The sequence below is a fragment of the Aliivibrio sp. 1S175 genome, assembly GCF_001690985.1.
Lineage (GTDB): Bacteria > Pseudomonadota > Gammaproteobacteria > Enterobacterales > Vibrionaceae > Aliivibrio.
In genome coordinates this window covers 57,672-173,014 of record NZ_MAJS01000011.1, presented here as the reverse complement: position 1 = coordinate 173,014, position 115,343 = coordinate 57,672, and the positions used below count along the sequence as shown (strand labels likewise).

Below are 115,343 nucleotides of genomic sequence, written 5' to 3'. Positions count from 1 at the left end.
TTATGCTCATATATCCAGGCATCCATCAACATATTACCAGGGCCAGTATCATAACCAATGACTGGCGAATTTTTTTGAAGAATCGAGATGTTAGAAATACCGCCAATGTTTAGCACAATAAGTGTACTTTCTGGCTTGCCAAATAAAGTGTGATGAAATGCAGGAACCAATGGTGCGCCCTGACCACCAAGCGCCATGTCTTTGCGACGAAAATCGGCAATCGTATTAATTCCCGTTTTCGCCGCGATAATATTGGCATCTCCTAATTGAGTCGTAAATGGGTATTGAGTATCAGGGGAGTGAAAGAGCGTTTGTCCATGGCTACCAATCGCAGTAATACTGGCAGGATCAACAGAGAGAGTGTTGAGTAAATGTAAGGTCGCATCTGCAAATAAATGCCCTAAGCGATGATCTATTTCCCCAATCATTTTTAAATTGGTGGCTTGCCCAGTACAAACAGACAATACATCGGATTTTAATTGAGCATCCATTGGGTAATCTGCGTGACCGAGAAGTGTAATTTCTGTACCGTTGGTTTCAACTAATACGGCATCTACACCGTCTAAACTCGTGCCTGACATTAAGCCTACGTATTTTTCCATCTTAATCTCTCCATATTTAATGTCGCTATCTGCATTTTATCATGGTCAATAAAACTGAAACTCATTGTGCCATAGAATAAGTGAAATATACCTAGGGTTTGTTTGAGATTTCGAACCTAAGTTCAAGATATAAGATTTTAAAACGACAAAGAGCGTGATACTTTAAGCCTATAAAAATTAAGATGATTTGGAGAATGTAATGGGTCCGTTATGGCTAGATGTTGAAGGGTATGAAATTGATGCAGAAGAGCGTGAGCTACTTCAGCATCCTACTGTGGGAGGTTTAATCCTTTTTGCTCGTAATTATCATGACTCAAAGCAATTAGCAGCATTAACCGCTTCTATTCGTAAAGCGGCAGGGCGTCCAATCCTTATTGGAGTGGATCAAGAAGGCGGTCGAGTTCAGCGTTTTAGAGATGAATTTACGCTTATTCCACCAGCGCAAGCGTATGCTGAAATGGATAATGGTCTTGAGTTAGCGAAAACGGCAGGCTGGTTATTGTGTTCAGAGCTCGTTGCTCATGACATCGATCTTACGTTTGCACCAGTGCTTGATAATGGTTTTGATTGTAAAGCCATTGGCAACCGTGCATTTGGTGACGATATTAATACCATCGTTAAATACAGCACGGCCTTTATGAAAGGCATGAAATCAGCAGGAACATCGACAACAGGGAAACATTTCCCTGGGCATGGTGGTGTGATAGCTGATTCTCATTTAGAAACCCCTTATGATCACCGTGATAATATTTTTGAACTCGATATGGCGATTTTTAAAGCACAAATCGACGCGGGTATTTTGGATGCGATGATGCCAGCTCATGTTATCTACCCTGAGTATGATGCATCACCTGCGAGTGGATCTTCATATTGGTTGAAAGACGTACTGCGTAAACAGCTTAACTTTAACGGCTTGGTGTTCTCTGATGACTTGAGCATGGAAGGTGCCACGATCATGGGTGGGCCAGCAGAGCGATCTCAGCAAGCATTAGATGCAGGTTGTGACATGGTATTGATGTGCAATAATCGAAAATCAGCCGTAGAAGTATTAGATAACCTAGCTATTCAAACGGTAGAAAAAGCTAATTTATTATTGAAAACACAACATTTCGATAGAAAAACGTTATTAAGTAGTAAGGAATGGAAAAGTGCGAATGAGATCGTTACCCGCGCTTATGATCGCTGGAAAAAGTGATCACTTGAGTAATGAGTAGCTTTTAGAGATAAATAAAAACGCACAAGATTTATACTTGTGCGTTTATTTTATTTATTGAAGTCTAAGCAGCGATGTTCTCTTTATATCGCTTCCGTCATAAGCATTTTGTAATGTAAAAATATGACGATTATTGGATTCAAAAACAAAAAATGGCCACTCTGTGTAATTTCTCCCATCTATCATAGAGGTTGTTTCTTCATAGCGCGTGATTTCTGCATTATTTGATTTTTGTAGTTGTCTGATCATGTTAAATGGGTATTCTTCAATAATCCATAGATAAGCGCCTGTATCAAAAAGATGTTTTAATTTAGCCGTTTCATTTAACTCTACATCACTCACATAATTTTGTAATGGAAGTTGTCCTACGTGAGTCATATCCATAAATTCAAAGTCAGAGATGAAAAAATAATCTCCTGTTTGTGAATAATAATAATTTCCAGTCCGGTCAAACCAAAAATCATCACCATGATCATAAGTACCATGATAAACATCCGATTTTGGTTGCTCATCCCAACGTTCTGAATCTAATATAACTTTTGAGAATGAGCGAGGGCTTGAGTTTATATCTTGTGTATACAAAGCTTCACCATTTGGCGTCACTTTTAATATTGGTCCGCCATAAAACTCGCTTGAATTACTGGTTTCAATATCACCAGTATTAATGTTTATTCGCTCTAAAGCCTGCCAATTATACCCAGTACTTATCGTATAAACGTGATCTCCTTTTACTGCAATATTTGATTGGCTGGAATTTGAGTTTAAAAGTTTTTGGAAAGAGGTTGATGGACTTGCTTTATTATAATCTATAACAAAAACACCATAATATTGACTAACTGCAATTCGGCCTTGTTTTTCACTATGATCAACGGATAGATTTTTAGGATAGCTTGTAAGTGCAAATTTTTCTGTTGTATTACTGCTTATGTCATAAACGTAGATAGCATTTTCAGGGGATTCTGATGTCATAACTAAAACATCTAACCCTTGTATATATTCAGCTTCATTAACTATGAAATCAAATGCTAGAGGGGCATTTATGGCAATTGATTCGTCACCACTAGCAAGAGGAGAGTTAACTTTATAGGTCATAGGAATACTCAGTGGGCTTCCTTTGACTGGGTAGAGACATTCGGCATCATAACAAGCATTGAGCTTAAATTCTTTACTATGCGTATCAATTAATAGGTTACCGGGTAACTTTAAGCCTAGGTCAAGGTCAAATAAATACCCCGTTCGTTGTGTGACATTAAATTTATTAATTAATTCGCTATCGTTTCCCCGATTAAAGATAATTGAATTGCTATTACTGCCAGTAACTGAAATTTCTTTTGAGGTGAAGTTATCGGTAATATTAGCATCATCATAATTGTATTCTCGATTTATTGTAGACTCTGCACTTACCATCCTAATTTCATCGTCTAAGCTTACGTTATAATTGATGGAGGCATTAATTGGAGAGCCAGACACTTGTTCATTACAATATTCATCATAGCAAAAATTGATAGAGATATTGTGTGTTGATTGGCCATCACCAACAGCGTAACCAGGAATAAAATCAACCTCAAGATTACCAGTGCTGTCTGAGGTGATATTCATATAGGTTGATTTGATAGCGATGCTGTCATAAAACGCACCAAAATAGAGGTTTTTTGAGGTCGTTCCTCTTGAATTTACAGGTATAATGACTCGTGTTGATTCTGTCGCATTACCCTGTACGCTAACATGTGGTGAAGAGCTGAATACGTGTAAACTTCCGCCATTACTTCCACCGCCACTATCGCTATCTCCACCGCAACCAGCAAGAAGGGCTACAATAGAAAGAGTTAAAATTTTATACATATATATTCCTCTATTTTGGTTAGTATTTTGAAGTAATATCACATTATTTAATGATTTCAATATGAGATTATTAAACTCGCGGTGAAGTTAGATATTGAAATAAATAACCTTCGATTGGCTTCAAACTTAATATCAATAGGAATGTAATATTACAAATATCAATTAAGCCCCTCCGTTGTATATGACATGAAAATTAGAGATTTTTAGGTAAGTATTTTCTTTTCAGTTCAGAATTTTCATAGATAAGCTATAATCGATCTTTGAATTTTACTTATTGGATACTGAACAGATGACGAAAAAATTGACGATTCTTGATATAGCTAAAATGGCTGGTGTTGGAAAATCGACGGTTTCTCGTGTTTTAACCAATGATCCAAAAGTGAAGCCAGAAACCCGCCTCAAAGTAGAACAGATAATCAAAGAGTCTGGTTTTACTCCCTCTAAGTCGGCTCAAAGCATGCGTGGTGGCAGTCAAAAAGTAATAGGGATCATCACATCTCGCCTTGATTCACCTTCAGAAAATAAAGCCATTAGCGGCATTTTAGAGATTATTTATCAGCAAGGTTATGATGCCGTGATCATGGAGAGCCAGTTTGATACTCAAAAAACCAACGAGCACTTAGAGGTCTTAAGAAAACGGAGTGTAGATGGCGTCATTCTATTTGGTTTTACAGACTGTGATATGGCTGAAATTGAGCGTTGGAATGAGCGCATTATTGTGATCGCAATGGACACGGATAAGGTGAGCTCAATTAATTACGACAATCATGGCGTTATCAGACAAGCGTTACATTACCTTTCTGAACTACACTTAACGAATATCGCGTATGTCGGTGTTGATCCTAGCGATAAAACAACGGGTAAATTACGTTTGGATGCTTACCTTGAATGGTGCCAAGAGCATGATATTTTACCAAAATTTGCCACAGGTCAGTTAGATCACAAAAGTGCTTATGCGTTAGTTGATTCGGTTCTTGATGATGAAATTCAAGCCATTGTTTGTGCTAGTGATACGTTAGCCTTAGGGGTTGCCAAACGTCTTCAAGAGTTGCAACGCAATGATATTCAGATCACTGGTGTCGGTGGTAATGAGCTGCTTTCATTTCTCTTCCCCAACATTATTAGTATTAACCCAGGCTATCAATATGCAGGGGAGAGTGCCGCCAAGCAGCTTTTACAGCAATTAGAATCGAGCGCAAGTATCGCACACTTAACCCAGCCTTTATCTCTTTAATATTGTCTAAAAAACCCGCTTTATTGTGATCTGATTCACCTTGTGGGATTGTTCCCATTTATTTTTTGTTTCATCTTTGTAATTATACTTAAAACGAGAATGGGAACATTCCCATAAATATAAAATAACAATCAACGTGGACAAAGGTATGAGTAAAATAGAGAGAAAGGACGTACAACGTTTGATCGAACTGATCGGGGGATCAGAAAATATTGCTAGCGTAAGTCATTGTTTGACTCGCTTACGTTTTGTATTAAATAACACCAAAGGTGCTGATGTAAAAGCGATTGAAAAAATCCCAATGGTAAAAGGGTGTTTTACCAACGCAGGGCAGTTTCAAGTTGTTATTGGCACTGAAGTGGATGAAGTCTTTAAGATATTGAATGAACTTTCGGGCGATAAAGGTGAGTCAAAAGAGGATGCAAAACTCGCAGCTCGCCAAAATATGAATATATTAGAGCGTGGTATTTCGCATCTTGCTGAAATATTTGTTCCATTACTGCCTGCTATTATCACTGGTGGTTTGATTCTAGGTTTTAGAAATGTCATTGGCGATCTAAAAATGTTTGATGGCCAAACCTTGGTTGAAATCAGCCAGTTTTGGGCAACCGTTCATTCATTCTTATGGTTGATTGGTGAAGCGATATTCTTCTTCTTACCTGTTGGCGTGTGTTGGTCAACGGTGAAAAAGTTAGGTGGTACGCCAATTTTAGGTATTACATTAGGGGTGACGTTAGTATCACCACAATTGATGAATGCTTATCTTATAGGTAAACAAGTTCCCGAGGTATGGGATTTTGGCTTGTTTGTTATCGAGAAAGTCGGTTATCAAGCACAAGTTATTCCTGCAATGCTAGCAGGGGTTGCACTGGCTTTTATTGAAACCAACTTAAAGCGCATCGTTCCTTCTTATCTATACCTTGTAGTTGTGCCATTTGTTTCTATTTTGTTGTCTGTCGTATTAGCTCACGCATTCATCGGTCCATTTGGTCGAGTGCTTGGTGACGGTGTTGCGATGGCTGCTAAAGCGGCTATGACTGGAGATTTTGCGATTGTTGGGTCTGTGATCTTTGGTTTCTTCTATGCGCCATTGGTTATTACGGGTATTCACCACACAACCAATGCGGTTGATTTACAGTTAATGCAAGAGTTAGGTGGTACACCTATTTGGCCATTAATTGCATTATCAAACATTGCTCAGGCGTCTGCTGTTGTTGGGATTATCATTATCAGTAAGAAAAGTGGCGAGCGAGACATTTCAGTGCCTGCCGCGATTTCAGCTTATCTTGGTGTGACTGAGCCTGCGATGTACGGGATTAACTTAAAATATAAATTTCCAATGTTAAGCGCAATGATTGGTTCTGCTATGGCTGCGGCTATTTGTGGTGGGGCCGGTGTGATGGCAAATGGTATTGGTGTTGGTGGTTTACCCGGTATTCTTTCTATCCAGCCACAATATTGGGGGATCTATAGTATTGCCATGCTAGTCGCTATTTTTGTTCCAGCGATTTTAACATTAGCGATGTATAAACGCGCACAGGCAAAAGATCAGCTAGATGTATCAGCGGCATAAGCCGTAATAAACAAATATAAAATAACACCTCTGCATGATATGAATAAATACAGGGGTGTTCTCTTTTTCAGTGGTTGAGAGAATAAACATGACAAATTCAGAATGGTGGCGTACAGCGACTATCTATCAAATTTACCCAAAAAGTTTTTGTGACAGTAGCGATAAAGGGACTGGTGATATTCAAGGTGTTATTTCTAAATTAGATTACCTTCAAAAACTGGGTGTCGATGCAATATGGCTAACACCCGTTTATCAATCTCCGATGATCGATAATGGGTATGACATCGCTGATTATTACTCAATTAATCCAGATTTTGGCACCATGGCTGACTTTGATAATCTACTTGAACAAGCAAAGTCTCGTGGTATACGCATTATTATGGATATTGTGGTTAACCATACCTCGACAGAGCATCATTGGTTTCAATCTGCTTTGGGAAATAAAGAGAGTGAATTCCGTGATTACTACATTTGGAAAGATCCAATCGATGGAAAAGCCCCAACTAATTGGCAATCCAAATTTGGTGGCAATGCATGGGCGCTAGATGAAGCGACAAATCAATACTATTTACATCTGTTTGCTAAAGAGCAAGCGGATTTAAACTGGGAAAATCCAAAGGTTCGCCAAGAAGTAAAAGAAATCATTAGTTTTTGGGCAGAGAAAGGGGTTGATGGTTTTCGTTTAGATGTTATTAACCTTATTTCAAAACCGAATGAATTTATTAACGATGAAAGTGGCGATGGACGTCGTTTTTATACCGATGGTCCTAAAGTTCATCAATATCTACAAGAGATCAGCGACGCCGTTTTTCAAAAGTACGGCTCTGTTACTGTAGGTGAAATGTCATCAACCACGTTAGAACATTGTCAGCAATACTCTGCTCAAGATGGTAAAGAATTATCGATGGTATTTAATTTCCATCATCTTAAAGCTGATTACAAAAATGGAGAAAAGTGGACCAAAGCTCCGTTTGATTTTTTATCGTTAAAGTCGATCTTCAATCATTGGCAAACTGGCTTAAATGGCAAAGGTTGGGGCGCTCTTTTTTGGTGCAACCATGATCAACCAAGAGTGGTGAGTCGCTTAGGTAATGATAAAGAGTACCGTGAATTATCAGCCAAGATGCTTGCTTCCTCAATACACATGATGCAAGGAACACCGTATATATATCAAGGTGAAGAGATTGGGATGACCAACCCACATTATACGTCTATTGAACAATATCGTGATCTTGAAAGTACCAATATGTACAACATCATGGTGAACCAAGATAAGTCAGTTTCAAACGATGAGATGCTTGAGATTTTAGACCAGAAATCTCGAGATAATTCACGTACCCCAATGCAATGGAATGATTCGGACAATGCTGGGTTTACTCAAGGAAAACCATGGTTGTCGATTGCGACTAACTATAAGAGTATAAATGCAGAAAAAGCAGTCAGTGATTCAAGTTCCGTGTTTTACTTTTATCAGAAATTGATTCAGTTGCGTAAGCGTCTTGATGTCATTACTACTGGGGATTATCGCGATCTAATGCCTGACCATAAATCTCTATTTTGTTACCAGCGTGAAAATACGACGCATCGTTTGATTGCGGTACATAATTTTTACGGTAATGACGTTCCTGTTACTTTAGATTTAACAGGGAAGCAATCGGAGTACATTTTAGCTAACTACGATGATGTCGGATCTACACCGCCGCAAGAGAATGGGATGCTGCGTCCGTATGAATGCCGCGTTGTATTAATCCAAAAGTAATGTAAATGATAAGCTACAAGCACTGAATTGACGTAAAAAAAGCCCTGAAAATCATTACGACTCTCAGGGCTTTTTAATACTTTAATTTAGCGAGTTTTATTACTCAACAGTAATGATACGCATGCAGTTAGTTGAGCCTACAATGTCCATTACATCACCTTGAGTGATAATAACTTGGTCGCCTTTTACTAATAGACCTTTGTCTTTTAGTGCATTGATAGCGGCGTGCGTTGATGGAAGACCAGAACCTGCATCCTCATCAAAGAATACAGGCGTTACTCCACGGTAAAGAGCAGCACGGTTCAGTGTGCTTTCGTTACGTGATAAAGCGAAGATTGGTAGACCTGAGCTTAGACGAGACATCATTAATGGTGTACGACCAGATTCAGTTAACGTGATCATCGCTGTGATGCCTTCCATGTGGTTTGCTGCGTACATGGTAGACATTGCAATGGTTTCTTCTGGTGTAGTAAAACGACGGTCTAAACGGTGGTTAGATACGTTTACTGTTGGCACTTTTTCAGCACCAATACAAACACTTGCCATTGAAGTTACGGTTTCAACAGGGAAATCACCTGCTGCTGTTTCTGCAGAAAGCATTACCGCATCTGAACCATCAAGTACGGCGTTAGCAACGTCCATCACTTCAGCACGAGTTGGCATTGGGCTAGTGATCATTGATTCCATCATTTGTGTAGCGGTAATAACCGTACGGTTAAGGCTACGAGCACGACGGATCAGTTGTTTTTGAACACCAACTAGCTCAGGGTCGCCAATTTCAACACCTAAGTCGCCACGAGCAACCATTACTACGTCAGACGCCATGATGATGTCATCCATTGCTTCTTCTGTTGCTACTGTTTCAGCGCGTTCTACTTTTGCTACTAATTTAGCATCAAGACCAGCTTCACGAGCTAGACGACGAGCGTAGTTCATGTCTTCGCCGTTACGTGGGAAAGAAACGGCTAGGTAATCTACTTTCATCGCAGCAGCAGTGATGATGTCCGCTTTGTCTTTTTCAGTCAATGCATCAGCAGAAAGACCGCCGCCTTGTTTATTGATGCCTTTATTATTTGATAAAGGACCAGCAACTGTTACTTCAGTATGAACCTTGTTACCTTCAACTGACGTTACTTTAAGTTGTACACGACCATCATCAAGAAGCAGCACATCGCCAGTAACAACGTCTTGTGGAAGTTCTTTATAATCTAGACCTACAGAGTCTTGGTTACCTTCACCTTTTGGTAAATCGCTATCTAGTGTGAATTTATCACCAATAGCTAATTGGATTTTACCGTCTTTGAAAGTAGAAACGCGAATTTTTGGACCTTGAAGGTCACCAAGAATAGCAACGTGAGTTCCTAGCTTAGCCGCGATTTCACGTACTTTTTTAGTACGCATAATGTGGTCTTCTGGGCTACCGTGTGAAAAGTTCATACGAACAACGTTTGCACCAGCGATAATGATTTTTTCAAGATTATTATCACGATCAGTTGCAGGGCCAAGAGTACAAACGATTTTTGTTCTACGTAGTCTGTTAGACATATTATCTCCAAGAGGATGTTATTGTATTTGTTTCATTATCAGATAAACATATATCGAGAATGATTACATTTCCATGATTCAAACAAGTAAATTGTAAAAATTTATCACGCAATTGCTAAATACTTATGTGTTTGTATAGAAAGTCGCCAGTTTTTCTTAATGCAAGTTTCAATACACAGTTCAGTAGCGCGTGGCTTCTGGCTAATAGGTTGCAATGCAATCGTTACATCGGATAGTAGATTAACGCCATCCAGTAGCGCTTCTAGTTGTTCAATGTCTTTATTTGTACCAACAGGATGTTTAATTTCATTAGCGCGCATTAACGCTTGTTCTAATACAGGCAATTTACCTTTCATGTTTATTTTAGGTGACACTGTCACCCAAGTGTCATTAGACGTTAAAACAGGGTAGGTTCCACTGGTCTCAATTTGACAGCGATAACCATGTTGCTCTAACTCTACTGTTAGGGGGGTTAAATCATACATACATGGTTCACCACCAGTGATAACCACGTGTTTAGCTGTATATCCTTGCTGTTCTAACATATTTATAATTTGAGCACTTGTTAACTCTGTCCAACTTGGCGTATCTTCTGTTTTAGCCAGAATCGTTGCTAAATCAGTTTTATCACTTAATTCAACGTCCCATGTTTGCTTGGTATCACACCAAGAACACCCCACAGGACAACCTTGTAAACGTAAAAAAATAGAAGGGACTCCAGTAAATGTCCCTTCACCTTGGATAGTTTCAAATAACTCATTAATTTTAAATGATGGCGCTGACATAATTATTTTACTCAAATAAAAAACTATAAATTTTGGTGGATGAAATACGGCTTAAAGTCGCATTTTCAGTAAATATTTCATAAACTTCGTGATTAGGGTCACGTAGGCTAACTCTTAAGCTTCACAATTACTTCGCAAAGTAAAAAAATGATTTATTGTTACATTTTCTCATTGGAGACACCCATGTACGTGGCCCAACCCGGACAGATTGATCACTTAAAACAAGTAAATGCAGGACGGGTTTATAAACTAATTGACCAACGTGGCCCTATCTCTCGCATTGATCTTTCAAAAGAGAGCAATTTAGCTCCTGCAAGTATAACTAAAATTACACGTGAATTGCTTGATGCACACCTTATCAAAGAAACGGAGGTACAAGAAGGAAATAGTAGAGGGCGCCCTGCAATTGGATTAAAAGTAGATAATGATGGGTGGCAATTTCTTTCACTTCGTTTAGGTAGAGGTTACTTAACCATTGCTTTGCACAGCTTAAGCGGTCAGCAAATCATTGAAGAAAAGCAGAACATCAAAGAAAGAGAGCAAGATGAGCTATTAGCCAAGCTATTGACTGAAATTGAATGTTTTTTCCAAAAGCACGCTCGAATTCTAGGAAGAATTACCAGCATTGCGATTTCTTTACCTGGGTTAGTTGTGTCATCTCAAGGGTTAGTGATTCAGATGCCACATTATAATGTGAATAACCTTCCTCTTGGTCCTAAAATTTACGAAGCGACAGGCTTACCTGTTTTTGTTGGTAATGACACAAGAAGTTGGGCTTTAGCTGAAAAGCTCTTTGGTAATTCACAAGAGTTTGATAATTCAATTCTTGTATCCATTCATCACGGTGTTGGTGCCGGTATTATAATGAATGGAGAAGTGCTGCAAGGTCGAACTGGTAATATCGGTGAAATGGGGCACATTCAAATTAACAAACTTGGGTTACGTTGTCACTGTGGTAACTCAGGGTGTTTAGAAACCATTGCCAGCGCAAAAGCCTTACGGGATCAAGTTGAAAATTTAATCAACAGCGGTCACCAGACCTCGCTAAAAAACAAAGTAATCACAATTGAGAATATTTGCTTAGCTGCAAACGCAGGCGATATTTTAGCCAAGCAAGTCATCACAGAGCTTGGACACAGTTTAGGTGAAGCAGTCGCAATTATGGTTAATTTGTTTAATCCTGAAATAGTATTGATTGGAGGCGAAATAAACCTTTCTAAGCACATTTTATATCCAGCGATAATGGATTGTATTCAGAACCAAGTTCTTCCTTTATATGCCAAAGATACGAGATTAGAAGAAAGTCGATTTTACACTCAAGCAACGATGCCCGGAGCTGCACTAGTGAAACAAGCAATGTTTGATGGTTCATTATTAATGAAAGTGATTGAAGGGTAATTTAACACATTATTTATTTTAGATAATACGATAAAAAGCATACAAAAAAGAGCATCCTTAACATGCTCTTTTTCTGTATCAATACTGGCTATAATCGAACAGTTATACCTTTAAAAAAGCAATAAACGTATCAATATCATCTTTTGAAATGTCTTTATGAGTCACAAAACGGATAGGGTTACCCGCAGAGATTAAGATATCTTGTTGTTGAGCTTTTTGTTCAATGTGGTGGATATCAACATTCATGTCTAATTTTGCAAAAACGATATTTGTTTGAATATGTTCAACATTGACAGAAAAACCATCCACTGTATTCAATTGTTCAGCAAGGTATTTTGCATTGCTGTGGTCTATAGCTAACTGAGGAACTTGCTCAGTTAATGCCAATTTACCCGCGGCAGCAAGGATACCCGCTTGGCGCATGCCACCACCTAACATTTTTCTAATGCGGCGTGCTTTCTGGATATACTCTTTAGGGCCTAACAATAAAGAACCAATGGGAGCGGATAGGCCTTTTGATAAACAGATTGTCATGCTATCAAAATGTTGTGCGATCTCTTTAATATCAACATTAAGTGCTGTTGCTGCGTTATAAACACGAGCACCGTCTAAGTGAAGCGCCAAATTATGCTTATTAACAAACTCACGAGCTTGAGCGAGATACGCCAATGGCAACACTTTTCCATTAATTGTATTTTCAAGACTTAACAATTTTGTACGAGCAAAATGAAAATCATCCGCTTTAATAGCGGCCGCTAGTTTCGTAAAACACAACGAACCGTCGGGATTATTCTCAATCGGTTGAGGTTGAATTGAACCCAAAACCGCCGCTCCGCCAGCTTCGTATTTATAGTTATGCGCTTGTTGCCCACATAAATACTCATCACCACGTTCACAATGCGCCATTAGACCGAGTAAATTAGCTTGAGTACCTGAAGAGGTAAACAATGCTGCTTCAAATCCATGACGTTCAGCTGTCCATTGTTCTAATTCATTTACAGTTGGGTCATCACCATAAACATCATCACCAACAAGGGCATTAGCCATAGCATCACGCATAGCTTGAGTTGGGCGAGTTACGGTGTCAGAGCGAAAATCAATCATGCTTCTTCCTTGATTACCATTTATTACTAGAGAGGATTTCTTGCCATTATTCTATATTTCAACAACGCTATAATAGTGTTTATAAATGTAACAATCCATCACTAAAAACACATGTATTTGAATTTAATGTCATAGTCGTTAATTCAATTCAACGGAAATCAACCTCATTTTTACATCCTTACCATGATCAAATAACAACGCTTAAGCATTATTATTAACGAATAAAAAGGTCATAAATTGGGAAATACGACTAATTAGGTAGTTAAAATGATTGTTTATCAAACAATTATGTAAATATGTAACTATAATGACTATTGAAATTACATTATACTCAATATCATATGACATCAGAATTGTAAGGGAATGTAATGCAATGTAACTCAATTAGAACTAGTGCTGAACGTGCATTGTTATCAGAGCGCATCCAAAAATTGACAACAGCCTTGTCTGATGGTGTATATGAAAGAGAAGACACAATGAGGTTATGTCTGCTTGCTGCGCTTTCTGGAGAGAGTGTTTTTTTACTTGGGCCTCCAGGTATCGCAAAAAGCTTAATTGCAAAGCGTCTGATTAAAGCTTTTGATAACAGCAGCTATTTTGAATATTTAATGACACGATTTTCTACCCCAGAAGAAGTCTTCGGACCATTATCGATTCAGGAATTAAAAGACAACGGGAAATACGTGCGTTTGACGGAAGGTTATCTACCTAATGCTCAAGTTGTCTTCTTAGATGAAATTTGGAAAGCTGGGCCTGCGATCTTAAATACCTTATTAACCGTTGTTAATGAAAAAACATTTAAAAATGGCAGTGAAATCCTCCCTGTTCCTATGCGACTACTTATCTCTGCGTCTAATGAACTCCCTGATGAAGACAGTGGATTAGATGCACTATATGATCGAATGTTAGTGCGTGTGTTTGTAAATCGTATTCAAAATAAAAATAATTTTAAGTCCATGTTAATGACAGGGACAATACAAGAAACAGACATTGATCCCTCTTTAGTTGTTACAGATGCTGAATATCATCAATGGCAAAAAGAATTTGATGGATTAACGTTATCTGAAGACGTATTTGAAAAGCTTTTTGAGCTTAAATCAATGCTAGAGAAACATAGCTCCGCTTATGATGATGACCTTTATGTATCTGACCGTCGCTGGAAAAAATCAGTAAAACTCCTTAAAGCATCCGCATTTTTTAGTGGTCGTGATGAAATTAATCCAATGGATCTTTTATTACTACAAGATTGTTTATGGACTACACCTGAAAACCGTGAACAAGTAAGAGACAATATTCGAACATTTGCATCAGAAAAAGCCTTTGATCAAAAAAACGTTTCGTTGAACATTGACATGATCCAAACAGATATAATTGAAATGGAATCGTCAGTATTGGTTGAACAAAGTATTAATTTTCATATCGAAGCCAGCGGTAATCGACTAATGAAAAAAGAAAGCTATGAGTTCGATTTTAATAAAGGCAAAAGATACAGTGTTGGCTCTGCACATCAATTGATTAAACTAGTCATGCTTCAATCAAACATGTCGGTTTCAGAAAGTGAGAAGGGTGATAGTCGTTGGGTGTTTGTAAATCCTGATGATATTGCAAAGCAGATGAAAGAAGGTAAAGCGACGGTTTACGGTTATGTAAATCAAAACCCTAACCTATGCGTTTTAAATTTTGAATTAGATGCTGATTCTAGATTAGTAATCAAAGATATCGCAAATCGATCTGTTCTTGTTGGTATGGTCGGTCATAATAACCCAGAGCAAAACCAATTTGAACAATGGGAAAAAAGCATTGCGCTGAATAACGCAAAGCTAACAGAAGCAGAACATCAATTAAGAAAAAGTCGAACTCAGTTTCATGCTGCACTTCCACATAACTTTATTGAAGAGAATTTACCTTCTGTCATTGAAAGCAGTTTACAATTATTGGCTCAACGTATTGAAGATTGTAAAACTCAATTTGAGAGCACAAGTCGTAGAGTGTTGAATTTTAGAGAATATTACTCTTAATATAATATGTATTATTACTCACAAGGAAATGTATGTTAGGTGCTGACGCGTTAAATTTAGTTATGATGGTTGCCGAGTCAGGGATGATTGACTCCTCAATTGCAGAGGTCTTGTCTCGGCCTCAATTTTTAACGGCTGCTAAGTCAAATCCTAACATTAAACCAACCATTAAAAATCATATTTTGAAATGGCGTGGCAAAGTAAAACACAAAATGACTAAAGTGTGTGAAACGGAACGGATCCAAGAAGAATTAGCTTTATATCAAGAAGTTATTCACTGGAGCGAAAATGAGTTTTACGAGCAGATTGATAGCATCATCATCAAACTAGAATGGCATTCATCATTCTATATTGAAGCCAGTAAATTAGTAAAAAATAACAAAGGCTTGTTTAATCCAATGTTCCCACGTTTTTTTTGTGAGCGTTGGTATGAAAGTCTTTCTGATGCGATAAAAAAAGCACAATTAACCGAATTAAAAGAAGATAAAGAAAAGCTACTTGCCGATTTGTACCAACGTATTGAAACCTTAAAAACAATGGAATCTGTCACGGTAGAAGGCGACGAGGCTCAAATAGGCAAGTTGTGGGATATGGCCTCTGCAAAGTTGACTAAATCTAATGTCGATATTATGAAACTTCACGCTCGTTTTTTAAATAAAAATAAAGGCCTTCAAGACATTGCGTCTAAACTTGGTCGCATGGCAAATGAAGCCCCAGATAATGACCGTTCCCAAGCCATAGCTGAAGAAGTTAAAGTGGTGGAAGAAAAGAGCGATTTTGTTACTGACGATATCGTAGGTATACAAGAAGGGGACGATCTTAGCCGCTTATTACCTAACGAAACCTTATTTTTATCTCATCCCGAACTTGAAGTTATTTTTTATCAGCATCTTGTTGATAAGCGTTTAATGAATTATCGAATGGAAGGGGCAGATAGAAAGCTACGTAAAGTGACAGCACACTCAAGAGCATCTAGCGATACCTTAATCGAAAAGGGGCCATTTGTCGTCTGTGTGGATGCATCCGGCTCTATGAGTGGTTTCCCTGAGCAATGCGCTAAGGCATTAGCTTATGGTTTGATGCAAATAGCATTGGCAGAAGGGCGAGATTGTTATGTTATTCTCTTTTCAACACAACAAATTACTTATGAACTAACAAAGCAAGATGGCCTAAAAGAAGTGGCGGATTTTTTATCGTATACATTTCATGGAGGAACAGATTTAGAGCCTGTACTTGAGCAGTCAATTCAACTAATGCATGGCGATAAATATAAAAATGCAGATTTAGTTGTGTTATCTGATTTTATTGCACCAACACAATCAGAGCACATTGATACGATGGTTCAAGAAGTAAAACAGCATAAGAATCGTTTTCATGCAGTTTGTTTATCTAAATATGGAAATCCAGCATTAATGGCGATGTTTGATCATACATGGTCTTATCATCCATCAATGCTAGGTAGATTAACGCAAATCAGATAGAGCGTTATTCTTCATCTTTCACAAAACGTACTTTACTAAAACCTAATTTAGAGAAGTAGCTGTGACGAAAATCTTTAACAGCACCAGGGTTGTTTGATGCCATTTCTACTTGTTTTAGCATGGTATCAAATTTAGAGATATCAATGCCTTCTGCCGCTGCTGCAGCTTCAAATGGACCGTGAAATTCACGGAACGAAAAAGCAATCTCTTTCGTTTCTGATTTATAAGTATAACGAACAGTACGAGCCATTATTATTCCTCGAAAAAGGATGGTCGAAACCATCCTTATCTTAATTACTTCTTGAAGATTTCAGCCAGTTCACGTCTCATGATTGGATCACGACGCGACTTTTTAATTTGCTTAACAAGATCTTTAACACAATTGTGAAGAACTTGGTCAAGCAGCTGAGAACGGTATTCCGCTTGTGCATCTTCGTCCATATTTTCAGGAAGATCGATAGTTGCGAATTCCGCCATAAAATCATAGCCAGCGTAACTTTGGCTTAAAGAAACTAGTGCATGGAATTGCTCAAAGTTATCTAATACTTGTTGAGCACTCGCTGGCATTTCATCCCAAGATTCACGAACTGCAATCTCAGCTACTTCATGAACAGAAACAAGCATGTGCCACATTTCTTCAGGAACGCTTTCAAACTCAATTACTTTTTTAAGTTCTGGAGAGATAGTTGCTAAATCAATAGCTTCTTTTTGTGTGTTTTCAACTTCAGACATGGGCATTTCTCGTCATATAAAAAATAAATGGTAACCAGACCACAAAAAATGTCAATTCTATTCATAACAGGATAGGAAAATAGCATCCTAATTGTTCTATTTAGAAGCAAAAAGACAAGATAAGACTCACATAAACACGTTTTTAAGTAAAGATATAACCACTAATGTCGATAAAAGAGATAGGAATATTATTACTCGGATTAATCATGTTTAAAGTTTTATCATTATGTACTTCATTAATACTAGTCGGTTGTGCACCAATGGGGAATAATTTATTAGATACTGCACCGAAAACTAAAAATGACACTCCATATCCAACATTTGAAGATCCTATAGATAAGTTATCAGAAAAAAGTGGATTAATTAATGATACCGCGATTAGTCCATTAACTGGACCCAATGGCGAATTGAAAGATGACGTCATGAGAAAAGTGGCTATGCAATTTTCAGAACTGGGTATTAATTATCATGAAATGAATGGGGATCAGCTTGTTATTACAATCCAAGAAAAAGTACATTTCTCAAGTGCCAAAGCTGAATTAACGCCATTAGCTAGAAACCTTCTAAATAAGCTGATCTCAGTAATGGCGACAAAACCTGAATTAGCGTTAGTGCTGGATGGTCATGCTGATGCTTCAGGAAATTCAATAAATAATCAAAATTTATCGGAAATGCGCTCGAGTGAAGTTCGCCGCTATTTATTGGATAATGAGTTAAGTAGAAGCCAGTTGTATTCGCGTGGATTTGGGGAATACCTTCCTTTGTGTGATAACGAAACGATTCTTGGTCGTAAATGCAATCGCCGTGTTGAAATTACGGTATTAAAGATTCATTGGTAACCGACGCAAAGAATTAGAAAAGGGATTGAACGTAATTCTATCCCTTTTCCTATTATTTTATTGAACTGAAACCGGTTGTTCTTGGTACGCTTTAGTTCCCCACAATGGCACTGTAGAAAGACTGTGCTTGAAACTACCCTCTGTCTCTTTTGTCGTGTAAGACAAGTAGAGTAGGGTTTGATTCTCTGCATCATAGATACGCCTAACCTTCATCGACTTGAAGAAGATACTTTTCGACTGCTTAAATACCACTTCACCCGATTTGCTTCTATCGATTTGAGCTATCATATCAGGCGTAATCTCGCCCGTTTGACGGCATGAGATTGAAGAGTCGCTTGGGTCAGAAAAGCTCAAGTTTGCTTCAATTGAAGCGATATGACAGGTGACCCCTGGAATTTTTTCATCATCCAAGTTTGATACTTTTATGTCTTTCATGGTGAACATGCCAAGTGATACGTCACCAACTTCATTATCTGAACAGGCCGCCAGCATTGTCGTGAGACTTAGTGCAAAAATGATTCTTTTCATTAAAGGTTCTCTTATTTTGTACGATATATAAAGAGTGTAGCATAAGCGTTAGTCGATTTGAGCATGGACTTTATGCTAAAAATATAAATGATGTCATTACTTTAGCATAAATCATATAAGGCGATCATCGCGATTAAATCGCAAATTGGTTTCTGAATTAGTTAAAAATGTATTAATATCTATTCTATCAATGCAAGTGTGGAGATATACCTTGAAAAAACAAATGATTACTGTAGCTCTTATGGCTCTTTTATTAAGTGCTTGTAGCTCTCCATCACAGCAAAGAATGTGTGTTCCAGATTTTTGTAATATCTGGGGTCAATGATTTTTAATGCTTGATTTTTATTGTTAGATTCAACGTATCTATTTAATTAAATTAGGCTATAATCAACCAGTTCAAGACATTGTTAGGATTTTAAAATGAAAGTATGTGGCGTAGAGCTTAAAGGTAATGAAGCAATCATCTGTTTAATTAACAAATCAGATGGCATGATTGACCTACCAGATTGTCGTGTTGCTAAATTTGATATTACTGAGCCATCTAAAACGGAATCTATCCGTGATTTTCAGTTTAAATTTAAAAAATTAATGGAAGACTACCAAGTAGATGCCGTTGTTATTAAAGAACGCGTAATGAAAGGTAAATTTGCCGGTGGTGCTGTTGGTTTTAAACTAGAAGCAGCTATTCAGTTGATTGAAACTGTTGAAGTTGAAGTATTACCAGCAATGGATCAAAAAGCGAGCCTTAAGCGCGCACCTGAAATGCTTCGAGTAAAAGAAATTGGCCTTAAAGGTTTTCAGCAAGAAGCGTATGAAACGGGTTTTGCTTTCTTAAACTTATAATTTTCGATTATTTAAGGATGGGCTAACCATCCTTTTTTGTAGGTACTTATGTCTATAGATTTGAACACATTCAACCAAAAAAAATCAGCTTGGTTATCAAGTCAGGTTAATGTCGACTTTCCAACACCGGAAAGCGTAAAAGGCCGAGATATCTACCTAAATCAAGAAGTTAGAGTTCCTGAAGAATACAACTATGTTTCTTCTACGCTAGCCGATAATGTATCAATCTTACAGGTTACAGAACATCGATTAACCATTCGATGGGCAATGACCGTCGCAAAACAGTGGAATGCCGAGTACGATCATGTCCTTGAATTTCTAACTCAGATTGACTTGTGTGATGATTATCAATTATTCATTGCTCTTGATGGTATGCAACCGATTGGTGCTTGTTTAACTCAAATATCAGAAAACGTAATGTTTGTTTCTGACGTTTCCATAACAAGTCATGCGTTAGATATTAATGAATTTTTAAGTGTAGTGATGGAACAACAGACGGCCTTAACGGGGGAAACTTTTATCTCCTGTACCCGAACGTAAGCTTATTTTTATTTGAACGAGCTAAGTTTATGCGCCATTTTCTCTTATTATTCGGGGTTTCTCTTTCTTTAATCTCACAAGTCGTTTTTGCACAACTTATTGAGACAGAGAAACCTATTAATATTCTTGTATTACACTCCTATAGCCCTTCCTATGAATGGACGATGAACATAGAGCAAGGGATTAAAAATACAATAAAAAAATCAGATAAAAGCATTCGCCTATCTATTGAATATATGGATTCAAAACGAGTTAATGGAAGTGAGTACCACGAAAAGCTCCAAACCTACCTACAATATAAATACGCAGACAAATACTTTGATGCCATCATTGCCTCTGATGACAATGCGATTAACTTTTTAATTCAAAATGCAGACCATTTATATCCAGATATTCCAATCGTTGCTATCGGTATTAATAATCATTTTATTGATTTAGGTACTTTAAAAAAACGAACGACCATCTATTATGAATATGACCATATAACTAAAAATTTAGAACTGGCTCAATCATTATTCCCTAACACTAAAACGATTTATTTATTGAGTGACAATAGCTTAACCTCTCAATTAATCAGACACCATTTCTTAGCTAAAGCAAAACAGTATCCAAATTTAACGACTCAAATCATTAATAATGAATCACTTGTTGAGGCTGCTGACTTTCTTTCCAAAGCCCCAAAAGACTCGGTAGCATTTCTAACGCACTATAATACCGAGTTAAATAAAAACAAATACTATGACTACGAAGTTGTTGCTTCAGTCTTATCAAAGAATAGTTCGATCCCTATTTTTGTATTTTGGGAGCATTACATTGGACACGGGATCTTAGGTGGGTATGTCAATCGCTCGTATTCATTAGGCGTTCAATCCATTATTTCTCTCAGTAATGAATTGAAATTTACCATAACAGAAAATAAATCGGACATAGCATCTGCTTGGGAAGGCTATTTATTTGACGCGAGTATGATAGACAGATTTAACTTAAAAAAGAAAAACCTTCCTTATGCCTCTAGTATTGTTAATGAGCCTTCTTCTTATCTATATAAGAATAGAAATATAATTACGGTTATTACTTTGTTAGTAACCATGATGCTTGGGATCATTATTACTCAATATGTAGCTATATTACGTAAGAAGGAATTAAATGAAAACAAATCTCACATATTAGCATTACAAAATAAAACGCTAACCGTTCAAAAAGAAATGATTGAAGTTCTTGGAGAAGCGATTGAAACCCGTTCAGGTGAAACAGGGAATCATGTTCGCCGAGTAGCTAAAATGTCAAAATTACTAGGTCGTATTTATGGATTACCTAAATTAGATTACGAGCTATTAGAAGTGATTAGTCCAATGCATGATGTAGGTAAGATTGGCATTCCAGAAGCAATATTAGACAAACCAGATCAATTAACTCAAGAAGAAAGAACCATTATTGAAACTCATACCATACTGGGTTATAAATTATTAACCTCTGGCGATGGTGAGATTATGCAATCTGCTGCGAGAATTGCACTAGAGCACCATGAGCGATGGGATGGAAAAGGGTACCCAAATAAACTAACAGCAGAGGAAATTCATATTTTTGCTCGCATAACAGCGATTACTGATGTCTTCGATGCGTTAATGAGTAAACGTTGCTATAAAGAAGCTTGGTCTTTGGATGAGGTAATAATGCTTTTTGAAAAAGAATGTGGCAAACAATTTGACCCTAACTTATGCAAATTATTTTTACATAACATACCAAGATTTGTTGCTATCAGAACTGAGTATCCTGATTGACATCGTTGAAAAGCAGCTATTTTTTCATAAAAACATGATATTTATTTAGTATTCATATTGGTAATAAATTCAATAAAAATTCATTTTGTTAGAAAATCCTCGGGGGTAATACAAATGAATTTGACTATATATGCATATTTTTAAATAGAACACGTAGTAGCTTTTATTATATTACCGTTCTATATGGGATCTAACCAAAGGACACTACCATGTTTAAATCGATTCTTTCCATTACCATTGTAAGTGCACTTTTAATACTAGGACTGTTGTGGCAACACTCATCATCGCAGCTTAATTATTTAAAGCGCGATATGGTATGGAGCTGGTCTTGGGCATACTATGAACCGTTTTCTAACGGCATTCAGACATCAAGAACTAACGACACAAAACAACTCATCTTCAGGCGTGTTGATACGATAAATAAGATATCTACTTATGTTGATGTTACCTACACAAACACATTTGAAATTATTGTCATCCATGAACAATATTGCCAACCAAAAGCCATCATTCCAACCACAGTCCAATTAAATGATTTACCCGAACAAAGTGCTAATTTTGTGTGTGAAGATAATGGAAAATCTTACCTGTTAAGAGAAGTAGTAAAACACCTCTCAACATTTAAACTACAGACATTAGATTTTAATCTATCAGAAGATTTCTCTAATTGGCCAATTGAAGAATTAAAAAAAGATCAATTCATTCAGAAGCACTCAAACTTCTTTAAGGATAAAGGGGACGATACTGTATATGAATGGAGCAGGGACTGAGATAGTCATTTAGATATTAGGTATAAAAAAAGACGCATATTAGCGTCTTTTTGTTTATCTAGTTACTAAGTAACGAATTACTTTTTACGACAGAATTCAGCGATTACATACATAGATTGACCGCCGTTCGCTTTACCTGAAACTAGGCGAGGGTCGTCGCCAAGGTTAATGCCACGGATAACAGTACCTTGTTTGATAACTTGGTTAGTACCTTTAACTGGAAGGTCTTTAGTAACCGTTACGTCGTCACCTTTTTTAAGTTCAACGCCATTGATGTCACGTGGTTTTTCACCATCAGAAAGAAGTGCTTTTTCAGCCCATTCTTTAACATCTTCTTCAACATACATCATGTCTAGAGCATCTTGAGCCCATGATTCTGTTAGTTTACTTAAAAGAACATAAGACATAACTTGAACAGTAGGAACTTGGCTCCACATACTGTCGTTTAGACAACGCCAGTGATTTACATCCATAGTTGCTGGATCTTCAATTTGTGAAGTACAAGTATCACAAATCATTACACAGTTATCTACATTGATATCTGTCATTGGCGGCACAGCAAATGGTGCAAGTGAAGAAGTTGAACCACATAGTTCACATTTAGAATCGCAACGAGTTAATAGCGTTTTTGCAGTGCTCATAATAATGCCTGTTTATTTAATTGTGTTTATATTATGCCAAGTTTATACCATAAGAAGAAGGAATGCGGTGAGAATACTGTAATTTTTCTTCTTAATCGGGGGTTTGGTATCACAAGCGTAAACATAGGTTTTCAAAGAGGTAAAACATAATCGTAAATGGCGTTAAAATTATCGGCTATTCACAAATAATCTAACGCAGAGTAAATCTAATAAATTCAGTTTTTTAAAGAAAATTTGTCTAAATTCGCGCATACAACCTAAAATTAAAGCGGATCTAGCGTTCTATTTTAGCCTTTTTATCTGATTAAACTTGAATGACTTCAATTAACCAGTACTATGCAGCAGCCAAGAATGATGACTGACATCATTAATGACAGTTTCGTTCCCATTATCCAATAGAGGTCATCGTCGTTAAATGGTAAGACATCAACATCAGTTGCAAAGTAGCTATGAGGAACAAGGGTATTTTGTTATTAGAAATTATTTTACGGCATCTGAAATTTCATCTCTTAGAGAAATAATATTAAAGTTTCATGAGCTATGGAAAAAAGACAACGCAGAATTTTATCAAGAAGAAGCATTTAACTCGTCTTTAATTACTGGCAGCCAATACTTAGGCTTCAACGATAGAGTGACACTGTTTAACTTCATTAGCTCAAAGAAAATAATGAATGCTGTAGAGCTAGTTATTCCTACGAATCCTGTTTTCATGAATACTCAATTATTCTTTAATCCAGTAAAGCCTCAACAAAGAGATTTCTGGCACCGAGATTGTCAGTACGATCATGACGTTGAAATACAAAAAAAAGTAATCCACGATACGCAAGTCGTGCATCTTCGAGTTCCTTTATTTGATGAACTCGGCATGGAGTTAATCCCTGGGACACATAAGCGTTGGGACACTGCAGAAGAATTTGATATTAGACAAGAAGAGAATGGACATGAAAGCCATGAAGACATATCAGGCGGAAAAAAGATCCCACTTGCTGCTGGTGATTTATTGGTTTTCTCAGCGGATATGATACATCGTGGTTTGTATGGATTAGACCGATTAGCATTAGATATTTTAACCTTTGATTCAGCCGCAGATTTTGTTGACTACATAGATGACGATTGTTTACCAGAGCCATTAATACTAAACAATATAGATGACCCTAGATTATTTATAAATGCCATAGAATTAAAATCAAAATACGCTTTGTATGAAAGCGATTGCGGATCAGAAAAAATAAACGAGTATGTTTATGATAATACTGCGATTGAAGCTGTAACTCTGTAATATGAAATCAACAATAAAGATTGAGCCTGCTTAAATGTGGGCTTTTTTATACCAGAAGTCCCCCTTGAGTTAACTAATCTTGTAGTGCGCATTATATATCTTATGTTAAATATGGTTCAGTAGAACTATAATCTATATCTAAACCTACACCCTATCTATTTATGCAGTTAACCTGCTCTCATTTAACCATAATCCTATTTACCATAAAATAGCTAATAATCATTCAATAATACTTCGTATTCATCGTTTGATTATTAGCGTTCATTTTAACGCTTTAAGATTAACCGCCAGCAAGTTTAACGGTATGACCTTGCTTAGTTAAAAAGTCTTTAATTTTTTCGCGGTTATCGCCTTGGATCTCAATATCGCCATCCTTTACAGCGCCGCCACAACCACACACTTTTTTAAGTTGTGCTGCCAGTAATTTAAGTTGTGTATCTTCCATATCAAGGCCAGTGATGATACAAACACCTTTACCTTTACGACCTTTGGTTTCTCGTTGGATGCGAACAATACCGTCACCTTTAGGACGTTCTTGTTTTACTTCTTCTTGTTTAATACGGCCGACATCCGTTGAATATACTAAAGACATAATTAATCTCGTTTTTTAATGATATGTGATTGTAAATTATTTTTCGTTTTTATCCAAAAACCTTTTTATTGCAGGTAATGAACCTTTTGCTAACTTACCGTGATATAAACAATACCAACTCTTAGCTTCACCAGTGTCATTTTTAATAGCAAAGCCTTTATAACCTTCAGATTGGCTTTTACTTTTTTGATCATTAACGGCTGTTTCGCCCATATCACCAAATTCTTTGGGCTGAATAATAGAGCCGGTGTCGCTCCACCAATCTATGCTTTTCTTTACTGCACTTAAATGTCCATGTAACACTTTGTTTTTTATTAATACTTTCCAATCATCAGGAATATCTGTTTTATTTTCAATAAAGAATCCTCTGTATAATGATTTCTTCATACTAATTACTCTTTTAATGTCCTGATTGATAATCACTAGGTTCAATTATTTCATTCTTTTATACTAGATAAAAACTTAGATTTCGTGATCTTATGTCAATTTTAATAGTATGGTATAGTCAACACAGTATAATTAAAGGTTATGGTGCATCAGGATGGATAAAAAAAGATTCCTTTCAACGGAACTTGATATTGCGACATTAAACACTCATTTAAAAAAGGACTATTCCAATAATAGTCTACTTTCATTTAAGAATGACTGGAATAATTTTGTTTTATTTTGTCAGTTTCATCATGTTGTTGCTCTTCCTGCCTCAACGACGGCTATTCGTATTTTTATAGAGAAGCAAGCTAAAGAAAAAAAACTGTCTTCTATTAAGCGTTCACTTATATCCATATCTCATATACATGCTGCATTTGATTTGAAGGACCCAACTAAAACAGCTCAGGTAAAAGTCGCTTTGGGTAAAATCCGTTTAGATAAAAAAGATGACAATAAACAGACTGAAGGTATTACGGCGATGATGCTTGATAAGTTAGAAACTTTGTTTTCTCACTCGGTTGAATTGAAGGATATTCGTGATTTATGTATTTGGCATTTAATGTTTGAGTTACTTCTAAAACGTGGAGAACTCCGAGATTTACAATTGGATGATGTATGTTTCGATGAATCTAACCATGGGATGGTAAAATTGCAACAATGCTATTACCCACTCTCAGATGGTACAAACCACCTTCTGACGAATTGGATCAACGCATCGAAAATAACAGATGGGTATTTATTTAGAGCGATTGATCGCCACCAGAATGTATCAAATAAGCATTTGAACGATTCATCCATCTATCGTGTTTTCCGCCGTGCGAATGAATTGTTGGATCTAGATATTCAATTTTCAGGATTATCAGCCCGTGTAGGAGCGACGAAAGAACTCGCAAAAAGTGGTTATTCTATCCATGAAATCCAAGAAATGGGCCGTTGGGTAAGTCCAGCGATGCCTAACCAATACATAGGTAATATCGAACGTTCTGAGCGACAAAAATCTCGATTTAAAACAAATAAGCCTGATTAATATCAGGCTTATTTATCATTTAACACTCACATTGTTCTTATTTTATCGCGTTTAATATCGCTTTTTGTAAGAACATTTTGAAGTCACCACCATTATGTTCTAATAATTTAGGGAACATAGAAATTGGGGTCATTCCTGGGAATGTATTCACTTCATTTAAATATATCTCGTTGTCTTCTGTTAAGAAGAAATCAATACGAGATAAATCTTTCAGCTTCATTTGAGTAAATACTCTTTGGCTGTATGTATTGATCAGCATTAACTGCTCATCTGATAAATTAGTCGCCGTTAAACTTGTTGTTGAATGGCTACCACTGCCATATTTTTCATCATAAGAATAAAAGGCACCATCTGGGGCGGTTACTTCACCCGGAGGCGTTGTAAACAATTGCCCATCAATCTCATAAGCAGCAACTTCTAACTCTCTTGGTTTTACTGCTTTTTCAACAAGAACCTGAGCTGAATATCCAAAAGCATCATTAATTGCTTGTGATAACTCATCTTCCAACGTTACCTTGTAACAACCAACAGACGAACCTTGGCAAGCGGCTTTAACAAATAACCCACCCCATTTCTTAAATGCAGCTAATGCAGAGGTATGAGTCTCTTCATTATTTTCAGTTAAGAATAAATAAGGAGTATTTGGTATACCAATTGCGTCATACCAAAGCTTTGATGTGATTTTGTTAAAACTATTTGTGCTTGATTCAGCGTCACAACCTAGATACGGAATACCAAACATATCAAGCATTGATTGAATGTCACCCGTTTCTCCTGGATACCCATGAATACAAGGGATAACATAATCTACAAGCCCTAAATTATCTTCACCACAAAGTAATGATTTATCAGAGCGTAGTTCATATTTCAGACCTGATTCAATATGAAACCAAGCACCTTCTTTTATCTCAAGATGTGTGATTTGGAAGTCATTTAATTCAGAAAGCTGTTGAGAAATGTATTTTGAAGAAACCAAAGAAACTTCATGTTCAGTACCGCTACCGCCACAAAGTAAAAGGATATGAGTCATAATATTCACTATAAAAAACAATCGGTGAGCTTAGAAGCGCACCGATTAAATATTAATTTAATTTATGTAATTCAGGATTATCTGAATTTTTAATACTATTGATACTACGAACAAACGGCTTATACGCTTGAATGTCTGCTGGTAGTTGCTTAACGGCTTCTCGAGCCTCTGCAGGTGTTGCAAAATCGCCGTATAATATAGTATACCAAGGCATATTATTTACTGTTTTACGGTTCAACCAAACTGGTTGTTCGCCAGTAAGTTTTTCTGCATATTTTGTAAGATCCGTTTTTCGGCTCAATGCTAAAATCTGCAATGTGTACCCATAACGATTATGCATCTCTTTTTGTTGTTGAGTTGGTGGTAATATTTTGATTGCAGCATCAGATTCAGCAACAGCGGCTGTATCTTCTGGAGTGAGTTTAACAACTGGCTTTTCAGCGTCAGCTTGCTCTACTGCAGCAACCTCAGTTTCTTCAAAAGTAACCTCTTCTTGCTCAATAGGTTGAGATACTTGATAAACTTCTTCTGAAGATTCTGTTGTGATATTTGTGGTATACGAACTACTTGTACACCCTGCTAGTAGCATGGTTAACGTAATAGGAATGATTCTTTTCATTTTAATTCACAGTTTATAATTGATGCTGATTTCCTAATTCTGCACCTGATATTCCTTACAATCAAGTCTTTAGCCTTGTAACTGTTCAATTACTCCAGAATTTATATGTAAATAGCAATAAATTAGGTGTTTCTGTGCGCTGTGTTTTGTTTATATTACTCTATGACACTAAATTATTTAATCTCAGCTATCTTATTCTTATATAAGGATTAAGGGAGTGTGTAATGTCTGATTTAAAAACACTGTTACGGCCCCGCTCAATTGCGGTAATTGGCGCGTCAATTCATTCTGATCGAGCTGGTCATATTGTCATGCGAAATCTTCTTGATGGTGAGTTTGATGGACCTATTATGCCGGTACATCCGCATTATCATTCGGTTTGCGGGATCTTAGCTTATAATGATATTAAATCGCTGCCTATTACGCCTGATTTTGCGATCTTATGCACCCCAGCTAAAGAGAATATAAAGATACTAGAGCAATTGGGTGAAAAAGGAGTCAAACTTGTTATTATCCTATCATCTGATATGAATCTGCATTGTAATGGCATTGGCGAACCTTTACCTTATGAAGCTGCACGAATCGCAACTCAATATAATATGCGTATTCTTGGCCCTAACAGTCTTGGGATTATTTTGCCTTGGGTCAATCTTAACGCTTCTTTTTCTCCTATTAACGCAAATAAAGGAAATATTGCTTTTATTTCTCAGTCTGCTGCAGTTTGTACCACTATTCTCGATTGGGCTAAAGAGAAAGAGATTGGATTTTCTGCGTTCGTGTCTCTAGGTGATGGCATTGATATTGATTTTAGTGAACTGCTTGATATCTTATGCTCCGATTCTAAAACAGACGCCATTTTACTTTATATTGATTCAATAAAGGATGCCCGACGCTTTATGTCTGCGGCACGAGCAGCGGCACGAAATCGACGTATTCTTGTCGTAAAAAGTGGTCGTTCTATAGCAGGAAGTAAAGCTGCACAACTGCATACCAATGGTGAAATTAGTCTAGATGCTGTTTATGATTCAGCCATCAGACGTGCTGGTATGTTAAGAGTATCTAATACTCATGAATTATTTGCCGCAGTAGAAACCCTTGCGCACCCTATTCCTTTTCGTGGACATCGTTTAGCCATCATAACAAATGGTGGCGGACCTGCTATTATGGCCGTTGATAGCTTAATGCAACAAGGTGGGAAATTAGCGCAATTAACAGAGCCACTAGTTGAAACACTTAATCAAAAATTACCACTAAATTGGTCACATTCTAATCCTATTGATATTGGGGGCGACGCTAATGAAGAAAGGTACTGTGAATCTGTTAATGCTCTTTTAAATAGTGATGATTGCGATGCTATTTTAATCATGCACAGTCCGTCTGCTATTTCTAATGCGACGAATACGGCTGTAAAACTTATTGAGTTAATTAAAAGCCACAAACGAAAATCAAAATTCACAATCTTAACTAATTGGTCTGGTGAAACATCATCTAAAGAAGCAAGATTACGCTTTACTCAAGCGGGAATTCCCACGTATCGAACGCCTGAAAGCTCGGTTTCGGCTTTTCTTCACTTGGTTGAATATCACCGTAACCAAAAATTATTAATTGAAACTCCAGTATCCTCTGGCCATATAAATAAACATGATGCTCAAATGGCCCGGAAATGGTTAGATGATTGTGTATCACATGATCTCGTCGAATTAGATACCCATGAAACACAAGCCCTTTATTCATGCTATGGATTTAAAACTGTAGATACTTGGATAACTGAAGAACCAGTAGAAACTGGATATATATCAGAAAGCATTGGTTACCCTGTCGCTGTAAAGCTTCGCTCTCCAGATATTCCACATAAATCTGATGTCCAAGGTGTGATGCTAAATTTAAATACTAAAGAGGAAGTTATCTTAGCGGCACAATCCATTATTGACCGAGTCTCTCTAAGTTACCCAGCGGCAAGAATTTCAGGCCTTAGTGTACAAAAAATGGCTCAGCGAGCAGGATCTCAAGAATTAAGAATTAAAGTGTGTCAAGATCCCGTCTTTGGCCCTGTGATCTTATTGGGTGAGGGTGGATCTGAGTGGGATCTAAACAATAACGCTGCTGTCGCTTTACCGCCACTTAATATGGCGTTAGCCGAGAACTTGATAAAGTACGCAATTAAAGAAAATATCATTCAAAATAGAAACACACCGACTAAAATGAGCTTATTTGATTTAAGTGCTTTTCTTGTGCGCCTGTCTCAAATGATACTTGATTGCCCTGAAATTGTTGAGCTCGATATTCATCCGCTGCTGATTTCTGGTATGGATCTCACTATTATTGATTCATCAATGAAGGTACAGCATTTTACGGGGGATATACATAAACGTTTGGCTATTCGACCTTATCCTAATGAACTAGAAGAGTTTTCACAATTAAAAGATAACAGCTCGGTGTTGCTTCGCCCTATTCTTCCTGAAGATGAACCCAAGCACGCTGATTTCATTTCTCAAGTTTCACATGAAGATTTATATAAACGTTTTTTTTCTGATGTTGGCGAGTTTAACCATGAAGCCTTAGCCAATTTCACGCAAATTGACTATGATCGAGAAATGGCTTTTGTTGCAACAAAACAAATAGAAGGTGAAGAAGCAATATTAGCGGTTGCTCGTGCACTGTCTGATCCTAACAACAACAATACAGAATTTGCAGTTTTAGTTAGATCAGATCTAAAAGGATTAGGCTTAGGAAAGATCCTTATGGATAAAATCATTCGTTATTGTCGGGGACAAGGCATAAAAGTAATGACAGGTATGACTATGCCATCTAATCAAGGAATGGTTGGATTGGCTCGACATTTTGGATTTAACATCGATATTCAAATGGCTGATGGTGTTGTTGAAATGCATCTTATCTTAAATGATTAACGCTTACTAAAATAAAAAACCAAGATAAACAGTGTTTATCTTGGTTTTTATATAGATATAAAGTGTTTTAAAAAGGGTTATCTATATTATTTAGCTTGTTCAGTTTTTTCTTTTTTTACCATAATTGCACCAGCAATAACAAATGCAACTAACAATAAAACTTCCATTAACTTATCCTATTTAGTGTAAAAGTAATCAACCTGCATAATATACCACCAATAAAAATAAATTAAATACCTCTGACCCAATTTTGTAAACATTCTGTCACAATTTTTGAGATACATTACGTTTTCTTAAACATAATACACTTGATGTTGAAGCGACGAGGTTAACACTTAGGTTTCTATCAATTACTATCCTTTGCTTAGTTCTTTAGTATCGAACTCAGAATAATAAGATGAAACGACTATTTATGTAAAATAGAGTTACCCTCTACATTATTTTATTGCGAGGATACCATGAATAAATTAGCTGTTATTTTAATTATCTTACTCTTTTCTTCATCCAGTCAGGCGAAAAGTGTTTCTAAATATTATAAGGATCATCAATCAAAGCGCTGCGAGACTCTAAATAGAGTTCTCACTCATGTTAATAAATTACTGAGTTTTAGCGAAGGCAACGCATATAAAGAAAGGTTGAAGGAAAAAAAGGCATTGAAAAAATTACGAAAAGAGAAAAGTTGTTAAAAAGCCAACACTTATGTATTGGCTTTAAATATTAATAGAATTTGATACTAAAACCTATTTTGCTTTTGGTCTAAAAGGTTTGATTACTTCTTCATTACATTCAAGAAATGGACCATCCATTAGATCAATACAATATGGAATTGCAGGAAAAACAGCATCCAGACATTCACGAATAGATTTTGGTTTTCCAGGTAAATTTACAATTAATGAATCTTTACGCAGCCCTGCCGTTTGACGTGACAAAATAGCGGTTGGTACAAACTTTAATGATTCTGCACGCATCAATTCACCAAACCCAGGCATCATACGATCACATACGGCTTCTGTTGCTTCTGGTGTAACATCTCGTTTTGCAGGACCAGTGCCGCCAGTAGTAACAACTAAGCAGCAACCTTTTTCATCAGTTAATTCAATTAGTGTTTTTTCAATGATATCTTGTTCATCAGGGATAACGACATATTCAGGTTCCCATTCAGATGTTAGATAATCATTTAATGTTGCCATAATTGCTGGACCAGAAATATCTTCATAGATACCAACACTTGCACGATCACTAACGGTTACAATGCCAATTTTTGCTTTTTTAGTCATAATGAATTCTTATTGATGTAAGGTAGTACCATTATTACAGATTTAGTATTCGTAAGCCATATTGACAGATACACCATACGTTGAATCTACTGAATAGATTGCAGCTAAATCAAGATGGAACATGTTTAACGGTGAGAAACCAATACCTGCGGTAAATGCATCATCGTATGTACCCACTAAATCTTTCTTAAAACCACCACGTAATTGAATTTGATACAATAAATCAAATTCAGCACCAACTCTTAGCATCTGCATATTATCGTTTAACTCAACAAAACGTTCTTGTTCATTGAGATCAACATCAGCGGTCAAAATAAAATAATTAGTCATGAAAGCAATACCCGCCGTATAGATTGGTTCCATATTATACGTATATTGAGTTATGCGAGTTTGTTTTCCTGGCCCACCGGTATAAGCTGAGTTTCCGATAAGTTGACCTATTTCAGCATCAGACAACCCTACCGTTATTGATGATTCTTTTGTTTTAATCTCTTGAGATATTAAATTTTTACCTGCAAGAGCGAATCGCCACGGTCCATGAAACCACACGGCACCAACATCAAAATTAAAATTGGTTTCGCCGGTTTCATAATTATCTTTAATGTCATCAAATTTAAAATCAACAGCAGATGCACTGTAATTAAACGTGTAACTTTGTTGAATTTTAGGGGTGATACCAATAGTTAGATTTTGCCCTAAAAAATTCGTATATCCAGCAAAAGCGACACCAATTTCTGTAATACCAATAGCAGCTGCATCGACAGTTGCGTATGATATATCCAGCAGATCCGCCAATGCAGGATCAGGTAAAGTACCATAAGATTGACTTTCTACATCAGCAATAGCAACAGACTCTAATGACGTTTTTGCATAAAAGTTCATAGATAAGTATCGATTTGGAATCGCAAATGCAATTGCAGCGCCTAATTGAATTTGTGCCGTATCACCCGATAAATCAGACAGTGCTTTTGTCGCACCAGGTACATCTATCTTATCGTAAGCACTTATTAATTTATCAAGATCATCAACCATGTTGTCTTTATCAACAACCTGAAGACCAAAACTTGGTAATAATAAACCTGCATCATCTTTTCGGCTGTAAATAGCAATCAATGCGGGGTTATAAAAAACACCAGTCAAATAATCAGCTGACGCAGTACCAGCCCCACCCATTGCATCAATTCGACCATCAACACTGTAGTTAGTCGCATGTAATTGAGTTGACATCACTGCGCTGTACGATAGTAAGCCAATTTTTATCCACTGTTTCATTTTTTATAAACTTAATAAAAGATAGTTAACCCTTTATCGACTTTGTTGGTCGTAACTTTAGGAAAAACTAGATATTTATAGAAGTATTTAAATATAAAGGACGGTAGCTTGGTGTGAAATCGTAGTCGTTTTATTCATAAATAAAAAATCGAGATACTAAGATCTCGATTTTTATTTTATTTCTTCGCTTTTTCCGCTATTTCTGCTCTGATTTGTTCTGAAATCATTTTAATAGCCTCGCCACTACTAACACCTTGACGCATTAGCTCTTGGATTTTTTCTACTGCTTTCTGCTGTTCTTCATGAGTTAACGTTGGTACATCTAACATCAGTTTCTCTCTACATTTTCTAGTCCATCAAAATTGATGACTTTAGTTATTGCTTGTATTTCTTGAATCGAAATGGGCCCTTGGAAGCGCTTATGGTTAAATGATACACTCAAAATATAGCTTCCGGGTAAAACATTCGTAGAAGGTAAGCTTTTAGGAAACTTTTCCTCATACGATTCTTCCCATAATTTTATATATTCATTATCTTGATGGTCATAAATCCCAACAGACATTTCGGGTAATGGGCAGTTAGAGTTAAGCAAACCTGTTTGCGTTGTCTTCCACTTTTCTTTCCCTAACCAAGACACCGTCATTTCCGTTTTAGGTGTACTAAGTACTATCCATGTTTCCCATTGCGTCTTTTCTTTATCATCTGCGGTAATTATGAGCTTATATAATCCATTCTTGACTCGGTTATTAAGGGAGTCACTCCCATAAATATACTGCGTCACCGATTCATCTTGAGTCGGTATTTTTCTGATCGATGGATTAATAAGAAGCTCTTCATCAGGCCACTTAATAAATGATAAGGAGAATATCTCTTTTTTACTGTCAAATTGAACCATCAAGCGGTGATGTAATCGGCCAGGACTTTGAATTACCATCCTTTGAACACTTAATGATGTTAACCATTTAGGAATTACAATTGTTGATAAGTCACGACCGCAACTGTCTGAAATTGCAACGCCCATCAATTTATCAATATTTTGAATAACGTTATTATCTGTTGTGCTTTGCAACACTTCGATTGAAGTACTAAATCCTTTTAGTGTTTGACCTTCAAGAAATTGTTTATGCGCAGAAAAAAGAGCAGATTGTTCATTAAACCAATCCGCTGAATGCGCTAGAGGAAAATGAGTTAAACAAAAAAAACCAATCAGAACAGTAGCTATTTTTTGTTGAAACAAATTCATCATTACGCTTTCATTTTGTAGCCAACACCACGAAGAGTTTCAATCTCAATTCCTACAATCTTTTGACGTAATTGAAGAATGTGAGTATCAACCGTTCGTGTCGTTGGGAAATGGTTATAACCCCATACTTGATCAAGCAACTCATCTCGAGTAAATACTTTACCCAAATTGGTTGCTAAAAAGAGCAATAGGTCAAATTCGGTCCTAGTTAGCGTTACGCTGTCACCTGAATTAATAACATCTCTTGTCGAAGTATCTATTGATAGATGTCCAACAACCAATTTGGTTTTTATTTCTTCCGATTCAGGCGATCTCAAGTGGGCTCTTAAACGCGCTAATAATTCAGCTTCCGCAAAAGGTTTCGTCAAATAATCATTTGCCCCAGAATCTAGACCTGTCACTTTATCTCTTACAGAAACTAATGCCGTTAATAGAATGACTGGGATGTCTTTAATTTGTTTCCATTGAGGTAACCAAGTTAATGAGTCCCCTTCAGGTAACTGACGATCAAGAATAACAATATCAGCATCAGCCCATAGACCTGATACATTTGTTGCATTTTCTGAGTGAAGGCAATGATATCCCGCTTCTTCCAAACTAACGATTAAACCATCAGCTAAATTTTTATCATCTTCAACAAGTAGGATTGTCTGTTTCACAAGGTATCTCCAGTATAAAAGTTGTTGGTGGCCCCTGAAGAGTCATGGTGCCTCCCATTCTTTTGATCATTGATTCAACAATCGTTAGGCCTAAACCTAACCCTGCTTTACTAACAAAAGGGGTTTTTAATTCTTTCCAATTTGCTTTTGTTAATTGACCGCCATCAATGACTTCAATTTTTAATTTTTTATTTTCAACTGTAACACTTAAAATGACAGGTTGAACCCCATATTTATGTGCGTTACTTATTAAATTATCTATACAGTTTCCCAGCCAGTAGATATTTACCCTTATTGCTGAGTCTTTATTTATTTTAAATTGTACTGGTTGGCGATACTCCATACAACGGTAACTGAGCCACTCTTCAACCGATGGGATCCATTCAGTTGCAAAGCCTTTATCGTCTGATTGTAAATAGTCTTTACTTGCCTCTGCCAATTGGCGCAATCTTCTAGAATCTTCACATAAACGTCTAAATTCGTCATAGAGAGATTCAGGTAATGATTCAAACTGTCGTCGGAAACCTTCAACGGTGAGTCCTAAGCTCGCAATTGGCGTTCTTAATTCATGTGTTAATATTTGCAATACTAACATTCGACTTTTCATTTCTCTTCGCTTGCCGTTCCATTGAGAGATACCCCAACCCACAGCTAAGCATAAATTTGCAAACACTAAGATTAAGACACTATAAAAAAGAGTCTTCGAGTTACTCTCTTCCTGCCAGCACACATTACCGTTGCGTACGTAGCAGTTATCTCCTTGTTTAAACTCTGCCATATCAAGTTCAAATTTATCTAAATTCTTTTGTTTTAAGCTCAATGGATATAAATAATATCGACTGCCTTTTCTTATCCATAAAAGTTTGTCGGCAATAATCGTATCAGAACCACTAATAATGGCTCTTATCGCTGTATCATCCATGTCTTGTAAATGATGTAGTAATGTTCCTTCTGCCCCTAATGCTCTTTCTTTTATGTGCATATAAGGCTCTAATTGAGTCAATCTATTAGGGTGAGCTTGCACATATCGATATGCGTAAGAACCACCACCTGGGTGTATCATTCCAGAGCGAGCAAACCAATTCGTGGGCAGTTTTATTCCTTTACATAGCGCACGGATCAGAACTAATGGCTCGCCAACCAATGGACTCACCGGCCATGGTCCAGTACACGTTTGTGCATTTTTGTATAATTTTTGTAATTGGCTATAAGGATACGACGCTGTTTGTGGCAAAAGCGTATCAGGTGACAATAATACTGTGGGATATTCTTTTTGTATCAAGCGAATGTCATATATTTCGGTTGCTTGCTCTTTTTTAAATGCTTTTTTAAAGCTATCGATCTTTGTTGCTAAACTCACCGCATATGAAGGGAAGCTAATTACCAACAACAATGAAAATAACAAGCGTTTATCTATCAACAGAGAATCCTATTAAATACAGTAAAAATAAAGATCAATTTATTCAGTATATTATAAATTAGTTAGAATACGAACAGTTTATCTCACTTCATTGTTACCTTCCCACCAATCATTTTATATGCAGGGATCCCTCTTATTAATGTTTCCCGAGCAAAAGTAACGCCACATTCAGGGCACGAGCATGCTATTTTTGTATGATTTTCAACAATGCGTTCAATAAAGCATTTAACTAAAGCGCCTTTCCCTCCTTTGCGATACTTATAAAGTAACGTTCTGCATTTAGAGCAATAAATTTGTACCGTTGTTGTTGGCCCTTTCTTATTTGGTTTTGCCATCGATAATTTTTGCTCTTTGGTTGCTATCAATAAGTATTTTATTTTACACTCAAATCCTTGTGTCTTTTTAGTTTATTGTACCTCATAGGATTTTCATGCGAAATTACGCTCAACACCCTCATGCTCAAAAAGTATTAACGTGCCTTACTGAGGTTCAATCCTATTTTAAAATGGAACTGAGCAAAGTAAGCAATCTAATTAATGCTACTACAGAATTTTCAGAGATAGAATGGCTACGAGATGAAGGAATTCATGGCGGAGGGAAGCGATTTGAATCAGTCGGAGGTGGGTTATTCAATCGAGCGTCAATTAACGTATCTCAAATCCATTATGAAGATGTAAAAGACAAACATTATAATAGCGCTACCGCTCTTTCTACTATCATTCACCCATTGCATCCTCTTGCTCCTTCTATACACATACATATAAGTTGGACGGCTTTAAAGGATGGAACAAGTTATTGGAGAATAATGGCGGACCTTAATCCATCCCATTTCGATAAAGACGATAAAGAGTACTTCGATCAAACATTAAAAGTGGCAACAAAGGAGTATTACTCTGAAGGAACAAGGCTTGGTAATCAATATTTTGATATTCCGACGTTAAATAAGCGCAGAGGTGTAAGTCATTTTTACTTAGAAGCATTTAACCCAATAAATACAGATGGAACGGAGTTTGCGCATCAATTTGTTATTGAAGTCATCAATACTTACTGTCACCTTTTGACTTCACATATTATTATGGCTGTTCCGCCAACAAGCGAGCAGATACAGCAACAATTGAATTACCACACTCTTTATTTATATCAGGTACTCACTTTAGATAAAGGAACCACTGCCGGTTTGTTAGTACATAACCAAAATGATGTTGGGACATTAGGTTCTTTGCCGTCTCACATTAATCGTGATTTATTAGAAGAATGGCAGTCGGTCTCTCCTGAACCAATTAACTCATTAGTATCTGAGTTGTTAAACGTATTACCAAAGCAAAGTATTTGTTCAATAACCCCAGATATAAAAGCAAAGTTAGCTCAAGCTGTACGTAGATTCTATGAAAAATAACGACTCTTTTAGTTGATAGAAATAAGCCAGTGATACTAATTGATGCTATTGCTGGCTTTTTTCTTTTTAATAACTATATATTGGGTTTTATCCAAACAGTATTGAAATCAAACCACCCTAATCCATTACATGATGCGTTTTGAATACTGTTATTTACATCTTCACTTATGCCCATCCACCCATGGAATAATGGCGTTATTTGGCCGCAATCAACTAGATATCGACATATTTCATTTACCGGGAAATATCGCTGAGGTGAAGATTGCCATTCTTCAATCAACAACGAAATATGGTTAAAATCATCTTCTGGCATAACACGTTCAATTTCATTAAACGCAAATAACCATGATAATAATGCTTCAGGACATTGTGTTCCTAAGCTCATACCTCGCAGCCAAATATCTATATTTGCTGTTTTTTCTTCATCAAGAAGATCGAGCGTCTCAAATGGGTGTACTTTTAATACAATGCCATCATTCGCTAATTTCTGTTTAATGATTTTTCCAAGCAACGGGTACAATGGATGCTCATTCTCATAACCTAAATGTACAACGCTTCCTTTATTTGGAATTTCACATTTTTTCTGCGGTCTATTTAAACAATGTTGTAGACCTGGCAGTAATCCATACGCATTAAAAAGACCGATACCGTTCATATTTGCATTTTCTAGCTCACTTAATAACAATAATGGCGTAATTGTTTGAGTTAAGTAAGTCTTCCAATTCTCATCTTGAGGTAAGCCTGATTTTCGATTAAATAGAATGTAACTACATCCCCTATCCACATCAACTTTTTCGCCATAAGCGGTTGTTGGAGATAGTTCTGAATTTTCGTACACCTCCAATCCCAACTTCAATTGAATTGGAGCGACTTCAGGTAAGATCCAAACTTCGACAGAATCAATTAATGGTCGATAACCAAAATAGTTCTCGTTAGCGACAAGGATGAGTTTCTTTTCTGTATTTTCACTCACTTTATATGGCCCGGTACCAATAGGTAAACGGCTATAATCTTGCGCAATATGTACTGATGCAGGAATGATCTTCGCATTAAACTGCGCTAATTTTGAGTCAAAATAGTGATCATCTTTATCTAATAAAAAATCAATCACATTAAGATTAGGGCTAACAATCTCTTTGATATGTTTAAATACAAAGTTAGATCTTAATGAAAGGAATGTCTCTTTAATATCTTCAAAAGACAGTAGTTTACCATCATGAAAGCTCACGCTTGGGCGAATATAAAAGCGCCAGTGCGTAGGAGCTAACATTTCCCAATGATGAGCGATATCCCCTTCGATATCTCCTCTTTTATTCCACTGAGTTAATCCATTAAAGATTTGTTGGACTAAATGTTGCTCTGAGCGACGTATCGCTAATGCAGGTTTAAGAATATGAAGTTGACGATAATAAGGAAGCTTTACAACTTGTTTCCCCTTTTCATGAGAAACACCAAGCACATTATGGATAAGCTCAAGCAATGCATCTTGGTTGCCATCTAAAATTTCTAATGCAACATCAAGTTTACCATCTTCAATACTTCGTTTTGCTAATGCAGAATAAACATGATCAGGTGTTGAAATAAATTCTAAGATCGAACTTTTTCCACGCCCAACCGCTGGACGCCATACAATCCATTGTTCATCAGACATTTTTTTAAGAACCATACGAGTATTTCGACGAGTACAGCATAATAAGTCAGCAATGTCATCGATTTGAACTCCAGCAGAGCTGCGATGATAATGCTTATGCAATTTTTCAAATTGTGTACGTAAACGTGGACTACCCATAAAGCACCGTTCATTTGGTTGATATAAGTCTTAATATGAACTCAAACATTGAGACTTTGAGCTTATGCTCTTGATTTTTCAATAACTAAGTTTACACTAAATTTTGAGTATTTAAGAGGAAATTCAAGATGATCCCAGTTCAATTACATGAATTCACTTCTCATATGAGAAGAAAATCTGATCGTTATCCTGTCGTTCGTAACGGTATTTTTCTAGTTAAGTCTGGTGAATTGATGTACCAAGATAAAATGGGAGAATCCATCACTCTTACTGGTGGTGATTTTCTACTTTATAGTTCTGGTGATATATCTAAAATTGATATTTCAACTTCAACAGGTAATTTCACGGCTGAATCCTTTGTTATTGACAATTCTATTTTCCAACGATTTATAAGCTATACTAACGCTGAAGATCACATAGGCTCAACTCGAGAATCGTTTAAATTCAACCAATCAGATCGTCATCTTGTTTCTCTTCTTACTATATTAAAAGAACAATTAGCTGATAATCCCTCTCCGAATACTGTTGAATTCATGACCTTAACTATTTTAAGTGAAATGGTTAATCTGCATCCTGAATTACTTGATTTTATATATCGAATTTCAGTCTTAACAATATCTCAGCAATTAATTCGTTATGTAGAGCAAAATATTGCGTCCGATTTAACTATTGATACCGTTGCTCCTAAATTAGGTATGTCTTCATCAACATTAAAGCGAAAACTTCAATCAGATAAATTGTCGTTTGCAAATTTAGTTAAAGTAAAACGAATTAACCACGCAGCAACACAGCTTAGAGTTACAAGAAAAACAATAACGGAAATAGCTTACGAAACTGGATTTAAAACAGCGGCCCATTTTAGCACCACTTTCAAAGCCGTAACAAAAATGACGCCAAAAGAATTTAGAGAACAAATACACGCTTAAATAAATAAATGTCACAGAGATGTAATACTCTCGTTTTATTATGTTTTTTTTCTTTACGAGACTAGATCATGTTTAAAGCGTTATCTTACACTAGCCTTATGGCAACCGTTCTGCTTAGTTCAACGGTAATGGCTGCAAATTCCAATACAACTGTCGCAGGTTCAACGTCGGTATCAACCTTATTAGAACCTTTTATTGAGCAGTATAATCATAGTTCTGAGCATAATATTGATCTTCAAAGTATTGGTTCTAGTGCTGGCATCGTTATGCTAAACACTGGCGCTGTTGATCTTGCTATTAGTTCAAGGCAACTATCCGATACAGAAAAAGAAACTCTTTCTTCAAAACTCATCGCCTATGATGCTATTGCTGTTGTTGTACACCCTGAAAACCCAATTAAAAATCTTACGGCTGAAAATATCTGGAAGATTTATCACGGCGATATTTCAAACTGGAAAGAAGTCGGTGGTGAAGATAAAAAAATTGCAGTCGTAACTCGAGAGTTAGCATCCGGGTCTCGATTTTCATTTGAGAACAATTTAGGATTAACTAAAGAGATAAATTCGTTTACGGTTTCAGATATCAGCAAAAACGCAATTGTAGTGAATGGGACAAGTATGGTGAAAAGTATCGTAGCTCGTAACCCCCACGCTATTGGTTATACATCTGCCGGTTCTATTGGCGATCTTGCTCAACTGCATATTGTTACAATCGATAATATTCTGCCAACAGCCCAAGCTATTATTGACAATAAATATCCACTTTCTCGTCCCTTCTTATTTGTTTTCAAAAATGATGAGCTATCGACACAATCTAATGAATTCATTTCTTATATGAACTCTGATTCGTCTATCCAAAAAATTCAATCATTAGGTTATGTAAAGTAACAGTTGAAAAAAAACAATGAATAACCTATTGTTAAATTGAATTTAATTACAAGGATGCGTCATGTTAAGTGTAAATAGCTATTTTGAAGATAAAGTAAAATCAATTGGGTTTGAACAAAATAGCAATGCTATTTCTGTAGGCGTTATGTTACCAGGTAACTACACATTTGGAACAAATGCTGCAGAGAAAATGACAGTCGTTACTGGCGCGTTAGAAATCAAACGTACTACAGACATTGATTGGGTTGTATTTTCTTCAGGAGAGAGTTTTTCAGTTGAAGGCAATTCATCTTTCGATGTGAAAGTGAGCATTGAAACCGCTTACTTATGTGAATACTTATAATTTCATATTAATGATGTAATGTACAAAAATGGCTAATGAGATACCTCATTAGCCATTTTTTTATCTAAAATAAATACTTATTTTATTCGTCATCAACAACCAATGTTTTTGGCTTTTTCTTTGGCATAAATACTTGATCACCCACTGCCACATTTGTGTGGAATGAATTATCACGTTTCTTAGCAGCCTTTGGTTTATGAGTTCCACGTTTTGCTGTATTTTTCTTCGCGTCGTCTTTCTTAACAAACGTACGTTTCTTCTTAGGTACAAGACCTTTGAATTTACCTTTTAGATCTTCAAATACAGAGAACGTTAATTCTTTCTGTAAGAAGTTTTCTATACGTTTAAAGCTTTCCCAGTCTTTTGGACCAACTAAAGAGATTGCTGTCCCTTTTTTACCAGCACGACCAGTACGACCAACACGGTGAACGTATTCTTCCATATGTTTTGGCATATCGAAGTTGATAACGTGAGTTACGCTAGTTAAATCTAAACCACGAGAAGCAACGTCCGTCGTAACTAGAATTTTATGTGCGCGACGTTCAAACTGACTCATGATGTTATTACGAGCGGTTTGGTTCATGTCACCACTTAGTGCTACTGCTTTAAGCTTACGCTCATTAAGTCGCTCGGTTAAACGATCAGTGTCAGAGCGAGTCGCTGTAAAAATCATGATTTGGAAATATTTTTCTGTTTCAATGATTTTATCTAACAATGCTTGTTTATGATCTAAATGATCGCACAAGTAAAAGCTTTGCGTAATATCCGTATGCTCATCTGTTGATAAACCAACAGAAACAAATTTAGGATTATCAAGCATATTGCCAGCAAACTGAGTCACTGCGTCGTGGTCTAATGTTGCAGAGAACATTAATGTTTGACGACGACGGTGGTTTGCTGCTTTATGGATTTTTTGTAAATGCTCAGCAAAGCCAAGATCAAGCATACGGTCTGCTTCATCAAGAATTAGCGTTTCTAAGCCATTTAAGAACAAAGATTGATGCTCTAAATGATCAGCTAAACGCCCTGGTGTTGCTACGATAAATTTAGGGAATTTACGTAATGCATTTACTTGGTCATTAAAGTTTTCACCACCGGTAATCAAGGTTGCGTCATAACTTAAGCCACCTAACATACTACGGAGATGAGTATAAACTTGTTTTGCTAATTCACGCGTTGGTGCCAAGATCACTGCACGAGGATCATTCTTCGAGAACGATTTTGATTTCAGTGATTTATGAAGCATTGGTAATACAAACGCTAACGTTTTACCTGAACCAGTTTTTGATGACGCAAGAATGTCTTTACCGGCCATCGCAACAGGTACGGCTTTACGCTGAATTTCTGTTGGTTTTTTGATGTTCTGGTGAGCGAGATTTTTTAATAGGCGATTATCTAAACCTAAATCTTTAAATTGCAAAAGCTTGCACTCCGATTTCGAGTATTATTGATGAATAACCAGTCATTCTGGTCTAATGCGGCGCATTATAACATAAGTGTCGTTTATCCTTGCATATAAATCTTCATTTGAACGGCTATGCTTAATTGAACTAAAGAACTAAATTCAGAGAGAATTGCTTAGGTATATACTCTCCCACCACTTTGCTACAATATAATTAACAAATAAAAATCCTAACCTAATAAAAAGAAAGTAGAAAAAGTCTATGAGCATTCAAATTACTGGAACACTAGCAAAAATGCGAGCATCACTGCTTGATGGTGAAGTTCAATATCGTTTACCTGTCGGTGATGAAGAAATTGAACTTAACGCCTTCATTGGTAAAACGCTCACCCTAACTCATACGGGCAATATCTTTTGTTGCTCTTGTGGAAAAAAAACCAAGAAAAGCTATTCACAAGGTCACTGTTTTGTTTGCATGAGAAAATTAGCAAGTTGTGATATGTGCATAATGAAACCTGAAACCTGTCATTTTGCAGAAGGCACTTGCCGTGAGCCTCAATGGGGAGAAGATAACTGTTTTGTAGATCATTACGTTTATTTATCAAACACATCAAGTTTAAAAGTTGGTATTACTCGCCATACACAAATCCCGACTCGCTGGATTGATCAAGGGGCTACGCAGGGCTTACCTATCGCTAAAGTTAAAAACCGCTTAATTTCAGGTTTGGTTGAAATTGAATTAGCCAAGCTGATTGCAGATAAAACCAATTGGCGCACACTTCTAAAAGGTAATAATGAACCACTTGCTCTAAAAGAAGCAGCATTAGAACTATTACCACAAATTGAAGACGCGATAGCTAAAATTCAAGCAGAGCACGGTAACGATTCCGTTGAACTACTGGACGAAAACATTCTAGATATTACCTTCCCTGTTAACGAGTTTCCCGTCAAAATAGTCAGTCATAACTTTGATAAGAACCCTGAAGTTACGGGTGTATTAAATGGCATTAAAGGCCAATATCTTCTGTTTGATACCGGAGTGATTAATATTCGCAAATTCGGGTCTTATGAAGTAACAGTGACAGCGTAACTTTCAAGTCAGTCCGGTTGTACTTATCTTTTCTGTGAGGGTAAGTACAACTCAAACGTGATTCACGTCGTATAACGATTATTCATTACCGATAATTAGCCAAAACTAAATCGCCACACACATCGGCGTATTTGAAATAGGGTCACGAAATACACGAGCTTTGAGATCGAAAACAGAACTGAGCATATTTTCTGTCAGCACCTGATCGGGTGATCCTTCGGTAACGAGGCGTCCTTGGTCTAAGACGACTAAGTGATCGCAGTATCGGCACGCTTGATTGAGATCATGTAGTACAACAACCACCGTTTTTCCTTTGGCATTCATCTGCTGCATCAAATTCATTAATTCAACTTGGTGCGACATATCAAGGTAGGTTGTTGGTTCATCGAGCATCACAACATCCGTATCTTGCGCTATCACCATCGCAATCCATGCTCTTTGACGTTGACCACCAGACAGTGATTCTACGGGTTTATCTGCAAACTCAAATACGCCTGTATCGCGCATCGCTTGTTCGACAATTAATTGATCTTCTTGCCCTAATCTTCCCCAGTGAGATACATAAGGAGAGCGACCATACTCGACCAATTTTCTTACTGTAATTCCCTCCGGATTTATCAATATTTGTGGTAAGAGTGACAACGAGCGTGCGAGTATTTTATCACCATAGGTAGATAACGATTTATTTTCAAACAGTACATCTCCTGCTATTGGTTTATTAATTCTAACCAAGGTTTTTAGCAAGGTGGATTTACCACATCCATTTGGTCCAATTAAGGCGGTAATTTTTCCCTTAGGAATTGAAACCGAAAGGTTCGGTATAATTGTTTGTTTGCCGTACGCGACGGAAAGGTTCTGTGTTTCAAGCATGGTTACCAACCTCGATAACGATAAATAAGAAAGATGAAATAAGGCGCGCCAATCACAGAGGTAAGTACACCAGCAGGCAGTTCAATCGGTGGTTGTAATCCTCTTGCCAGTCCGTCAGCACAAGTCACTAGAATCGCGCCTAACAATGCAGAGCTAGGGACCAATAATTTATGATTGTGTCCAAATAATAAACGAGCTAAATGAGGAGCTAATAAACCCACAAAACTGATCGTCCCTGCAACCGAAACACTGATACTGGCAAGTAATACTGCGGCCAACAACGCGAAAGCCTGTATCTGTTTTGGTTTAGTACCAAGTGTTGTCGCACTTTCTTCCCCAAGTCCCATCACATCCAAACGCCAAGCCAACCAAAACGCGATTGGCAATAGCAAGAGTAATGCACTCCAAATAAAGGGCACTTGTTGCCAGTTTCGCCCCCAAAGGCTACCTGTTAGCCATACCATCGCCGTGTTGATCTCAATGGGATTAGTGACAAGTAAGAAGTCGATGCTACTAGCAAGAAATGCACTCACTGCAATACCAATTAACGCTAATTTTGCAGGGGTTGGTTTTGTCCACCATGCCAGTGCTGCAATCAGCACAGCGGCGAAAACCCCACCGAACATTGCAATCAGAGGAAGCATACTAACTGGTGCATTAGGAAACAAAACTAAACTCGCTGTCGCGGCAAGTCCAGCTCCTGCACTGATACCCATTAGATCAGGGGATGCTAGCGGATTACGTATCACTCCTTGAACTAATACGCCAGAGAGCCCTAACCCTGCTCCCACACCAATGGCAAGCAACATACGTGGAAATCGGTATTGATGAATAATAAAATCGTCATTGGAAAATGTTATTAAATGTTCAACAACTTGAGATACAGAAAGTGAAGCTGCACCAATAAACAAACCTGTGGATGCCACTATCACTAGCACTCCAAACAACAAGAGAATCTTCGTCTGGCGAATCATCATGACCTCCTCGTCGCAATCAAAATAAAACAAGGCGTTCCAAGCAAGGCGGTAATAACACCAACCGGCGTTTCAGTTGGAAAAGCAATTGCTCGTGATAACGCATCTGACCATGCCACCAACGCTGCGCCAACCAATGCGGAAATTGGAATAAGTAAATGGTAATTATGACCCACTATAGGCCTAACAAGATGAGGGACTAATAAACCCACAAAACCAATAGGCCCAGCAATAGCAACACTCGAACCAGCAAGTAGCACAATAGTCATTCCGCTAACAATACGAGTAAGCCAAATGTTGCTCCCCAATCCAACGGCAACTTCTTCTCCAAGAGCCAACAAATTAAGGTTACGAGCAAGACTCATTGCTAATATCAAACCAATCAATACTGGCGGCCAAAGCTGCTGCCATTGTTCAGAGTTCACACTAGACAATGAGCCTGTAAGCCAGTGCAACACGCTATAAGCCATATCATCAGCAAGGATCAGTGCCGCTCGCGTTAAACTAACAAGTAATGCGCTGATGGCAATACCAGCCAGAATCAAACGTAAAGGATGTGAACGAGAAGAAAAAAATCCCCCGAGAAGCATCACGGTAACACCACTTAATAACGCACCACAAACGGCATTAAGGATTGGATTGATTGCACTAACCAAAGGTATACCAATTGCGGCTAACGCCATAAAACAAGCGGCACCAGCGTTAATCCCGAGAATCGAAGGAGACGCGAGCGGGTTACGCGTTAATCCCTGCATCAATAACCCCGAAACAGCCAAACTCGCCCCAATCAATAATCCTGCGTAAGCTCTTGGCGCTCTTAATGTCGCTAAGATTTGATGAGTCATATTACTTTCATCAAACGTAAACCAGTACTGAATCAAATCATTAAACGTTAGCGAGAAATTAGACCACCCCAACATAGAAGCCATGTAACCAGAGAGCGCTAGGCTCGATACCAGCATCGTAAACAAGAGCCCTCGCCACTGAAGTATCGACTGACGTTGGTTCTTAATATCAAGTTTACTACCAGAAAGCAGCAAAGAGCTCATGATCGATCCAAAATCTGCTCAAGATTTCGAGCTATTTGCTCAGCAGCCAACATACCTCGATTCAATGACCAAAGCTCTGGTGAAACCTCGACAAGTTGTTTCTTTTTCTCCGATGTTAGTGCATTAAATAGCGAATTTTTTCGCCAATCGTCGACAATATTCGGATGAGAATAAGCCCCTAGAAGTAGCCAATCTGGGTTGGTTTTCAGTAATAACTCAAAACTGGTTGGTAAATACGCTTTTTCTGTTGATGCAACAAGTGGACTGGCAATGCCCAATGCGGTGAGCACTCCTCCTGCGTAAGAGGCAGGGCTATGTAACCACATACCTTTGTCCGACACCACCGCAAATTGGATGGTTTCCTTAAGGGAAAAATGACTTTTGAAGTCAGCCATCGCCTGTTGATGCTGTTGAATTCTCAGCTCCATCTCTGATTGCCTATCAACAGCTATTCCAATCTTGAGTGCGGACTTCAAATTCTCTTGATAAGTCTCACCTCGGCTTTTTAACAGTAGTGTAGGCGCGATGCGTTGTAAATCTTGATAGACCGTACGATGGCGCTCAGCATCAGCAATGATCAGCTCGGGCTTTAATACTGCAATGGCTTCTAAGCTCGGTTGAGAACGCATACCAACCGATTTCCATGGTTGAATCAATTCACGCACCGCAGGAATCACTCGCGAAGCATCATTGTCGTCAGCCACACCAACAGGAGAAACCCCCACAGCAGCTAAGGCATCCACAAATGAAAATTCCAACACGACAATACGTTGTGGCGTTGTGGCGATCTCAAACTGACCTTGCTCGTCTTGTATTACTCGCGAGCTTGCTGAACTCGAAAATGAGAGCAAGCTGAAAAATAATGAAGTGAAAATTACCACCAATCCGTTCAATGACAAGAATCGAGAATTGTTTTTCATATTTAATTTTCCTTAACACTAAAGCGGTTAAAGTCACCAATTATTATTGGCGACTTTTATTTATATTTAGTTTCAATTAGTTACGCTCTAAAACTGGTAATTTAGATCCAAAGTGTAAGATCGTCCTGGAGCGGGATAACGACCTACAGGGCTAGTATCAATACCACGGAAATAGTAATCCTCATCAAGCAGGTTGTTCACCGCGACATTCATGCGTAGCTTGCCATTTTCATCCTTATATAAATCGGAACCTAGATTGAAATTCCATACCATGTAGGCAGGTACTTTACCTTTCGCACCCGTTGCATCCTCAGCGCTTGTGTTCGCATTATCAGAGTAAGCCTCACTGAAATAGTAACCAGATAGCGTAGTGTCTACCCCCATAAAGGCGTAAGTTGCATCCCAATTCAGTTGGTGTTTAGATGTGTAAGGAAGTTGATTGCCTTTATTTGTGCCATCTTCTTCCATAGTCGCATCCAAGTAGTTATAGCTAGCACCTAAGCTCAGAGCTTGAAGTTTTTGGGGAATATAACGACCAGAAATTTCAATACCTTGGTGAAGCGTTTTACCAATATTATCAAAAGTTTGCGTCGCACTTTGCCATTGCAACTGATCTTTAAAATCAATGCGATAAAGTGCTGCACTAAAACTGGTTGAATCTTGATTGTAACGAGCACCCAGTTCATAGTTCCATGCCAGTTCACTGCCCTTTTCACCTAAACCACGGATATAAGCAATTTGTGGTGCACGCAAAGACTTCTGTGCGTTAACATAACCGACCCATTGTTCCGTTAGATGGTACGCCACCGTTAAACCCGGCAACCATTCTGTTACCTTATTATCTGTACTCTGCGCTTTACCCAGATCATCGAATTTCATATCAACTGACTCGTAGCGGATGCCCGGCGTTACCTTTAATGCATCATTAAATAGGCCAATTTCATTGCTGATGTAACCTGCAAAAGCATCGGTATCAAGATGCCAATCACGAGGTACACTTGTCGCACCACCCGCAATTGGAGTTTGAGTCAGCTTGTAATCGATATTTTCATTGACGTAGCGCGCACCCACAATTAAGTTTTGCGTCACTGTGTTGCTGTCAAAGTACATCGCTAATTTAGGTTCTACACCATAAACGGTAAACTCACGCGGTGAAGTACGAATATCGGTTGAGGGTAATGCTGGATCCGCCCAATGACCACCCGCGCCATTAAACCCCCATTGGAAGAATCGTTCAGAATTATGACCAAATGTCAGCACTTCCAATTCAGCGCTATCCGCAATATTCAAGTCTTGCAGGTATTTCACGCTCCAACGCGTTGATGAGCCTTGGTACTCGTCATAAGGTCGTTTTGATTGAGTTCGATCATTCTTATAATCTTCTGGTGATAGCGCTCCTGGCATTTGCGTGTCGGCATCATAGCGCTGAATGAAAGCTTGTAGTTCCTGAGTATCACTCATCAGCCATTGCACTTTAGCTTGGAAGTTTTTTACCTCAGTATCAGAGTGTTCACGGAAACTTTCGCCTTTTAAAAAGTTACCTTCTAGTTGTAATGCAAGCGTATCTGTTAACCAACCACCGGTGCGCAAATAAAAATCGTTAAGTGGTGTATCACCATCTTCAAATACAGTGAGGCGATTACTGATTTCAGTTTCCCAAGAGTTTGGGATAGGCTTTGTCACCAAGTTGATCACACCACCAACGTTGTTCGGTCCGTACTGTACGGCAGCACCGCCACGTACAATATCTATTCGGTCAAGCATAGACAGTGTTGCAGGGAAAATCGACTGTCCGGGGTGACCATAAGGTGCCAACGTTAGTGGGACACCATCCATTAGAAATTGAGCATGACCACTGCGGCTTGCTTTTAAGCCGCGCACCGAGATGTTAGGTAGAACACCCGTGCCAGTTTCATCTTGAACTTTAATTCCAGGAACGCTTTGAAATGCTGAATCAATAGAGCGCGCAGCGGTCTTTTTAATTTGCTCATTAGTAAGAACAGTACGAGCTCCCGGATACTCTTTCACATCCTCGACTTCTGAGTTATCGATTAAACTCGCAGTCACGACAATCGTTTCCATAGTTGTCGTTTTAGGTTCTGATGCAGCGAATGCATTCATGGAAGTTACTGATGCGATGGCTGCCGCAAGTACACTCAGGCGCAGCTTAAATTGTACTTGGGGTTGTATTTGAAGTTTACCGTCCAAATTCTGGTAAAACATGAAAATCTCCTATATATAAGCAGGTTAAGGGCAATGATTTTAGAACTGGTATCCGTAACTAAGCATGAATTCTGCTGGCGCACCGTAACCGATCTGATTCAAACCAGACTTGCCATTCGTCGCACCCAGAATATATTCCTCATTCAACACGTTATAAGCATTCGCTTGGATTTTGTGACGGCCTGTAGTGTATGCTGCCATCAAATCGACGGTGGTGTAATCGCCTAAAGCTACAGCTTCATCATTACCCGCATAACGGTCACCTACGTATTTCACACCACCACCCAATCGCCAGTTGTCACCTAATTGATAAGTACTCCAAAGTGAGAACAGGTGATCAGAAACATCATTCGGTTTTTTACCTGTTTCTTTATCTTCCGCATCTAGGTAGCTGTATCCCACCGAAATATCCCACTTATCTGTAAACTGACCGCGCGCTTCCAACTCAATACCTTGATGACGGGCTTCAATCTTGTTGATAACATCTCCGTCCACATTGGTTTGTGGTTGTTCTTGATCAATTTGGAAGATCGCTGCGTTTAACATCAACGCATCGTCTAATAAGTAAGCTTTTGCGCCCACTTCTTTCAGATCGGTATGGAAAAACTCTGCTAATTTAGGATTAATATAAATGCCAGAGTAAGGTAGCTGCCATGAACGAGCCATGCTTGCGTACACTGACATATCATCGTTGAGGCGGTAGACCAACCCTGCACGGTAACTCATTTTGTTATCGTCTAAGTTCTCTTTTGCTGCTCCCGCTTTTTGCTGTTCAAGATCCATAGAGTCGTAGCGAACATTACCAATTACAGAAAGATCCCCAAAGGTGTAAACATCTTGAATATAAACGCCAGTCGTCGTTGTCGTATTATCACGGAAAGGTTTAAAACCCGGATCAGGCGTTGGACCAACGACAGGATCGTAAATATCTTTCGGCGGAAGCGTTTTATCACTTGCCAATGTGAGATCGATATTAATTTGATTATAATCGGCACCGATCATCATTTGGTTAGATTCTGTTTCCCAAACTAATTCCGATTGCACCGTCGTAGTGGTACGAGGGTCATAGCCAAAATTGTTAACGGTTTGAGAAACTTTATCTCCTGTTACTGTGCCCTGACGTGTGCCTTTTTGCTCTAATTCGATATGGCTATAGGATGCACGGTTTGTCCATATCCAATTATTACTCAATTGCCACTCGTAATTAACCGCAAGTCGAATATTGTCCGATTCTTGATAATCGTTCGTTCCACCAAAGAAAGTACTGCTCGAAACATCGACAGGCTTACCGTTTTTCGATGGTACACCACGATATGGCACCAACTCTTGATGCGCGTATTCAACATCTAAATCAATAACATGACCTTCAGCAGGCAATACTCGAATAGTAGGAGCAATAAAAAAGTCATTAGAGTCAACATGGTCGACATAAGAGTCCGCTTGTCGATATTCCACGTTGATCCGACCATTGACCTTATCTGTAATTGCCATTGAGTTATCGATCTGCCCAACAAATTGACTATTACTGCCAACGCTGCCGTTAACGCTGGTAAAATTATCGCCGTTAGCCCGCTTAGTCACCAAGTTAATAATGCCTCCAGCAGAGCCTCGGCCATAAAGTGCACCCGCAGGGCCTTTTACCACTTCAACGCGTTCGATATTAGCCAGGCTACGATATGATTGCAGCGTCCCGTCATCACGCATGCCATCGCGATACATGTCGTTAAGCGCATCAAAACCACGAATCACAAATTGGTCTCGGCTCCCTTCACCTAAGGTATTATTTACCCCAGCCACACCATCAAGAGCATCGACTAAACGCACTGCACCGCGGTCTTGTATTTCTGTCTTAGTAACCACAGAGACGGCTTGCGGCACATCTAACCACTCGACATCCGTTTTCGTTCCCGATTGCGGCATATGTTCGGCGTAACCTTCATATTGATGACCAATAACTAGCATCGTTTCATTCGTGGTTACCTCTTCTGCCGCCAACACATTAGGAGTCACGACTGTTGCGGCCAATGCAGCTCCAATAGCCAAAGTAAGAGGAGATAAAGTCAATTTCATGTTCATTTCTAATTCCATTTCAGTTTATAAAACACCACCAATACGCGAATGAAAACAAATATCATTTGTATTTGCAACTATTAATTTTATGTCTTATATTGATTTCCCTTATAAATCAGAGTGTGAAATTAATGACAAGATAATCAATAAGATAAAATAATAATTACAAATTCTTACCAAAAAATTGAGTAAATACTGATTGTATTCAGGCAGTAACAACGTTAGGAAAACTAGGAAAACCCCATGAAATCAACAATGATAATCGTAAGTCATGTCGTGAATGATGCCATCATCCACGGCTTCGTACCCGTAGCAAAAGCGATGGGCCTTCACGTCGTTTTGATCACCGATCATAAGCTCAGCCATTTAAAATTGGCCAGTGAAGATAACCAATTCAACCCTGATACCGTTCTGGAATGTGATGTATTCAATCCGCTTGAACTCATAGAGATCATTACCGAAAATGGTCTGAAACCAGATGCCATTTTTAGCAACAGCGACCACCTGCAAACCTCCACGGCTATCTGTGGTCAATTTTTTGATGTACCCGCAAAAGATTGGACCGTCACATTAAAAGCGAAGAACAAACATTTAACCCGCCAAGTATTAAGCGAAAAATCTCTGCCCAACACTCAGAGTGCGCTGTTACATCGAGATACCGTGCTTGAACTTGAATTGACCTTCCCTGTCGTAGCTAAACCTAAAGAAGGTGTCGCTAGCATAGATGTTCAGCGCTGCAACAATAAAGCTGAACTAGACAACTATTGCGATGCGTTTTGGCAAAAACACTCCACGACCCCGATCTTAATAGAAGAATTTCTACAAGGACCTCTTATTACGGTAGAAACCTTGGGCGATGGCGAGCAACTGATTGCTCTAGGTGGATTCGATGTAGAGCTTTCGGCTCCTCCTTATTTCATAGAGACTGCGGCTAGTTGGAATGGACCCAATAGCATTCAATATCGTGATGAGTGTGTGAATCAGCTTCAAACATTTGGCGTTGGTTTTGGCATTTGCCATAGCGAATTCATCATTACTGAATTGGGTCCAGTATTAGTCGAAATTAACTATCGCAGTATTGGCGATGGGCGAGAGTTCTTACTCGATAACCTCAGCAGTGGAAATTGGTTCTCCACCATCTTAAATCTTCATCTTGGTAATAAAATTGATCGGGCATTCCACATAAATGGTAGTGCACATATACATTACGTGGTGGCAGAACAAGACGGAATTATTGAAGGTACATCAACCTCTTTCACTCACCAAGAGGGCGATATCGTCACTCAGCAGCAAGTGCTTAAACAGGCGGGAGATACTTTCCGACAAAGCTTCTCCAACAAAGATTACTTAGCAAGAATTTCAATCGTGTCTCCTTCTGAGCAATCCTTAGAATTTACACGCCAACAAGCAATATCTAGCTTTAATCTCACATCAGTCAGCGAGGTGACAGCATGAACGACAACGCTTTATACCTAACTCAACGCTTAATCGACACTTGCCTACGTGAAGACCTCTTTGAATTAGTGTCTCGAAGTAGATTTAACACTGAGATCCCAAGTAAGCTCAATATCTCTTCCTATCCTCGCGCGCAAATATGGCTCAATTTTACGGGTTTGAATTTTACACTCTACTTACCCGTCACTCCGAGTTATTACATGCAAAGATGGGTATACGGACAACCAGATGGTTCTGGCGGTAATGGTTGGTTTATCGAGAGAAATGACCGTGTTGAGCAGCAACAGGATTACCATGATTGGATTGAATTACTAAAAGAAAGTGCTGACAAAAGCTCTCACTCGTTGCTAGATAGCTACTTACAAGAACTCGAATGCGCAGAGAAACACAAAGGTATGTGTGATGAAGCCTTCTCTCTACATTCTCAATCACTCATGCAGCCTATCTCGCGTCTGGATCGTTGGGAACAAAAGCTCTTACGTGCTGATCAAATTGCGTCCTACCTCGATCACCCTTACTACCCAACAGCTCGCGCTAAGTTTGGTTTGAGCGATCAAGACCTCAAAGAGTACGCACCAGAGTTTGCACAAAGCTTTACTCTTCGTTGGCTTGCGATTGAAAAGTCACTCGTTACTTTGACCTGCCCACAACCGGAATGCTGGCCGACAATGGAACAAGTGGGAATTCCAGAAGATTTTTCTCTGAGCCATGAACTATTCCCTGCGCATCCACTAACGCTGCAAAGTCTCTCCTCTTTACCAGAAGGTGTCATTGAAGCACCTCTGGCGTACCTTGATGTCACTCCGACCCTATCCGTACGTACCGTAGTCGTAAAACAAGCACCACATATCCACATCAAAGTGCCATTGATCATGCGCTCATTGGGTACCAAAAACATCCGATTAATCAAGCCATCCACGCTCTATGATGGTCACTGGTTTGAACGCTTGCTAACACACTTAGAACAAAATGATAAAGATTTACACGGCTCGTTTTTTCATTGCAATGAGAAGCACGGCGGCCACGTTGGAGACGATAAAACCTTCGCTTACATCGTACGTGAATATCCACTGAGCCACTTCCAAGACAAAGCGTTGGTGCCAGTTGCTGCTCTTGCCAGTCCAATGCCTGATGGCCGTTTATTCTTAGAGCATCTTTCCGATCAGTATTATCAACACGACACACTGGCTTGGTTTAAGGATTATGTTGACCTGTTGTGCAAAGTACACCTCACGTTGTGGATCCGCTACGGCATCGCCTTGGAATCGAATCAACAAAACGCCATCATCGCCTTTGATAAACAAGGTAAGATGACCTTAGCTATGAAAGATAATGATGCCGCACGTATTTGGCCAGATCGTTTCCAAGCGTTTGAGCAGCACTCTCCTGTAAAGTGCGACCAACTACTAGATCATCGCATCATAGTAGACAACGAACTGGCTCTTGGTCAGATGTTTACCACTATTACTTTGCAATTAGACATAGCTGCAATTGTGGAGGCAATGGCTGAGAAAGGAATTACATCTTCGGCTTCGCTATATGCAACGGTCGCAAACAGTCTTTCACAACAACTTTACCAGTTAGGTAACCAAGAGCACGACATCACACTCGCACACAAGATGTTATTTGACTCCCCAAACCTGTACGCCAAGTATTTATTAAGTTCGGGCAGCTTATTATCAAAAGAAGCATCTGGCGCAAGCGATATCAATAAATTTTATGGTTTGTCGGCACCAAATTTCTTGCTGCTTACCAGTGAAGAAGCACAACACGCTTATCTTGAAACCATCAAGCAGAGCGTGAGTTAATTCATCATGACCAAACTCATCTATTGCGTGCTGCTCTGCCACTTTATTGCGGCGTTTGCAGCCTTGGGAATGCCTCTGTTTTTACCGATGGTTTTACCGACACTTGACGCGAATATTGATACCGATTGGGCGGGGATATTATTTATTCTACCAACCTTTTGCACTGCTGTGGCGGCTCGTTTTTGGGGACAATTTGCTGATAAATATGGCAGACGTCGCTCTTTATTGCGTGCTCAACTCGGACTTGCAACAGGTTTCGCACTGTGTGGTTTAGCAGATAACCTAACGATGTTTGTGTTTGGTCTTGTCGTTCAAGGAACCTTTGGTGGCACCATGGCTGCCTCAAATAGCTATTTATCTAGCCAAATTCAAGATGTAAAAACACTGGGTAAGTCACTAAATAAGACTCAGCTTTCTGCCCGTTTAGCGTTAATCATTGCACCGATTGGGTTAGGTTGGAGTTTATCAGAAACCAACCCACTTAACGCCTATCTTTGGCTCTCCGCTTTGCCTTTATTGGCACTAGCGATCACCTTAACACTGCCAGCCGATCACCTTGCAAAAAGAAAAACTAAAAAAGACCAATCATCTAATGAAGAGCAATGCACTCAAGTTCAACCATTAAGTGCCCTTTATTGGGTATTCGGTGCACAATTTAGTTTTGCTTTTGCCATGGTAGTCACGTTCCCTTATTTCTCACCTTATGTGCAGCAATACGGCGTGACAAATCAAGCATGGATTGGTTTTTTATACGCTCTACCACATGGTATCTACTTGATCTTTGCTTGGAAAGTTCATCTGTTCTCAGAATTGATTAATCGACACCATCCACAGTGTATTTTGTGGCTAGGGTTTATCTTGCTGTCATTCAGCGCGGCAATGCATCTGATTTCTTATCAAGAAATGTTGATTGTTGCTCGCATTGTCTTTGGCCTTGGCATGGTCTGCTGCTATCACGGCTTACACCAAGCTTTAGCAAACCAAATTGATCGACGACAAAGCGGAAAAGTGTTTTCACGCTTTGATGCCATGTCTAAATGGGGCGGAGTTGGAGCAGGGTTAAGTGCATCTTTCGTCTCAAGTTTAGGTTGGCTTGAGGTTCCTTTCTTACTTTCTACGTTGGTCAGTGGCGGTACCGTTATTGCACTGATCATCCATTCTAAATTTGGACATAAAAATGTTATTCACTCAATTACTTCCGACTGAACATTCAGCTAAAAACACAGAACTTTTAAGCCGTAAAAAAATGCTTTTCAATCGTGAAAAAGCCCAAATCAATACTATTATGGGTGTGGTTAACTGCTATTTACGTGAATACGCGATACCGAAAAATCAAGTCGATTGGCACTTTAGCTCAGCCTCTCTGCCTCAGACTCTGAAAAAAAACTATTGTGCTCATCAACGTGTAGCTATTCACTTACCTCACCAAAACCAATCTCAGAAGAATGGTTTGTTGGTTTTACCCGTTGAGTACATCAGCAAACTGGGAAAAGTAAAACTCAGTGATACACCTTGGGCTAAAATGCCCGGCACAACTTGGTGCAAGCTGGATGCAACGCAAACTCTGACACTTCTACTCAATTATCTAAAACAAGTGTTAGTGATTCCATTCAATCACGAGTTAGTCGAACAAATGGAAAACAGTTTGTTGATCACCGAACAGTTTCTCAACTTAGGCAATACCTCTCAGTATCACAATGCGTTTATCGCATCAGAACAATCATTGCTGTGGGGGCATACTTTTCATCCCACGCCAAAGAGTCGCTCAGGCATCAGTATCGATGATTTACTCTCTTGCTCCCCTGAGGTTGGAGCTAAAGTTCCTCTGTATTGGTTTGAAGTCGATACCGCGCTGCTCGATGTCTTGAGCTCAGACAATCGAACTTCACCACAAAAAATGCTGGAGAAACTCGCACCAGAAAAGAGTCATTCTGCGGCAACCATGCTTTACCCCTGCCACCCTTGGGAAAATTACACCCTTTTACAAAATCCTGCGGTCAAACGAGCTATCGAACAAGGGAGAATTACTCCTCTGGGTTTAGGTGGTGAAAAGCTCTTACCCACCTCATCGGTACGCACTCTTTATCACCCTGATATGGATTGGTTCGCTAAATTTTCTATCAACGTACGTTTGACTAACTGTGTACGTAAAAATGCATGGTATGAACTCGATAGTGCGGTTCAATTAACCTCGATTCTTCATCCAATAAAAGAAAGCGAACAGCTACACAACCCTGTATTTAAAGTAATGACAGAACCTTACGCCACCACATTAAATCTAGAGTCTATCGCGGAGCAACAACATAGCGATATCATAAAAGCTCGTGAATCATTTGGTATTTTATATAGAGAAAACTTCACCTTGGGTGAAACTGATATCTTGCAACCGACTTTAGCCGGATCCCTCTTTGCCTACGACAAAGACGGAAACAGTTGCATCGCTACTCAACTCAAACATAAGGCAAAATCAACACAAAACCAGTATGAAAGTTTGGCAACATTGTGGTTCGAGCGCTATTTACATTGTTTGATCCCGGGTATATTTAACTACTACTTTAAGCATGGTGTGGCGTTTGAACCTCATTTACAAAATACGTTGATTGGTTTTGAAAAAGATATGCCATGCTGTGTATGGATTCGAGACTTAGAAGGCACCAAATTACTGCCAGAGTTTTGGTCGCCAGAGACTCTACATCAACTATCTGATTGTGCTCGTCAATCTGTTTACTACAGCCGTGAACAAGGCTGGAATCGTATCGGTTACTGCACTTTCATTAACAACATTAGTGAAGCTATTTTCTTTATCGCAGAGGGGAATTCAGTACTTGAAGAGGCATTATGGGAAGCATTAAAAGACGCCATTACTCGCTGGCAGTCAATCAATGGTAAACAACCCGAATTGATTGCATTACTCAATGGTGGCTACTTCCCAAGTAAAAATAACTTCACAACACGTTTGATGAAAAATGCCGATAAAGAATCTGGCTACACTCTAGTTTCGGTGCCCTGGACAACAAAAAAGCAAGGAGGTTCTCATGCCTAATTCTCGCCTGCTCCCTACACATATTCAGCAAGAAGTTCAGCGACTGGCAGAACAACAAATGCAACCACTGTGTGCTTATCTGTATGACCTTAACGCATTAGAACTGCATATCAAACAGATGCGCCATGTCTTACCGAAAAACGTTGAGCTGTTTTATGCCGCGAAAGCGAACCCTTCTGCGCCAATATTACGAACTCTAGCTCCTTATGTGGATGGTTTTGAAGCGGCGTCAGGTGGAGAGCTTACTCACCTACACCAACAACAACTCAACCAACCACTAATTTTTGGTGGTCCGGGAAAAATGCCAAGTGAATTAAAACAAGCGATAGAACTCAATGTTGATGCAATTCATGTAGAAAGCCTCACAGAGTTACAACGCATTGGTATACTGACGAAGGAGTTAAATCGCCCTGCCTCGATCTTCCTACGTATGAATATCGACATTGGTGATATCACACTTAGTAAATTAGCCATGGGCGGAAAACCGACCCCGTTTGGTTTAGATGAGAATGAGTTAAACAATGCGCTGATATACTTACGTGATTTCCCCTTAATAAAGCTAAAAGGTTTCCACTTCCATTTGATGTCACACCAACTTGACGTCAAACGCCACCTCGCCTTAATGCAACGTTATTTCCAAGTGGTGAACTCTTGGAAAAATACATTTTCACTCGATGAACTGACAATTAATCTCGGCGGGGGAATGGGGATCAATTATCAAGATCCTAAACAGCATTTTCCATGGATGGAGTTTTGTGACAAATTGGAATTGTTGATTGCCAAAGAACAACTACAAGATTGGACACTGCGTTTTGAGTGTGGACGCTACATCTCTGCATCTTGTGGCTACTACGTAATGGAAGTGCTAGATATTAAACAAAATCTTGGCGAGAATTTTGTGATCGCACGCGGCGGTACTCATCACTTTCGCACGCCCGCAGCACAAAACCATGATCACCCTTTTTCGATTGTGGAAAGTAACCTGCAACCCGAAATTTCACATTCGATAAGTCATACTACGGCTACGCTGGTTGGTCAGCTATGTACACCAAAAGATGTCCTAGCACGAAATCAATATATTGAGCATATCGACATCGGTGATTATGTGATCTTTTCTCTAGCAGGAGCTTACGCCTGGAATATTTCACACCAAAACTTTTTAATGCACGAGCCTCCTGTGTTCCATTTTATTGAACGCTCCTCTATGCTCCATGATTTTTAACATCGAAAAATCCACTGGAACTGAGTTAAAGACAACTTAAATGAAAAAGGCGTTAATAAACTCAAGTCAATTAACGCCTTATATAAAATGAATATTGCATAACGATCTAATTATACATGATAGATCAAAAAGAACTTATTGAGGTAGATATTCCAATGGAACATCTTTAGCATACAGCTATTAGTTGTAACTAGATAATCTTAAGTATGAAAATGGCGATATTGAACCTATTCTTTCTGCAATCTCCCTAGCCAGAAATCAAAATGCATTGATTGTTATTGAAGGCGTTGAAACCGCCAAACAATATGAAGATATGAAATTACTCGGTATTGATTATTTTCAAGGCTTTTTATTGGGTAAACCTTTGCCATTACAACAACAAAATCACCAAGCTGCGTAACTTCCCTTTACTCTTTTGACTTTGCCGTTAAAATAGCGTTTTTGATTTTTAAAGGATTCACGCTATGTCCATCCAATGGTTCCCTGGTCACATGCATAAAGCTCAAAAAGAGATCGCTGAAGTGATCCCTAAAATGGATGTGATCATCGAAGTACTTGATGCTCGTATCCCTTTCAGTAGTGAGAATCCAATGATCGCCTCTCTACGTCAAGACAAGCCTTGTATTAAAGTTTTGAACAAGCGTGATTTAGCCGATCCTGAAGCGACTCAACTTTGGATTGAACACCTTGAGAAAGAGCAAGGCGTCACAGCAATGGCAGTGACAACCAGCAACCCCGATGAAATCCATAAGATTATGGAAAGATGTCGTAAATTGGTTCCGCACCGTGAAGCCATGGGAAAAAACGTTCGTACCATGATTATGGGTATTCCCAATGTTGGCAAATCAACCATCATTAATACGTTAGCAGGACGTATGATTGCGGTAACCGGTAACCAACCAGCAGTAACTCGTCGTCAGCAACGTATTAATTTGCAAAATGGGGTTGTTCTTTCTGATACTCCTGGCATTTTATGGCCTAAAGTTGAAAATCCACACAGTGGTTTCCGTCTTGCTGCGACTGGTGCTGTAAAAGATACAGCAATGGATTACGATGAAGTCGCTTTCTATACTGTTGAGTACTTAGCAAAACAATATCCAGAGCGTTTAAAAGAACGCTACAACTTGGATGAATTACCAGATAATGATTTAGAACTAATGGAAGCGATTGGTCGTAGCCGTGGTTGTTTACAAACTGGTGGGCGAATTAATATCTATAAAGCGTCTGAAATTCTTCTTCATGAACTTCGTTCGGGCACATTAGGTCAATTAACTCTGGAACTTCCAGAAATGATCCCAGCAGAACTTGAAGCTGTTGAAATTGCAGCTGCGCTTAAAGTTGAGCAACAAATTAAGAAAAAAGAAGAACGTCGTAAGCGTTACTTAAAAAACAAACGTTAATTCTTTTTTAACTCATAAATAAAAAGAGAGGCTACCCTAAGTTAGTCTCTCTTTTTTTGCTCACTTACCTATTACTCTTCAATAAGTAAACTCAATAGCACTTCTTCTAATTGATCCCAAGGTAATAACTGAGTATCGATTACCTCTAATTTTGATTCCATTCCATCAATACTCAATAAATTGACTGAAACGACACCATTAGCGACATTAAATGCATAAAACCCTTTGTTAGTATTAATTACAGCTTTAACACGTTCAGCAGTAAGTGCCGATAACATTGAAAACAATTCATCAAAATCAAATACAGATTCAGCCCCAAAGAACCAACCACAACTGACATAACCCTGCCCTTTATTTTCTTTACGACAGAATTTTTGTCCCGGCTCTAACACCATTTCAACAATTTCTTGCTCTGCATGGTGGTGGTGATGCTCTTCAATCGTTATTTCAACTGTACGATTTTCATCTAGCCAATGTAAAGGCAGCTCACCATGATTAATAGTGGTGAATTTAGGCTGGTGTGGTAATGATTTTGCCCATGAAGAGAATAAACATTCATCATACTCTGACGCAATATCCATCTTAGTCGCAACAACCACATCAGAGATACTTAACTGGTCATTAAAATTCTGATTGCTTGTGTATTTTTCGTTGGACAGATTACGGGGATCAACAAGACCAATGGTTGATTTCAAATCAATGTATTTTTCGTAATGCTCAGATTGAATAATCGCTATGATTTTCTTGGGATGACCTAACCCTGTAGGTTCAATAATCAAACGGTCTGGCTTTTGACGTAATAATGCATTAATACCAACAGACATCGGTAAACCGGCAGTACAACACATGCAACCACCCGGAACCTCTTTTACCATCGCTCCGCTTTCTGTTAGAAAAGCACCATCGATACCGACTTCACCAAATTCATTCACTAAAACAGCCCAAGACTCACCTTCTGGCTTATTTTTTAATAGTTGTAAAATAGTGGTCGTCTTCCCGACACCAAGAAAACCCGTGATGATATTGGTTGGTATTTTTTTCATAACAATGCTCGCAATTAATAAAAACCTTTTGATGATACCTCTACTGCGTCTCATCACGCTAATTATTTAGGTAAACTTATTGATAATGTATAAAATAAATTACATAAATCTGGCTTTTGAGTTATGTTAAAACCATATAGAAATACTCTGTTATTTCTCGCCAAACCCACTTTAACAATAATTTAAACAATATAATAATTAAAGGCTTAATGTATGTTTAACTTCTTTGAGCGGATAACTACCGCTTTCCCTGAACAAGAACCAGAACAACCACCAAAAGGGTTGTATGCTTTTTGTCGCCATTACACCAAAGGGTTCGGAGTTCCTTTAATCGGCATGTCAGCACTTAGTGCTATCATCGCCATGGTTGAAGTCTCTCTTTTTGGGTTTATGGGACAATTAGTTGATTGGTTATCCACTCATGACAGAGAGACCTTTTTAGCACAGGAAGGACAAACCTTAATGTGGTTGGGTATTCTTGTTGTTATTGGAATGCCAATTTTAATCTTGATCCATTCATTAATTACACACCAAACGTTATTGGGTAATTATCCAATGGCTATTCGCTGGCAAGCGCATCGATACCTTTTAAAACAAAGTGTTTCTTTTTATTCAGATGATTTTGCTGGTCGTATTGCAACAAAAGTCATGCAAACTTCATTAGCGGTCCGTGAAACCGTAATGAAGCTACTTGATGTCCTTATCTATATCTCAGTTTATTTTACCTCCATGATTGTGATGGTCGGAAAAGCAGATTGGCGTCTTATGTTGCCTATGCTTGTTTGGCTTGCGGCATACATTGCGATTCAGTTTTACTTTGTTCCTAGAATGAAAGCCGTTTCAGAGAAGCAGGCCGATGCTCGTTCTACAATGACAGGACGCATTGTTGACAGTTACACCAACATCAATACGATCAAATTGTTTAGCCATAGTAAGCGTGAAACTGAATACGCAAAAGAAGGCATGGACGATTTTTTAGTGACGGTTCATAAACAAATGCGCTTAGCAACTGGCATTAATATCTCTGTAGAGATCATTAACTACTTATTGGTTTTCTCAATTACTGCAGTTTCTATCATGCTGTGGATTGATAATGAGCTATCTGTTGGTGCTATTGCGATTGCGATCAGTTTAGCGTTACGTATCAATGGTATGTCTCATTGGATCATGTGGGAAATAAGTTCTCTATTTGAAAATCTAGGTACGGTGACAGATGGAATGAATACTTTATCCAAACCAATTACCATTAATGATAAACCCGATGCCACAGAGCTTTCTGTTAAACATGGAAATATTCAATTTAAGAATGTTAACTTCCATTATGGCGAGAACAAGGGAATTATCAATAATCTAAATCTTGATATAAAACCAGGAGAAAAAATAGGTCTAGTGGGACGTTCTGGTGCTGGTAAATCAACATTAGTAAACTTGTTGCTTCGTTTCCATGATATTGAATCAGGATCTATTTCTATTGATGGTCATGATCTTAGAGATGTAACTCAAGATTCATTACGCAGCCAAATAGGCATGGTAAGTCAAGACACCTCCCTATTACACCGTTCAATCAGAGAAAATATCAAATACGGTCGACCTGACGCAAGTGATGAAGCGTTATTTATGGCAACCAAACAAGCTCAAGCTCACGAGTTTATCGAAACATTAACCGACTCAAATGGTAAAAAAGGCTACGATGCACAAGTCGGTGAGCGTGGAGTAAAACTGTCCGGTGGTCAGCGTCAACGTATTGCTATATCTCGAGTTCTACTCAAAGATGCTCCGTTATTAATTTTAGATGAAGCAACCTCAGCCTTAGATTCCGAAGTTGAAGCGGCAATTCAAGATAGCCTTGATGAGCTAATGGAAGGAAAAACCGTTATCGCCATTGCTCACAGACTATCAACTATTGCGGCAATGGACAGACTATTGGTGATGGATCAAGGTAAAGTCGTAGAACAAGGCACACATAAAGAGTTAGTTCAATTGGGCGGTATCTATGCTCAACTATGGAACCATCAAACCGGCGGTTTTATTAGTGATTAAGTCATAACTTTATAAATGAAGACACAATCTGATTTTTCTTTTTGTGTTTTCATTTTATAAGTATTACTTTTGCGAAAATGATTGATAAGATTCTGATTTATTGTAGATAATTCTTATTTTATCCACTACATTATGTGTATATATTCTCAAAAGGCTTGAAACATTGCGCGGATTACATTCTCTTCTTATTATATTGTTATTACCCCTCGTAATAGAGAAGGCTGTTGCTCGTAAGCTCACGCCAGAAAGACAAGTAGAGCAGGCGTTTGCCACCTCCCTCGTTTTATCTGATAGCAACATGATTACCTTCGGGATCGCGGATTTTAATCCAAATAACTACTTAGAAAAGGATAACGACAGTATTGGCAGCTCTAACTCTGTTGAACTTCGTAATCAATTAACTGTATATGCTCTTCCTTACACATTTGAATTAACCGATGATCCTGACTCATTGTGGTCTCATGATATAACAGTGCGTGCGTCTTACGTTAACACTGATGTTGATGTTGAAGTTGGAGACAAAGCCTCTCCAGATTCAGATGTAGATGAAATATTCGGTTTATACGCCGAATACGCTCAAAGCTATGAATTTTATAAAGATTGGACAATTTCATTTGGTAATGCGCTTCACCTAATGCACTACAAAAATACCCATACGTATAACTCTAGTTTTAGCCAGTCTTTTTCTCCTTACCTTGATGGAACCTATTACAATTTAACAAGTAACACCTTCATTATTGAACCTAAACTAACATTTGAATATAAAAAAGAAAATGACTGGGGTGAATGGCGTTTTAACAACAGCTATCATTACGCTTATGGTCAAGGTTTTGGAGGCTCTGCTGATTTTAGTTCAGACGTCAACCCAGAGGTATGGCGCTTTGTAAACAGCTTACAATTAAGATACAACATGGCTCATTGGAATCGCTTTGCTCAGGTTCTATACTTAAAAGCAAAACGAGTAGATCTTGGTGGTGATGTCAATGATACTCTTGGTACTGACTACTATTATGAATTCAATATTGCATGGTTAATCGATACGAGAAAATGGATATCACTGGTTGATAATGTAGGCATTGGATTCACTTTTAACGTAGGCAGTGCCTTACGTGGGGGAAGTATTGTTCTTTTTTACGATGAATAGTCACCAATTACCCTAGATTAATCTATATCAGCAACGCCAGATCTATATATTTTACTTTACCGCAACCCAATAGCATTGATAAAAGTGCTACTATCAGTCCCTGAAATTAGACAATATCATTTGGAATAATGCATTAAAATACATTTATTCTTCATTTTCTTTCGATAACGCCGTTTATGTTACGAAATTAAAAGATTGATATTTCAACTTAGGAGTTCTATGACAAACACTCTATCTATTGGCGCACTTGAATCATTCTTAATTGCCATCGCAGTTCTTTTTCTCGGACACTTGGTCAATTCAAAAGTTGTGCTATTTAAAAAATACAATATCCCAGAGCCAATTGTTGGCGGGTTAATCGTCGCGTTTGCTATCACTGCCCTCCATTTTAAAGGGGTTAACTTACAGTTCTCACTGCCTTTACAAAGTACATTCATGCTAATGTTCTTTAGTACAGTCGGTTTGGCTGCCAACTATAAGCAATTAATCAAGGGGGGAACGAAAGTATTCATTTTCCTTGCCGTTGCTTCTGTTTATATCATTATCCAAAACGGAATTGGGGTAAGTTTAGCAAGTATGATGGGACTAGACCCTCTCATGGGATTAATTGCAGGTTCAATTACCCTATCAGGCGGTCATGGAACAGGTGCTGCTTGGTCTCAAACATTTGCTGAGACTTATCATTTAAACACACTTGAGCTAGCAATGGCCTCGGCGACCTTTGGTCTAATTATGGGTGGTTTAATTGGAAGTCCAATTGCACAAAAACTGATCCATAAACACAAACTAGAATCAGAATATGGTACTGGTGTTGATACACATAGCCGTTTCCCTGAACTTGTCACTTACAATGAGCGTGAGGAAGATAAGATTACAGCTAAGAAAGTAATCGAAACACTCTTTGTTCTTTTGCTTTGTGTCGTTGGTGCTGGCTATCTTGGTGATTTCGTTGCAACGTTTGATATTTCATGGTTAAAAATACCTGATTTTGTCTATGCGTTATTCATTGGCGTATTTATTACGAATATTACAGAAATAACCAAAGCTCATAAGATTGATACCGAAACGGTTGATATTTTAGGTACGGTTTCTCTTGCTTTATTTTTAGCAATGGCTCTAATGAGTTTAAAATTATGGAATATCTTTGATTTAGCTATCCCATTACTCGTTATTCTTTCGGTTCAAACCGTCGTACTCGCACTATTTTCGTACTTTGTTACTTTTAGAGTGATGGGGTCAAATTATGATGCTGCTGTAATTGCAGGTGGTCATTGTGGTTTTGGTTTAGGCGCGACACCAACGGCAGTGATGAATATGGGGTCACTTGTATCTCGTTTTGGCCCATCACCACAAGCATTTATGGTGGTTCCAATTGTAGGTGCATTCTTCATTGATATAGTGAATTTAATCATCCTACAAACCTACATTAGCTTTATTGGGTAGTGGTTAAGGAACAAAGTATTCAGATAATGTTATCATCGTATAAACGTTGATTTTTATACTTGAACAAAACAGAAAGGGCCTATGCGAACGCATTCGCCCTTTTTTTGATATATTAAACCTCTAATCTCATGAGCTATATTTTAATACACCGCAACATCCATCAAAAATAGTACCTTAAATAAGGCAGTTAACATCCCTCACCTTTTACCCCACCTACCATCTTCAATTGGTGACTATAATTCGATGAAATAGTTTTATGCCTATCATTCGATACTCACATAAAAAACCTTTCTCTTAACTTACTTTTGACTGCACATAAAAAATCCCCACCAACAGAGTTGACGGGGATTTTTTCGCTAATCAATTAATACGAATATTAAAGGTGTTTACTGATCTCTACACAACTTTCTTTAGCATCACCGAAAAGCATCTCAGTGTTTTCTTTAAAGAATAGTGGGTTTTGAACACCAGCATAACCTGTATTCATAGAGCGTTTAAATACGATTACGTTTTTCGCATTCCACACTTCAAGAACTGGCATTCCTGCGATTGGACTGTTTGGATCTTCCATCGCTGCTGGGTTAACTGTATCGTTCGCACCAATAACAAGAACCGTATCTGTCTCAGATAAGTCATCATTGATCTCATCCATTTCAAGAACGATATCGTAAGGCACTTTTGCTTCTGCAAGTAATACGTTCATGTGTCCAGGTAAACGACCTGCAACTGGGTGAATACCAAAACGGACATTAATACCTTGCGCACGAAGTTTTTCTGTAATTTCATGAACTGGATATTGAGCTTGAGCAACAGCCATGCCGTACCCTGGTGTGATAACTACTGACTTAGAGTTTTTAAGCATTTCTGCAACTTCTTCAGCCGTTGTTTCGCGGTGTTCACCTTGCTCTTCATCACCAGATGATGCAACAACATCTTGACCGAAGCCACCAGCGATAACACTGATAAAAGAACGGTTCATTGCTTTACACATGATGTAAGACAGAATCGCACCTGAAGAACCAACTAACGCACCAGTAACAATCAGAAGATCGTTTGATAGCATGAAACCTGCTGCTGCTGCTGCCCAACCAGAGTATGAGTTAAGCATAGATACAACCACTGGCATATCTGCGCCACCGATTGAAGCAACCAAGTGGTAACCAAATGCAAAGGCAATTAGAGTCACTAAGATAATTGCAAACATGCTGCCTTCAACACTAACGAAGTAGTAAAGAAGTGCGGCAGAAGCAATTAATGCGATTAGGTTTAATTTATGACGATGTGGTAACTGAAGTGCCGACGAGCTGATCACGCCGCGTAATTTACCAAATGCAACCAAAGAACCTGTAAATGTTACTGCACCGATGAAGATACCTAAGAACACTTCAACTAAATGAATATTTAGTAGTGCGCCAGTTAATTCACCGTGATCAATATAGCTATTGTAACCAACAAGCACCGCAGCCATACCAACAAAGCTGTGAAGAATTGCCACTAATTCTGGCATTTCAGTCATTTCAACTTTCTTAGCATAGTAAAGACCGATAGCGCCACCCATTGCCATCGCAACGAGGATCCAACCTGTACCCGCCGAATCAGGACCAAAAATAGTCGCGATTAAAGCAATAGCCATACCAGTAATACCGTAGTAGTTACCGTTACGTGCGGTTTCTTGTTTAGACAGACCTGCTAAACTCATGATAAATAGAACGGCAGATACAATATAGGCTGCTTGAACTAATCCTGCTGACATTATTCTACCCCTTACTTATCTTTACGGAACATTTCAAGCATACGCTTGGTCACAGCAAATCCGCCGAATATGTTAATACTCGCGATTAAAACTGCAATAAATGCTAAAAATGAAACAACACCATTACCCTGACCTACTTGCAGTAATGCACCTACAATGATGATTCCAGAGATGGCATTCGTTACGGACATTAGCGGTGTATGTAGTGAATGGCTTACATTCCATACCACATAATAACCAACCACACATGCTAAAATGAATACGGTAAAGTGAGCTAAGAATGCAGCAGGAGCAACTGAAGCTACCCAACCAAATGCAGCAATACCAGCACCAATCATTCCGAATTTTTTAATTGGTGACATTGGTTCTTTAACTTTCGGAGCTACCTTCGCTTTTGGTGCTGCCTTAGCTTGAGGTTGAGCTGAAACTTGAATTGGTGGCGCAGGCCATGTTACTTCGCCTTCTTTAACAACAGTTACACCACGAAGAACAACGTCTTCAAAATCGATATTGATGTTACCGTCTTTTTCTTTACATAGAAGTTTAAGAAGGTTAACTAAGTTTGTACCGTAAAGTTGCGATGATTGCGTTGGTAGACGACCAACCATATCAGTGTAACCTACAATTTTTACGCCATTTTCAGTTGTGATCACTTGGTCTTTTACTGTGTACTCACAGTTACCACCATTAGCGGCTGCCAAGTCAACAATCACACTGCCCGCTTGCATACTATCAACCATTGCTTTGGTAATTAGCTTTGGTGCAGGACGACCTGGGATAAGAGCGGTTGTAATAATGATATCAACATCTTTAGCTTGAGCAGCATATAGTTCTTCTGCTTTTTTGTTGAACTCATCAGACATTTCTTTTGCGTAGCCATCACCTGAACCAGAGTTTTCTTTGAAATCAACTTCAAGAAACTCTGCACCCATCGATTGCACTTGTTCTTTTACTTCAGGACGAACATCAAAGGCACGAACGATAGCGCCAAGACTACCAGCGGCACCAATAGCAGCAAGACCAGCAACACCCGCACCAGCGACAAGAACTTTTGCCGGTGGAACTTTACCAGCAGCCGTAATCTGACCTGTGAAGAATCGACCAAATTCATGCGCCGCTTCTACAACTGCACGGTAACCTGCAATGTTAGCCATTGAACTTAACGCATCCAATGCTTGTGCACGAGAAATACGAGGAACTGAATCCATCGCTAAAACATTAATGTTCTTTGTTGCTAATTTAGCAAGCAGATCTTCATTTTGAGCTGGCCAAATAAAGCTAATTAAACTTGCGCCATCTTGAAGTAATTCAAACTCATCAACGTTTGTTGCTTCGTTGATTTGAGGTGCGTTTACTTTAAGAATAATTTCTGATTTCCAAACATCATCAACAGAGACAATCGTTGCGCCTGCTTTTTCAAATGCTGAGTTATCAAAACTTGCTAAAATACCAGCGTTTGATTCTACAGCAACTGTAAAACCAAGCTTTAATAGCTGCTCAACTGTCTTAGGAGTGGCAGCAACACGGGTCTCACCCGCGAATACTTCTCTAGGTACACCAATTTGCATAGTTATTCCTTGGCTATTGGCATGAATTTATACTCTCGTTTTATCGGACATAGAGTATAAATTCAAGTGTTTTGTAATAAAATGACATAATTTCATTACATTAAATTTAATATCTGCTTATTCTCACCTCTATTAGGTAAAAAAACAACATTTTGATGACAAAGCAGAGGTCGAACCACTTTTTGTTACTGATTGATTTTGAAGAATAAGTATAGAGCAAAAAACAAACAACACTCTAATCTATATCAATTCTATTACGTTTATTTAAAGATTGAATCGCCCATCTGGTCAATTAACATTTTTGCTTTACGAAGCATTAATTCATCAGCGTCATTCTTTGAGGAAATCACATCTGAACGAATAAAACGATGCTCTTTTAGCTCACCATTAATCTCTTTTGTTACTTTGCCAGCAATACGAAACTGAGAACCATCAGCTTCTGAATTAGGATAAATAAGGTAGGTTTTGTATTCGATTGCTTCGATGACAGGTTCTTTCTTAGATGAAGAACCAAATAGACGTGAAAAAAGCCCCATTTCATTTTCCTTTTTGAAATAAGGCTTATTATACCCCAACCATAAGTGATTTAAATAACAACTATTTCATTATAAGTTAGGTGATATTGATACCAATGACGCTCAGTATTTAATCGTTATTCTTTTTCGTCAAACATTTCACTGATTGGGGTAATACGAATTTCAATACGGCGATTTTTTTTACGTCCATCAGCACTCATGTTCGTTGCAATTGGTTCCGCTTCACCAAAACCATAAGTATTAATTCGATTTGAATCAACACCCTCTTTAGTCAATAAATCTAGAACAGAATCAGCGCGTTTATTCGACAGTGAAATATTAAACTTTTTACTGCCTTGACTATCAGTATGACCAGCAATAAAGACTTCAGATTCAGGCTTATCTTTTAATAACTTAGCTAAATTTGATAAGACATTTTTGCTTTCTTCTTTTATGGTAATACTGCCAGAATCAAAACTTTTATCTCCATTCAGAAGAAGGACGATCTCGTTATTCGTTCGAGCAATACTTCCCATATCACTTGTGATGAATTGGTTTAACTCCTCATTGTGATAATCAACAAAGCTTTCAATTGTCGGTGTTTCTTTAATGGCCGCTATTTCATCTTCGGATGTGCTTTGACAGCCAACTAAAAAGCTTGCCGCAATAATCAATCCCAGTATTTGTTTTTTCATTATATAAATCCCTAGTCCAACTATGGGATAATCTAACAAACTTCGATTACAGTTTCCTGCTCAGTAAAAATGAAATCGAGACACTTCAATTTGATCTGAAATTGTGTTGTTACTCAGTATCATAATTAAGATTTATTTTCGTTTACTGATAAAAAATAAGAGAGCATAAAGAAGGCTTAACCCATAAAGCCCACTCATATTTAACAGCACACTAGGCAAACCAGCACCTTGTTGATTTAACTTCAAAAAGCCATTTATCGCAAAACCACTTGGCAATAAATGCATTAAGTCAGTTATTAAACTAGGTATAAGTTCTGTCGGCCAAATAAACCCAGCACTAAATACGATAGGCATAGAACTAAATAAAACGACCAAAAGAAGGCTTTCTGCTGTTGGCATCCATCGAGCAAGCAACATTCCTAATAAGATAACCGATGAAATAAATGGAACCAATAAAACGATTAATTCTAAGGCCGTTGCAAAGCGACTGATATCATAATGGTTAAAGACAGCACCAAAGTAAAAACACGCCAGAATTAATTCAGAAAATAAGAAAATACAAAAGCGTACGATTAAGTGTGACGTCGTATTTTCAGATACCTTGCTCGCTTTTTGTCGAACCCCTACCGCCATTAATAATGTCTGCTGTAAAATTAATACAAAAACAGCAGGAACGACGTATTGAACGTAACCCATATTGTGATTAAACACAGGAACATAATTTGATTTAAACGGTTGAAACGTATCTATTGCAGTATTAATAGGCGTTCCATCTATCGTCATATTTGCTACACGATATTCAGCGGCAAGAGTTCCTCCCGCTTTCATTAACCCCTCAATAATTGTTCCATAAATTAGAAAGTACGATGCATCACCGGCATAAGCGACCGTTGGCGCTTGACCCAATTGTAAGTTAGTTGAAAAGTCGTAAGGAATTACGAGAAAGCCACTCACTGTATTATCTAAAAATTGTTGCTTTGCTTGATTTATGCTTTCAGCTTGTTCAACAACATTGAGTTGTTGAGATTCATTGGCCATACGAATAAATTTTCGACTTAGGTCTGACTTATCCATGTCGACAACGGTGATTTTTTGCTCTTCAGGGCTTTGGTTTAAATAAGGCAATGGGTATAAAAATGCATAAAATAATACGCCACCGATCATCGCAAGTACAATCGTACTATTACTGAATATAGCCTTTGCTTCATTTTTAACTAACGTGAGAAATGACATGAATTACTTCCTTAGTCGCGAAATAAGCAGTAGTAAAGGCAATGTAAATAACAAAAGAATGCCAACATGAGATAATGTTTGATTAAAAACATAGCCATAGTTAGCTTGTTCTATTTGAGAACGGACAAAATGACTTGCTGGTAAAATAGAATGCCAGAATGTAGCTAGACCGTTCATATCCGTAACCGGAAAAGTAACCCCAAGAAAGGCAAAACTAGGTGCAGTATAAGCACCCGATATACTCATTGCTTTGACTATGTCGTTTGTTCCATAACCAATTACAGTACCTAAACTAATACTTGCCAGTGTCATTGCACTCATCGTCACAAGAAAAGAGATTATTTGAGCATCAAACGGGAACTGTAAAATACCATACAAGAAGTAAAACAGAACTGCTCCTAATGACATTCCAACAATAAAATACACGCAGATAAACTGCGCGATACTGCTCAATGTTTGTGAGTCAAACCATTCTCTTATACTATTCTTATTACTGCGCACCATTTCATTTTTCATTGCCCAAATCATCCCTACAATAATAGCCATTTGCCAAATCGCAGGTAAGATTGCAGAAACCAAAAATTGATTATAACTACTGCCTAAATTGAATAAAGGCGTTACTTGGACTTTGATAGGTACAGCTGAGTTTATTGCGTGAGTCCACGTAGACGTCTTTGTACTTAATGTTTTAACAGCCGCTAATTTTGCTTGTGTCGTCATGTCCGTTTGCATTAAGGCTGAGCTGATTTGCTTTGCTATAAGAATAAACTGTCCGTTATAAAATCCGGACACTTGTGGACTCTTTCCTAATAATACATCTCGTTCAAAATCTCGTGGAATTACGATGTAACCATAATTATCACCATTCTTTAGCGCCTGGTTTGCTATCAACGTATTAGGTTGAATAGAGCGAACCGCTAGTGTAGGTGTCGCATCGTAATCACGAGTGATCATTCTTGATAAACTTGATTGATCAAGATCCACCACATCGATAGGCAGGTCTCGGACAACAGATGCAGAGAATACCCACCAAATAATCAACGACAACACCAATGGTAAACCAAAAGTAACAGCAATTAACCATGGATTTGAGCAATAAGAACGCCAAAATGCTTTCATAAAAATCAACTATAACCGATTGATGTGCTGAGTTAATCAAGTTTAACTATGGCACTCATTCCTACTCGCAGATTAGGAACTTCATTAACAGGATGCGCTTCAATTTCAAATGTTTTTAAATCGAAGCCTTGGCTATTATCAGTCGCACGCCACGTTGCATAATCACCCATAACAGAAATATGAGTAATTGTGAATGGAACCGTTTGATCTAATGCAGGCAAATACACATCTATTTGTTGGTCTTTTCTATAATTTTTTAGTTTATCTTCACGAACATGAAAGACAGCCCATGCTTTTTTAATATCAATCACACTAACAACAGGAAAACCTTGAGGTGCAATTTCACCAGCGTTAAGCATGACTTGAGATACTTCACCGTTATACCAACTGTCAATTTTTGTATCTGCTACATAAGCTTCAACTTCAGCAACTGAACCCATAGCCATTTTTACTTTTTCATTGGCTGCACGTTTTGTTTGAGAGCGAGCCCCTTCTTTTGCCATTTGATACATTTGGTAAGCCGCACTTTCTGTATACTTTGACGCTTGCCATTGAGTATATGTCTCATCTTTCTTTTGCTCAGCAACAACGCCATCTTTATATAAGTTATTTACACGAGCATAGGTTTTTTCAAGCAATTTGTTTGCTGCTTTGGCTTTTTGCCATTGATCTTTTGCCGCTGCAATTTGTTGTATTCTTGCACCTTGTTCAGCTTCTTCAGCCAACGCACTCGCAGCTGCTTCACCCGCTTTAGCTTGGGCTAGTTTAGCTTCAATTTCAGGGCTATACAGTGAGAATACGGCTTGCCCCTTTTCAATCATCTCGCCTTTTTTAACGTATATATTTTCTATACGGCCAGGAACTTTCGACGAAATATTATATTGTTCAGCTTCAATTTGCCCTTGCAACAATTCAGGTCGAGGTTGATACGCAGCCCAAAAGCTATACCCAACCCAACTAATAACACCAATGACAACGCAGGCACCTAAAATTTTCTTTGATGTACTCATTATATTACCCTTGTCTCGCTTGAAGTTGATATTGAACGAACGTATCAGTTTGATTACTTAATGCCAATAATTTAACCAGTGAAATGACATAATTAAACGATGCTAATGAACGTTGAGTTTTAATACTAGCTAGATATAATTCAGCATCAACTACATCCAATGACGTAGATAGCCCTTGTTTAAATGCCTTCTCTCTTAGAATTACATTTTCTTGAGCTAATTCAATACTAGACGCTAGTCCATAATATTCATCTATTGCTTGAAGTGCTTGTCGATATGTTTTTTCTACCAGTAAGGAAAGATCTTGTTTCGCTTGTTTTTTTAAATACTGAACTTGTTGAATTGCACTATGGGCTGCTACTACTTTTTCTGAACGTCCTTTGTTATCTAATAAAGGAACATTCATACCTATTCCTACCATCCAATCAGGTGCAATTTCTGCAGACAAACTATCACCTTCATACAGATTATAGTTACCGTACAGATACACTTCTGGATAATATCGACCTTTCTCTGCTTTAACTAAGCTTTTAGCTTGAACTTCTTTAGCATCTAATAATGCAAGGCCTGGATACGTATCTAGTGTGCTATCAACAAACGAATTAAGTTGAGGAAGTGATTTATTAATAAACAAAGTGGTTTCAGGGGTGACGGCGTCACTTTCTTGTAGCATACGTATTAACGCTGCATTTGCTATATCGCGATCTTGTTCAGCTTTTCGTAAATCAACTTTTGCTTTGTCGTAAGAAGCCTCAGCTTGTAAACGCTCTACTTTAGCAATTTGGCCTTGCTGCTCTAATTTAATGGCGTTATTACGATGCTTTGCAAGACCTTGCTCTACTTCACTGTAAGTTTTAACGACTTCACTTGTTAAAACCACGCTAAAGTAATACTTAGCCAGATCTTCATAAGACGCTTGTTGCTTCATTAATAATTGATTACGAGCTTCTTCTGTTTTACCTTCAGCGGCACTTTCTGCTGCAGATATACGGCCACCAGTAAAGATTGGCCAGATAGCGCGTATTGAGCTAGTGAAAATATCACGTTCAGTTAATGTTGACGTAACAGGACCAACTAATTGACTGAGCAATGGTGAACTTGTTCCTGTACTATCAATAAGCTGTTGGCCAGAAACCGTAACATCATCATCTAGATAAGTATAATTTGCACTTAAGGTTATAGAAGGAAGATTAAGATCAGAAGTGCCAGAGGCTAACGCTTCCTGGCGCTCAACATTAGCGCGCTCGGCAGCAATACCATTATGATTTTTGAGTACATTTTGCCATGCGCTGTCAAAATCGACTGATTTAGCGCACACAGACAGAGAAAATAATGTTGTAAATAAAGCAGATATTCGTGAAATTTTAAGCATAAACCCTCCAATTAATAGAGTATAAACTCTAAACAGTTAAGGATGCAAAAAAAAAGCTCATCGAGGGTATCGATAAGCTTTTAAAAAAATAAAGATGATTACTTCGTCATACGAATTAGAGATAAGCCAATTAGCCACTCTAGATCTTTACGACTCTCTTCGCCGTATAAATCTTCAACCATACCGTATAGACGTTCAATACCATTATTTGCAAACTCATGTGCATTCGCAGAAGTAACAATATGGTGGAATAAAAGACGTAGAATTGCGCGGAATTGTTCATCTTCTAGAGATGCTATCCAACTGTTGATAAATGCTTGTTTATCACCTTGCATCTCAAGACGTTCAGCGAACAAACGGAAAATACGACCGTCTAATGCAGCAGTAAAGTCTGTTTTCTTTGGAAAGTGATGGCTAATCCCCGTTCTCGACACACCGGTTTGTTGGCTTAGCGTCGTATATGACATCTTGTCATAGCCTAAGCGTAATAGTTGATCAATAACCGCATCCATGATTTTTTGGATAGTGATTTCAGTATCTTCTTTACTTCTTTTTGGCATAATAAAGCTCTTCTAATGTAATTAGTCCATTAAGAAATCAATCATAAAAATTAACTAAATATTTCATAGGGTTAATTTATAAGATTCAACTCCATTTGTCTGTTTTTTATAGTTTTTTGCATGATAAATATCATATCGTAACCTAACTGCTAATGATGCCTCAAAATTAAGAATCGTTATTTAACAGAATTTTAGATCACTATTTCACTCATGCAACCAGTCGTTATTAATTCATTCTGCGTTATACAGTATGGAATTACAATACACCGCTCTGGATTATGACAAAGATTTGTCATAAAGGTTCATATTTTGAGATTCTCATCCCAAGTAACAATACTGTAATGGAATATTTACTTAAATGTTACTAATGCGTATTTACTAACAATACCACTATAAATGATAGTTTTCTGATACAAAGAAGAATAATATAAAGACATTGATACTACTAAGGATATAAAAATGACTTCTGAAGTTGAACAAAACGTACCGTGTGATTCTTGTGGCTGTAGCGCAGAAATGGGGTTTATTATTAAAGAAGGCGATGATGTTGCTGAAGTCAGCATCTTTGCAGATAACAAAGCACAACTAGAAACCGAATTCGCAAATTACTTGTCTCTTGCAAAAGAAGTATGTGACGAAGTAGAACACAGTATTAAACTATCTGAAGATGAAAAAGAGCTACACGCTCGTTTAAAGTTTTCTTGCAGTGCTGAAAAATTAATTTATGAATTGAAAACACGCTCTCTTACTCGATAATAAAGAAGCATAATAGTCCAATATAAAAAAGGCTCTCATTTATGAGAGCCTTTTTATGTAACATGCCGATTAAGCAGCGTGAATATTGCTTGCTTGAGGGCCTTTTGGACCTTGTTCAACATCAAAAGTTACTGCTTGGCCTTCTTTCAACGTTTTGAAACCTTCTGATTGAATCGCGCTGAAATGTGCAAACACATCTGGTCCATTCTCTTGTGCGATAAAACCAAAACCTTTCTCTTCGTTAAACCATTTTACAGTACCAGTTGCTTTAGACATTACGTCTCCTTAATCTTAAATTTAATTACTTGCGACTTTATTTATCGCGCCGGTATCAAATACCGAATTTCACTATATCAAATGTATTTTCATAAAAAAAATGCAAAAACACGACCCTTATCACTGATTTGAAATTAAACTTATTTCCTATCTTGCCGATATTGAAAGTAAGCCATAAACCTAAGTTGCCTTTTATATGTCTAAATTAAATATTGCTCTCATTATCATCTTTATATCAAGTGCTACCTCTCCACTATCAATGGCTAAAACACTTAATAAACATCGCCTTATTAATCATATTGATAGCTATGGGAATATCAGCTTAAGAAATACAAATTATACAGAGCTACCAGATAATCTAGAGCTTAAAGGTAACGTAAATCTAGCCAATAGTAAGATAATTAAATTACCGAAAGGGCTTATTGTCGATGGCAATCTAAATCTAGCAAATACAGTAATCAAAACAATCCCTCGTGGTACACAAGTAAAAGGTTATTTAAATTTAGCAGGTACAACTCAACTTAAACGCTACACTCGTGGTATTAAGGTTGATGGATTTATTAACTTTGCAGGCTCCGGACTCACAAAATTGCCACCACGCTTAACCGTAAATGGGGATTTAAGCGTGATTAGAACGCCCTTGACTCTCTTACCGAAACAACTGACCGTGAAAGGTAATCTATACCTTGGGTATTCGAAAGTTACCACCCTGCCTGATGATCTGATTGTGAAAGGTAATATCTACCTTGGTGGCCAACAAATTACTGATTTTCCTGAATCAATAAAAGTAGATGGTTATATTTTTAAGTAGTATTACAATAGAGTCATCATTCTTCTTTAGGCGCAATAATGTTAGACAATCTACATCAAATGGTGATCTTTGCGACAGTAGCTAATGAGTTAAATTTCACTCGTGCTGCCGAGAAATTGGGGATATCGAAATCCCACGTATCTAAACAGATTAAAGCATTAGAAACCCGTCTAGATTGCCAACTCGTTCAACGTAATAATCGCTCAGTCTCTATTACAGAATTAGGCCAGCAATACGCTGAATACAGTCAAAAGCTCATTGATACAGCTTATGAAGCAGATGCTTTACTTGATGCTCATCATGGCCGCATCTCTGGAGTATTTAAAGTCGGTATCGCACAATCTTTTGGCAACCGCCATATAATTCATGCGTTAGCTGATTTTCAAGCACAATTTCCAGAAGTAGAATTAGACGTCAGTCTTTTTGACCACAAGCCAAAATTACTTGAAGATGGATTAGATTGTTGGATAGCCATTCACGATAATATCCCAGAAGGTATGGTGGCTCGTAAAATTGCTGATTGTCGCTTCATTGTCGCTGCGGCGCCTAGCTACATTGAACAGCATGGCCTACCTTCTCGTCCTGCTGATTTAGCACAACATAAATGCATCGCTTATCAGAGCAATGAACGTAAATTTAATGAGTGGGAATTTACTCGAGATGGCGTTCATCAAGTAGTTAAGATTCAAAGTATTTTTAAAATAGATAATGCCTCTGCCATTTTAGATGCAACAAAAGCCGGTGCGGGAATTTCGTATTTAGCGAGTTATTTGTTGGAAGATGAATTTGAAAATGGAAGCTTGGTTCGTCTATTAACGGAGTGGAAAGCAGACATGGTATTGCCAATTTATGCAGTCTACCCTAGGCGTCAGCACTTGCCCCCAAAAGTTCGTACTTTTATTGATTTTCTATCCCAACAAGTTGGTAACCCTCCTCATTGGGATAAAAAACTATTTCTTTAATTCTATTCTTTTGTTGCTGTTATTACTGTGCGTTTTTTACTGGATTAGCATAAAGCGCACGTAAGAATGGTTGCTCTTCTAAAGACAATTGTGCCAGTTTGTTTTCTAGCTCACGTTTAACTTCAACAGTAACGTCATCCGACTCAACATTTGCTGCGGCATAGTTAATTGGGAATAAATGATAGTTCTGGTTAATCTGTTGATCCATCATTTCTGCTAATTCATCAGCAGACTCTGGCGCAGAAATGACAACATCACCAAAATGAATATGGATACGTTTTTTATGTCCAATAATTCCTTTAATAATACTATCTATATCTTCAAACTCACCTTTTTTATAAGAGCCAAGTGTTGCCACTGCATTTAATTCTTTGGCTTTTTGAACATCTAATGGATCGTTTTCGTAAGAGATAGAAACAGGAACAATTTTTAGACTATTCATGTATTCAGAAAAGTTTTCTTTACGCTTTCTACCTTCAACGTGGAACATTTTTAAAATAGCTGGATCGGTAAAGTCATTCCCATCCTTCGCTCGTCCTTCTTTTTGAGCAATCCAAATTGAGTTATTTGTTTCTAGGGAATGCTTAATATAAGAGGACAAAAGACCAAGAGCTTTTAGCATTTGGCGTGGAGCCTTAGCTGAGCGCTTAACAATAAAACTTTTGTTTAATTTCATTAACTCAGTACTGCAAGGTTTTTTCAGTAAATTATCACCAATTGCAATTCTTACCGTTTGCATTTTATTGTTATATAAAACCCAGTTCATTAAAGCAGGGTCCATTGCAATATCACGGTGGTTAGAGACAAACAAATAGGCTTGATTTGGGTCTAGCTTATCTAATCCTGTATAGGTAATGCCATTAGTTGTCTTTTTAACGGTCTTATTTAAATAAGACGCGACGTTAAGTTGGACATCTTCTATTGTTGTGATTTTTGACAATGAACTGCGTAATTTACAGCGAAGTAACGGTGCTAAAAACCAAAATAGAAACTTAGACGCTGATGGAAACTTGTAATGCAGGATCGCGGTAATGAATTCATCATCAGAAATTAGACGCTCAATTGCAGCAGGAACTTCATCATCACTATACGGGCGAATTTCTTGATAGATATCTTGTGTGGTCATTTTTAGACTTCTGGTTACCGAAAAAGGAAGTAAGGCCTATTCTACTTGATTTTATCCCTCTTGTACGTGATCAATTACAGAGGTCATACCATTGATGACTAAATATAATACTTATCACAGAGAATCCGTTGATTTTTGAGCTAAAATCAGTAAAGTTACGGGCTTAAATTTAGAGGTTATTATGAAAAACGCAATTACGTTTCAATCAGAGACACATTCTCATCTTCTTTATACTGCTCGTAAAAAAAAGAATCATTATGAGTTAATTTCGGTACAAACCGGTGCGGTTCTAATTCGCCTAGGAAAATGGGAATATTTAGTGCTACCTGGTGAATCGTTCTGGTTACCTTTTGATGCACTAAGCGCCATGACCGTGGTTCCTAACTCAACCATCTCGACCACTCAATTTTCTATTAGAACAAGAGAATCTCTGCCTCATCAAGGTGGTTATGTTGAGATGACACCTCTTCTTATCGCTGGCCTAAATAAACTACAATCACCAACGATGCTAGAGCAAGCTCAACAACGTTTATTGTTGGTTATTCAAGATGAGTTATTAGAAGCCTCTTTACATACTGATTTATCTGACGAATCTAAAAGCATTAACGCTTATTTATCGGCATTAACAGAAAATAAGACGACCACTGGATACTCGGTTTCTCCTGATATGATGATGGCGTTAAAAGTACGAGAAGCAGATAAAATGCGTAAATCAGGTGTGAAGAATGACATGATTGCTGCACGATATTTCTCTGGAAATGTGGATTTTCTGTTGCAGGCTTGCTCTATATTGGCTTAATCAGAAACACTATTGTTCGTGAAAGACTAAAGTCAGTTATTCACGAACAAGGTGTATTATTGGAATGGAATCTCAAACTGCATAAATACTTGGTCATCTGCACTATCATGCCAGCGATAATCAATACGGAAACGAGGCGTTTTACCTTCATCTTCCCCGCCAAATGCTAAGCTTAATTGCAAACCATAGCTTTCTAGCCATTCTCCGTAAGATTTAAATTCTTCAATTTTTTTATCGTAATATTCTTCAGGTTGCCAAACCGTAAACCCTACTGCACTATCACTCAAATACCCTGTAAGTAATGGATCATCACCAGTGCTGTAAGCCCATTTATCCCAGTAACTTTCTTCAAAAAGATCATCTTCAATTTTCTGAGTCATGTCTGTTAATTGAGTAATGAACTGATTAACCTCGAATAAGGGTATTAAACAATTTGAATTACTTGAATAAATTTGACGAGAATAGCTGTCATAACTTTCTTGAAAACAAGTCGCTTTATCCTCTGCACTCGCATGCAGTGGTATCGCAATCATCAAACTTAATAAGCTGACTTGTCTTTTCATAAATAACTACTCGTATAAGCGGTGCGCAGAAATATATTTTTCTACACCCTTTGTTGTTAAGTGAGCAATCGACTCACCATCTTGTATTGCTGTTCTAATATCCGTACTTCTTACTGGTAATGTTTCAGGACAAGCCATCACACTCCAACGTTGTACTATTTCATCTGATTTATAAAATTTGCTAAATTGAAGTAAATTATCTGGTCCAATGATAAAGGTAATATCGGCGGTACGATGTAACTCTTGAAGCTTTTTTAACAAAGAAAACGTAGTCACACTTTGTTCTGGGATATAGATCTCTTTTTCCAATGTTGATAACTCAAGGTTATTCATATTTAGATCATTAACAAATATCGAAACCATCTCAATTCTAGTTTCATATGAAAGCATTGATTTCCCCCAAGCGTGAGAAATACTTGGAACTAGCAATACTTTATCAAAATGACTTAACCGCTCTAAAACACTTTTATGCCCAAGGGACGGGGGATTAAAGGCACTACCAAATACAGCTATCTTCATTAATGGGTCTCTTTACTTTCGATATTATTAATTAGCATAAGTGAAAATTTCGTCGATGACCATCCTATCCCCCTATTAAACTGTCATTAATTGGTTAAATTCAGTATGATTATTCTAATTAAGTGTGAACTGTCTCAATAAAGTAAAGGAATGAGAATGCAGCAGCAGATTGTTGAAGAAATGAAAGTAAAAGCGTTAATTGACCCGACTCAAGAAATACAACAACGTGTCGATTTTATTAAATCTAAACTTATTCAATCTCATTGTAAATCATTGATCCTTGGGATCAGTGGTGGTGTTGACTCAACGACGTGTGGACGCTTAGCACAAATTGCAGTGAATGAATTAAATGAAGAGTCTCAATCATCAAGCTATCAATTTATCGCCGTTCGTTTGCCTTATGGAATACAACAAGATGAAGATGAAGCTCAACTTGCTCTTTCTTTTATCAAACCAAGCCATTCTATTAGTATCAATATAAAAGACGGTGTTGACGGCTTGCATGCTGCCAATCATATCGGGCTTGAATCAACCGGTTTATTACCAACAGATAAGTCTAAAGTCGATTTTGTAAAAGGCAATGTGAAAGCCAGAGCGCGTATGATTGCGCAATATGAAGTTGCTGGTTATGTCGGTGGTTTGGTATTAGGTACTGATCATTCAGCTGAAAACATTACTGGCTTTTATACTAAGTTTGGTGATGGTGCGTGTGATTTAGCGCCTTTATTTGGATTAAATAAACGCCAAATTAGAGAAGTTGCCGCTGCACTGGGCGCACCTGAACAATTAGTAAAAAAAGTGCCAACGGCGGATTTAGAAGAACTAGCACCACAAAAAGCAGATGAAGACGCACTTAGTGTCACTTATGATCAAATTGATGACTTTTTGGAAGGCAAAAAAATTGATGCCGAGGCAGAAGCAAGATTAATTAGAATCTATCAACTGTCTCAGCATAAACGCCTACCTATTCCAACGATTTACGATTAGTCGCAAAGAATAGGAAGACTACCTGTTTGATTGACCAAGGCTTCTTTTGAGGCTTTGGTCATTTTTTTTATACGGTATTCATATCGCAACGCTAGCGATTTAGAATCTACTTGATGTGACCACTCTAGCGTTAAAGGTCCCTTACCTCTTAAATATTTCGCTCCTTTTCCTGTCTGATGCATAAGAAAGCGACGAGATAAGTCATTAGTAATACCGCAATATAGAGTATCTAGTCGAGTTCGAACTAAATAGATACTCCACTCTGTATTTGTTTTCGTCACGTTAACTAAGCTAAAACATCATTAATTAATTGCTTTAGCTCTGCGACTTCAGCTCGCAGTAATGCAACTTCTTGTTCTAGTTCATCCATTCTTTGCGTATTGTCATTACTGGTCTGCTCTGAATGGGTATGAGTATGAGTATGAGTATGATTGACGGCAACACTGTCCTCGATTTCTCCACAGAATAAATGGCCATATCTTGCTTCTCGTTTTCCTGGTTCTTTCTCAAGTTTCACAACTTTTGGTGATGCCTCTTCTGAACATAATTTATTTAATACACTTTCTACTTGAGCAACGTTATCAAAATCACACAGACGTTGAGTTCGAGTGCGTAATTCCCCCGGAGTTTGAGGGCCACGTAGAAATAAAACACATAGAATAGCAATTTCTTGTTTTGATAATTGAAGGCTACCAAATTCGGTATTACAAAAACGATGCTGATATTTAGCAACTCGTGCATTGCCACGAGTTTCATCAGTAACTAATCGATCATTAATTAATGAATTAACCGCATCAAGAACCTCTGAATCGGTCATTGATGTGACAGGGTCACGGTTGCTTTTTTGATTACATGCAGTTGTTAATGCATTGAGCGTTAAAGGGTATTGTTCTGGTGTTGTGATCTCTTTTTCAATTAAACAGCCAATAATACGAATTTCTGCTTGGGTTATAATTCTCATTCTTTACTTCCTTTACTTTAATCGATTATGCATACGATACAAAGTGTGAGCTCTGTTACCAAATACTACTGTTAACTCTGTAATTAGTAGCTATCCCCTGTTCTATTCATGATAGTATTCTTTCGTTAGTTTAATATCAATTGGAGAAACACACATGGGCCTTTTTAGTAGCAGGTCTACCTCTGCCTCTTTATCTATTATCGCTAAAGGTTGTCGTGCTATTGGCAATATCGAATCAGATCAAAGCATTCAAGTTGATGGTTTCGTTCAGGGAAATATCATTACAGACGCGGAAGTAATAATTACTCCGACAGGTCGAGTCCAAGGTGACATCAAAGCAAGATTAGTATTAATCAATGGGCTAGTTGAAGGTACATGTCAGGGCGGAGAAGTAAATATCCAACCGAAAGGAAAGTTTAAAGGGATAATGCAAACTCAGCAGCTAACGATTGAAAAAGGTGGTTTGCTTATCGGTGAAAACCGTGAGATTGTGGAAGTTGAAAAAGTGACAAAGCTTTCTCCAAACAACCAAGAAAATCAACCTAAAAGTAAAGCCAGTTAATAAACGGCTTAATTCAATTTTTTTAGCACTGTATTGATCTTGTTATTGTTTTCATTACTGCATTTATGATTTAATCAAGATAGTAGCTATTAAATATTATAGGAAATTAAAATGAACAACGTTTTTGAAATTATCAACCAAGCTCGTCGTAAAAATAAACTAAAACGTGAACTACAAGACAACCAAAAGAAAATTCGTGATAACCAAAAGCGTGTAACATTGCTAGAAAACATGCTTGATTATATTCACCCTACTATGTCTACTGACGAAATCATTGCTGTTGTACAGAATATGAAAGCAGATTACGAAGACCGCGTAGATGACCACATCATTAAAAGCGCTGAAATTTCAAAATCTCGCCGTGACATCAGCCGTAAGATCCGCGATCTTACAGAAGCTGATAAAAAAGCACACAAATAATATTTTTCTTAATAAAAATGGAGGCCTCGGCCTCCATTTTTTATTTATTCAATTTTTCTGCAAGAGCTTCTGGTGTTACGTCGTCAACAGAGATAAATATTGATTTAACTTCACCGGTTGTGCTTCGCATTGGATTAAGCGTGACATTTTGATACATGAATTCACTTTGTTGGGTAATAGGTCTGACATTACGACAACGAAATAAATAAGGTCTTTGCCGCCAAATTACAAAACTCCGCGTTCCCAACTCAAAAACGGGCTTTGATTTCGCTCTAAACCAATCTTCATGTATTTCAGGAAAAACAGTAAATAATGATTTACCCATGACATCATGCGATTGTTTTCCACTGTGATGAATCATAAATCCATTCCAAAGATGGATAGTAAATTCTTTATCTACAACGATTAAACCAACATCAACATTTTGTACTATATCAACCATCCAATGAAACTGCTCGAACTCGACAGGGATCCCATTCATTATTCATCATCCAATAAGTAAGCAAGTTTATTATCTAAAATTGGAAGTGATTCATCCACTATCATTAATAACATGTCACATTTAATATTTGTATTGTCAATATTATAACTGACCTCAAATGCCATTATTCGATTAAACGACCCTTTTGTTGATTCCAAAACACTATCAATAGAAATATGTTGCCCAAGCAATACTGGCGCACTTTGGAAAAAACGAACCTCCGATTGTTCCCCGATGCCTTTTAAGAATGCACCAACTAATATATTAGACACATCCATTAACAGTTCTAATTCTAAACTTGTATCATTGGATTCAGGGTAATCCATTAATTTAACAAGGTCACTTACACTTGAGTCACTTAATAATACTAATGCTTCTCCTGCAATACCTTCACCACTAAACCCCTGGCACACGCCTGACATATCCTCATTACTGGCCAAATGACGTAATGTCATTTGTAATTCACTCATTTCAAATAAATTAACGTTAGGCAAAGGCATATTAACAAAAACATCAAAATGGCGCGCTAAAGAATCTGCTGCACGACCAATTGCAACGTTCGCCACTTCTAAATAAACATCTCTACGACGTAATTGAATTGGCATTACAGGCTGTGGTGAATACGCTAATTGACGCTCAGGATGGATCCCGATTGATGTTAATGTCGAGATTAAAGTGGCTTTATCTAGCGGTTTTTTTATAAAGGCTTTTGCACCAAGTTCCGAAACTCGTAATTGTGCTTTTGGTTGAATATCACCGGAAACGACAACAACTTGGGTATTGATTTTACGGATATTAATTTGTTCTAACGTACCGTAACCATCAAGTTCTGGCATCGTTAAATCAAGAAATAAAAGATCGTATGAGTCAACTTCAAGTTTAGCAATCGCATCCCAACCGTCCTGAGCAAACTCTATTTTTGCTCCCCATGATAACGGTATAACTCGAGATAATTGCTTACGAGCTAATGCAGAGTCATCACAAATTAAGATGGAAATTGCCATCTAGAAACCCTTTTTAAGTAAAACTATCAAGACTATAGCAAGAAATCTAATTCATAGATACGGTATAGCATAATACAAAAACAAGAAGAGGAGCCAAGGCTCCTCTTCTTGTTTTAAAACTGATTGTCTCGGTTAAGCTATTTTTTGATTTTTCTTAAGCAGTTCTGCAGATATTTTTGCATCTTTAATTTTGAACCAAAGATATGTAGTCACTATTAAGAAGAATAAATAAGATACTGAGAATATAAATGGCGAAGTGATTAGATCCGCTTTCATACTAAAAACAACGCCAATAACAGTTACTGCAATCTTAGAAAATAAACCTAACATCAGTAACAGTAGTGCCATTTGTGGGTATCTAGTCGTTCTAAAAGCAAACCAATGGCAACAACCAACAGCTAACGAAGCAATACTTAACCCTAAAATAAAGGAATGAAAATGCTCAGCAGCAGCTACGCCACCTAAAGTTGAAACTAAAAAAATAAGAAATAATTTCATAATATACCTCGAAGATAAATTGAGAGCATCCTTTCAATTTTGGAATCTTTGTTTCCGGTATATTCTATCGCTTTCTATTTTAAATTCAACTATATGAAAAACAACGAAATGTAAAAAAAATGTTACAATAATATCAGTTTACATTGAAAAGAAATAAGAGTGACCTGTTGTAATTTTAGTTTCTTAGAACTGGCACATTTAATGTAAATTAATTGTTAATTTTAGCCTATTCCCAACAGAAAAAAACACATAAATAAATTAATTTATTTTGAACTGACACAAAAAAAGCACCCAAATTTGAGTGCTTTTTATTAATGCTATAAATAAGTTTAAAAATTAAGCTTGAGAAGCTGCTACGTAATTTTCTAACTCTTCAACTTGCACTGTTGTGATGTAATTACCATCTAGGTAAAAAGCAATTCCATCTTCCGCTTTCTCGCCACGTAAAACTTGTTGCGTACCATCAAGTAATGCTACATGCATTTCTAATGTATTTTCATCAATTTGCTCAAATGATGCGCTTTTTACATTGTTATTCACTTGAAGCGGCGCAATTGGTGCTTTTGTCATTGATGCGTCAATTTTATCATTAACTTTAAATACCGCACCACCAACATCGCTATCTACAACTGCAGGACTTTTACCTGTAATAATGTTTTTACCTGTCCAGAATTCAATTGAGTTGAAAACAAACAGATCGGCAAATGCTGCAACACCATATACAGGCGCTAATAAAACATATAGTCCAGCACGACCATAGCGGTTATCTACTGCTTTTAAGTTACCAAATGCAACTAATTTTGACACGCCCATTTGACCCATACAACCAGTTAACGTTGTTACGCCTAATGCTAATACTACTGCTAATTTAATTTTCTTAATATTCATGTTTATCCATATTTTTAGTAATGTTTTTTCGCGGCGGATATTATCAAGCAATTGATCATAAAAATAGCCTTAATATCATTAATTTACACTAACATGACAAAAAAATGTGGTTTAGCGTCAAATTTATGATACTGCCAAATTTGAAATATTAGATTGTAAAAATGTGGTGTGATTTTCATACAGAGTATTCCAATACATATCAACTACTGGTAGACTCCGCCCAGATTTACGTGACGAATGTCATACTTCCAATAAAGAACCATAAAAAACATACATTTAATTGTAATAAACTTTCAACTCACTGAGATTGCGATGAAAAATATCGATAAAGCAATGCGTATCCTGCTAGCAGGCTTCTGTATTAACCTATGTTTAGGAATTCTTTACGCATGGAGCGTATTCAACAAGGCTCTTGTTACTGATATGGGCTGGACTGCTTCACAAGCGTCCCAACCTTATGCAACTGCAACAATCACTTTTTCTATCTGTCTTTTAGTTGCAGGTATTCTTCAAGATCGCATGGGTCCGCGCTTAATTCTTATCTTTGGTACTGTTTTAGTAGGCCTAGGTATGATCGCATCAAGCTTTGCTGACACGGTATTAATGCTAAATCTAACGTTTGGTGTGATGACAGGTGCTGGTATTGGTTTTGGTTACGCTTGCCTTGCTCCTTCTGCAATGAAATGGTTCCACCCTTCCAAGAAGGGAATGGTTAATGGTTTAATCGCGGCGGGTTTCGGTCTTGCTGCAATTTACCTAGCTCCAGTAACTTCTGCTCTTATTTCAATGTACGGTATTCATACTAGCTTTTTAGTTCTTGGTATTGCGATTCTTATTATTGCTGTTCCACTAGCGACAACAATTAATAATCCACCTGAAGGTTACCAACCAGAAGAGCCAAAAGTAAAAGCAGGTCAATCACCTGTTGCTACACGTAAACCAACGGATCTAAATTGGAAGGCAATGCTTAAAACGCCTCAGTTTTATTCATTATGGATTATGTATGCATTTGCAGCTTCTGCTGGTCTTATGATCATCGGTAACATTACTACTATCGCAAGCATGCAAGCTAACCTTCCAAACGCGGTTTACTTAGCCTCTCTTCTTGCTGTATTTAATTCAGGCGGCCGTGTTGCTGCTGGTATGCTTTCAGATAAAATTGGTGGTGTGAAAACATTACTTATTGCATTTATTCTTCAAGCAGCAAACATGGCTTTATTTAGCATGTATGACAACGAAGTAATGCTAATTATTGGTACTGCTGTTGCTGCTGTTGGCTATGGTACGCTTCTGGCTGTATTCCCATCGCTAACTGCCGAATTCTACGGCCTGAAAAACTACGGTACAAACTATGGTGTACTTTACACATCATGGGGGATTGGTGGTGCAATCGGTGCGGCTGTTGTTGGTTACTCAATGACACAAGGCGGTGATTACGCATTAGCATACACAATTTCTGCTGTAATGGTTGGTATCGCTATTGTATTAGCGTTAGTAACAAAACCTATCTCTGAAGAAAAAGCACAACAGTTAAGCCCTGCTACTGCTGCTTAAATATTCTTAATAAAATCAAGCCCGTTTACCTATAGGTAAGCGGGCTTTTTTTGTTTTTTCCCTTATTTATTATTACAATAAAACTATCTCTTTATTTCATGGATGTGCTTATGCTTTCTAAACGCTCATTAATTATTTTCTTTGTCGTCATATTCTCTGGATGTGCTACCTATGCAAGTTATAATTATGATCAATTATTCGGTAAGCAAAATGTTCAGCCCAGAATGCATGAGTATGATTCTCCTGAAAGCCTAAACTATTTAACTGACATTAAACCTCTTGTAGATAAACGATGCGTTGTTTGTCATGCGTGTTATGACGCGCCTTGCCAGCTAAAAATGTCTTCTGCTGAAGGGATGGATCGTGGAGCACATAAATCGCTTATATACCAAGGCACACGACTAGTTGCAGCTAATCCTACTCGTCTGTTTGAAGATGCTCAAACCACTCAAGAATGGCGTGATATTGGGTTCACACCTATTCTGAATGAACGAGAGCAAACAGAGATAGCGAATACAGATGCCAGTGTAATGGCTCGTATGTTAAACCTAAAACAAAACAATCCATTAGAAAAAGAAGCGCAATTAAGTGGTTATGATTTCTCTATCGATCGTGAGCAACAATGCCCAACCATTGAAGAAATGGCAGATTATGAATCTCAATATCCAAGCTGGGGAATGCCTTATGGAATGCCAGAGCTAAATAACTCAGAGCATAACTTACTTATGTCATGGCTTGAACAAGGCGCAAAAATGAGTGACATAGCACCTTTAACGGAAGACGAAATTACAAAAATAACTCGTTGGGAAGCGTTCTTTAATGGCGATTCATTAAAGCAACAACTCGCAAGTCGCTATTTATTTGAGCATCTATTTTTAAATAACCTTTATTTTTCAACAAATCCTAATGCGTTACGCTTTTTCAAATTGGTACGTTCTGCAACACCACCTGGAGAACCTATTTCTCTTATTGCAACTCGTCGCCCTTATGATAATCCAAAAGTTGAGCGTGTTTATTATCGCATAACCGCCGTTCGTAGTACTACAGTCGATAAAACTCACATGCCCTACTTACTTGACCAATCTCGATTTGATAAGTGGCAAAAATGGTTCGTAAATTCAAGTTACACTGTAACTAAACTCCCAAGTTATTCTACTGATATAGCGGCAAACCCATTAACGACATTTGTAGATTTGCCCGTAAATTCACGTTATCACTATTTATTAGATGAAGCGCAAGACACCATTCAAGGCTTTATTAAAGGTCCAGTCTGCCGTGGTCAGTTAGCTTTGAATGTGATTAACGATCATTTCTGGGTGTTCTTTGTCGATCCAGAAAAAGCAGACAACCCAGGTGTCACTAAATTTTACAGAGAACAAAAAAATAACTTAACGCTTCCTGCTGAGTTAGACAGTACAACGGTACCCATCACTAGCTGGATTCAATACTCACGTAATCAAGCTCGTTATTTAGAAGCAAAAAATACCTATTTAAATCAAGTATTCAGTAATGGCCAGCATTTAACACCAGAACTCGTTTGGAGTGGTGATAAAAATAATGATAATGCCGCATTAACAATTTATCGACATTTTGATAGTGCTTCGGTAATTAAAGGATTGAATGGCCCGACACCAAAAACCGCTTGGATCATTGATTACGCCTTGTTAGAACGAATTCATTACTTATTAGTCGCAGGTTTTGATGTTTATGGTAATTTTGGTCATCAACTAATGACGCGTATGTATATGGATTTTTTACGAATGGAAGGTGAGAGTAATTTTTTAACCTTACTACCAAAAGAGATCCGTCAGGAAGAATGGCAAAGTTGGTATCAAAACCCACCACCTCAGCTAAGTAAATATATGCAACGTGATGTTCAGCCTTTTGAACAACCAACAAAAATTCAATATCTAACGAATAACCCTAAAGCAGAGTTATTCTCTTTATTACGCAAACACATCGGTAATAACGCTTCAAGACGTTACAATCTATCAAATTCAAACTTAAACGATGCCTCTTTGCTTGCATTGCATCAAATAGAGACGATTAAAGGTAATGGTTTACAATATTTACCTCAAATCATCACCATAAAAGTTATTGCGAATTCTGATAAGCGCAGTGAGTTTTTCACTCTACTCAATACAAGTGCCCATACCAATATTTCGTCACTGTTTAATGAAGAAAAGAACCGAGATCCCTTACTTGACCGTTTTTCCATTCTCTATGGCGTGGTAGGTAGTTATCCTGCCGCCTTTTTAGAACTAGAAGAAACTCAATTAATTCGCTTTGTTAGCGAACTGAATCGCATTAGTACTGAAGAAGATTATGTTAAACTTCTCGATAATTTTGCAATTAGACGCAGCTCAGATAAATTTTGGGCTTATAGTGATGAATTAATAGAGTGGTACAGGGTACATTATCCAGTAGAAGCTGGCCTATTAGATTACAATCGATTTGAAAATCGTTAATTCTGACTGTTGCTCACTGAAAAGCTAGTGACTTCACGTTCCTCTGGATTAAAAAAAGGAAACTTTTCTTGTTAGAATCGTTATTTAAACATTCTCTTGATGCGTTCAGTGATGATTACAAGGCACTGTGTAAGCATCATTATCCAACAATTCATAATCGGGGAATGTCACCAGCTCACTTAAGCTCTGCATTTCATCGTCGATTGACATCTTTAGCAACAGACAAAGGACTACCGATTAATTGTTCGCTTTTTTTACATGATGTCGATCATCACCTCTATATATACACACTATTAATCGACACTAAAAAAGTATGGTGTATTTATCCGTTATTTCTTAATGCCAAAACGGAAGCTAAAACACAAATATTACTTTCGATTAATAAGTTGTTAAACGATGGCGAACTACATAAAGAAGATTACGTTGCTGTATTATGTGATCACTGGTTTGATAGAACTCGTAGTAGTAAAGCGCTATATCATTGGTGGAACGGTCACTTACCAGCAGCTTTTGAGTCTTATGCTGAGCAAGGGATTCAACATTTACCTTCAGAAGATAATTTTGCAGCTATCGTTGAAGAACGGTTTGAGCTAGCATGCCTTAATCACTCTATATATCATCCGCTAGAGTCGAATCAACAGCATGCTTTGCTTAAATACTTTTTATGCTTTGCCTTATTTCAATATCCAAAAAATCAGGATACGTTTTTTTTATTAACCTAACGATTCTTTTTCTGGTTCTTTAATTATATGTTCTAAATTAATGACACCTTTACAACCTAAATTCTCTATTTGCGTTTTATGTAATTGAGTATTTAAGTAAAAACCATACTGGTAACGAGTTGCACCGTTATCTGTTTTACACTCTTTTCTATAAACGATGTTACCAATCATACTCGGAAAAGATCGAATTCTTAATTCACAACTGCCTTCTTGCAATTTCCGTTCACTAGTAAAACCAAAACCCTTTTTGGAAACGTCCATTAATTTAATACTAACGAATGGCATTAAACGATGAGCCCAAAATATTTTTGCATTAACCGATTTTTTACATACAAATCTAGGCCAACGGCGTTTCAGTAAAAATTCCACATATCACCTTGAAGAAGTCTCTATGCCCCTATTTTCAACAAAAAAGGAGGATAATTCAATAAAATTATCCTCCTTTTTTGTGCGTATGGCATATTCTATTTTGGCTCAAAGAGTAATTAACCAAATCGATACATATTATAAATATAAATGAAATTAATCATTAAATAGCCTGATTAAACCCATTTAATTTAATAAACTTGAGCTAATTCTATTGGATAACCTCTTTCTAGTGCCAATCTTTCTGCTTCTCTTTCAATGTCTAATAATGCAAATTCAGGTATGTTCGACACCTGATTATTAAGTTTAATAATACGCTCTATCTCTTTGGCGCATTCAATTGCAGAAGAGGCTTTCACTATTTCAGCTCTAAAATAGCCATCTTCAGTATAAGAAATATTAGCGGCTCGCAAGGTAACATCATCTCCAGGGATCTGTTGTGCGCCATATAAAGGCTTTCCTGCAGGCGTTGCTTCTATAAAATCAGGCATAAATTGAGATAGATGACGAATCGCTCTCTGTGTTCTTTCTGTTTGAAGTGAAATTTCCCAGCCATTGGTCAACTTCTTATTAAATGCTTCTGGCAGTTTAGGTTGTGCAGAAAGGTCACAAGAACCAGATAAGCCATCTTTAAATAAAGTGATCTCTTCGGTCATACCGTGTAATTGAAAATAACCATTTGGATATGGCGTAAATTGAGCCATGCCCTGTGGTGTTCCACGCTCTCCATGGAAAATAATCTCAGGCCATTTACCAAATTGTGGTTTATCCCATTGAGCAACATACGCCGCTTTGAATTCAACCAACCTTTTTCGGTACTTGTTTGCTAAATCATCAATAATACCGGTTTTAAAGCCCGCGCTATTAATCACATAATCAAACTCACTAGAATGTTGTTGTCCTGAATGCAAATAACTTAGCGCCCACAGAGAATCGACGCCTTTATTTTCCGTTCTAGAAAGCTTATTTACACTTGAAGAAAAATGTAATTTGAGGTTAGCAAGGTTTGATAAGGTAAGTTGGGCGGTTGCTGCCATACGAAAGACACTCAAACCGTGTTCTTGAACAAGTGCTATTGGGTATTTTAATTCATTTAAATCAACCTGATTTGCGAAGGCGATTAACCAATCATCAAGAGAGGTAGGATTTTGTGTTGGCGCACGTTGAGCAATTTTTTCTAAATCCACTTTATTGTATGTTTTAAAATACTCGTCAGCAGGCCCAAAAACTTGGTTAGCACTGTTTTGTTGAATTAATTGGCCGTAGGTTTGTTGTAATAATTTTAATCTCGGCAATAATTCTTTTGGCTCCCCGGGATCATTTTTAGGTACCGCAATCACAGTAGGACGAATATTCACGGTATGAGGAAAATAACGAACGGTTTCGATAGACTCAGTTAATAAGGTGATGCACTGTTCATCAGAGATTTCTCGATAAAGATTTCCTCCCGCATGAAGGTGACAAATTGGTGGTCCATTCACTAGACTTGTGCCTTGCTCAAACACCTCAATATCAACATCGTATTGCGATAGATACATTGCGATACTAGAACCTGCAATACCGCCACCAATAATGGCTATTTTTTTACGTAAATGCGTTTTATCCATCTTATTTTTATCTATCCAAGGCTATTTTCTTATTGACTTAGCTATTTTACTTCGCGTCACAAAAAAATAACAGGATATAGTAAAAAAAAGCTTGCTTCATACTTTATATTTTTAATATTCAATGAGTTAAGCGTTTATTCAAATAGTTACCCACAGAAATTGTGGATAACTGTGAGTAACTGTCTATCCAAAAAAGGCTAGATTTAAAATTCGAACCACAACCCCAAGAAAAAATGTGCTAACCCCAATTCGGTACCATTTGTGCTCTTGTATTGATAAATCAATTCGTTTAACAAATAAGATACACGCACCACCCCAATCTGATGTTCTTCTTCCATATTGGGTAATAGCAAGTAATAGACAGATAACGCCAATGCCGATTAAAAGATTCTCTAAAATGGTCACAATAACATTCATACCCGTACTCCTTTACGTATTATTAGCACTACTATGACTTGAAAGTTGTAAATATGTAAATTAGCCAATAGTCTTAGAGTTATTTTCCACATCAGGAGGAAAGATGTTCTTATTCTGACTGGGATTTTGTTATACTCCTCACAACTTTATTTGATAATGTGAATGTAATGGAACAGCTTGAAGCCAAACTAAAAAAATTAGAAAAAAGAAATTACCGTAGCTACACCTCTATTAAGGGTGAGTACGATTTTACCGACTTCACTTTGTATATTGATAACGTTCAATCTGACCCATACGCTCCACCTTCTCGTCTTCGAGCGAAACGTGCTTGGTCATTAACTCACCTTCAGTGGCTACAAGAGACGTCTCTTGATTATCAACGTGCTGCTCGTGATTTCCTTGCTCGCCACTTTAGTTCATTACTTGAGAAAGACGCAACGCTATCTATTGCATTATCAGGACAAACTGTTTTAGACCATACTTCTGTTATTTTTGATGATGAAGGTATTGAGCTTCGCTATAACATGAATCTACCGGCTGATGGTCGTGAGATTTTAGCTAAACGAGCAATTAATATTTTGACATTCCATATGCCAAAATACGTTCGTCGTACTTTATTAGCTCGTGAATTGCCAATTGAAGAGCTAAAAGAACATTGTAAAGTTATTGTTGACCAAGTCGCCCTTCGTCGCCAGCTTGCTGAACATAACTTGGTTGCTTTCGTTGCTAACGGCAGTATTTTACCGCGTATCGCAGGTAATAATGATCGTCCAATGAAAGAAGCCATTCCTTTTCAAAGCCCTGAATCTTTAGAAATTGAATTATCGACACCAAACCGTGGCTTAATTAAAGGCATGGGGATCCCTAAAGGGATCACGCTAATTGTTGGTGGTGGTTTCCACGGTAAATCGACGTTATTGAATGCATTAGAGCGATCTATTTATGACCACATCCCTGGAGATGGCCGTGAATATATCGTAACCGAAGAATCAACCACTAAAATTCAAGCGGAAGATGGACGCTGTGTTCATAGTTTGAACCTATCTAACTACATTAATCACCTACCAATGGGTAAAGATACGACGTGTTTCTCTACTCAAGATGCGTCGGGTTCTACATCACAAGCGGCATGGCTTCAAGAATCATTAGAAGCTCAAGCTCAAACGCTATTAATTGATGAAGATACGTCTGCAACTAACTTCATGATCCGTGATGAACGTATGCAAGCATTAGTTAATAATGGTGCTGAACCTATCACTCCATTAGTTGACCGCATTGGCCAGTTACGTGATGAAATGGGCGTTTCTACTATTTTGGTTATGGGCGGTTCAGGTGATTACCTTGATGTTGCTGATACCGTAATTCAAATGCACGACTATCAAGCAGTTGATGTCACTAAAAAAGCAAAAGAAGTCGTTATTTCTCACCCTACTACACGTGTTAGAGAGGGGTCGGAGCATTTACTTCCAACTCAAACTCGCCAACTAAACCGCTCTTCTCTTCAGGCTATCCTGCAAGAAGGTAAATTCCGTATTCAAGCAAGAAACAAGAATACATTGCGCTTTGGTCGTGAATTGGTTGATATTACCGCGATGTCTCAACTTCAATCTTCTGCACAAGTTCACGCAATTGGTTGGATGTGGTTCCAATTATCTCAAACCCCAGGTTGGGAACAAAACCCTATTGAGTTTATTGCTCAACAACTTCATGATAATTGGCATGAATTAATGCCAAAACATGGTGACCTAGCTAAGCCTCGTGTTATCGAAGTGATGGCAACATTAAACAGAATGCGAGTTGCTGATTTTAAGTAATTCCATCCATAATTTAAGCCTCCGATTTCGGGGGCTTTTTTTTGTATTTAATTTCATTAATTTAACAAAAACCAAACAAATAAGTTGCATTTAAAGAGAAAACCATGAGTTAACACTAGATAAAAGTGAATAATTACTTTTTTTTAATGAATAGTATTCCACTTTAAAATAAAACAGTGTAACCTCCATATTACTGAATGAATACGGAAGTTTAGTGAATAATAATGCTAAGGATTAGCTTTTTATTAACTAGTAGTAATCGAGAGATTTATGCAAAATTCAAGTGAGATACCACAAATGAGTAAGAAGAAGAATCTTCTAATGTTCCTTATCCCATCACTAATTGGTTTGTTCCTGTTTATGGCGCCAATCACTTACAATGGTGATATTACAATTCCTGTTGCTGTATTAGCAAAAACGATTCAAGCATTATTTGGTGAGCATTTAGTAGCGATGGTTACTGGCATCATTATTTTTATGTCTGTAATCACGATTATTGCTAAAATCATCAAGCCTAGCATTATCACAAACAACGCCTTTTTATTTGGTTTGCTAAACCCTACCCCTCTTTGGTTTGTGGTTCGCTTAATTGGTGGCGTAGCTGCTGCAATGGTTTTCTTTCAGGTTGGTCCTGAAGTTATTTGGGAACCAAACACCGGTGGTTTAGTTCTTAATGACCTTCTACCTGTACTTTTCTCTGTATTTATTTTTGCAGGATTACTACTCCCATTATTACTTAACTTCGGATTGCTTGAACTCTTTGGTGCTCTTCTAAGTAAAGTAATGCGCCCTGTATTTAATTTACCTGGCCGCTCTGCAATTGACTGTATGGCTTCTTGGTTAGGTGATGGCTCTGTTGGTATCCTTTTAACCAGCAAACAATACGAAGAAAAGTTTTACACTCAACGTGAAGCTGCCGTCGTTGGTACTACATTCTCTGCAGTCTCAATTACTTTTAGCTTAGTAGTTATCGCACAAGTTGAACTAGAAAGTTACTTCTTACCATTCTACTTAACAGTATGTTTAGCGGGTGTTGTTGCGGCAATCATTATTCCTCGCTTACCTCCTCTTAGCCGTAAAAAAGATTTATTCATCGATGGTACAGAACGTGCTGCAGATGCTGAAGTTATCCCTGAAGGTTATACCACTTTCTCTTGGGGTCTTGAGCAAGCAATGAATAAAGCATCAAAAGTAACCTCTATTAGAAGTGTATTTGGTGAAGGCGTTAAAAACGCAGTTGATATGGTTTTTGGTGTATTACCGGTCGTAATGGCACTTGGTACCGTTGCTTTAGTTATCGCTGAATACACCTCTGTGTTTTCTACCTTGGGTCAACCTTTTATTCCTTTCTTAGAATTACTTGGTGTTCCTTATGCGGTAGAAGCATCGCAAACAATTGTTGTTGGTTTTGCTGATATGTTCATACCATCAATCATCGCAGCATCGATTGATAGTGAGATGACTCGTTTTGTTATCGCTGCAATGTCAGTAACACAGCTTATCTATATGTCTGAAGTGGGTGCATTACTGCTTGGTAGTAAAATTCCAGTCAACATCTTTGAGTTGTTCGCAATCTTCATTCTACGTACATTGATTACGTTACCTGTTATTGCTGGTATGGCTCATTTGATTTTTTAATCAGTGATACACTTTAGTTAACATTTTCAAAGGCGAACTTTTAAAGTTCGCCTTTTTTATGTCTAATCATTATTGCTTAGCTTCATTTATTAAACATAAAAAAAGAGCCTAAATTTCTTTAGACTCTTTTGGGAATAACATTATCAGTGAAATAACGACTGATTGTATGATTATTTATTCGTATCTACTTTCTTATTTATAAAAAGCTTCAACTGTACCTTTTAGGGTAATCATAAGAGGTTGACCACGACGATCTAATGCTTTTGGAGAAGGAATTTTTACCCAACCTTCACTGATGCAGTATTCTTCAACATCTGTACGCTCTTTACCATTAAGTCGAATACCAATATGGTGTTCAAAACATTCTGCCACATGATGTGGGCTGCGAGGATTACCTGAAAGGTGATCTGGTAAAGCTGGTTGTGCGTTAATGTCGCTCATATTCGTGACCTATAGAAAATAAAAGTGCGCCATTGTAGACAATATAACGCCAACTCTCAAGCGCATCAGGAATAAATTGCGTTGATATAATTAATTATTTAATAGATTGATTTAAAAGTAATAATTATCACTTTAGATAGAACCTATCTGGATGCAACTTTCTATTATTTAAACTCGTGTTCACAAAAAAGCCAAGAGTCTTAAACACTTGGCTTTGATTTTATCTAATTATTAAATGTACGTTAAGAATTGTATGTTGTTGATGAAACATCGCCACCTTTACCAGTCCAATTCGTGTGGAAAAACTCGCCTCTCGGTTTATCTAAACGCTCATACGTATGCGCACCAAAGTAGTCACGCTGAGCTTGTAATAGATTTGCAGGTAAACGAGCGGTTGTATATCCATCTAGGAATGTTAATGCTGATGTCATACAAGGCATTGGAATACCAACTTCCATTGATTTAGATGCAACTTTACGCCATGCAGATAAACTGTCTTCTAGAATCCCTTTAAAGTAACTGTCTGAGCCCAGGAATGACAATTCCGGATCGATATCATACGCATCACGAATATTACCCAAGAAAGCAGAACGAATAATACAACCACCACGCCACATTAACGCTACGTTACCGTAATTCAAATCCCAACCGTTTTCATTCGACGCTTCACGCATCAACATAAAACCTTGTGCGTACGAGATAATTTTTGAAGCTAGCAGCGCTTGACGTAATGCGTCAATCCACGCGGTCTTATCCCCTTCAATTGGAGTAATTGTTTTACTAAATAATTGCTCCGCTTCTATACGTTGATCTTTCAATGCAGATAAGCAGCGAGAAAAAACAGATTCTGTGATTAACGTTAATGGTATGCCCATATCAAGTGCATTGATACCCGTCCATTTACCTGTGCCTTTTTGTCCCGCGGTATCAAGAATTTTCTCAACTAATGGCTCACCATCAGTATCTTTATAACCTAAGATATCTGCTGTTATCTCAACCAAATAGCTGTTTAGTTCGGTTTCATTCCAATCCATGAAGACAGATTGCATCTCATCATGCGTCATGCCTAAACCGTCTTTCATGAACTGATACGCTTCTGTAATTAATTGCATATCGCCATATTCGATGCCGTTATGCACCATTTTCACAAAATGACCAGCACCGTCATTGCCAACCCAATCACAACAAGGTTCATTATTCTCTGTTTTTGCAGAGATAGCTTGGAAAATAGGTTTTACAAATGGCCATGCTTCTGGTGATCCACCAGGCATGATTGAAGGGCCAAAACGCGCGCCTTCTTCACCACCAGAAACACCGGTACCGATAAAGTAAATGCCTTTTTCTTTTAATGCTGCAACTCGACGGTTTGTGTCTGGGAAATTCGTGTTGCCACCATCAATAATAATGTCGCCTTTATCTAGTAAAGGAGCAAGCTTATCAATAAAGGCATCAACAACATCACCAGCACGAACCATTAACATAATTTTACGAGGCGTTTCTAGCTTCTCAACTAGCTCTTCTAAAGAATAAGCCCCTACAATGTTAGTTCCTTTTGCTGGACCTTCTAAAAATTCATCTACTTTTGCCGCGGTTCGGTTATGAGCAACTACTTTAAAACCATGATCGTTCATATTTAAGATAAGGTTTTGGCCCATTACTGCTAAGCCGATTACACCGATATCACCTTTCATATATTTCTCCAAAATTTGTATTGTGCAAGCACTCTATTTATTAAATGATTTGCGCTGCTGCATCTAAATCTAAAAACCACTCAGTTCGACCCATGGTTGATTGGATCTTTGCTGCCGGATAGGACAACTGTTCTGCTGGTGTTGTATTAATCTCGTGTACGATGTCTGCCTTGCCTTTACCTAAAACTAAATAGCTAATACGTTTTGCGGCTTGCAATACTTTGGCTGTTTTTGAAACTCGACGCTGACCTGACTCTGGATGAATCGCGACAAGAGTAAGATTTGAATCACTATAATCGGTAACGTTTGGAAATAAAGAGGCCGTATGACCATCAGCTCCAACACCTAATAGGATCCAATCAAATACTGGAATACCGTCTTGTTGCGGAATGACATCACGCATTTCTTGTGCAAAACGAATCACTTCTTTTTCTGGGTCATTTTCACCTTGAATTCGGTGAATATTCTCTTCAGGAATTGTGATATGTGAAAACAACAACTCGTTCGCTTCGCCATAATTACTTTCTGTATCATCCGGTGCAACACAACGTTCATCCCCCCACCAAAAATGGAGGTTATCCCATTGAATAGACTTTGCGTATGATTCAGATGCTAACAATGAAAACAGCATCTTAGGCGTACTGCCACCAGAAAGTGATACATGCACTGGTTTACCTTGCTCACTTAACGCTTTTAATTCATCAGCAAGGCTAACCACAACTTGTTCCGGTGTTTGAAATATTTGATGATTTATCATAATTCACAATAATCCGTATCAGTTAAGTTTTTACAAGGAAAGCGCCATGCTCGATTGTCTCGCTCTAACAATTGATCCGCTTCTTTTGGCCCCCACGTTCCACAAGCGTAGCCAAATAGTGATTGAGGATCTTGCTTAAAATCTAGTATCGGTTGCACAAACTTCCAACATGCATTTACCGCATCACTGCGAGCAAAAAGTGTTGCGTCACCGTTTAGCGCATCTAAGAGTAATCTCTCGTATGCCGTTAACATGGTTGTTTCAGTTAATGACTGATAATGAAAATCCATTGATACGTCTTTTACTTTAAAGCCAGAACCCGGCTCTTTTAAACCAAAACGCATTTGGATCCCTTCATCAGGTTGAATTCGGATCACTAATTTGTTTTCTGGCGCATTTGCTGCAAACGCTGGGTGCGGTGTTTTCTTAAAGTGAACAACAACCTCAGTGACACGAGTTGGAAGGCGCTTACCAGTACGAACATAAAAAGGAACCCCATTCCAACGCCAGTTGTTAATGAACATTTTCAAACCAACGTACGTTTCTGTTCGTGAATCATCAGCAACGCCATGTTCATCACGGTAACTTGGTAAGAACTTACCTCTTACTTCAGACTCAGTGTATTGACCCAAAACGAGGTTATTTCTTAAATCATCATCTGAAATAGGTTGTAAACTTTTCAGCACTTTTGCTATTTCATCACGCATTGCATCTGCATTTATCGCTGAAGGTGATTCCATACCAACCATTGCCAATACTTGTAACAGATGATTTTGAAACATATCACGCATAGCACCAGAGCCATCGTAATAACCACCACGCTCTTCTACACCTAAAAACTCTGAACCTGTGATCTCTACGTATTCAATGAAATTACGGTTCCACAGAGGTTCAAACATCACGTTAGAAAATCGTAATACCAATAAGTTTTGAACCGTTTCTTTACCTAAATAATGATCAATACGGTAGATTTGATGCTCTTCAAAATGCTTATGAATATCTTTACCTAATTGCAATGCAGAAGCTAAATCGTAGCCAAAAGGTTTCTCAATGATTAAACGCTTCCAGCCATTTGATTCATCATTCAAGCCATGAGCAGCTAAGCATGATGGGATTACACCATAAAGACTTGGTGGTGTTGCTAAATAAAAAAGCGTATTTTGCTGTTCTAGTTGATATTTTTCAGCTAATAAATCTAACTTTGTCACCAACAGACCATAGTCTTGAACGTCTGAAGTGTTCAACGCTTGATAATGCAAATGCTCACAAAACTTAACTAATGTTTCAGGATCTGTTTTCTCCATTTCTTGCAGAGAATTCTTCATTTTTTCTCGATATGACTCGTCATCATATTGAGTTCGGCTAACGCCTAAAATAGAGAAAGAATCAGAGAGTTGATTGCTAGCGTATAAATGATATAGAGCGGGGATAAGCTTTCGGTACGTGAGATCACCAGAAGCCCCAAAAATTACAATGGTATTGTTGTCCGATATTGTCATTATTTTTCTATCCGGTAGACATCAAAGTATTTATCTATAATAGAAACAATAACGTAATTTTACTAATCAATTTTAGTTATTATATTGATAGGCAAAACCGAACGATCAAGTGCCCATAATTAAACTGCGGCTTTTATCCTAAGTTAATGACATTAATTTTTAGGAAGATGCCAATGATCAAAAGAAACTTCTACCGGCATGCCTTCAACCCATTCATGTTCGAGTAACCCACCGACAAAGGTTATTTTTACTTTCAGTAATGCTTTTGTTCCTTCAAATGGTTTTGCTAACTGCGCTGGAAGTTTCGACGTTAATCCTATAGAGGATGAAACCCTTGCATCCACTTTTTTACCATTAGGTAGAGTCACGGTGACAAGAGTTCCTAATGTCGCCTTCTCAATATGTTTGGGTTCTAAATAACTAATCACATAAGGAGCAACATCAGGTGATATCGTAACGAGAGGATCACCTACATTAACCTGTTGTCCCAATAAGGTATTAATATCAATAACCACTCCCATATAAGGTGCAGTTATAAGCAATTCATTTATTTGGTTTTTTTTAGTTGTTAGGCTTTGATTTAGTTGCCTTGTTACTTGTGCTATCCCACCAGCAACTAACCTTTGCTTTTGCGCAATTTTAGCTTGGTTTAATGCGATGTAAGCATTAGTTAAGTTATTTTGAGCTGTATTATAAAGCCCAATAATCGAAGCATAATCAACTTGTGATACTTTTCCCTCATTGGCATATTTATCATAATTTCCTTTAATTGTTCTAATTTTTGCTAAATTCAATTTAGCTGCACTAATTGCAGAGATATAAGGTGAAAAATCCTCGGTTATTTTTTCTTTCTTCTCATACGCCAACATCTCCAGTTCATTTTCAATGAAAGCAATTTCTTCCTCTAAAACTGGCGTTTCTAATGTTATCAACAGTTGTTCTTCTAATACAAACTCGCTGTCTTTAACATCAATCACATCGACGATACCAGATTGAGTCGCTGTTATTACGACAGGACCCGTCGTTATTATCCCAAGCGCAGTCGTAAATAAATGCAGCTTAGCGAACGTATAAATCATGAAGATAATTGGGCTAAAAATGATAGCTAAGATCAAATACCATCGTATACGATAACCGCCCCGCTTCTCGCTACCATACATCACTTTCATTCCTTTTTCTGATGTGGGATTTTTCTTTTTATCTAAATGAAATTTAACGTCCATAATCACTAAAACCTTTTTCCGCGTTTAAGTACCCACCATGGAGCCATGCTAGATTCTTCATGACTTCGCCTAACGACTTCATTTATCATTGAAAATGCGGTTACCACTCGCATAAATAAGGCATAAAAAGGATAAATAAATAACCATAAAATCATTTCACGGTCTTCTTTTATCCGTTCTGAAATTAGAAACATATAAACCAAAAATGTGATTATTACAAAAACCAAATAGACAACATATAAACAACTCAACACTGCTAAGACAACAGTGGTGGGATAAAAAAGAAATAAATAGATATTAAATAACGTAATTAGAATCGGGAAAAGTACCGCTTGAAGAACCCCGTAGCAGAGTAGATATAAAAAACTTGGCCAACCCAAGAGCTTAGGATTCAACCCTTGCTTATGTTTTCTTAAATAAAGAAACAGAAGATCCCCATCCCAACGTAGTCGCTGATCTATTAATGTTTTAAAAGTATCAGGGACATCGGTATGCCCTATTGCGCGCGGTGAAAAATTCAACTCAAGATTTGGGTACCGTTTTTTATATTGCTTTAATCTCATCGTCAAATCTAAATCTTCTGCGGTGTGAGTATCCCAACCACCCACCTGTTTTAATATTGGCTTTCTAAACGCACCAAACGCACCTGATATATTATTAAGTAAACCCCATGTTGCCATTCCTGTTTTACTGGTTTGCATTGACATCATGTACTCTAGTGCCTGCATTTTAGTCCAGAAACTATCGTTATGATTTCTAACCCTTAATGCTCCACCACATGCGATTACATCTTGAGAGTGGAAAGATTTGGCCATTTTAAGTGCCATATCATTATCAAAAGATGTATCACCATCAACATTAATAATAAGATTATATCTTGCCTCTGATAACCCTGTATTTAATGTCGATACTCTTCCTCCTCTCTGCCATTTTGGTAATAATCTGACTGTTTTATTTCTTCGAGATAATGACTTTTGCTTTGAATTGGCTACATATTTCATCGCTGAGGCATAGGTGTATTTATTTTGTTTAGCACCATCAATAACAATCAGTATTTCTATTGGACTCGGATATATTTGCTCAAGTAAGGTATTGATTGTTTTTTCAATTCCATGGCCTTCAGAATAACAGGTGATAATGAAGCTTATAGGAGGGTAAGTCGTCTCTGTTATCTGATTGTCTTTCCATGACCAATGTAAAACACCAATAAAGACAAACAACAACAGTGGTACTTCCACAATCAACATAATAGGTAAAAAGGTAGCAATAAGCTCCCAATAATTAGTTAATGTCCCTAAAATTAAGGTTAGTACATGCTGGAACTCACTCATCGTCAACCCCATCCAATACACCATTTAACCAAGTCAATGCACTATGAGTTAATGACTTAGCAGGAAGTGACCAAGCATAAATATGTAATGTAATTAAATCCGATTCAATGTCCGCTGAAATATCAGCGATTTTTTTCTCAATAATACCAATAGAGTCAATCGGCGTTATCGGCATTAAAAGCAACATTAATTCAGAACTGTACTGACAACAAATATCGGTATCTCTTAATAAACCATTAAAATGGTTGGATATCTCAGCAATAAGTTGTAAACGTTTAACTTCACCAAATGTCTGAGAGAAATCATCAACGCCTGACAGTTTAACTCCAACTAAAAGATGGCTTTGCTTATGTCTTATCGCAAGTTTATTAACCCATACCAATAAATTATGAAATGAGTTTTTATCGATTAGGCTATTTAACGTAAGCGCTTGTTCAACGGGTCTTCCCCCATAAAGCATAAGATCTTTAACTTGCTCGCCGACCTTAAACTGACTGATAGGACGAGCAATAAGGTTATTCACTTCATTAATAGTAAAACACGATAGACAACGAGCTCGAACAAGAGATTCGGAGAAGGCGAGTTGGCAATCCCCACATTTATAGAGTTCTAATGGCCTATCATAATCAACGCCAATATGACGTAATTGAGTAAAACAATTAGGACACGCTAATATACTTTGCTTTAAGAAGTGCTCTTCTCTATCAACTTTCCCGCAAGTAAAACAATGTAATGATGTCGACTCCTCAATATTAGTACTTTTACAATCAGGACAAGTTTCAATATAGTTTAAATGCCCACTATGACAAAAAGTACATAGTCTAATTTTATCTATGGTTTTTTCTTTTTCTAAATACCCTCTTTTTTCTTCTAATTGTAAATAATGGTAAGGTTCATAATCGTCACCAAAATAACACGCTAATAAAGGATAAAAATACAGATCAGTTCGTTCACTTTGACATAAAGGCAATAGTTTACGATCAGCCCCAAGCCATAACCAAGCGAGTAATTTATCAATGGGGGCTTCTTTAACAAGGGTCAGTTTATGTAAATGCCGTTGCCATTGTTCATCAAGATTGGAAGGTTCAAAGACGCCATCAGATAAATACGGGCTCAAGGTACTTTCTTGTAGAACATAGATGGTACAATTCCAAACTGAATAATCAGAATGCAATGTCTTAAGTATCTGGTTTTGCTGCTTTGGATTTAAGCAAAGTATAAGAATTGATGGGGTTAATAATGTTAATTCTTCTAAGTTATTAATATATATTAGCGTCAGTTCATTACTCGTAATAGGAATATCATTACCAATGGCATACGCTGATATATGGTTATTTTTTTCTATCTCCATACAATAACTCCATAAAGTATTTATACCATTACAAACCTCAGTGCTCTCCTCCAACAAAATACAGATACTTGTAATTATTATTTTATAAGTATAGTGAAGTATTTTTCTTTAGCACAAAAAAAACCATTTAATTAATTTTCAAACAAAACAGTCTGAATAATAATTAAACGGTCTCTAGTTACGCACAAATACAATTAACAATACCACCATTTAAGTGATCGTTACTTGGCGCTTAATACCTCTGCGGGATGCAATCGACTTGCTCTTCTGGCTGGATACCATGTCGCAATGGCACTTAAAATAATGGCCGTTCCCGTTACGATAGCCACATCACTCCACACTAATTCTGATGGTAAAAAGTCAACAAAATAGATATCACCGGATAAAAACTGGTGCCCTATTAGTGACTCTACCCCCTTAATCATGGGCGTTAAATTTAATGCCACAAATGAACCAAGAGCTGAACCCGCTAAGCTGCCTGTTACTCCCGAGAAGATCCCTTGGCATACGAAGATACGTTTAATTAACCCATCATTCGCGCCCATGGTTCTTAATATAGCAATGTCTCCAGAGCGATCTTTTACTGCCATCATTAACGTAGACACAATATTAAAACAGGCAACTCCAATCACTAAAACCATGACAAGGTACATAATAGAACGTACTAATTGAATGTCTCGGTATAGATAGCCATACTTTTGAATCCAACTGCGCAAGTAAACATATTCAGTTAGTGTTCCACCGACTTCTCTAACAATATCTTGAGCATTAAGAACGCTGCTCACTTGCAGTGACACACCAGTGACGCTGTCACCTAAATTGATATATTGCTGTGCATCTTTTAGAGGAACAATCGCTAAACCATGATCAACTTGCCCACCCAATGAGAGTAAACCCACTACTTGCAGTCGTTGCCTCTTTGGTGAACGCAGCTGCTTATCGCTATTTTCATCCGGGATCATCGCCGTGATCCAATCGCCAACCTTAACATTTAAAGTATCAGCTACACCTTTACCTAAAATCACACTTTGGTGATCCGCTTCAAATTTTTCCCAAGCGTCTTTATCTATGAATTGAGGTAACTTAGACACCGAAGCTTCTAATAAAGGCTCAACCCCTCTAACTTCAACCGCTTTTAGTTTACTGCCTCTTTCTAATAACGCCGTAAACCGAACATAAGGTGCAGCACCCGTTACTTTAGGGTGTTGTTTGGCTTGGCTCATCATAGTTTGCCAATCATCAATTGGTCGTTTGACGCCTTCAAGCTCTGCATGAGGAATAACAGACAATACACGATTTTGTAACTCTCGTTCAAAACCATTCATCGCAGAAAGGCCGATGATAATAACGGCAACACCGATAGCGATACCAAGGGTTGATGAGATAGAAATGAACGACACCATTTTATTACGCTGCTTTGCACGAGCGAAACGACTACCAATAAAAAGAGAAAGCGGTGAAAACATTACGCCTCCTGCTCTTGATTACTGTTTGAGCGAATCGTTTCTGTAATAAATCGACCATCTTGCATACTTAACTGTTTATCTAATTTTCCAGCTAATTCATTATCATGCGTAACAACTAAAAAGGCAGTGCCTGATTCTTGGTTCAATTCTCGCATTAAATTATAAATATCTAATGCTGTTTTATGATCCAAGTTACCTGTTGGTTCATCAGCAAGAACTAAAGCAGGCTTGTTGACTAACGCACGTGCAATCGCCACACGTTGACGCTCACCACCTGACAGTTCAGAAGGACGGTGTTCAATCCGATGAGCAAGTCCGACTTTCTCAAGCAACTCTGTCGCTCTTCTCGCCGCTTCTTTCTTATTGACCCCGCCGATAAGTAACGGCATTGCGACATTTTCTAACGCACTAAAATCAGAAAGAAGGTGGTGGAATTGGTATACAAAACCAATGTGTTGATTACGGATCTTAGCTTGTTTATTAGCACTGAGTTTAGTCAATTCATGTTCTTGAAAGCGAACGGTACCGCCAGTTGGTTCATCAAGAGCGCCAAGAATATGTAGTAGCGTACTTTTACCAGAGCCTGATGACCCAACAATCGCCACCAATTCGCTCTCATTAATCTGAAAATCAACCCCTTTTAGCACTTCAGTTTCCATTGTTCCTTCTTGGTAAACCTTATGAATACCCTGACAAACTAATAATGGCTTACTCATATCTTAATGCCTCTGCTGGTTGTACGACTGCCGCTCGATAAGATGGGAATACAGTCGCTAATAAACTTAATAAAATTGCTAGAATAATCACTACACAAACTTGCAACGGTTCAACCTGTGCAGGTAAAGAGCCACCAACGGTAAATAGAGACAGACCAAATGTAGAAAGAATAACGTTAATATTACTGGCAAACAGTACACCTAACGCCCCCCCAACAAGCGACCCAATCACCCCACTACTTGCACCTTGCACCATAAAAATAGAAAGTACTTGATTACTTGTCATACCTTGTGTTTTTAATATCGCGACTTCAGCTTGCTTCTCCATCACCACCATAATAAGTGCAGAGATAATGTTAAATGCAGCAATGGCAACAATCAGACCAAGCATTAGGCCCATCATATTTTTTTCCATTTTTACCGCTTGGAATAATTCACCGCGCTGATCACGCCAATCACTCCATGTCATATCATTTTCTAAAGGCAGCTTTGCTAATTCAGTCACCTGGAACGGGTCGTCAAAAAATAAGCGCCACCCTGTAATATTGCCTTTTTTTAGCTTCATCAATCGAGCGGTATCTTGAATGTTCGCCACCATTAACTGGCCATCAACATCAGAACCTGTATTAAATACACCAACAATTTTAAAATTACGTTGACTTGGAATACGCCCTAATGGTGTATATTGGCTGGCATTGGTCACCATAATACGCACAGTGTCACCATACCTAACATTCAACTCACGCGCTAATTTTGAACCTAAGAAAATGCCATATTCACCGGCTTTAAGCTGGCGCACATTACCTGAAACTAATTCATAAGCAATAGGATCATATTCATTAGGGTCAATCCCGACGAGTATTCCTGCACTTAAACCTTGAGCACTTTGTATGATAGCTTCGCCACGAACAACCGGGGTAACTTGAGTGACATGAGGTAAACTTGCGACGTAATTTCTTTCATCATCTGATGGTGTGATTTGATCATCAGCACTTGAAATCACCGCTTGTGGTAATACCCCTAAAATACGATCTTTTAGTTGTGCTTCAAAACCATTCATTACAGATAACACCGTCACTAAAGACAACACTCCAATGGTGATACCTGCTGTAGACATATAAGAGATAAAACGGCTGAATCTATCGCCCGAACGCCCTCTTAAGTATCGCAATCCTATAAACACTGATACTGGATGAAACATAAACTCTCTCAATCACACTTATTACAAGCTATAACAATGTTTTCATTCTATCACGTAAAATACTGGTATTTATTCCTTTTTTTACTCTACTCTTACTCAAAGTTACATATTAAACACTTGCTGATACCCAGTGACTTCGCCATAATCAGAGAATAATAATAAATAAAGGGACACTTATGTCACATGATGAATACTTTTCAGTTCATTACGATTTAACCATCAATGTTGAGCCTCTTGCTTTAGACACGACACTACCTGATACAGTAACGTTTGAACGCGAGATCCCTGCACCATTTCGAGTTGCCCAAGAATGTAGCTCACTCGATGATGTTTCTGAAAACGAACTTTCTTTCTTAAAATTAGATGACGGTAAACGTTTAGCTAATTACCTTAATAATCAAAATCAAAAACTCAATTTATTGCTCTCTTATCTGTTAATTCAACAAGATAATAAAACTTATCGTCATAAAACAGTCTCATTTGGAGCAAGTAAGTTCACCTACGAAAGTAAGGTCGCGTTAACTCTTACTCAAAAAGCCAAAGTAAAACTGTTCCTTGAGCATCCACCTTCTGCAATTTATTGCTATGCTCAAGTAACACAATGTACTCAGACTGATACTGGGTATACGATTGAGATGAGTTATGATCTCCTTCGTGATATTGACCAAGATTTACTGATCAAAGCCGCGCTGTTCCAGCAACAAAAAGTGCTAAAACTTCGCGCCCTAGAACGAAACTTAACCTAATAACTGAATATCCTGATGCCTATAAAAAACTTACTGTCATTAACATTACCGACAAAAGCGAACGACACTCGTTCTGTTGGTAACTTAACGGGTTCTTCTCTAGCACTTGCAATTGCAGAGATTGAGCAACAACACACTGGTCCTGTCGTGGTTGCGGTTACTGAGCCGCAATTGGCGTTTCGTTTACAAAATGAAATTAACCAATTTAGCCAACATTCAGTAGAGGTTTTTCCTGATTGGGAAACCCTTCCTTACGACAGTTTTTCTCCGCATCAGGACATCATTTCTGACCGTTTATCACGCCTATATCATTTGCCTCAGCAAAAAGATGGCACGCTAATCGTTCCTGTTAGTACCTTATTGCAACGTCAATCACCGCAATCTTTCTTACACAAGCACGCATTAGTTGTAAACGTCGGTGATCACCTATCGTTTGATAAGCTAAAATTACAGCTAGAAAAATCCGGTTATTTACACGTTGACCAAGTAATGAGTCACGGTGAATACGCAAGCCGAGGTTCTATTCTTGATTTATTCCCTATGGGTAATGCACACCCGTATCGTATCGACTTTTTTGATGATGAAATTGACACCATTCGTCAATTTGACCCTGATAACCAACGTACTATTGAAGAAGTAAAATCAATCAACCTACTGCCTGCGCATGAGTTTCCAACCGATGATGTAGCGATTGAAGATTTCCGTATTCGCTGGCGCCAACGCTTTGATGCACGTCGTGAGCCAGAGTCGGTTTATCAACAGATCAGCAAAGGCGCTTGGCCTGCGGGTATCGAATATTGGCAACCGCTGTTCTTTGATGAAACGGAAACTTTGTTTGATTACCTGCCAGATAACACATTACTGGTTACTATTGGTGATATAGAAAAAGCAGCCAATGATTTCTTAGCCGATGCTGAATACCGCTATGATCAACGTCGAGTGGATCCATTACGCCCTCTTCTTCCAGTAAATGAGCTGTGGCTTCAAACGACGGATATGTTTGGTTTATTCAAACAATACCCACGAGTTAAGTTATCTAAAGAAGCCGAAATAGAAAAAGCAGGTCGATTTAATCCTGATTTATTAGAATTACCAGAGATTGCAATTCAGCACCAAAATAAAGAACCCTTCGCTCAATTTCGTCAATTCTATGAGAAATTCAGTGGTCAGGTTATCTTCTCTGTTGAATCTGAAGGTCGTCGTGAAGCGTTACTTGAATTACTAGCTCGTATTAAGTTAAAGCCAGCTATTTGTAATTCAATGACTGACGCGGTTACGCACAAAAATAAAGCAACTTTAGTTATTGGCTCGGCTGAACACGGCTTTATTCTTCAAAATCCATGTGTTGCCTTTATTTGTGAAAGCGATTTACTGGGTGAGCGAGTAATTCAACGTCGCCGTCGTGGTGATAACAAATCAATCAACAGCAATACACTAATCCGTAACTTAGCTGAACTGAAAATTGGACAGCCAGTCGTTCATATCGATCACGGTATTGGACGTTACATGGGGCTTCAAACATTAGACGTTGGCGATATGCCAGCTGAATACATGATGTTAGAATACCTAAACGAAACTAAGCTGTATGTTCCTGTCTCTTCTTTAAATCTCATTAGCCGATACTCTGCGGGCGCAGACGATTCAGCACCAATCAGTAAATTAGGCAGTGAAACGTGGAGTAAAGCCCGTCGTAAAGCGGCTGAAAAAGTGCGCGACGTGGCCGCTGAATTACTTGATGTCTACGCAAAGCGCGCCATTAAACCTGGTTTTGCCTTTAAGCAAGATCGTAATGCTTACGCTGATTTCAGATCAAGCTTCCCGTTTGAAGAAACACACGACCAAGAAATAGCCATTAACGATGTATTATCTGATATGTGCCAAGCCAAAGCAATGGATCGCCTCGTGTGTGGTGACGTTGGTTTTGGCAAAACAGAAGTGGCAATGCGTGCAGCATTCTTAGCAACGCACAATGAAAAGCAAGTGGCAGTATTAGTTCCTACCACTCTACTTGCGCAGCAGCATTTTGAGAATTTCCGAGATCGTTTTGCTAACTTCCCAATTCGAGTGGAAGTGTTGTCTCGCTTTAAATCCGCCAAAGAGCAAAAAGACATATTAGCTGCCACTGCGGAAGGGAAAGTGGATATCCTAATCGGCACACACAAATTACTGCAAGACAGTATCAAGTTTGAAGATCTTGGCTTACTGGTTGTAGATGAAGAACACCGCTTTGGTGTGCGTCAAAAAGAAAAAGTCAAAGCGATGCGCTCGGACGTTGATATTCTAACGTTAACGGCAACGCCAATTCCAAGAACGTTGAATATGGCAATGAGTGGAATGCGTGATTTATCCATCATCGCCACACCACCGGCTCGTCGATTAGCAATTAAAACCTTTGTGCGTGAAAAAGCGGATGACGTGATCAAAGAAGCGATTCTTCGTGAGATCAAACGTGGTGGGCAAGTGTATGTTCTGCATAACAATGTAGAAACGATTCAGAACGCCGCTGAAGAGATTGAAAAACTGATCCCTGAGGCTCGAGTTACCTTAGCTCATGGTCAAATGCGCGAACGTGAATTAGAACGCATCATGGGTGATTTTTATCATCAGCGGTTCAATGTTCTCGTTTGTACAACGATTATTGAAACCGGTATTGATGTTCCAACTGCCAACACCATTATCATGGATCGCGCCGATAAGCTCGGTTTAGCACAACTACACCAATTACGTGGTCGTGTAGGTCGCTCACACCATCAAGCTTATGCGTATTTATTAACCCCACACCCAAAATCTATTAGTAAGGATGCCGTTAAACGTTTAGATGCTATCGCATCTCTTGAAGATTTAGGGGCCGGTTTTACTCTAGCAACACACGATTTAGAAATTCGTGGCGCTGGTGAATTACTGGGTGATGGTCAAAGTGGTCAGATACAATCTGTCGGTTTTACCCTTTACATGGAAATGCTAGAGCAAGCGGTAGAAGCATTAAAAGAAGGCAGAGAGCCTTCACTTGATGACCTATTACGTGAGCAAACAGAAGTAGAACTGCGCTTGCCTGCATTAATTCCAGAAGATTACATTCCGGATGTAAACACGCGTTTATCTTTATATAAGCGAATTGCGAGTGTGACAAGCAATGGTGAATTAGATGAACTTAAAGTAGAAATTATCGATCGCTTTGGATCATTACCAGAAGCAACTCAAACTCTACTGGTTAGTTCAGAAGTTAAAATGCTTGCTGCGTCATTAAAAGTGAAGAAATTAGAAGCACATGGTAATGGTGGTTATATTGAATTTGAACCTACCGCTGACATAAACCCTATGTTCCTTGTGTCATTATTGCAAAAAGATCCAACCGGTTTTGCGCTAGATGGCCCAA

At 38.0% G+C, this 115,343-nt stretch carries 105 protein-coding genes (2 of these 105 cut by a window edge); 44 read left to right on the top strand and 61 right to left on the bottom strand.

Annotation, left to right across the window (positions count from 1 at the left end; genetic code table 11):
- Positions 1-602, bottom strand: partial view of an anhydro-N-acetylmuramic acid kinase gene (locus A6E06_RS06030; RefSeq protein WP_065593083.1) — the 5' portion only. 502 nt of this gene lie to the left of the window's left edge; the window shows 602 of its 1,104 coding nt (coding positions 1-602); the start codon lies at positions 600-602; its stop codon lies beyond the left edge, outside the window.
- A 199-nt stretch (positions 603-801) separates the two neighbouring features.
- On the opposite strand from A6E06_RS06030, the gene nagZ reads away from it, so the two are divergent.
- A complete protein-coding gene (gene nagZ, locus A6E06_RS06025) occupies positions 802-1,797 on the top strand; it encodes a beta-N-acetylhexosaminidase (protein ID WP_065593084.1) in 996 nt (331 codons plus the stop codon).
- Positions 1,798-1,869: 72 nt separating this feature from the next.
- Here the strand turns inward: nagZ and A6E06_RS06020 are convergent, their stop codons facing one another.
- Entirely contained in the window at positions 1,870-3,657 is a 1,788-nt protein-coding gene (locus A6E06_RS06020) for a hypothetical protein (RefSeq protein WP_065593085.1), read from the bottom strand.
- 289 nt (positions 3,658-3,946) lie between these two features.
- Here A6E06_RS06020 and treR point away from each other — a divergent pair, with 289 nt between their 5' ends.
- The 3 genes from treR to treC all read left to right on the top strand — a co-directional run bounded on the left by treR (position 3,947) and on the right by treC (position 8,223).
- Entirely contained in the window at positions 3,947-4,891 is a 945-nt protein-coding gene (gene treR / locus A6E06_RS06015) for a trehalose operon repressor TreR (protein ID WP_065593086.1), read from the top strand.
- A gap of 148 nt (positions 4,892-5,039) precedes the next feature.
- Complete coding sequence (gene treB, locus A6E06_RS06010; protein ID WP_065593087.1) at positions 5,040-6,464, top strand: PTS trehalose transporter subunit IIBC; 1,425 nt, start codon at positions 5,040-5,042, stop codon at positions 6,462-6,464.
- Positions 6,465-6,552: 88 nt separating this feature from the next.
- Positions 6,553-8,223: an alpha,alpha-phosphotrehalase gene (gene treC / locus A6E06_RS06005; RefSeq protein WP_065593088.1), complete on the top strand. Its 1,671-nt coding sequence runs from the start codon at positions 6,553-6,555 to the stop codon at positions 8,221-8,223.
- A gap of 99 nt (positions 8,224-8,322) precedes the next feature.
- Here treC and pyk read toward each other — a convergent pair whose 3' ends face one another.
- Positions 8,323-9,768, bottom strand: a complete 1,446-nt coding sequence (gene pyk / locus A6E06_RS06000; RefSeq protein WP_065593089.1) for a pyruvate kinase — start codon at positions 9,766-9,768, stop codon at positions 8,323-8,325.
- A gap of 104 nt (positions 9,769-9,872) precedes the next feature.
- On the bottom strand, positions 9,873-10,553 hold the full coding sequence (queE, locus tag A6E06_RS05995; protein WP_065593090.1) for a 7-carboxy-7-deazaguanine synthase QueE: 681 nt from the start codon (positions 10,551-10,553) through the stop codon (positions 9,873-9,875).
- 183 nt (positions 10,554-10,736) lie between these two features.
- On the opposite strand from queE, the gene A6E06_RS05990 reads away from it, so the two are divergent.
- On the top strand, positions 10,737-11,951 hold the full coding sequence (locus A6E06_RS05990) for an ROK family protein (RefSeq protein ID WP_065593091.1): 1,215 nt from the start codon (positions 10,737-10,739) through the stop codon (positions 11,949-11,951).
- Between the two features lie 102 nt (positions 11,952-12,053).
- On the opposite strand, the gene ltaE is transcribed toward A6E06_RS05990, so the two are convergent.
- Complete coding sequence (ltaE, locus tag A6E06_RS05985) at positions 12,054-13,052, bottom strand: low-specificity L-threonine aldolase (protein WP_065593214.1); 999 nt, start codon at positions 13,050-13,052, stop codon at positions 12,054-12,056.
- A gap of 371 nt (positions 13,053-13,423) precedes the next feature.
- On the opposite strand from ltaE, the gene A6E06_RS05980 reads away from it, so the two are divergent.
- Complete coding sequence (locus A6E06_RS05980) at positions 13,424-15,073, top strand: ATPase RavA domain-containing protein (RefSeq protein ID WP_065593092.1); 1,650 nt, start codon at positions 13,424-13,426, stop codon at positions 15,071-15,073.
- A 32-nt stretch (positions 15,074-15,105) separates the two neighbouring features.
- Entirely contained in the window at positions 15,106-16,554 is a 1,449-nt protein-coding gene (gene viaA, locus A6E06_RS05975; RefSeq protein ID WP_065593093.1) for an ATPase RavA stimulator ViaA, read from the top strand.
- Between the two features lie 4 nt (positions 16,555-16,558).
- Here the strand turns inward: viaA and A6E06_RS05970 are convergent, their stop codons facing one another.
- Together A6E06_RS05970 and A6E06_RS05965 are read right to left on the bottom strand one after the other, a co-directional pair.
- Positions 16,559-16,804: a DUF2960 domain-containing protein gene (locus tag A6E06_RS05970; RefSeq protein ID WP_065593094.1), complete on the bottom strand. Its 246-nt coding sequence runs from the start codon at positions 16,802-16,804 to the stop codon at positions 16,559-16,561.
- Positions 16,805-16,848: 44 nt separating this feature from the next.
- Positions 16,849-17,286, bottom strand: a complete 438-nt coding sequence (locus tag A6E06_RS05965) for a DUF3069 domain-containing protein (RefSeq protein WP_065593095.1) — start codon at positions 17,284-17,286, stop codon at positions 16,849-16,851.
- A 206-nt stretch (positions 17,287-17,492) separates the two neighbouring features.
- On the opposite strand from A6E06_RS05965, the gene A6E06_RS05960 reads away from it, so the two are divergent.
- Complete coding sequence (locus A6E06_RS05960; protein ID WP_065593096.1) at positions 17,493-18,125, top strand: OmpA family protein; 633 nt, start codon at positions 17,493-17,495, stop codon at positions 18,123-18,125.
- A 57-nt stretch (positions 18,126-18,182) separates the two neighbouring features.
- Here A6E06_RS05960 and A6E06_RS05955 read toward each other — a convergent pair whose 3' ends face one another.
- Positions 18,183-18,653 (bottom strand): CreA family protein, encoded by a 471-nt coding sequence (locus A6E06_RS05955; protein WP_065593097.1) that lies wholly within the window; start codon positions 18,651-18,653, stop codon positions 18,183-18,185.
- A 420-nt stretch (positions 18,654-19,073) separates the two neighbouring features.
- Between A6E06_RS05955 and A6E06_RS05950 the strand changes: the two genes are divergently transcribed.
- The 4 genes from A6E06_RS05950 to A6E06_RS05935 all read left to right on the top strand — a co-directional run bounded on the left by A6E06_RS05950 (position 19,074) and on the right by A6E06_RS05935 (position 22,587).
- Positions 19,074-19,496 (top strand): DUF3010 family protein, encoded by a 423-nt coding sequence (locus A6E06_RS05950; RefSeq protein ID WP_065593098.1) that lies wholly within the window; start codon positions 19,074-19,076, stop codon positions 19,494-19,496.
- A gap of 48 nt (positions 19,497-19,544) precedes the next feature.
- On the top strand, positions 19,545-20,036 hold the full coding sequence (locus tag A6E06_RS05945) for a hypothetical protein (protein WP_141676898.1): 492 nt from the start codon (positions 19,545-19,547) through the stop codon (positions 20,034-20,036).
- Between the two features lie 29 nt (positions 20,037-20,065).
- On the top strand, positions 20,066-21,817 hold the full coding sequence (locus tag A6E06_RS05940) for an HD domain-containing phosphohydrolase (protein ID WP_065593099.1): 1,752 nt from the start codon (positions 20,066-20,068) through the stop codon (positions 21,815-21,817).
- A gap of 209 nt (positions 21,818-22,026) precedes the next feature.
- Positions 22,027-22,587, top strand: coding sequence for a hypothetical protein (locus A6E06_RS05935; protein ID WP_065593100.1), 561 nt, complete (start codon positions 22,027-22,029; stop codon positions 22,585-22,587).
- 77 nt (positions 22,588-22,664) lie between these two features.
- On the opposite strand, the gene A6E06_RS05930 is transcribed toward A6E06_RS05935, so the two are convergent.
- Positions 22,665-23,228: a PhnA domain-containing protein gene (locus A6E06_RS05930; RefSeq protein WP_065593101.1), complete on the bottom strand. Its 564-nt coding sequence runs from the start codon at positions 23,226-23,228 to the stop codon at positions 22,665-22,667.
- A gap of 415 nt (positions 23,229-23,643) precedes the next feature.
- On the opposite strand from A6E06_RS05930, the gene A6E06_RS05925 reads away from it, so the two are divergent.
- Positions 23,644-24,507, top strand: a complete 864-nt coding sequence (locus A6E06_RS05925; protein ID WP_083190286.1) for a phytanoyl-CoA dioxygenase family protein — start codon at positions 23,644-23,646, stop codon at positions 24,505-24,507.
- A 280-nt stretch (positions 24,508-24,787) separates the two neighbouring features.
- On the opposite strand, the gene yciH is transcribed toward A6E06_RS05925, so the two are convergent.
- Both yciH and A6E06_RS05915 read right to left on the bottom strand, forming a co-directional pair.
- Positions 24,788-25,099: a stress response translation initiation inhibitor YciH gene (yciH, locus tag A6E06_RS05920; protein WP_065593102.1), complete on the bottom strand. Its 312-nt coding sequence runs from the start codon at positions 25,097-25,099 to the stop codon at positions 24,788-24,790.
- A gap of 36 nt (positions 25,100-25,135) precedes the next feature.
- Positions 25,136-25,486: a DUF3319 domain-containing protein gene (locus A6E06_RS05915; RefSeq protein WP_065593103.1), complete on the bottom strand. Its 351-nt coding sequence runs from the start codon at positions 25,484-25,486 to the stop codon at positions 25,136-25,138.
- Between the two features lie 154 nt (positions 25,487-25,640).
- Here A6E06_RS05915 and A6E06_RS05910 point away from each other — a divergent pair, with 154 nt between their 5' ends.
- Entirely contained in the window at positions 25,641-26,555 is a 915-nt protein-coding gene (locus tag A6E06_RS05910) for a tyrosine-type recombinase/integrase (protein WP_065593104.1), read from the top strand.
- Positions 26,556-26,592: 37 nt separating this feature from the next.
- Here A6E06_RS05910 and A6E06_RS05905 read toward each other — a convergent pair whose 3' ends face one another.
- Both A6E06_RS05905 and A6E06_RS05900 read right to left on the bottom strand, forming a co-directional pair.
- Complete coding sequence (locus tag A6E06_RS05905; RefSeq protein WP_065593105.1) at positions 26,593-27,585, bottom strand: D-alanine--D-alanine ligase; 993 nt, start codon at positions 27,583-27,585, stop codon at positions 26,593-26,595.
- A 52-nt stretch (positions 27,586-27,637) separates the two neighbouring features.
- Positions 27,638-28,204, bottom strand: a complete 567-nt coding sequence (locus A6E06_RS05900; protein WP_065593106.1) for an SPOR domain-containing protein — start codon at positions 28,202-28,204, stop codon at positions 27,638-27,640.
- A gap of 224 nt (positions 28,205-28,428) precedes the next feature.
- Here A6E06_RS05900 and A6E06_RS05895 point away from each other — a divergent pair, with 224 nt between their 5' ends.
- The gene (locus tag A6E06_RS05895) at positions 28,429-31,113 is read left to right on the top strand and encodes a bifunctional acetate--CoA ligase family protein/GNAT family N-acetyltransferase (protein ID WP_065593107.1); all 2,685 of its coding nucleotides are present in this window, start codon (positions 28,429-28,431) and stop codon (positions 31,111-31,113) included.
- A 740-nt stretch (positions 31,114-31,853) separates the two neighbouring features.
- Here the strand turns inward: A6E06_RS05895 and mog are convergent.
- From mog to A6E06_RS05860, 7 genes are all read right to left on the bottom strand, one after another.
- Positions 31,854-32,390 carry a molybdopterin adenylyltransferase gene (gene mog, locus A6E06_RS05885; protein ID WP_065593109.1) on the bottom strand — a complete coding sequence of 179 codons (537 nt, stop codon included), beginning with the start codon at positions 32,388-32,390 and terminating at the stop codon, positions 31,854-31,856.
- Between the two features lie 42 nt (positions 32,391-32,432).
- The gene (locus A6E06_RS05880) at positions 32,433-33,662 is read right to left on the bottom strand and encodes a conjugal transfer protein TraF (protein ID WP_065593110.1); all 1,230 of its coding nucleotides are present in this window, start codon (positions 33,660-33,662) and stop codon (positions 32,433-32,435) included.
- Positions 33,663-33,838: 176 nt separating this feature from the next.
- A complete protein-coding gene (locus tag A6E06_RS19540) occupies positions 33,839-33,994 on the bottom strand; it encodes a YoaH family protein (protein ID WP_176703434.1) in 156 nt (51 codons plus the stop codon).
- A complete protein-coding gene (locus A6E06_RS05875) occupies positions 33,991-34,908 on the bottom strand; it encodes a DUF2861 family protein (protein ID WP_255312057.1) in 918 nt (305 codons plus the stop codon). Before A6E06_RS05875 ends, A6E06_RS19540 begins: the two co-directional genes overlap by 4 nt.
- The gene (locus tag A6E06_RS05870) at positions 34,908-35,564 is read right to left on the bottom strand and encodes a response regulator transcription factor (RefSeq protein WP_065593111.1); all 657 of its coding nucleotides are present in this window, start codon (positions 35,562-35,564) and stop codon (positions 34,908-34,910) included. The genes A6E06_RS05875 and A6E06_RS05870 overlap by 1 nt, the downstream gene beginning before the upstream one ends.
- Entirely contained in the window at positions 35,539-36,984 is a 1,446-nt protein-coding gene (vxrA, locus tag A6E06_RS05865) for a sensor histidine kinase VxrA (RefSeq protein ID WP_065593112.1), read from the bottom strand. The genes A6E06_RS05870 and vxrA overlap by 26 nt, the downstream gene beginning before the upstream one ends.
- Before the next feature lie 83 nt (positions 36,985-37,067).
- Positions 37,068-37,319: a hypothetical protein gene (locus tag A6E06_RS05860; RefSeq protein ID WP_065593113.1), complete on the bottom strand. Its 252-nt coding sequence runs from the start codon at positions 37,317-37,319 to the stop codon at positions 37,068-37,070.
- Between the two features lie 95 nt (positions 37,320-37,414).
- Here A6E06_RS05860 and A6E06_RS05855 point away from each other — a divergent pair, with 95 nt between their 5' ends.
- Entirely contained in the window at positions 37,415-38,380 is a 966-nt protein-coding gene (locus A6E06_RS05855) for a coproporphyrinogen III oxidase (RefSeq protein ID WP_065593114.1), read from the top strand.
- Between the two features lie 73 nt (positions 38,381-38,453).
- Here the strand turns inward: A6E06_RS05855 and A6E06_RS05850 are convergent, their stop codons facing one another.
- Complete coding sequence (locus A6E06_RS05850; protein WP_065593115.1) at positions 38,454-40,169, bottom strand: SgrR family transcriptional regulator; 1,716 nt, start codon at positions 40,167-40,169, stop codon at positions 38,454-38,456.
- Between the two features lie 128 nt (positions 40,170-40,297).
- On the opposite strand from A6E06_RS05850, the gene A6E06_RS05845 reads away from it, so the two are divergent.
- The 3 genes from A6E06_RS05845 (at position 40,298) to A6E06_RS05835 (ending at position 42,325) form a co-directional block, all read left to right on the top strand.
- Positions 40,298-41,095 carry an AraC family transcriptional regulator gene (locus tag A6E06_RS05845; protein ID WP_065593116.1) on the top strand — a complete coding sequence of 266 codons (798 nt, stop codon included), beginning with the start codon at positions 40,298-40,300 and terminating at the stop codon, positions 41,093-41,095.
- Positions 41,096-41,163: 68 nt separating this feature from the next.
- Complete coding sequence (locus A6E06_RS05840) at positions 41,164-41,982, top strand: phosphate ABC transporter substrate-binding protein (protein ID WP_065593117.1); 819 nt, start codon at positions 41,164-41,166, stop codon at positions 41,980-41,982.
- Between the two features lie 61 nt (positions 41,983-42,043).
- On the top strand, positions 42,044-42,325 hold the full coding sequence (locus tag A6E06_RS05835) for a pyrimidine/purine nucleoside phosphorylase (protein WP_065593118.1): 282 nt from the start codon (positions 42,044-42,046) through the stop codon (positions 42,323-42,325).
- A gap of 82 nt (positions 42,326-42,407) precedes the next feature.
- Here the strand turns inward: A6E06_RS05835 and A6E06_RS05830 are convergent, their stop codons facing one another.
- Positions 42,408-43,745, bottom strand: coding sequence for a DEAD/DEAH box helicase (locus A6E06_RS05830; protein WP_065593119.1), 1,338 nt, complete (start codon positions 43,743-43,745; stop codon positions 42,408-42,410).
- 244 nt (positions 43,746-43,989) lie between these two features.
- Here A6E06_RS05830 and A6E06_RS05825 point away from each other — a divergent pair, with 244 nt between their 5' ends.
- The gene (locus A6E06_RS05825; protein ID WP_065593120.1) at positions 43,990-44,817 is read left to right on the top strand and encodes a DUF2797 domain-containing protein; all 828 of its coding nucleotides are present in this window, start codon (positions 43,990-43,992) and stop codon (positions 44,815-44,817) included.
- A 105-nt stretch (positions 44,818-44,922) separates the two neighbouring features.
- Here the strand turns inward: A6E06_RS05825 and fecE are convergent, their stop codons facing one another.
- From fecE to A6E06_RS05795, 6 genes are all read right to left on the bottom strand, one after another.
- On the bottom strand, positions 44,923-45,687 hold the full coding sequence (gene fecE, locus A6E06_RS05820; protein ID WP_065593121.1) for a Fe(3+) dicitrate ABC transporter ATP-binding protein FecE: 765 nt from the start codon (positions 45,685-45,687) through the stop codon (positions 44,923-44,925).
- A 2-nt stretch (positions 45,688-45,689) separates the two neighbouring features.
- Positions 45,690-46,661, bottom strand: coding sequence for an iron ABC transporter permease (locus A6E06_RS05815; RefSeq protein ID WP_065593122.1), 972 nt, complete (start codon positions 46,659-46,661; stop codon positions 45,690-45,692).
- On the bottom strand, positions 46,661-47,710 hold the full coding sequence (locus A6E06_RS05810; protein ID WP_065593123.1) for an iron ABC transporter permease: 1,050 nt from the start codon (positions 47,708-47,710) through the stop codon (positions 46,661-46,663). Before A6E06_RS05810 ends, A6E06_RS05815 begins: the two co-directional genes overlap by 1 nt.
- Positions 47,707-48,630, bottom strand: coding sequence for a Fe(3+) dicitrate ABC transporter substrate-binding protein (locus tag A6E06_RS05805; RefSeq protein WP_065593124.1), 924 nt, complete (start codon positions 48,628-48,630; stop codon positions 47,707-47,709). Before A6E06_RS05805 ends, A6E06_RS05810 begins: the two co-directional genes overlap by 4 nt.
- Before the next feature lie 87 nt (positions 48,631-48,717).
- Positions 48,718-50,853: a TonB-dependent siderophore receptor gene (locus A6E06_RS05800; RefSeq protein ID WP_065593125.1), complete on the bottom strand. Its 2,136-nt coding sequence runs from the start codon at positions 50,851-50,853 to the stop codon at positions 48,718-48,720.
- 39 nt (positions 50,854-50,892) lie between these two features.
- Positions 50,893-52,929, bottom strand: a complete 2,037-nt coding sequence (locus A6E06_RS05795) for a TonB-dependent siderophore receptor (RefSeq protein WP_045102245.1) — start codon at positions 52,927-52,929, stop codon at positions 50,893-50,895.
- Between the two features lie 237 nt (positions 52,930-53,166).
- Between A6E06_RS05795 and A6E06_RS05790 the strand changes: the two genes are divergently transcribed.
- The 7 genes from A6E06_RS05790 to ylqF all read left to right on the top strand — a co-directional run bounded on the left by A6E06_RS05790 (position 53,167) and on the right by ylqF (position 61,851).
- The gene (locus A6E06_RS05790) at positions 53,167-54,378 is read left to right on the top strand and encodes an acetyl-CoA carboxylase biotin carboxylase subunit family protein (protein ID WP_065593126.1); all 1,212 of its coding nucleotides are present in this window, start codon (positions 53,167-53,169) and stop codon (positions 54,376-54,378) included.
- Positions 54,375-56,186, top strand: a complete 1,812-nt coding sequence (locus A6E06_RS05785) for an IucA/IucC family protein (RefSeq protein WP_065593127.1) — start codon at positions 54,375-54,377, stop codon at positions 56,184-56,186. The genes A6E06_RS05790 and A6E06_RS05785 overlap by 4 nt, the downstream gene beginning before the upstream one ends.
- Positions 56,187-56,192: 6 nt before the next feature.
- Positions 56,193-57,392 (top strand): MFS transporter, encoded by a 1,200-nt coding sequence (locus A6E06_RS05780; protein ID WP_065593128.1) that lies wholly within the window; start codon positions 56,193-56,195, stop codon positions 57,390-57,392.
- Positions 57,364-59,229 (top strand): IucA/IucC family siderophore biosynthesis protein, encoded by a 1,866-nt coding sequence (locus A6E06_RS05775; RefSeq protein ID WP_065593129.1) that lies wholly within the window; start codon positions 57,364-57,366, stop codon positions 59,227-59,229. Before A6E06_RS05780 ends, A6E06_RS05775 begins: the two co-directional genes overlap by 29 nt.
- A complete protein-coding gene (locus A6E06_RS05770; RefSeq protein WP_065593130.1) occupies positions 59,222-60,451 on the top strand; it encodes a type III PLP-dependent enzyme in 1,230 nt (409 codons plus the stop codon). Before A6E06_RS05775 ends, A6E06_RS05770 begins: the two co-directional genes overlap by 8 nt.
- 220 nt (positions 60,452-60,671) lie before the next feature.
- Positions 60,672-60,851, top strand: coding sequence for an EAL domain-containing protein (locus A6E06_RS19535; RefSeq protein ID WP_083190284.1), 180 nt, complete (start codon positions 60,672-60,674; stop codon positions 60,849-60,851).
- A 64-nt stretch (positions 60,852-60,915) separates the two neighbouring features.
- Positions 60,916-61,851 carry a ribosome biogenesis GTPase YlqF gene (ylqF, locus tag A6E06_RS05765; protein ID WP_065593131.1) on the top strand — a complete coding sequence of 312 codons (936 nt, stop codon included), beginning with the start codon at positions 60,916-60,918 and terminating at the stop codon, positions 61,849-61,851.
- A gap of 71 nt (positions 61,852-61,922) precedes the next feature.
- Here ylqF and A6E06_RS05760 read toward each other — a convergent pair whose 3' ends face one another.
- On the bottom strand, positions 61,923-62,894 hold the full coding sequence (locus A6E06_RS05760; protein WP_065593132.1) for a GTP-binding protein: 972 nt from the start codon (positions 62,892-62,894) through the stop codon (positions 61,923-61,925).
- A gap of 213 nt (positions 62,895-63,107) precedes the next feature.
- Between A6E06_RS05760 and A6E06_RS05755 the strand changes: the two genes are divergently transcribed.
- The 3 genes from A6E06_RS05755 (at position 63,108) to gltS (ending at position 67,521) form a co-directional block, all read left to right on the top strand.
- On the top strand, positions 63,108-64,934 hold the full coding sequence (locus tag A6E06_RS05755; protein ID WP_065593133.1) for an ABC transporter ATP-binding protein: 1,827 nt from the start codon (positions 63,108-63,110) through the stop codon (positions 64,932-64,934).
- A 163-nt stretch (positions 64,935-65,097) separates the two neighbouring features.
- Complete coding sequence (locus A6E06_RS05750) at positions 65,098-66,078, top strand: Solitary outer membrane autotransporter beta-barrel domain (protein WP_065593134.1); 981 nt, start codon at positions 65,098-65,100, stop codon at positions 66,076-66,078.
- A gap of 219 nt (positions 66,079-66,297) precedes the next feature.
- Positions 66,298-67,521: a sodium/glutamate symporter gene (gene gltS, locus A6E06_RS05745; RefSeq protein ID WP_065593135.1), complete on the top strand. Its 1,224-nt coding sequence runs from the start codon at positions 66,298-66,300 to the stop codon at positions 67,519-67,521.
- 376 nt (positions 67,522-67,897) lie between these two features.
- Here the strand turns inward: gltS and pntB are convergent, their stop codons facing one another.
- The 9 genes from pntB to A6E06_RS05700 form a co-directional block, all read right to left on the bottom strand.
- Positions 67,898-69,274 (bottom strand): Re/Si-specific NAD(P)(+) transhydrogenase subunit beta, encoded by a 1,377-nt coding sequence (pntB, locus tag A6E06_RS05740; protein ID WP_065593136.1) that lies wholly within the window; start codon positions 69,272-69,274, stop codon positions 67,898-67,900.
- 11 nt (positions 69,275-69,285) lie between these two features.
- Positions 69,286-70,842: a Re/Si-specific NAD(P)(+) transhydrogenase subunit alpha gene (gene pntA, locus A6E06_RS05735; protein WP_065593137.1), complete on the bottom strand. Its 1,557-nt coding sequence runs from the start codon at positions 70,840-70,842 to the stop codon at positions 69,286-69,288.
- 260 nt (positions 70,843-71,102) lie between these two features.
- Complete coding sequence (locus A6E06_RS05730; protein WP_065593138.1) at positions 71,103-71,378, bottom strand: HlyU family transcriptional regulator; 276 nt, start codon at positions 71,376-71,378, stop codon at positions 71,103-71,105.
- A 116-nt stretch (positions 71,379-71,494) separates the two neighbouring features.
- Positions 71,495-72,052: an OmpA family protein gene (locus tag A6E06_RS05725; protein WP_065593139.1), complete on the bottom strand. Its 558-nt coding sequence runs from the start codon at positions 72,050-72,052 to the stop codon at positions 71,495-71,497.
- A 132-nt stretch (positions 72,053-72,184) separates the two neighbouring features.
- Positions 72,185-73,285 carry an ABC transporter permease gene (locus A6E06_RS05720; RefSeq protein ID WP_065593140.1) on the bottom strand — a complete coding sequence of 367 codons (1,101 nt, stop codon included), beginning with the start codon at positions 73,283-73,285 and terminating at the stop codon, positions 72,185-72,187.
- A gap of 3 nt (positions 73,286-73,288) precedes the next feature.
- Positions 73,289-74,404 carry an ABC transporter permease gene (locus A6E06_RS05715; RefSeq protein WP_065593141.1) on the bottom strand — a complete coding sequence of 372 codons (1,116 nt, stop codon included), beginning with the start codon at positions 74,402-74,404 and terminating at the stop codon, positions 73,289-73,291.
- 32 nt (positions 74,405-74,436) lie between these two features.
- Positions 74,437-75,414 (bottom strand): HlyD family secretion protein, encoded by a 978-nt coding sequence (locus A6E06_RS05710; protein ID WP_065593142.1) that lies wholly within the window; start codon positions 75,412-75,414, stop codon positions 74,437-74,439.
- Positions 75,415-75,418: 4 nt separating this feature from the next.
- The gene (locus A6E06_RS05705; RefSeq protein ID WP_065593143.1) at positions 75,419-76,786 is read right to left on the bottom strand and encodes a TolC family protein; all 1,368 of its coding nucleotides are present in this window, start codon (positions 76,784-76,786) and stop codon (positions 75,419-75,421) included.
- 98 nt (positions 76,787-76,884) lie between these two features.
- The gene (locus tag A6E06_RS05700; protein WP_065593144.1) at positions 76,885-77,346 is read right to left on the bottom strand and encodes a TetR/AcrR family transcriptional regulator; all 462 of its coding nucleotides are present in this window, start codon (positions 77,344-77,346) and stop codon (positions 76,885-76,887) included.
- Between the two features lie 459 nt (positions 77,347-77,805).
- Here A6E06_RS05700 and A6E06_RS05695 point away from each other — a divergent pair, with 459 nt between their 5' ends.
- A complete protein-coding gene (locus tag A6E06_RS05695; protein ID WP_065593145.1) occupies positions 77,806-78,102 on the top strand; it encodes a YfcZ/YiiS family protein in 297 nt (98 codons plus the stop codon).
- A gap of 69 nt (positions 78,103-78,171) precedes the next feature.
- Here the strand turns inward: A6E06_RS05695 and A6E06_RS05690 are convergent, their stop codons facing one another.
- Positions 78,172-78,378 (bottom strand): cold-shock protein, encoded by a 207-nt coding sequence (locus A6E06_RS05690; protein ID WP_061005313.1) that lies wholly within the window; start codon positions 78,376-78,378, stop codon positions 78,172-78,174.
- 196 nt (positions 78,379-78,574) lie between these two features.
- Here A6E06_RS05690 and A6E06_RS05685 point away from each other — a divergent pair, with 196 nt between their 5' ends.
- Entirely contained in the window at positions 78,575-79,189 is a 615-nt protein-coding gene (locus A6E06_RS05685; protein WP_065593146.1) for a hypothetical protein, read from the top strand.
- 38 nt (positions 79,190-79,227) lie between these two features.
- Positions 79,228-80,151 (top strand): LysR family transcriptional regulator, encoded by a 924-nt coding sequence (locus A6E06_RS05680; protein ID WP_065593147.1) that lies wholly within the window; start codon positions 79,228-79,230, stop codon positions 80,149-80,151.
- A 22-nt stretch (positions 80,152-80,173) separates the two neighbouring features.
- Here A6E06_RS05680 and A6E06_RS05675 read toward each other — a convergent pair whose 3' ends face one another.
- A complete protein-coding gene (locus A6E06_RS05675) occupies positions 80,174-81,277 on the bottom strand; it encodes a 1-acyl-sn-glycerol-3-phosphate acyltransferase (protein ID WP_065593148.1) in 1,104 nt (367 codons plus the stop codon).
- A gap of 181 nt (positions 81,278-81,458) precedes the next feature.
- Here A6E06_RS05675 and A6E06_RS05670 point away from each other — a divergent pair, with 181 nt between their 5' ends.
- Complete coding sequence (locus A6E06_RS05670) at positions 81,459-82,076, top strand: hypothetical protein (RefSeq protein ID WP_065593149.1); 618 nt, start codon at positions 81,459-81,461, stop codon at positions 82,074-82,076.
- Positions 82,077-82,132: 56 nt separating this feature from the next.
- Here the strand turns inward: A6E06_RS05670 and A6E06_RS05665 are convergent, their stop codons facing one another.
- Together A6E06_RS05665 and A6E06_RS05660 are read right to left on the bottom strand one after the other, a co-directional pair.
- Entirely contained in the window at positions 82,133-82,639 is a 507-nt protein-coding gene (locus A6E06_RS05665; protein ID WP_065593150.1) for a hypothetical protein, read from the bottom strand.
- Positions 82,640-82,645: 6 nt separating this feature from the next.
- The gene (locus A6E06_RS05660; RefSeq protein WP_065593151.1) at positions 82,646-83,158 is read right to left on the bottom strand and encodes a nicotinate-nicotinamide nucleotide adenylyltransferase; all 513 of its coding nucleotides are present in this window, start codon (positions 83,156-83,158) and stop codon (positions 82,646-82,648) included.
- Positions 83,159-83,314: 156 nt separating this feature from the next.
- On the opposite strand from A6E06_RS05660, the gene nadE reads away from it, so the two are divergent.
- Positions 83,315-84,145: an ammonia-dependent NAD(+) synthetase gene (gene nadE, locus A6E06_RS05655; RefSeq protein ID WP_065593152.1), complete on the top strand. Its 831-nt coding sequence runs from the start codon at positions 83,315-83,317 to the stop codon at positions 84,143-84,145.
- On the opposite strand, the gene A6E06_RS05650 is transcribed toward nadE, so the two are convergent.
- Complete coding sequence (locus tag A6E06_RS05650) at positions 84,142-84,426, bottom strand: GIY-YIG nuclease family protein (RefSeq protein ID WP_065593153.1); 285 nt, start codon at positions 84,424-84,426, stop codon at positions 84,142-84,144. The genes nadE and A6E06_RS05650 overlap by 4 nt on opposite strands.
- A gap of 5 nt (positions 84,427-84,431) precedes the next feature.
- Complete coding sequence (locus A6E06_RS05645; RefSeq protein WP_065593154.1) at positions 84,432-85,106, bottom strand: YceH family protein; 675 nt, start codon at positions 85,104-85,106, stop codon at positions 84,432-84,434.
- 154 nt (positions 85,107-85,260) lie between these two features.
- Here A6E06_RS05645 and A6E06_RS05640 point away from each other — a divergent pair, with 154 nt between their 5' ends.
- Both A6E06_RS05640 and A6E06_RS05635 read left to right on the top strand, forming a co-directional pair.
- Entirely contained in the window at positions 85,261-85,668 is a 408-nt protein-coding gene (locus A6E06_RS05640) for a polymer-forming cytoskeletal protein (protein ID WP_065593155.1), read from the top strand.
- Positions 85,669-85,779: 111 nt separating this feature from the next.
- Complete coding sequence (locus A6E06_RS05635) at positions 85,780-86,088, top strand: DUF496 family protein (RefSeq protein ID WP_065593156.1); 309 nt, start codon at positions 85,780-85,782, stop codon at positions 86,086-86,088.
- 40 nt (positions 86,089-86,128) lie between these two features.
- On the opposite strand, the gene A6E06_RS05630 is transcribed toward A6E06_RS05635, so the two are convergent.
- From A6E06_RS05630 to A6E06_RS05615, 4 genes are all read right to left on the bottom strand, one after another.
- Positions 86,129-86,569 (bottom strand): PAS domain S-box protein, encoded by a 441-nt coding sequence (locus A6E06_RS05630; protein WP_065593157.1) that lies wholly within the window; start codon positions 86,567-86,569, stop codon positions 86,129-86,131.
- Complete coding sequence (locus A6E06_RS05625) at positions 86,569-87,573, bottom strand: response regulator (RefSeq protein ID WP_065593158.1); 1,005 nt, start codon at positions 87,571-87,573, stop codon at positions 86,569-86,571. The genes A6E06_RS05630 and A6E06_RS05625 overlap by 1 nt, the downstream gene beginning before the upstream one ends.
- 132 nt (positions 87,574-87,705) lie before the next feature.
- Positions 87,706-88,071: an NADH:ubiquinone oxidoreductase gene (locus A6E06_RS05620; RefSeq protein WP_065593159.1), complete on the bottom strand. Its 366-nt coding sequence runs from the start codon at positions 88,069-88,071 to the stop codon at positions 87,706-87,708.
- Positions 88,072-88,407: 336 nt separating this feature from the next.
- Positions 88,408-88,959: a DUF3332 domain-containing protein gene (locus tag A6E06_RS05615; protein WP_065593160.1), complete on the bottom strand. Its 552-nt coding sequence runs from the start codon at positions 88,957-88,959 to the stop codon at positions 88,408-88,410.
- A 312-nt stretch (positions 88,960-89,271) separates the two neighbouring features.
- On the opposite strand from A6E06_RS05615, the gene A6E06_RS05610 reads away from it, so the two are divergent.
- The 3 genes from A6E06_RS05610 to A6E06_RS05600 all read left to right on the top strand — a co-directional run bounded on the left by A6E06_RS05610 (position 89,272) and on the right by A6E06_RS05600 (position 93,703).
- On the top strand, positions 89,272-90,513 hold the full coding sequence (locus A6E06_RS05610; RefSeq protein ID WP_065593161.1) for an OFA family MFS transporter: 1,242 nt from the start codon (positions 89,272-89,274) through the stop codon (positions 90,511-90,513).
- 110 nt (positions 90,514-90,623) lie between these two features.
- A complete protein-coding gene (locus tag A6E06_RS05605; RefSeq protein ID WP_065593162.1) occupies positions 90,624-92,981 on the top strand; it encodes a fatty acid cis/trans isomerase in 2,358 nt (785 codons plus the stop codon).
- Between the two features lie 68 nt (positions 92,982-93,049).
- Positions 93,050-93,703, top strand: coding sequence for a hypothetical protein (locus A6E06_RS05600; RefSeq protein WP_065593163.1), 654 nt, complete (start codon positions 93,050-93,052; stop codon positions 93,701-93,703).
- On the opposite strand, the gene A6E06_RS05595 is transcribed toward A6E06_RS05600, so the two are convergent.
- From A6E06_RS05595 to A6E06_RS05585, 3 genes are all read right to left on the bottom strand, one after another.
- Positions 93,695-94,072 (bottom strand): hypothetical protein, encoded by a 378-nt coding sequence (locus tag A6E06_RS05595; protein ID WP_065593164.1) that lies wholly within the window; start codon positions 94,070-94,072, stop codon positions 93,695-93,697. The genes A6E06_RS05600 and A6E06_RS05595 overlap by 9 nt on opposite strands.
- Positions 94,073-94,260: 188 nt before the next feature.
- Entirely contained in the window at positions 94,261-95,676 is a 1,416-nt protein-coding gene (locus A6E06_RS05590; protein ID WP_065593165.1) for an FAD-dependent oxidoreductase, read from the bottom strand.
- A 183-nt stretch (positions 95,677-95,859) separates the two neighbouring features.
- Positions 95,860-96,093: a hypothetical protein gene (locus tag A6E06_RS05585; RefSeq protein ID WP_065593166.1), complete on the bottom strand. Its 234-nt coding sequence runs from the start codon at positions 96,091-96,093 to the stop codon at positions 95,860-95,862.
- Positions 96,094-96,260: 167 nt separating this feature from the next.
- On the opposite strand from A6E06_RS05585, the gene A6E06_RS05580 reads away from it, so the two are divergent.
- Together A6E06_RS05580 and A6E06_RS05575 are read left to right on the top strand one after the other, a co-directional pair.
- Positions 96,261-97,907, top strand: a complete 1,647-nt coding sequence (locus tag A6E06_RS05580; RefSeq protein WP_065593167.1) for an ABC-ATPase domain-containing protein — start codon at positions 96,261-96,263, stop codon at positions 97,905-97,907.
- Positions 97,908-98,177: 270 nt separating this feature from the next.
- Entirely contained in the window at positions 98,178-99,545 is a 1,368-nt protein-coding gene (locus A6E06_RS05575) for a YjiH family protein (RefSeq protein ID WP_065593168.1), read from the top strand.
- A 192-nt stretch (positions 99,546-99,737) separates the two neighbouring features.
- On the opposite strand, the gene A6E06_RS05570 is transcribed toward A6E06_RS05575, so the two are convergent.
- From A6E06_RS05570 to lolC, 10 genes are all read right to left on the bottom strand, one after another.
- The gene (locus A6E06_RS05570; RefSeq protein WP_065593169.1) at positions 99,738-99,986 is read right to left on the bottom strand and encodes a DUF3297 family protein; all 249 of its coding nucleotides are present in this window, start codon (positions 99,984-99,986) and stop codon (positions 99,738-99,740) included.
- Between the two features lie 242 nt (positions 99,987-100,228).
- Positions 100,229-101,677 (bottom strand): decarboxylating NADP(+)-dependent phosphogluconate dehydrogenase, encoded by a 1,449-nt coding sequence (gene gnd / locus A6E06_RS05565; protein ID WP_065593170.1) that lies wholly within the window; start codon positions 101,675-101,677, stop codon positions 100,229-100,231.
- Positions 101,678-101,717: 40 nt separating this feature from the next.
- The gene (gene pgl / locus A6E06_RS05560; RefSeq protein WP_065593171.1) at positions 101,718-102,434 is read right to left on the bottom strand and encodes a 6-phosphogluconolactonase; all 717 of its coding nucleotides are present in this window, start codon (positions 102,432-102,434) and stop codon (positions 101,718-101,720) included.
- Positions 102,431-103,933, bottom strand: a complete 1,503-nt coding sequence (gene zwf, locus A6E06_RS05555; protein WP_065593172.1) for a glucose-6-phosphate dehydrogenase — start codon at positions 103,931-103,933, stop codon at positions 102,431-102,433. The genes pgl and zwf overlap by 4 nt, the downstream gene beginning before the upstream one ends.
- A gap of 152 nt (positions 103,934-104,085) precedes the next feature.
- Entirely contained in the window at positions 104,086-105,156 is a 1,071-nt protein-coding gene (locus A6E06_RS05550) for an HlyD family secretion protein (protein WP_065593173.1), read from the bottom strand.
- 5 nt (positions 105,157-105,161) lie between these two features.
- Positions 105,162-106,487, bottom strand: coding sequence for a glycosyltransferase (locus tag A6E06_RS05545; protein ID WP_065593217.1), 1,326 nt, complete (start codon positions 106,485-106,487; stop codon positions 105,162-105,164).
- Complete coding sequence (locus tag A6E06_RS05540) at positions 106,480-107,838, bottom strand: hypothetical protein (protein WP_065593174.1); 1,359 nt, start codon at positions 107,836-107,838, stop codon at positions 106,480-106,482. The genes A6E06_RS05545 and A6E06_RS05540 overlap by 8 nt, the downstream gene beginning before the upstream one ends.
- Positions 107,839-108,059: 221 nt before the next feature.
- Positions 108,060-109,304, bottom strand: a complete 1,245-nt coding sequence (lolE, locus tag A6E06_RS05535; protein ID WP_065593175.1) for a lipoprotein-releasing ABC transporter permease subunit LolE — start codon at positions 109,302-109,304, stop codon at positions 108,060-108,062.
- Positions 109,304-110,020 carry a lipoprotein-releasing ABC transporter ATP-binding protein LolD gene (gene lolD / locus A6E06_RS05530; RefSeq protein ID WP_065593176.1) on the bottom strand — a complete coding sequence of 239 codons (717 nt, stop codon included), beginning with the start codon at positions 110,018-110,020 and terminating at the stop codon, positions 109,304-109,306. Before lolD ends, lolE begins: the two co-directional genes overlap by 1 nt.
- Positions 110,013-111,221, bottom strand: a complete 1,209-nt coding sequence (lolC, locus tag A6E06_RS05525; RefSeq protein WP_065593177.1) for a lipoprotein-releasing ABC transporter permease subunit LolC — start codon at positions 111,219-111,221, stop codon at positions 110,013-110,015. The genes lolD and lolC overlap by 8 nt, the downstream gene beginning before the upstream one ends.
- A gap of 176 nt (positions 111,222-111,397) precedes the next feature.
- Between lolC and A6E06_RS05520 the strand changes: the two genes are divergently transcribed.
- Together A6E06_RS05520 and mfd are read left to right on the top strand one after the other, a co-directional pair.
- The gene (locus A6E06_RS05520; protein ID WP_065593178.1) at positions 111,398-111,967 is read left to right on the top strand and encodes a hypothetical protein; all 570 of its coding nucleotides are present in this window, start codon (positions 111,398-111,400) and stop codon (positions 111,965-111,967) included.
- A gap of 15 nt (positions 111,968-111,982) precedes the next feature.
- A protein-coding gene (mfd, locus tag A6E06_RS05515) for a transcription-repair coupling factor (protein WP_065593179.1) crosses the window boundary here: on the top strand, positions 111,983-115,343 show its 5' portion. 95 nt of this gene lie beyond the right edge of the window; only the first 3,361 of its 3,456 coding nucleotides appear in the window; its start codon is at positions 111,983-111,985; its stop codon lies beyond the right edge, outside the window.

Coding starts and splice junctions, on each gene's coding strand:
- fecE (WP_065593121.1), bottom strand. CDS start 45,687: ATGCTTGAAACACAGAACCTTTCCGTCGCGTACGGCAAACAAACAATT.
- A6E06_RS05900 (WP_065593106.1), bottom strand. CDS start 28,204: ATGAAAAGAATCATTCCTATTACGTTAACCATGCTACTAGCAGGGTGT.
- A6E06_RS05605 (WP_065593162.1), top strand. CDS start 90,624: ATGCTTTCTAAACGCTCATTAATTATTTTCTTTGTCGTCATATTCTCT.
- A6E06_RS05755 (WP_065593133.1), top strand. CDS start 63,108: ATGTTTAACTTCTTTGAGCGGATAACTACCGCTTTCCCTGAACAAGAA.
- zwf (WP_065593172.1), bottom strand. CDS start 103,933: ATGACAATATCGGACAACAATACCATTGTAATTTTTGGGGCTTCTGGT.
- A6E06_RS05980 (WP_065593092.1), top strand. CDS start 13,424: ATGCAATGTAACTCAATTAGAACTAGTGCTGAACGTGCATTGTTATCA.
- A6E06_RS05780 (WP_065593128.1), top strand. CDS start 56,193: ATGACCAAACTCATCTATTGCGTGCTGCTCTGCCACTTTATTGCGGCG.
- A6E06_RS05990 (WP_065593091.1), top strand. CDS start 10,737: ATGTACGTGGCCCAACCCGGACAGATTGATCACTTAAAACAAGTAAAT.
- A6E06_RS05620 (WP_065593159.1), bottom strand. CDS start 88,071: ATGAAATTATTTCTTATTTTTTTAGTTTCAACTTTAGGTGGCGTAGCT.
- A6E06_RS05710 (WP_065593142.1), bottom strand. CDS start 75,414: ATGAGTACATCAAAGAAAATTTTAGGTGCCTGCGTTGTCATTGGTGTT.
- A6E06_RS05635 (WP_065593156.1), top strand. CDS start 85,780: ATGAACAACGTTTTTGAAATTATCAACCAAGCTCGTCGTAAAAATAAA.
- viaA (WP_065593093.1), top strand. CDS start 15,106: ATGTTAGGTGCTGACGCGTTAAATTTAGTTATGATGGTTGCCGAGTCA.
- mog (WP_065593109.1), bottom strand. CDS start 32,390: ATGACTAAAAAAGCAAAAATTGGCATTGTAACCGTTAGTGATCGTGCA.
- nagZ (WP_065593084.1), top strand. CDS start 802: ATGGGTCCGTTATGGCTAGATGTTGAAGGGTATGAAATTGATGCAGAA.
- pyk (WP_065593089.1), bottom strand. CDS start 9,768: ATGTCTAACAGACTACGTAGAACAAAAATCGTTTGTACTCTTGGCCCT.
- A6E06_RS05720 (WP_065593140.1), bottom strand. CDS start 73,285: ATGTCATTTCTCACGTTAGTTAAAAATGAAGCAAAGGCTATATTCAGT.
- A6E06_RS05950 (WP_065593098.1), top strand. CDS start 19,074: ATGAAAGTATGTGGCGTAGAGCTTAAAGGTAATGAAGCAATCATCTGT.
- A6E06_RS05675 (WP_065593148.1), bottom strand. CDS start 81,277: ATGACCACACAAGATATCTATCAAGAAATTCGCCCGTATAGTGATGAT.
- A6E06_RS05705 (WP_065593143.1), bottom strand. CDS start 76,786: ATGCTTAAAATTTCACGAATATCTGCTTTATTTACAACATTATTTTCT.
- ylqF (WP_065593131.1), top strand. CDS start 60,916: ATGTCCATCCAATGGTTCCCTGGTCACATGCATAAAGCTCAAAAAGAG.
- treC (WP_065593088.1), top strand. CDS start 6,553: ATGACAAATTCAGAATGGTGGCGTACAGCGACTATCTATCAAATTTAC.
- A6E06_RS05960 (WP_065593096.1), top strand. CDS start 17,493: ATGTTTAAAGTTTTATCATTATGTACTTCATTAATACTAGTCGGTTGT.
- A6E06_RS05965 (WP_065593095.1), bottom strand. CDS start 17,286: ATGTCTGAAGTTGAAAACACACAAAAAGAAGCTATTGATTTAGCAACT.
- queE (WP_065593090.1), bottom strand. CDS start 10,553: ATGTCAGCGCCATCATTTAAAATTAATGAGTTATTTGAAACTATCCAA.
- A6E06_RS05610 (WP_065593161.1), top strand. CDS start 89,272: ATGAAAAATATCGATAAAGCAATGCGTATCCTGCTAGCAGGCTTCTGT.
- A6E06_RS05880 (WP_065593110.1), bottom strand. CDS start 33,662: ATGAAACAGTGGATAAAAATTGGCTTACTATCGTACAGCGCAGTGATG.
- A6E06_RS05840 (WP_065593117.1), top strand. CDS start 41,164: ATGTTTAAAGCGTTATCTTACACTAGCCTTATGGCAACCGTTCTGCTT.
- A6E06_RS05685 (WP_065593146.1), top strand. CDS start 78,575: ATGTCTAAATTAAATATTGCTCTCATTATCATCTTTATATCAAGTGCT.
- A6E06_RS05910 (WP_065593104.1), top strand. CDS start 25,641: ATGGATAAAAAAAGATTCCTTTCAACGGAACTTGATATTGCGACATTA.
- A6E06_RS05575 (WP_065593168.1), top strand. CDS start 98,178: ATGCAAAATTCAAGTGAGATACCACAAATGAGTAAGAAGAAGAATCTT.
- pgl (WP_065593171.1), bottom strand. CDS start 102,434: ATGATAAATCATCAAATATTTCAAACACCGGAACAAGTTGTGGTTAGC.
- A6E06_RS05795 (WP_045102245.1), bottom strand. CDS start 52,929: ATGAACATGAAATTGACTTTATCTCCTCTTACTTTGGCTATTGGAGCT.
- A6E06_RS05940 (WP_065593099.1), top strand. CDS start 20,066: ATGCGCCATTTTCTCTTATTATTCGGGGTTTCTCTTTCTTTAATCTCA.
- A6E06_RS05630 (WP_065593157.1), bottom strand. CDS start 86,569: ATGAATGGGATCCCTGTCGAGTTCGAGCAGTTTCATTGGATGGTTGAT.
- A6E06_RS05725 (WP_065593139.1), bottom strand. CDS start 72,052: ATGAAAAAACAAATACTGGGATTGATTATTGCGGCAAGCTTTTTAGTT.
- A6E06_RS05860 (WP_065593113.1), bottom strand. CDS start 37,319: ATGGCAAAACCAAATAAGAAAGGGCCAACAACAACGGTACAAATTTAT.
- A6E06_RS05955 (WP_065593097.1), bottom strand. CDS start 18,653: ATGAAAAGAATCATTTTTGCACTAAGTCTCACGACAATGCTGGCGGCC.
- A6E06_RS05810 (WP_065593123.1), bottom strand. CDS start 47,710: ATGAGCTCTTTGCTGCTTTCTGGTAGTAAACTTGATATTAAGAACCAA.
- A6E06_RS05550 (WP_065593173.1), bottom strand. CDS start 105,156: ATGGACGTTAAATTTCATTTAGATAAAAAGAAAAATCCCACATCAGAA.
- A6E06_RS05715 (WP_065593141.1), bottom strand. CDS start 74,404: ATGAAAGCATTTTGGCGTTCTTATTGCTCAAATCCATGGTTAATTGCT.
- A6E06_RS05805 (WP_065593124.1), bottom strand. CDS start 48,630: ATGAAAAACAATTCTCGATTCTTGTCATTGAACGGATTGGTGGTAATT.
- treR (WP_065593086.1), top strand. CDS start 3,947: ATGACGAAAAAATTGACGATTCTTGATATAGCTAAAATGGCTGGTGTT.
- A6E06_RS05520 (WP_065593178.1), top strand. CDS start 111,398: ATGTCACATGATGAATACTTTTCAGTTCATTACGATTTAACCATCAAT.
- A6E06_RS05915 (WP_065593103.1), bottom strand. CDS start 25,486: ATGAAGAAATCATTATACAGAGGATTCTTTATTGAAAATAAAACAGAT.
- gnd (WP_065593170.1), bottom strand. CDS start 101,677: ATGAAAGGTGATATCGGTGTAATCGGCTTAGCAGTAATGGGCCAAAAC.
- A6E06_RS05585 (WP_065593166.1), bottom strand. CDS start 96,093: ATGAATGTTATTGTGACCATTTTAGAGAATCTTTTAATCGGCATTGGC.
- A6E06_RS05760 (WP_065593132.1), bottom strand. CDS start 62,894: ATGAAAAAAATACCAACCAATATCATCACGGGTTTTCTTGGTGTCGGG.
- A6E06_RS05545 (WP_065593217.1), bottom strand. CDS start 106,487: ATGAGTGAGTTCCAGCATGTACTAACCTTAATTTTAGGGACATTAACT.
- A6E06_RS05835 (WP_065593118.1), top strand. CDS start 42,044: ATGTTAAGTGTAAATAGCTATTTTGAAGATAAAGTAAAATCAATTGGG.
- nadE (WP_065593152.1), top strand. CDS start 83,315: ATGCAGCAGCAGATTGTTGAAGAAATGAAAGTAAAAGCGTTAATTGAC.
- lolD (WP_065593176.1), bottom strand. CDS start 110,020: ATGAGTAAGCCATTATTAGTTTGTCAGGGTATTCATAAGGTTTACCAA.
- lolC (WP_065593177.1), bottom strand. CDS start 111,221: ATGTTTCATCCAGTATCAGTGTTTATAGGATTGCGATACTTAAGAGGG.
- A6E06_RS05945 (WP_141676898.1), top strand. CDS start 19,545: ATGTCTATAGATTTGAACACATTCAACCAAAAAAAATCAGCTTGGTTA.
- A6E06_RS05845 (WP_065593116.1), top strand. CDS start 40,298: ATGATCCCAGTTCAATTACATGAATTCACTTCTCATATGAGAAGAAAA.
- A6E06_RS05935 (WP_065593100.1), top strand. CDS start 22,027: ATGTTTAAATCGATTCTTTCCATTACCATTGTAAGTGCACTTTTAATA.
- A6E06_RS05790 (WP_065593126.1), top strand. CDS start 53,167: ATGAAATCAACAATGATAATCGTAAGTCATGTCGTGAATGATGCCATC.
- A6E06_RS05800 (WP_065593125.1), bottom strand. CDS start 50,853: ATGTTTTACCAGAATTTGGACGGTAAACTTCAAATACAACCCCAAGTA.
- A6E06_RS05665 (WP_065593150.1), bottom strand. CDS start 82,639: ATGAAAAGACAAGTCAGCTTATTAAGTTTGATGATTGCGATACCACTG.
- A6E06_RS05825 (WP_065593120.1), top strand. CDS start 43,990: ATGAGCATTCAAATTACTGGAACACTAGCAAAAATGCGAGCATCACTG.
- A6E06_RS05615 (WP_065593160.1), bottom strand. CDS start 88,959: ATGAATATTAAGAAAATTAAATTAGCAGTAGTATTAGCATTAGGCGTA.
- A6E06_RS05925 (WP_083190286.1), top strand. CDS start 23,644: ATGGTAAGACATCAACATCAGTTGCAAAGTAGCTATGAGGAACAAGGG.
- A6E06_RS05660 (WP_065593151.1), bottom strand. CDS start 83,158: ATGAAGATAGCTGTATTTGGTAGTGCCTTTAATCCCCCGTCCCTTGGG.
- A6E06_RS05815 (WP_065593122.1), bottom strand. CDS start 46,661: ATGATTCGCCAGACGAAGATTCTCTTGTTGTTTGGAGTGCTAGTGATA.
- A6E06_RS05730 (WP_065593138.1), bottom strand. CDS start 71,378: ATGGGGCTTTTTTCACGTCTATTTGGTTCTTCATCTAAGAAAGAACCT.
- A6E06_RS05775 (WP_065593129.1), top strand. CDS start 57,364: ATGTTATTCACTCAATTACTTCCGACTGAACATTCAGCTAAAAACACA.
- A6E06_RS05785 (WP_065593127.1), top strand. CDS start 54,375: ATGAACGACAACGCTTTATACCTAACTCAACGCTTAATCGACACTTGC.
- A6E06_RS05850 (WP_065593115.1), bottom strand. CDS start 40,169: ATGGGTAGTCCACGTTTACGTACACAATTTGAAAAATTGCATAAGCAT.
- A6E06_RS06020 (WP_065593085.1), bottom strand. CDS start 3,657: ATGTATAAAATTTTAACTCTTTCTATTGTAGCCCTTCTTGCTGGTTGC.
- A6E06_RS05875 (WP_255312057.1), bottom strand. CDS start 34,908: ATGATGAATTTGTTTCAACAAAAAATAGCTACTGTTCTGATTGGTTTT.
- A6E06_RS05895 (WP_065593107.1), top strand. CDS start 28,429: ATGTCTGATTTAAAAACACTGTTACGGCCCCGCTCAATTGCGGTAATT.
- A6E06_RS05645 (WP_065593154.1), bottom strand. CDS start 85,106: ATGAGAATTATAACCCAAGCAGAAATTCGTATTATTGGCTGTTTAATT.
- gltS (WP_065593135.1), top strand. CDS start 66,298: ATGACAAACACTCTATCTATTGGCGCACTTGAATCATTCTTAATTGCC.
- A6E06_RS05970 (WP_065593094.1), bottom strand. CDS start 16,804: ATGGCTCGTACTGTTCGTTATACTTATAAATCAGAAACGAAAGAGATT.
- A6E06_RS05670 (WP_065593149.1), top strand. CDS start 81,459: ATGAAAAACGCAATTACGTTTCAATCAGAGACACATTCTCATCTTCTT.
- A6E06_RS05905 (WP_065593105.1), bottom strand. CDS start 27,585: ATGACTCATATCCTTTTACTTTGTGGCGGTAGCGGTACTGAACATGAA.
- A6E06_RS05695 (WP_065593145.1), top strand. CDS start 77,806: ATGACTTCTGAAGTTGAACAAAACGTACCGTGTGATTCTTGTGGCTGT.
- A6E06_RS05625 (WP_065593158.1), bottom strand. CDS start 87,573: ATGGCAATTTCCATCTTAATTTGTGATGACTCTGCATTAGCTCGTAAG.
- A6E06_RS05770 (WP_065593130.1), top strand. CDS start 59,222: ATGCCTAATTCTCGCCTGCTCCCTACACATATTCAGCAAGAAGTTCAG.
- A6E06_RS05540 (WP_065593174.1), bottom strand. CDS start 107,838: ATGGAGATAGAAAAAAATAACCATATATCAGCGTATGCCATTGGTAAT.
- A6E06_RS05855 (WP_065593114.1), top strand. CDS start 37,415: ATGCGAAATTACGCTCAACACCCTCATGCTCAAAAAGTATTAACGTGC.
- A6E06_RS05680 (WP_065593147.1), top strand. CDS start 79,228: ATGTTAGACAATCTACATCAAATGGTGATCTTTGCGACAGTAGCTAAT.
- A6E06_RS05590 (WP_065593165.1), bottom strand. CDS start 95,676: ATGGATAAAACGCATTTACGTAAAAAAATAGCCATTATTGGTGGCGGT.
- pntA (WP_065593137.1), bottom strand. CDS start 70,842: ATGCAAATTGGTGTACCTAGAGAAGTATTCGCGGGTGAGACCCGTGTT.
- A6E06_RS05580 (WP_065593167.1), top strand. CDS start 96,261: ATGGAACAGCTTGAAGCCAAACTAAAAAAATTAGAAAAAAGAAATTAC.
- A6E06_RS05700 (WP_065593144.1), bottom strand. CDS start 77,346: ATGCCAAAAAGAAGTAAAGAAGATACTGAAATCACTATCCAAAAAATC.
- treB (WP_065593087.1), top strand. CDS start 5,040: ATGAGTAAAATAGAGAGAAAGGACGTACAACGTTTGATCGAACTGATC.
- A6E06_RS05690 (WP_061005313.1), bottom strand. CDS start 78,378: ATGTCTAAAGCAACTGGTACTGTAAAATGGTTTAACGAAGAGAAAGGT.
- A6E06_RS05930 (WP_065593101.1), bottom strand. CDS start 23,228: ATGAGCACTGCAAAAACGCTATTAACTCGTTGCGATTCTAAATGTGAA.
- A6E06_RS05640 (WP_065593155.1), top strand. CDS start 85,261: ATGGGCCTTTTTAGTAGCAGGTCTACCTCTGCCTCTTTATCTATTATC.
- lolE (WP_065593175.1), bottom strand. CDS start 109,304: ATGTTTTCACCGCTTTCTCTTTTTATTGGTAGTCGTTTCGCTCGTGCA.
- A6E06_RS05570 (WP_065593169.1), bottom strand. CDS start 99,986: ATGAGCGACATTAACGCACAACCAGCTTTACCAGATCACCTTTCAGGT.
- yciH (WP_065593102.1), bottom strand. CDS start 25,099: ATGTCTTTAGTATATTCAACGGATGTCGGCCGTATTAAACAAGAAGAA.
- pntB (WP_065593136.1), bottom strand. CDS start 69,274: ATGTCAGCAGGATTAGTTCAAGCAGCCTATATTGTATCTGCCGTTCTA.